The sequence below is a fragment of the Pseudomonas cremoricolorata DSM 17059 = NBRC 16634 genome (assembly GCF_000425745.1).
GTDB lineage: Bacteria > Pseudomonadota > Gammaproteobacteria > Pseudomonadales > Pseudomonadaceae > Aquipseudomonas > Aquipseudomonas cremoricolorata.
The window spans coordinates 57,414-170,694 of the sequence record NZ_AUEA01000007.1; the positions used below are offsets into that span (position 1 = coordinate 57,414).

Sequence of the window (113,281 nt, forward strand, 5' to 3'; positions counted from 1 at the left end):
CGGCATGATGCCGAAGTAGAACGAGTCGGGGTCGAACAGCAGGCTCAGGGGCATCGACAGGAACCCCACCACCGCCGGAATCGCCTGGCCGTGGCCCGCCGGAATCTGCCCGACCGCCACTTCAGCCATGGCCTTGAGCATGCCGGTGCCCTGCATGATGCCGGTGAACACCCCAGCGGCGAGCAGGATGCTGGCCATGGTCAGGGCGGTCTTGGCGTGGGCATCGATGCGTGCCCGCTGGGCGTCGACATTGGGGTAGTTCAGGCACAGCGCGACCACCGTGCCGAGCATGAACATCACCACCGGGTCGACCACGCCGGCGATCATCACCGCCATCACCACCAATGTCAGCGACAGGTTGAGCCAGAACAGCCGCGGCTTGCGCAGCTCGCGCTCGGCGTCGCTCAGCATCCGTTGATGAGGCTGCGCGTCGATGCTGTTCGGGCCCAGACCCAGACGTCGTTCTTCGCGTTTGCCCAGCCAGTAGGCGCAGGCGAAGACAAACGCCAGGCCGACGATCTGCACCGGAATCAGCGGCTGAAACAGCTCGGCCACCGGCACGTGCAGGGCGGCCGACGAGCGCAGCACCGGCCCGGTCCAGGGCAGGAAGTTGACCCCGGCGGCCATCGCCGTGACGCAGGCCAGAATGCGTTTGTCCATGCCCAGGCGGGTGTAGAGCGGCAGCATCGCCGGGATGGTCACCAGGAAGGTCACCGCCCCCGAGCCATCGAGGTGCACCAGCAGCGCCAGCAGCGCCGTGCCCATGACGATGCGCGTCGGACGCGTGCCGACCCGCTTGAGAATGCGGTCGATGATCGGGTCGAGCATGCCGGCGTCGGTCATGATGCCGAAGAACAGGATGGCGAAAACGAACATCCCCACCACCGGTGCCACGTTCTTGATGCCAGTGATGATGAAGGCGCTGGTCTGCAGACCGAAGCCGCCGAGCAGTGCGGCGATGATGGGCAGGGCGATCAGCGCGACCAGGGGCGAGATGCGTTTGCTCATGATGCTCACGAGCATGCAGACGATGGTGACGACACCGAGGGTGGCGAGCATGGAGTGATCCTCTCTGGCCTCTGCGGTCGCGGTGGCGACGAGAAGCCCTGTTGTTGTTTTGCAAGAGTAATAACAACGTGGCTATGCTCTGTGAATTGAAATATTCGGTAGGTCTCGTTCGGAAAAACAGAATGAAGAATGCGTTGCAGCATATTCGTGCCTTCCTTGCCGTGGCGCAGACCGGCAACTTCACCAAGGCCGCCGCCCAGCTCAACCTCTCGCCCTCGGCGCTCACCGTGCAGGTGCAGCAGTTGGAGGAATGGCTGGGCGTCGCCCTGCTCGAACGCAGTCCGCGTCACCTGTGCCTGACCGCTGCCGGGCAGAACGCGCTGTTGCCCATGGAGAAGCTGCTGCTGGACCTGGACAACATCGTTGCAGCGGCCCGTGACCTGGCCGCCGCGCGGCGCGGTGTGGTCAGCATCGCCGCCTTGCCGTCGCTGTGCGCCGGGCTGCTGCCTGACGTGCTGCAGCGGTTCCGCGCGCTGCATCCTGGGGTCGAGGTACGCCTGCGTGACGTGGTCGCTCAGCGCATCGACCATCTGGTGCTGGAGCGTGAGGTGGATTTCGGCCTGGGTGTACAGGCGCGACCGGTTCAGGGCCTGGCATTCAAGACCATCGTCGAGGATCGTCTATGCCTGTTCACCGCCTGCGATCATCCCCTGGCGCAGCGACCGTCGGTGCGCCTGAGTGAGCTTGCCGCAATGCCCATGATCCTGACCGGACGCGACAGCAGCGTGCGCGCGCTGGTCGAGCGGCTGTTCGCCGACGAGCGCCTGCCCCTGGCGGCCGGGCTCGAAGCCAACTACATGTCCACGGTGCTGGCGCTGGTCAGGCAAGGGCAGGGCATTGCGCTGTTGCCTGAATCTGCCGACGAGGGGCGGCCCGAGGTGTGTAAAGTGCCGGTCGATCACCCTGGTGTGCTGCGCCAGATTGGTGTGATCACCCGCACCGAGCAGAGCATCTCGCCGCCTGCGGCCGAGTTCCTGCGAATGCTCGAGCATCATGTGCACGGCGCGCCGCCCGTGGTTTGACCACGATGCGAACGCTTGACCCAAGGCCCTTTGCGAACAGCCCCCAAGCAGTCAGCGCATGACGCGCATTCGCCACGCTTCGCAGTGCTTTGGCAGCATTCTGCTGAAGGCGCTCACTGCCCTGCAGGCCTGGCGTTGAACGCCTCCACCCCCGCACCGAACAGCAGCCACAGCGACAGATGCGGCTGTTCACCGGCGCGCATGCTGTGCAACCGATCCCCGGCGTTATGCACCAGGCCGCCGATGCCAGGCGCCCACCACGGCTCGCCCTCACGGCACCACTCACCGTCGCACAGCACGAGGTACAGCTCCTGCGGCGGATGGCGATGCACCGGGTAGCTGACCCCCGGCGCCATCAGCGTCAGCCCGAGCACCAGCCCGTCCACCGCAGCCAGCCCGCCCGGGCCGAGCAGGATGGCATTGCGATGCCCCTCGGCGAACGCCGGGTCGCGGCCATCGTCTGCGCGTTGGTACCAGCGAAGCGCGCTGAGCAGTTCGGCCACGGTCGCCACCAGCCTGTGCAGGTTGGCGTCAGCGGCGCTGGCGTTGGCGGCTGCCTGGGGGAAGTGCTGCTGGACCAGCGCGGGGAGGGCGCTGGGGGCTGGGGGTTGTGATTCATCCGGAGATTGGCCGAGGCGCTGGACCAGCGTCTGGTGCTCGCTGTGGTGGCTTAAGTGGCGGGCGATGAGCTCGAGCAAGCGGTGTAGCGGTGGGGGCTGTGTGGGCATGGGGTTGTCCGATGGGCGACATGTTCGGGTGCTGGAAATGTAGAGGTCCGAACGCCGGACGGCCAGTTCTGGAACCTGAGCAACCAGGTTCTTCGCGCGTCCCCAGTTTCGCCTGGCGGCGACCTACTTTTGTGGGCAAAAGTAGGCAAAACCCCATGCTCCACTAGCCGGCCCTGCACTGCGCTTCGCTCCGTTCCGGGTCCCCTGCGTTCCGGCACTCTTCGGGCCTGCGCGGGCAAGGGTTGCTGCGCAACCCTAACACCTCGCGTCCTCGGCTGCGCCTCGGGTGCGCTGCGCGCACGGCCCTACGAGCACCTCCACTCCGGCCGGCTACAGTCGCGGTCGGTGTCGCCTGTACGGGCTATGTACAAAAGCTGTGCTGCTACAAACCCTGTGGATGTGACAGGTCTGGCAGTCCGCTTGAGTCCGAGTGGGTGCAACGCGAATCTACAGATCTCGCATGTGGTGCACCTAGTTAGCGAATGTCCCGCGCTACGCAATCATTAACCTAACCGTAACGATCAATCCATCGCCTTGATTGATCGCATGCCCTCGACCCTCCTTAAATGACCCCCACGCAAGCGCATCCGTGGAGCCCAGAATGACAACAACATCCTCACCCCCCGCGCAGTGGTCACGCAGGCGCACCGAGAAGCAGCGGCGCCTGGAGCAGGTACGCAGCCTGGCCGATGGCGCAGTGCTGCCCAGCGAGCGCATCGTCGAAGCGCTGCAGCGCCTGATCGCCCCCGGCGACCGGGTGGTGCTGGAGGGCAATAACCAGAAGCAGGCCGACTTCCTTTCCCGCTCGCTGGCCAAGGCCGACCCTAACGTGCTGCACGACCTGCACATGATCATGCCCAGCGTCAGCCGCGCCGAGCACCTCGATCTGTTCGAGCACGGCATCGCGCGCAAGCTCGATTTCTCCTTCGCCGGGCCGCAGAGCCTGCGCATCGGCCAGTTACTCGAAGACGGGCTGCTGGAGGTCGGTGCGATCCACACCTACATCGAGCTGTATTCGCGCCTGCTGGTCGACCTGATCCCCAACGTCGCCCTGGTGGCCGGGTTCATGGCCGACCGCGAGGGCAACATCTACACCGGGCCGAGCACCGAAGACACCCCGGCGCTGGTCGAGCCCACCGCCTTCAGCGACGGCATCGTCATCGTCCAGGTCAACCAGCTGGTGGACGATGTGCGTGACCTGCCGCGGGTCGATATCCCGGCGTCCTGGGTGGATTTCGTGGTGGTCGCCGACCAGCCGTTCTACATCGAACCGCTGTTCACCCGCGACCCGCGGCACATCAAACCGGTGCATGTGCTGATGGCGATGATGGCGATTCGCGGCATCTACGAAAAACACAACGTGCAGTCGCTCAACCATGGCATCGGTTTCAACACCGCCGCCATCGAACTGATCCTGCCGACCTATGGCGAATCGCTCGGGCTCAAGGGCAAGATCTGCCGCAACTGGACCCTCAACCCCCACCCGACGCTGATCCCGGCCATCGAAACCGGCTGGGTGCAGAGCGTGCATTGCTTTGGTACCGAGCTGGGTATGGAGCACTACATTGCCCAGCGCCCGGACGTGTTCTTCACTGGCCGCGACGGCTCGATGCGCTCGAACCGCATGATGTGCCAACTGGCCGGGCAGTACGCCGTCGACCTGTTCATCGGCGCCACCTTGCAGGTCGATGGCGACGGCCACTCCTCGACCGTCACCCGTGGCCGCCTGGCCGGCTTCGGCGGCGCGCCGAACATGGGCCACGACCCACGCGGGCGGCGCCACGCGACCCCGGCCTGGCTCGACATGACCGAGCCGGTGACCCTGCTCGAACGCGGGCGCAAGCTTGTGGTGCAGATGGTGGAAACCTTCCAGGAGGGCGGCAAGCCGACCTTCGTGGAAACCCTCGATGCGGTCGAGGTGGCGAAGAAGGCCGGCATGCCGCTGGCGCCGATCATGATCTACGGCGACGACGTCACCCACCTGCTCACCGAGGAAGGCATCGCCTACCTGTACAAGGCGCGCACCGTGGAAGAGCGTCAGGCGATGATCGCCGCTGTGGCCGGGGTGACGGCCATCGGCCTGCGCCACGACCCCAAGGACACCGCACGCATGCGCCGCGAGGGGCTGATCGCGTTGCCCGAAGACCTCGGCATCCAGCGCACCCAGGCCTCGCGCAGTTTGCTCGCCGCCAAGAGCATCGCCGAGCTGGTCGAATGGTCCGGCGGCCTGTACGCGCCGCCTGCACGTTTCAGGAGCTGGTGATGACTGCACAGACCGAACATTGCACAGCGCCTTCGCTGGCTTATCGCCTGGCCGACCTAGCCGTCGAGGCGCTGATCGACGAAGCCGATCTATCGCCCAAGCCGGCGCTGGTCGACCGTCGCGGCAGTGGCGCGCACAGCGACCTCGACCTGCGTCTGATGCACGCCTCGGCGCTGTCGCTGTGGCCGTGCTTCAAGGACATGGCCGATGCCGCCCAGGCTTTCGGGGGCGTCGGCCAGCCGCTGCGCGAAGCGCTGGGGCGCATCGGCCGCGAAGGTGAGGCGGGCATGCTGGCGACCACCGGCGGGGTGAATACCCATCGCGGCGCGATCTGGGCGCTCGGCCTGCTGGTCGCCTCCCATGCCTTGGCGCCTGATGACCTCGAGCCGGCCAGCATCGCTGCACGGGCTGGACGCATCGCCCTGATCGACGACCGCTTCGCCCCGGCGCAAGCGCCCAGCCATGGCCAGCAGGTGCAGCGCCGCTACGGCGCACGCGGCGCGCGTGAAGAAGCCCAGTTGGGTTTTCCCTGCGTGGTGCTGCATGGCCTGCCGCAGTTGCGCCGCAGCCGCGCCGCAGGCAGCAGCGAAGCGTCGGCGCGGCTCGATGCGCTGCTGGCGATCATGGCCCGGCTGGACGACACCTGCGTGCTCTGGCGCGCTGGCCGGCAGGGGCTACAGACCATGCACCAGGGCGCCCAGGCGGTGCTCGCCGCAGGTGGCAGCGCGACCCTTACCGGGCGTCGCGCCCTGCGGGAACTGGACACCCACCTGCGCGCCTGCAATGCCTCGCCGGGCGGTGCGGCCGACCTGCTCGCCGCCTGCCTGTTCCTCGACCCCCTCGGGAGCCACTGATCATGGAAAGTCTGTCATTCACATTCCCTGCCGGCGCCGCGGCCAAGCGGCGGGCGCTGGTCGGCTGTGTCGGCTCGGGTGATCTCGAAGCCTTGCTCGAACCCGGTGAAGCCGGCGTGCTCACGGTCAAGGTGCTGACCTCGGTCAACGGCAGCGGTCCGCGCTGGGAGCAGTTGTTCCAGCGCCTGTTCAGCGGCCAGACCTGGCCGGCGCTGAGTATCGATATCCATGATTTCGGCGCCACCCCGGGCGTGGTCCGGCTGCGCCTGGAGCAAGGCCTTGAGGAGGTCAACCATGACTGATGTCGCGCAGTTGCTGCACAGCCGCAGCTTCGTCGAGCTCAGCGCCCGCGAACGGGCCAAAGGCCTGCTCGACGCCGGCAGTTTTCGTGAATTGCTCGACCCGTTCGAGCGGCTGATGTCGCCTTGGTTGCAGGCCCAGGGCATCGTGCCCCAGGCCGATGACGGCGTGGTCATCGCCAAGGGTACGTTCGATGGCCAGCCGCTGCTGGTGGCCGCCATCGAAGGGGTGTTCCAGGGCGGCAGCATGGGTGAGGTCGGCGGCGCGAAGATCGCCGGGGCGCTTGAGCTGGCCGTCGAAGACAACCGCAATGGCATCCCCACCGCCGCCGTCTTGCTGCTGGAAACCGGTGGCGTGCGCTTGCAGGAGGCCAACCTTGGGCTGGCCGCCATCGCCGAGATTCAGGCAGCGATCGTCGAGCTGCGCCAGTTCCGCCCGGTGATCGGCCTGGTCGCCGGGGCTGTGGGCTGCTTTGGCGGTATGTCCATTGCCGCCGGGCTGTGCAGCCGGCTGATCGTCACCCGTGAGGCGCGCCTGGGCCTGAACGGCCCGCAGGTCATCGAGCAGGAGGCCGGCATCGAGGAATACGACTCGCGTGATCGTCCCTTCATCTGGGGCCTCACTGGCGGCGAGCAGCGCTACGCCTGTGGCCTGGCCGATGCCTTCGTCGCCGATGATCTGCAGCAGATGCGTGACGCCCTGCGCGCGGCCCTGGCCGCAGGCGAGCCGGTGCAGCCGCGCAGCCGGCGTCATCAACAGATGCTCGGCCTGCTCGGTGGGCTGGGCGAGAACTGCCCACAACTGGACGCGGCGCAGACCCGCGCGCTGTACAAGGGGGTGTTGCAATGAGCCGTGGCTTGCAGTGGATTCACGCGCTGGCGCAGGGGCCTGAAGTGGCAGGGTTTCCCGCCTCGGTCAAGGTCATCGATGGCGAGCTGGACAATCGCCCGGCGCGTTTCATCGCCGTGGTGCCCGACCCGCACAATCCCTTCCCGCGGGCGCGCCAGGGTGAGGTCGGTGTGCTCGAAGGCTGGGGCCTGGCCAAGGCGGTCGAGCAGGCCATCGAAGCCGACAAGGGCGGACAACCTCGGGTGCTGGTCGCCGTGGTCGATGTGCCCAGCCAGGCTTATGGCCGCCGCGAAGAAGCGTTGGGCATCCATCAGGCCCTGGCCGGCGCGGTGGACGCTTATGCCCGTGCGCGCCTGGCCGGCCATCCGCTGATCGGCCTGCTGGTGGGCAAGGCGATGTCCGGGGCGTTCCTCGCCCACGGCTATCAGGCGCAACGGCTGATCGCCCTGGATGACCCGGGGGTGATGGTGCATGCCATGGGCAAGACAGCGGCGGCGCGCATTACCTTGCGCAGCGTCGAGGAACTCGAAGCGCTGGCGGCCAAGGTACCGCCCATGGCCTACGACCTGGCCAACTACGCCTCGCTGGGTTTGCTCTGGGAACGGCTGCCGGTGGCGGCCATCGAGCAGCCTGGCGAAGCCGATACGGCCAGCGTGCGCGAGGTGCTGACCCGCGCGCTGCGCGACATCGGCGACAGCCGCGACCTGCGCAGCCGGCTGGGGGCCAGCAACCGCGCACTGTCGAGCCAGGTGCGCGAGCGCCTGCGTGCGCAGTGGTAAGCCCATGAACGCCCACGACCTGCTGTGGGGCATGCGCCCTGAGCATTTGCCGGCCGAGGCCCCCGAGTGGGCGCGCCAGGTACTGCTGGCCAGGCGGCCGGTGGTGGTGCGCCGGGCGCAGGTGGCCAGCGGGTCGGTGGCGGTGGGCGTACGTGGGGCAGGGCGCAGCGAGCGCCTGGCGGCGCAACTGCCGCTGACGGCGGTTACCCGCAGGTGCCGGCCCGAGCAACTGCGCGTGGCGATGCAGCTCGACCTGCCGGCGCTGCGTGCATTACAGGCGCTGACCCCGCTGCTCGACGGCCTGGGCCTGCCCTGGGGGCCCACCGGCGGGGTGGGTTATCAGCTGGCCAGTGCCGTCACGGTGCTGCATGCGGGCAGCGACCTCGACCTGGTGCTGCGCACCCCGACGCCCTGGAGCCGCGCGCAGGCGCAGGCGCTGCTGCAGGCGCTCGCCAGCCAGCCGTGCCGCATCGACCTGCAACTGGAAACGCCCAACGGCGCCGTGGCCCTGGCCGATTGGGCGGGCGTGGCGCCGCGGGTGCTGCTCAAGCGTGCCGAGGGTGCGTGTCTGGTGCAAAACCCTTGGGCGGTGGAGGGCGTGCAGCCATGAGCATTCTGTTCGCCTTCCCCGGCCAAGGTGCGCAATACCCCGGCATGCTGCAGGCGGTGGGCGCTGCGCCCGTGGTCAAAGAGTGCCTGGAGCAGGCTTGCGATGTGCTCGGCCAATCGCTGACCAGCCTCGACACTCCCGAAGCGCTGACCGATACCCGTGCGGTGCAACTGTGCCTGCTGATCGCCGGCACCGCTCAGGCGCGGCTGTTGCTGCAAGACAACCCGCCGCCCGATTACGTCAGCGGTCTGTCGATCGGTGCTTACCCCGCTGCGGTGATCGCAGGCGTGCTGGACTATAGCGATGCGCTGCGCCTGGTGGCCCTGCGCGGCACGCTGATGCAGCAGGCCTACCCGCACGGCTACGGCATGACCGCGATCCTCGGCCTCGAGCGCAGCGCCGTGGAACGGTTGATAGCGCAGGCGACGCTGCCGGTGTTCCTCGCCAACATCAACGCAGGCAACCAGCACGTGATCGCCGGCAGCGATGACGCCATGGCCGCCTTCGCCAGCGCTGCGCGGGCGGCAGGGGCGGGCGCGGCCAAGCGCCTGGCGGTCAGCGTACCGTCGCATTGCGCGCTGCTCGAGGCGCCGGCCCGGACGCTGGCCGAGGCCTTCGCTGAAGTGACGCTGCGCCGCCCACGCATCGGTTACCTGAGCAGCACCCGCGCGCGCCAGCTGCACGACCCTGAAGCGCTGCGCGATGATCTCGCCTTCAATATGTGTCGCCCGGTCGAGTGGTACGCCACCTTATGCAACGCCCACGAACGCGGCGTGCGTCTGCTGCTGGAGTTGCCGCCCGGCAGCGTGCTCAGCGGCCTGGCCCGGCGCGTGTTCGAGAACGGCACCGTGGTCGCCTGCCAAGGCACCCGCCCCGATACCCTGGCAGCCCTGATCCGGCGGGAGGTGAACGCCACCCATTGATCCCCCGCATTTCGAAGAACAACAACAAGCAACTTCGACTGAAAACGAGGACAACGACAATGATTATCTATGGTGTGGCTTTACTGGCCCTGTGCACCCTCGCTGGGGTCATCCTCGGGGATTTCCTGGGCGTGCTGCTGGGGGTGAAATCCAACGTCGGCGGGGTGGGCATCGCCATGATCCTGCTGATCGTCGCCCGCCTGTACATGCAGCGTAATGGCGGCATGAGCAAGGAATGCGAGCTGGGCGTGGGCTTCTGGGGCGCGCTGTACATCCCCATCGTGGTGGCCATGGCGGCGCAGCAGAACGTAGTCACCGCCCTGCATGGCGGGCCGGTGGCTCTGGTGGCGGCAGTCGGCTCGGTGCTGCTGTGCGGCCTGACCATCGCGTTGATCAGCCGCACCCACCGCGGCGAGCCGCTCGAGCCACTGGAGCCAGCCGTGCTCGACGGCGAAGTGGCGGCCAACACCGCAGGCAAGGCCGCAGTCACGGCCAGCCCGGCAGGAGGGCGCTGACATGGAACTGATCCTTAATGCACTGGAGCACAACAGCCTGATCACCGCGTTCGCCGTGGTCGGTGCGGTGATGTGGATTTCCGTGGTGCTGTCCAAGCGCCTGACCTTCGGCCGGGTACACGGTTCGGCGATCGCCATCGTCATCGGCCTGGTGCTGGCCTGGGTCGGCGGCACCGTTACCGGCGGGCAGAAAGGCCTGGCCGACCTCACGCTGTTCTCAGGCATCGGGCTGATGGGCGGGGCGATGCTGCGCGATTTCGCCATCGTCGCCACCGCCTTCGAAGTGCAGGCCACCGAAGCGCGCAAGGCCGGCATGATCGGCGCCGTGGCGCTGCTGCTGGGCACCATCCTGCCGTTCATCGTTGGCGCCCTGGTGGCCTGGAGCTTCGGCTACCGCGATGCGGTGAGCATCACCACCATCGGTGCGGGCGCGGTGACCTACATCGTCGGGCCGATCACCGGCGCGGCGCTGGGCGCAAGCTCCGATGTCATGGCCCTGTCGATCGCCACCGGCTTGATCAAGGCGATTCTGGTGATGGTCTTCACCCCGGTCTCGGCTCGCCTGCTGGCGCTGGACAACCCGCGCTCGGCGATGGTCTTCGGCGGCCTGGCCGGCACCGTCAGCGGCGTGACTGCAGGGTTGGCGGCGACCGATCGGCGCCTGGTGCCGTATGGCGCACTGACCGCCACCTTCCACACCGGGCTGGGCTGCCTGCTCGGGCCTTCGCTGCTGTATTTCTGCGTGCGCGGCCTGGTCGGCTGAGCCGCCCACAGCGCTCGGCCCGGGGTCAGTCTGCCGGGCCGGACGCTTCGCGTTGCAGGCTGTACATGCGGCATTCGGCGACCAGCGCCAGCAGGTTCGGGTCGCGTTCACGGGTTTTCAGGAACAGCACGCCGATGTGCTGCTGCGAGCGATAACGCGCCTGCAACGGAATCAGGCGGATGCGGTTTTCATACACTGCCGAAATCCGCCCCGGCAGCAGTGCGTAGCCGACGCCTGAGCTGACCAGGCTGAGCAGGGTGAAAATATCATTCACCTGCATCGCCACGTTCGGCTCGAATCCGGCCTGCTCGAACACCCGCTCGCCATCACTGTGGGTGGCGAAGCCCTGGCTCAAGGTAATGAACGTGGCGCTGGCCAGATCCGCCAGATCGACCTCGGCCTGCTCGGCAAAGGGCGATTCGTTCGGCACGGCCAGGAAGATGTCGTCGGAGAACAGCGGCAACTGCTCGCAGGCCGGGTCGCAGGTGCTGTCGTTGAGCGACACCAGAATGGCGTCCAGTTCGAGGTTCTTCAGCCGGTACATGAGGTCGACGTTCGAGCCCAGGGTCAGGTCGATGTTCAGCTCGCTGCGCCGCAGCTTCAGGCCCATGATCAACTGCGGCACGGTCTTGACCGTCAACGAATACAGCGTGCCGAGCTTGAAACGCTCGGCGGAAAAGCCCGCCGCCTCACGGGTGGCGCGGACCATTTCGCTGGTGTCCTGGATCAGCTTGCGGGCTTTTTCTTCCAGCACATAGGCGCTTTCCAGCGGTATCAGCGTACGCCCCTGATGCTTGAACAGCGGGCAGCGCAGGGCATTTTCCAGCGAATGAATGGCCCGGTGCACGCTGACGCTGCTGGTGTTCAACGCACTGGCCGCACGCGCCAGGTTGCCGCTGTGCATGAAGGCCAGGAAGGTTTCGAGCTTCTTCAGGGTGAGCTCTTCGTCGATCTGCATGGCGTACCTGTTCGCAGCCGTGACGCGGGATGGGAATCGCTTGCGTCGGGAGGGGCAGACTAAGGGGTTTGTGGGTGGGTGGGCAAATGCTGAACATGGCTCGTTGAGCCTGAGCGTCTCCTTCGGACACCTGCGCTGCGAAAGCGCCGGCGCCAGTGCAGTCACCGACGATCACCGGTTCCAACAGCGGCCAGAAGGTGTTCCAGAACGTCTGCTTCAACCACCCCTTCGGCGCTGTCTGCCCTGAATGCAGCGCACGTTGCCGCTTGATTGCCAGCGCGATAATGAAACACCGCGATGACACCGCCAGGTCCGACCCCGGTGTGTCCAGCAAGCCTGTGTCCACATTTGCTTTCGCCGATCATCAACCCCAGCCCGTAACCCGGAGTTGCCCACGGCCTTCCCGGTAGTGGGGCGCCGAGTACGAATGCATCCTGCATGTCCCCGAGCAACCAACGAGGGAGAAGCATTCCGCCCAGCAATCGGTCCAGCAATGCAGCGGCCTCAGAGAGCGGCCCCACCAGCAGACCATGATAAACCCAGCCAGGATCATAGAACGCCAGGCCTTGCGGATAGACCTCAGCCAGGTCCTCCGGCGTTTTTGCCAGTCGGGCCTGTGTCAAACCCAGTGGCGACAACACCCGTTGGATCAGTGCTTGCTCAATACCTAGTCCCGTGACCCGCTCGATCAGTCGGGCAACGAGCATGTAGCCAACGTTCGAGTACCGCCAGCCGGTCCCTGGCGGGTAGCGCAACCTGTAACCGTCAAGGCGGTGCATCATTTCATCGGCTGACCATGGCGTCTGGCACTGGGCAACGGCTGCGTGGTACTCCGGCAGCTCGGAGTAGTCCGCAATTCCGGCCTGGTGTTTGAGCAGTTGACGGAGGGTGAAGTGACCTTCCTTAACCGGATCATCAAGCTGGATCAGTCCATCACGAACAAGAGAAAGCGCCGCTGCAGCCAGCACCGGCTTGGTGAAGCTCCACCACGGGACGACGATTCGTGACGGTTGCTCAGACAACGGTTCACCGTTCAACAGCGTGGAATAAAACATTCTGCGACATCCCTGTACTACGTCGGTTTGAAAGCCGCGAGGGTTTGGCACTAAATAACAGTGAGTCTTTCACGATCCAGTTGCCGTGCACACCCGCGTAGGGATCGAGCGCGCATTGCTTGAGCTGGCTGAGAAAACGGCAGCGTCTTGGTGAGCGTTCGAAACTCGCCCAGGTGCGCGCGCCGCCATGCGCAAAGTGCTCAGCTCTGGATCTGTTCGAGTGGGGTCTTGGCGTTGGTTGGTGACGCTTATCTCAGGTCGATGGCCGACCCGCACAGCGCGATGATGTGCAGAAGCGTTTCGGTGGGTAGGTCATGTGCGGGGCTGATCCATCGCGAGCACAGACGCATCGATCCATGAGCGACTTTGAAAGGGGGCGGTGACGTCAGCGGTGTACAAGTGCCCATGCTCCACGATCGAGTCCCGATCAGGAGCACGGGGTTAACGGCAGCGCGTCAGGCACGCGCCGTAGTGCTGGCCTCAACGGCGCAGCAGACGGCCCAGCACCAGCAGGGTGATGGCACCGATTGCGGCGGCGGCCACCGGCTTTTCCTTGACGAAGCTCGACACGCTGTCCAACGCATCGCCATAGGCCTGGGTCAGTTGCCCGGAGGCCTGACGGCCTTCACCTTCGGCTTGCAGCTTGCAGTCGCCGAACAGTTTGCCCACTGCGCTCTGCGCTTTGCCGGCCACTTTCTCTACAGTGCCTTCGACCTGTTCAGTTTTCATGATGATTGAACCTCTGTGCATGGATGGACGGCTCAGGGCTGGCCTGAGCGGGGAATAAGTTGCACAGGGTTAGGGCGGGGGAGGCGGGCGATGGTTCAACTTGTTTGCGCTGGCGAAGGCCAGCTTTTCAAGCGTGCGAGGTCGAGGGTAGAAGCGCTTTACTGCTTGCGCTTGCCGGCACCCGACCCTGGGGCGAGCTCATGGCGCTGTCGATAGGCTTGAATGTCCTCATCACTGACATCCTCGCGGTAGCACAGCGTGTCATAGCCGCCTGCCCGGCTGTAGGCGCTGCGTCGGCCGCAGCTGCTGCCGTTGCGGGCGCGGTTGTAGGGGCAGGCGCAGGGGCCGGGGTAGGCAGCGATGGATTGGTCGATGATGCGCTGCGCCACCTGATCGTTACTGACCGGACCTTGCAGGGCGATGGCGGGAGTTGCCAGTGCGGCCAGGAGTACAGCCAACGACAGCAGCGATGGTTTCATGGTGAGGTGCCGATGCAGGGGTTTTCTGTCTATCGGCACCTCACGTGAGACGCTTTAGCCGTTCTGAGCGATATCCTTGGTACGCAACCGCTCAGGCAGCGCCCAGTACAGCAGTGCCGCGGCGAACAGGCCGACGCCGCCGATCACATACAGCGCAGGCGTGGTGCTGCCGGTCATGTCACGGATGTAGCCGACCATCACCGGGCTGACGATGCCGCCGAACTGGCCCATGGTGTTGATCAGTGCGATACCGCCTGCAGCCCCTGCGCCGGCACCGGCCAGCAGTTTCGGCGGCAGTGCCCAGAACGCCGGGATCGAGGCGATCACCCCACCGCCCAGCAGGGCCAGCGAGGTCATCAACAGCCACACGTGCTGGGCGAACACCCCGGCGCTGAAGAAGCCCAGCGCACCGGCCACCACCAGGGCGCAGACGAACTTGCGCCGCTCGCCGCTGGCATCGGACAGCCGGCCGACGACGATCATGGTCAGCGCGCCGAAGATGTACGGCACGGCGGTCATGAAGCCGATCTCCAGGGGGTCTTCCACACCCGAGCTGCGAATCAGCTGCGGTGCCCAGAAGTTCAGGCCGTAGGAGGCCACCTGGATCAGGAAGTAGATCAGCCCGAGCAGCAGGAAACCGGGCAGGCGGATGGCGGCCAGCAGCGAGCCGTGGCTGTTGGCTTCGTGCCGGGCGATACGGCTGGAGAGAAAGCGCTTGTCATCGCTGCTCAGCCACGGCGCGTCGTCGATGCGGTCGTGGAGCATCTTCAGCACCAGCACACCGAGCAGCAGGCAGGGAATGCCGCCGACCAGGAACAGCCAGTGCCAGCCGCGCAGATCGAGCAGGCCATCCATGTGCCCCAGCACGAAGCCAGACACCGGCGCGCCGAGCAGGCCAGCGAAGGCCGAGGCCAGGAACAGCGTCGAGGTGATGCGCCCACGGTAGCTCTGTGGGAACCACAGGGTCAGGTAGTACAGCACGCCAGGGGCGAAACCGGCCTCCATCGCACCGATCACGAAGCGCAGCACATAGAACTGCCATTCGTGGGTGACGAACATCATCAGCGCGGTGGCGATGCCCCACGACATCATGATCCGCGCGATCCAGCGGCGCGCCCCGACCTTGTACAGCATCATGTTGCTCGGCACTTCGAACAGCACGTAACCGACCACGAACAGCCCCGCGCCCAGGCCATAGGCGGTGTCGCTCAGCGACAGGTCGGCCTGCAACTGAAACTTGGCGAAGCTGATGTTGATGCGGTCGAAGAAGGCGAACAGGTAGCAGACCATGATCAACGGCATCAGGCGCCAGGCGACCCGGCGCACGAGGGCTTTTTCTCTTGTTGAATCGTCGGTCAAATCGGTGGAAGCAGTCGCAGTCAGACTCATGTGCAATCTCCAGATCAGCCCATGTTCGAGCTTGATTGTTGTTGTGTTCTGGATGGTGCCGTTGGGCCGCGGCGGGGCGGCCCATACGGTTCAGGCGTCGAAGTTCGGCGCCGGGTGCAGGTCGCAGTTGCGCCCTGCCTTGACCACCTGCCCGGGCAGGTCGTGGCCGAGCAACGCGGGCAAGGTGCGGGAAAGCTCGAGCAGCAGGGGCAGGTCGATGCCGGTGTCGATGCCGACCTCGTCGCAGAGGTTGACCAGGTCTTCGCTGCAGATGTTGCCCGACGCCCCGGGTGCGAACGGGCAGCCGCCCAGCCCGCCGAGCGAGGCATCGAAGCGCCGCGCACCGGCCTCATAGGCCGCCAGTACGTTGCACAGGCCCAGGCCCCGGGTGTTGTGAAAATGCAGGGTCAACTGCGCTGCCGGCAGCCGTTCGAGCACGCGCCTGACCAGCCGCCCGACCTGGCGCGGGTTGGCCATGCCGGTGGTGTCGGCCAGGGAAATGCCCGTCATGCCCAGCTCGAGGTAGTGATCCACCAACTCGCACACGCGGTCTTCGCTGATGGCGCCTTCGAATGGGCAACCGAAGGCCGTCGCCACCGAACCGTTGAGGCTCAGGCGAGTTTCGCCCGCCACCGCGACCACCTCGCTGAATGCCTGCAGCGACTGCTCGCAGCTCATGCGCATGTTGGCGCGGTTGTGGGTCTGGCTGGCCGACATCACCAGGTTCAGCTCATCGGCACCCGCGGCGATAGCCCGTTGGGCGCCTTTGAGGTTGGGCACCAGGGCCACGTAGATCACCCCCGGCTGACGGGTCAGGCCCTGGAACACCGCCTCGCCGTCACGCAGCGCCGGAATGGCCTTGGGCGAGACGAACGAGCCGGCTTCGATACGGGAAAAACCGGCCAGGGACAGGCGATCGATCAGGGCGATCTTGTCGGCGGTCTCGACCCAGCGCGGCTCGATCTGCAAACCGTCGCGGGGCGAGACTTCCTGGACGATCAGGCGCTCGCTGTAATCACCGATCATTGCACCACCCCCGCAGCCTTGAGGCGCTCGATGGTCTCGGCGTCCAGGCCCAGCTCGGCCAGTACCGCGTCGGTGTGCTGGCCCAGTTGCGGACCCTGCCAGTTGACCTTGCCGGGGGTGTCCGAGAGCTTGGGCACGATGCCGGGCATCTTCACCTCGGCGCCGCCGGGCAGGGTGGTGTCGAGAATCATCTCGCGGGCCTGGTAGTGCGGGTCGGCGACGATGTCGGCAACCGAATAGATACGCCCGGCAGGCACTTCAGCCTGCTCCAGCTCGGCCAGTACCTGCTCGATCGAGTGGCTGCGGGTCCAGGCGCTGATGGCCTCGTCGAGCATCTGGCTTTGCGGGGCGCGACCGTCGTTGTGGCGCAGGTCCTCGCGCTCGGCCAGATCCGGCCGGCCGATTGCCCGCATCAGGCGGGTGAAGATCGGGTCGCTGTTACCCGCGATCACCACGAAGGCGTCGTCCTGGGTGGGGTAGGTGTTCGACGGCGCGATGCCCGGCAGGGCGCCGCCGGTGCGTTCGCGCACATGGCCGAGCATGGCGTATTCCGGCACCAGGCTTTCCATCACGTTGAACACACTTTCCACCAGCGAGACATCGACGATCTGCCCGTCGCCCTGGCCGGTCTTGACCCGCAGCACCGACATCAGCGCGCCGATCACCGCATGCATCGAGGCCAGCGAATCGCCCAGGCTGACGCCCACGCGGGCTGGTGGGCTGTCCGGGCTGCCGGTGGTGTAGCGGATGCCGCCCATGGCCTCGCCGATGGCGCCAAAACCCGGCCGATCACGGTAGGGGCCAGTCTGGCCGTAGCCGGAGATGCGCACCAGGGTCAGCTTGGGGTTCAGCGCGTGCAGCACATCCCAGCCCAGGCCGAGCTTTTCCAGGGCGCCGGGGCGCAGGTTCTCGATCAGCACGTCGGCGCTCTCGACCAACTGCTTGATGATGTCGATGCCTTCGGCCGATTTGAGGTTCAGCGCCAGAGACTGCTTGTTGCGCGATTGCAGGTACCACCACAGCGAGGTGCCCTCGTGCAGCTTGCGCCATTTGCGCAGGGGGTCGCCGCTGCCCATGGACTCGATCTTGATCACCTCTGCGCCGAATTCGGCCAGCAGGCGGGCGGCGAATGGCGCGGCGATCAGGGTGCCGATCTCGATGACCCGGAGTCCGGTCAATGCAGTCATGGGGTATGGCCTCAGTTTCTTGGAATTTCGGCCAATCCTAGTGATGCACCTGCGCGTGGGCTAATCGCCAATTTTCGACAGGCCTTCGTCAAACGCGAAGGCTCAGGGTTGATCGTGCAACAAATGCTCGTACAGCAGGCGACTGACCGGCGACAGCCCCTCGCGATTGCGCACCACCAACGACAGCGTGCGGCGCGCCCAGTCGTCGTCGATGCCCGCGGCGTACAGGCCCAGCGGCTTGCCGATCAGCTCGAAGGCCTTGCGCGGCAGCACGCCGATGCCAAGGTCGGCCTGGACCATGCGACACACACCGTCGAAACCGGGCACCTGAATGCGCTGCTTGAGTATCTTCCCCTCACTGCGCGCCGCCGCCTGGGTGCGCAGGTTGATGAAGCTGTCGGTATGCAGCCCCACCTGATCGAACTCCAGCGTTTCGCGAAACGGCACGTGAGAATGCGCGGCCAGCGGGTGATCCTGGCGCATGACCACCACCAGCTCATCGTGACGGTAGGGCACCGCCACCAGTTCACCGAGGTCGGTGTCGGCCGAGCAGATGCCAAGGTCCGCTGCCCCCTCGCCAACCCCCTTGACCACCCCGGCGCTGGGCCGCTCTTCAAGGTGCACCTTGACCTGCCCATGACTGGACATGAAACGCTGCAAGTCCTCAGGTAGAAATTCGATGATCGCCGAGATATTGGCCATCATCCGCACATGCCCCCGAATGCCCTCCAGATATTCGCCGACATCGATGCTGATCTTCTCAACATCCATGAGGATTTTCCGCGCATAGAACAGCAAGGTTTCCCCGGCTGCGGTCGGCTTCATGCCCTTGAGGTTGCGCTCGAACAAGGCAATGCCCAGCACCTGCTCGACCTCCTGCAAGCGCTTGCTCGCCGCCGACAGCGCAAGCATCTCCCGCTCGGCCGCCTTGGTCAGCGAGCCTTCTTCGTGGATCGAGACCAGCAGCTGCAGGGAGGTGAGGTCGAGTTTTTTTATGAGGTGGCGGTAGAGCATGGGGGGTGCCCGTGTTCGCAGTTGGAGAGGGTGGAGCGATTGTGGCGCAGTGGCGGGGTGGCTGGAAGTCGCAGTGCAGCCTGTCGCCACGCGGTACGGCCCCTGTGTGAACGAGCAATGACCTTGGGCGTCGCTTCGTTCGATGATATGAACGCCCGCCTGTGCATTCTTAACTTTGCTCGATACCTCACCGTCCGCCGGCACGGGACACTGTGGCAAAACAACACAGTGGAATCACTCCCATGCGCCTGGCCTCTTCGGCACCTCTGGCGCGTAGCTACTGGCTGCGCAGCCTCAAGGACTCTCTGCAACCCAGCCGTTCCCTGAGCGGCGAACAGCGCGCCGACGTGGCGATCATCGGCGGTGGCTTCGTCGGATTGTGGACCGCCTTGACCCTCAAGGAGCGCGACCCAAAGCTGGACGTGGTGATCGTCGAGCAGGACATCTGCGGCGGCGGCGCATCAGGGCGCAATGGTGGCTTCGTCATGTCGTGGTGGCCGAAGATCGGTTCCCTGCTGGGCTTCTGTGACCAGGCGCAAGCACTGTTTCTCGCCCATGCCGCCGAGCAGGCTATCGCCGAGCTGGGGGCGTTCTGCCAAGAGCACCGGATCGATGCCGACTTCGTGCGCAACGGCTGGCTGTGGACAGCCACCACACCTGCGCACATCGACAGCTGGAACGGCACGCTGGCGCTTTGTGAGCGGCTGGGCGTTGCACCGTTCGCACGCTGGACAGCCGATCAGGTAGCGGCCGCGACTGGCTCCGCGGTGCACTTGGCCGGCGTCTTCGAGGCCAGCAACGCCACGGTACAGCCCGGCGCACTGGTGCGCGGTATGCGCAGAGTGGCCGAGCAGGCTGGGGTGCGTATCTTCGAGCAGAGCGCCGTAACGCAGATCGACCCCGGCCGTCCCGTGCGCCTGCATTGCGCCAAGGGCCACCTCGATGCCGGCGCCGTGGTACTGGCGAGCAACGCCTGGGCGGCGAGCATCCCCGAGCTGGGCAAGCTGATCGTGCCGGTCAACAGCTCGATCGTGGTCACCGAACCGATCCCTGACGACCTGCGCACGCTGGGCTGGACCGGCCAGCAGTCGATCACCGATTCGCAACTGATGGTCGATTACTACCGCACCACCCGCGACGGGCGCATCGCCTTCGGCAAAGGCACCGGGGCGCTGGCCTATGGCTCGCGCATCGATCACACCTTCAGTCGTCATCAGCCCAGTATCGATCTGACCGCAGCAGACCTGCGCCGGACCTACCCCAGCCTTGCGCACAAGCAGATCACCGACGCCTGGTCCGGGCCGATCGACCGCACCTACGACAGCCTGCCGGTGTTCGGCACCCTGGCCGGCAGCGACAACATCCACTACGGCATCGGCTGGAGTGGCAACGGCGTCGGCCCAAGCCGCCTGGGCGGGCGCATCCTCGCCAGCCTGGCCCTGAATACGCCCGACCCGTGGAGCCAATGCGCCCTGGTCGGCCGTACCTGCAAGACCTTCCCCCCCGAGCCGCTGCGTTATCTGGGCGGCTCGCTGGTACGCAACGCCGTGATCCGCAAGGAACGTGCGGAAATCAGTGGTGAACAACCGCGTGCCCTCGACCGCCTGCTGGCCGGGCTTGCCCCGGCTGGTCTCGAAGACAAAGCCTGAATCCAGAGGAGCCAAACGACATGACCCCGATCCGCAAACGCCTGACTGCCGACAGCCAATTTTCACCGGCTGTGGCGGTGGCCCAACCCCTCGGCGATCAAGTGGCCCAGACCCGTCTGGCCCTGGATGAAGTGGTGGACGATCCACGCTTCGCCCTTGGCGTGTGGGAGTGCACACCCGGTACCTGGCGCCGTCAGGTCGTGCAGGCCGAATACAGCTACTTCATCAGCGGCAAAGGCGTATTCACCCCTGACGAGGGTGAAGCGATCAGTTTCCAGGCGGGCGATGCCCTGTACTTCGCGCCCAACACCACCGGTGTCTGGCAGATCGAGGAAACCGTCACCAAGCACTATTTCATCATCGGCTGACCCCAGCCCGTTGCGCCTTCCACAATTTCAATAAGAAAGGTTTGTTGTCATGAGCGTGTTCGATGTCATCGAAAATTCGCCCGTCTCCCGGTTCCACCGCAAACTCCTGCTTGCCTGCTGCGGTGGCCCATTTCTGGACGGCTATATCCTCAGCCTGATCGGCATCGCGCTGGTCGGCTTCGCCCAGGATATTTCCGCCACCCCGGTGCAAACCGGCCTGATCGGCGCGGCTTCGTTGCTGGGCATCTTCTTCGGCGCCACGGTGTTCGGTGCGCTGACCGACCGCATCGGTCGGGAAACCATGTACGCGCTGGACCTGACGGTGCTGATCATCGCCTGCGGACTGAGCGCATTCGTCACCGATGCCTGGCAGCTGATTCTGCTGCGCTTCGTCATCGGCCTGGCCGTGGGCGCCGATTATCCAATCGCCACCTCGTTGCTGACCGAGTTCACCCCATCCAAGCGTCGCGGCTTCATGATCGGTCTGTCCGGGCTGGCCTGGTCGGTGGGGGCAATGACCGCCTTCGTGGTCGGCTACCTGGTGGTCAACTTCAGCGGTGACCACTCGCTCTGGCGCTGGATGCTGTTCAGCGGCGCGGTGGTGGGTCTGATCGTGGTGATTCTGCGTCGCGGTATTCCCGAATCGCCGCGGTGGCTGGCCAGCAAGGGCCGTGTGCAGGAGGCCGAGGCGGTGATTCTGCAGGTGTATGGCCAGGCCGTGAAGATCACCCAGCAGGACATCGACCAGCTCAACGATGGCGGTCGCCAACGTTCGATGCTGGCTGATCTGAAGATGATCGCCTCGGGCGGCTACCTCAAGCGCACCATCATGTGCGGCGTGCTGTACTTCGCCCAGATCACCCCGCAGTACGTGCTGTACACCTTCGGCGGCCTGATTCTGGTCTCGGCCGGCATCCATGGCGTGAACGCCTCGACCCTGGGCGAGCTGTTGATCGCCACGCTGTTCGCGGTCGGGGTGCTGCCTGCGCTGAAACTGGTGGAGTCCTGGGGTCGCCGGCCAATGGTGCTGGTGCCGTTCGCGCTGATGGCTTTGCCCCTGTTCGCCCTGGGTCTGTGGGCAGACGCTCCGGCCTGGTTCATCATCGCCGCGTTCGCCTTCTATGCCTTCGTTTCCGGCGGGCCGAGCATCCTCGAATGGATCTATCCCAACGAGCTGTTCCCCACCTCGGTGCGCGCCACCGCAGTCGGTGTGGCCGTAGGCTTCAGCCGCATCGGTGCGGCGACCGGCACCTACCTGATGCCGATCGGTATCGAGTCGATCGGTTTGCAGGCGACCTTGATGATCGGCGCCGGGGTCACCCTGCTGGCGTTCTTCGTCTGCCTGGCCTGGGCGCCGGAAACCAAAGGCAAGTCGCTGCAGGAATCGGCCTCACTGGGCGCGACGGGCTGAGCGGCGCCTGGCCCTCGGTCATGCTCGACGTTGCGTAGCGCTGACTGCTAGGGTTGCGGCGCAGCTCACGGCGTTGGTGGCAATCGGCTACCAGCGCCTTTACGCGTTTTCGCCTCTTCATTCTGGCAGTGCGTCCCATGTCATTGAGCATTCAGGACATCATCGACAACCTCTCGCTGCGTAGCCGCCTGTTGACCGGCGCAGCGGGCACACCACGCGCCTTGCGCTGGGCCCACGTCTGCGAGCTGCCCGACCCCAGCGAATGGCTGGGCGAGGGCGATCTGTTGATGACCACCGGCATCGGCATCCCGCGCGAGGCAGCGGCGCAGCGTGCGTATATAGGCCGCCTGGTCGAGGCCAAGGTCAGCGGCCTGATGATCGGTGAGAACATGCAGGCACCGGGCGATCTCTCCGCCTTGCAAGCGCAGGCCGAGCAGCTGGGCTTTCCTGTGCTGATCACCCATTACTCCGTGCCGTTCTCGGCGGTCACCAAAGCCATTCTCGACGCCCGCCAGCACACCGAGGATCAGCGCCGCCGCGCTGTCGTGCGGCTGTATGAAAGCGCCCGCATCGGCCTGCGTCATCTGGGCTTGCCGGGGCTGCTGCAGCGCTTGTCGGCAGATGTCGGCGGCGAGTTGTACTTGTTCGACACACGCAGCCTGGGCGTCTGGCACGAAGGCCTGGCGGCGTTGCCCGCGCGCTGGAGTGAGGTGCTCAAGGCCCGCGTGCGGGCGAACTATGACCTGGCGCGCTGTCACGACGGCGACCACGAAGCGTTCGTCATGGCGCTGCCGGCGATGCCGGAATGCGCGATTCTTGCCACCGGTGGGCAACTGCTCGACTACGGCATCCTGCATCACATCGCCTCGGTGCTCGCCATCGAGCTGGAGCGCCTGCAGAGCGAGCACGAGCGCATGCTGCGCCTGGGCTCCGAGCTGCTCGACGACCTGCTCAACATGCGCCTGAGCGAGCGCGCGGCCAGTGCTCGCCTGCAACAACTGAACTGTGCGCCGCACACCGCCCATCTGCTGGTGGCGCGACTCGACCACGCCGCACCGAAAGACTGGCAACTGCAACTGAGCCGGCAGAGCACCCGGGTGCTGGCCCGGCAAGTGGGCGATGAGCTGGTGATCCTGCTCGACGAACCTGAGTCGTACGCACCCTTGCAGGCCCTGCTTGACTGCCACCTGGGCATTAGCGCCGTGCTCGGCGCCGGGTTGCGCGTACCCGAAGCCCTGCGCGAAGCGCGGCTGGCGGTGGCCCACGCAACGCCAGAACGGCGGGTGGTGGACTACGCCAACGCTCTGGAAGAAACCTTCTGGCTGCCGGCCGACCTGGAGCAGGCCCAGCGCACCTACCGCCGCGTGCTCGGCAGCCTGGCCGACTACGACGCGCACAACGGCAGCCAGTTGATCCACACGCTGCGGGTGTTCCTGCAACACAACCGCTCATGGCAGAAATCGGCGTTGCTGCTCAATGTGCACAAGCAGACCTTGGTCTACCGGGTTCGCCGCATCGAAGAAATCACCGGCCGTTCGCTCGACGACACCGAAGGGGTGGTGGCGCTGTGGATTGCCCTGCGCTCGATGGACATCGCCATCGGTCTGCGGCCTGATTGAAGGCCGCGACTGGCCGCTTCAGGTCACACGCCCAGGGGTTCATCGTTTCGTATGAGCGCGCCCCGCCGATTTGTCGCAACGGCTGATTGCAGCGGCGCAGGCCGCCCTCTAAAAACCTCTGTAGGTGCCCGACGAAGCTGCTCGAGCAGTGCAGGTGCCGCATCGTCTTCGATAATCGATGTTCCGCAGAGGCCATAATAATGTCTAAATTCCTCAGTTCCTCGCTCACCTTGCTCATCACGTCCACTGCCGCGCTGACGGCCAATGCCGACCTCACCGTGGTCTCCCACGGGGGCGCCAACAAGGCCGCGCAGGTCAAGGCGTTCTACCAGCCCTACAGCGAAAAGACCGGAACCCGCATCATCGCTGACGAATTCAACGGCGAAATGGCCAAGGTCAAAGTACAGGTCGACACCCGCAACGTGGCCTGGGACGTGGTCGAGATGGAAATGCCCGAGTTGGCCAGGGCCTGCGATGAAGGGCTGCTCGAACCCATCGGCGAAGATCCGGCCTTCCAACAGTTGCAGTCACAGCTGCTGGACGGCGCGGTTCAATCTTGCGGGGTCGGCTTCTTCGTCTGGTCGACGGTGCTGGCGTACAACGCCGACAAACTCAAGGTCGCCCCCACTGGCTGGGCAGATTTCTGGAACATCGAAAAGATCCCCGGCAAGCGCGGGCTGCGCAAGGGCGCGAAGTACACCCTGGAATTCGCCTTGATGGCCGACGGCGTCGAACCCAAGGATGTCTACGCGCTGCTGGAAACCAAAGCCGGCCAGGACCGCGCCTTCGCCAAGCTCGACGCCCTCAAGCCCTATATCCAGTGGTGGGAAGCCGGCGCTCAGCCCCCGCAGTACCTGGCCTCTGGCGATGTGGTGATGAGCTCGGCGTACAACGGTCGAATCGCCGCCGTGCAGAACGAAAGCAACCTGCGCATCGTCTGGAACGGCGGTATCTACGACATGGACGCCTTCACCATTCCCAAAGGCGCGAAGAACAGCGAAGAAGGCAAACGCTTCATCCAGTCGGTGCTGCAACCGGCCGCGCAAACCGCCTACGCCCAGCAAATCGCCTATGGCCCGGTCAACCGCGAGGCCGTCTCGATGGTCGACGCCGAACGCCGCCACAACATGCCCACCGACCAGGCCAACCTGGCGCACCAAGTCGCCATCAGCGCATCGTTCTGGGCTGATCATGGCGATCAGTTGGAGCAGCGTTTCAATGCGTGGGCTGCCAGGCAGTAAGGGTTCGTGCCTGTGGCACAGCGCTCGACTCGCTTGATGCTGCCAGGTGTAAGCGGCGTCAGGCGGGGGGATGCAACGGTCGTGTGAATCTGAGGCGTCACGCATGGCGCTATGGAAGCGCGGCCAAGGCGGTGATAATGGCCCGACTGACAAGGGCCATTTCATGCTGATCATCTCCAACTCCGTGCACCTGCCCGATAGCGACATCGAACTGAGCTACATCCGCGCGCAAGGCGCGGGTGGGCAGAACGTCAACAAGGTTTCCAGCGCGGTGCACTTGCGTTTCGACATCAAGGCCTCGTCGCTGCCAGAGTTCTACAAGGAGCGCCTGCTGGCCCTGCGTGACTCGCGGATCACCGCCGACGGCGTGCTGATTCTCAAGGCCCAGCAGTACCGCACCCAGGAACAGAACCGCACCGACGCCTTGGAACGGCTGGCCGAGTTGATCCTCGCGGCCGGTAAAACCGAGAAGAAACGCCGCCCCACCAAACCTACGCTTGGCTCCAAGACGCGTCGTCTGGAAGGCAAGGCCCGGCGAGGTTCGGTCAAGGCGGGGCGGGGGAAGGTGGATTTCTAGGGTCGGCGCTTTCTGGGTTTCGCCGACGGCATCACGGCGTTAGTTGATCACCTTGCAACACGAAAGTCGTTAGCGCCTGGACCATCTGCACCTGATGGACCGTGTTGACCAGCATCGGCACCCCAGGCTCGCCGGCGTTGGCGCAGATGTATTCGTCCAGAGTGGTTTTGATGCCGGACATCAGTTCCAGGGTGTGGGTCAGGGCGTCGGCGGGGTCGAGATCGGGGTTGATCAGGTAGTAGTGGGAGGTGTTCCGGATGCAGGGTGGATCAGGAATCGGCTTTTTCATCGGATAAGTCCTTGCGAAGTCAGAGAAAAACCGCCACCCGACCTTCTCACGGGTTTGGGTGGCGGTCATACGCGGGGTGAGAAACCGAGCGAGCAAGGAGCCCCGGCCAGACCGAAGTCTGCCCGCGCATGACCACCATGAAAGGCAGCTGAACTTACTCGGTTCGGGTTCTCACACCCGGTCGTAGAAACGACGCGGTGGACGTTAGTCCTGAAGCATTTCCCCGACAACGGCGAAGGTTCGGCGTGGCGCGTAGGATAGTTCGCCTCAGTGCGAAGCCTGAAGGATTCGGCGGTGGATTCAGAAATTTCTTACAGGATTGATGTGCGGCAGCGAAGTTTAGCAAGGATGTGCACGCTGAGGAGGTCAGAGAAACAGGTGATGACTTAAAGCTACGCGGCATTATTGTGGCTATGAAGAAATGAGCGCCGAACGCGTCCGTTATAGGCGAAGTTAGCGAAGTTCCGGCTCGAAATTCGGATTTTAAGACCAGTTGTCGGTTTTATTCCGCAGACTTAACTCTTGAGGTGTTGAGGAAGCTGCATTGCGCTCACGTCTTAGGCGAGTCAAGAATGCAAGTTAATACCCTTTAATGTCGAGTTATTTCAATAACCATTCGATGCGCAATCTTTTTAAGTCAAGGCTGCTTCAGCAGTTGTTTATAACCAATTCGATCTACATTAACATCATTCCTGCTCGGATACTGCATGCGCTCAGTTCGGATACCGTCAGTATTGCACTTGGAGTCGGTATTAAATGATCAGTGGTGAATTTGAGCGGAGCTTGAATTTTTTATTCTCAGTTCTAAGTTTGACTGCATGTCGGCGTCTTCGGGTAATGTACAAATCAAAAAATACCTATTAGGCACTATGGTTGTCTGTTATTCAATTACATCGAAGCAGTCGTCGTAAAGACGAGCGCAGTGGGGATAAGAGTTTGCTGGCATACGCGCTTTATTTTTATACGCCAGGCGATTGTCTGGGCCCGCATGCGTGTAGATCGAGCTTCCCAGGTTTAGCTGGTCATCTGCTCGGCTTCATATAAAAATATATTATCAGTTTTGTACTTTTCAGCTTTCTGAAAACAACTATAAAAGAGTTTCTGTATTTTTTGAGCTTAGGTTGTGTTGTAGTCGCGGTGGCTAGTAAGCAAGTGGAAATAGCATCCAAAGGTGGGTGAATTGAATTCGCAGTATATAATTTGGAATTTTTAGGGTTTAATCCCACCACCCGCGTATTCCCCCTTGCCTGGTTTCAGGGCTATTAGGGGAGGCTGGCGTCTGAAAATGACGCAACAAGCCGGACTCCGTCTTATGGCGTTAGTGAGCTGCCGAAGTGGAGTCCAGCGTTGTATCATTGTGTGAGGTTAGCTTAGGGGGCACTGGTTTAAAGACAGCAGATTATTGTTCCACGAGCCATCAGCATGGGTTCGCAGATACGCGGCTTTGCCGTTTTCCCTAACTACACCGATGTAAGCTTTTTTCGCGCTAATCGGGTCTTGAACAAAAAAATTATTTGATTTTTCATCAATACTTCTAATTACCTGTTCTCTTGTCCATTTCCAACCAGCAGCGGGGTTGCCCAGATGCGTGATATGCTCATGAGTGCTATTTACATTGGGCTTTGTAATGCACGTCACTAAAATATCGGCCATTGCGAGTTCCTTTCATGGGATTGTTGGCGTGCGAATACGACCGCACTGCTGTTTGTAGTGGCTTTTAGCTATTGCTGTCAATATTTTTTGCGTGCAATAAATATGGCGTCAAATCGTTGGCTTTCAGCTGAGTCTAGATGTGAAGCCCCGATTAATTCATAGGGCGCGATTCAGAGCGTCATCATCAGCTGTAGAGGACTTTCCTAACTCTGAGCCCTATTGCAGGCCAACGCATCAGAATATATTTGAGATGCGCATACGAATAATGGCCACGCATGCGTGACGACCTAACGGAATGGTTGTACGGGTCTACTAACCCTGGACACCTTTTAGGCGAGAATCCTCGCCATACAGAGGTGGTCGATGATCAGACGACGACGTACCTTCACCCCGACTTTCAAGCGTGAGGCTGCCAGCCTGGTGCTCGACCAAGGCTACAGTTGTCCCGAGGCCGCAAGATCCCTCGATGTAGGTGAGAGCTTATTGCGCTGCTGGGTCAGCCAGTTGCAGCTCAAAGCAGGTGCAGGGAGGTGAGGTCGAGTTTCTTGATCAGGCGGCGGTAGAGCATGGGGGCCTGCGGCTGCAGGTGCGAGTAGTGGAAGGGATTGTGGCTGACTGGAGTATTGGGGGGAAGTTGGATGCAGGAGCTGCTACAGCATCAACTTCGACCAGCGTCCTGACTGATCGCGCATCCTGCACGTGCTGCTCGACTTCACACGGGCCAGGTGTGCCAGGGCTGACAGGGTTGAAGAAGGTTCGTACATGTCGGCGGGTTCAACCACACAATCAAAAAGGCCGCTACGTCTGCGTAACGGCCTTGGACACTGAGCTGCGTCAGAACAGTGTCACTTCTGTCAGCGGCTCAATGGATCAACCGGTCTGAACAGCGGGAAAACGCAGCCAACTCTCTTTCATTTAGCAAGATCTGCCTGAGGCCTCGCTGCGACTGCCTCTGCCTTCAGGCTTGCGTCAGCGTTCCTACGCTTGGCTTCCCATCTGGCAATGACCAGCGGGGCAAGCGCGTTGCCGAGTACGTTCAGTGTCGTGGTGCCCATGTCCATGATGCGATAGATGCCTGCGATGAATGCGATCCCTTCGAGTGGCAGGCCGGCGCTGGCCAGGGTTGCGGACAGGATCACGAACATGAAGCCAGGCACCCCGGCAGCGCCCTTCGAGGTCAGCACCATCGTCACGACCAGCAGTGCCTGTTGAGTCAGATCCAGCTCGATTCCGTAAAGCTGGGCAACGAACAGCGTACCGATTCCCAGGAACAGGGAGGCACCATCAAGGTTGAAGGAGTAACCGACGGGTACGACAAAACTGACCAGTTGCCGAGGCGCACCGAATGTTTCCAGCTTTTTCATCAGCTGTGGCATGACCGCTGCGGAGCTGGCCGTCGAGAACGCCAGCACCAGCTCATCCTTGATATGTCTGATCAACGCAATCAGGTTGATACCCGCGACTTTTGCAATGCTACCCAGAACAACCACTGCGAAGAGGATGTAGGCGAAGTAAGCGACGACGATGAGCTTGGCCAGAGGCAGCAGCGATGAAAAGCCGAAGTTGGCCACTGTCACGGCTATCATGCCGAAGACACCGATGGGCGAGTAGGCCATTACCATCGAGGTGACTCTGAACATAGCGTCGCTCACGCCCCGGAACACATCCAGCACCGGTTTCTTTCGCTCCTGAGGTAGGCTCGACAGCCCCAGGCCAAACATGACCGCAAAGAACAGAATGGGAAGCAAGTTGCCAGTTGCCATCGCATTCACGATGTTGTCTGGAACAATTCCCAATATCAGGCTTGCCACGCCATGGTTGCCTGATCCGTTGCTCGGCAGATTGACATCGACGGCTTTCAGACTGTGCAAGTCAGTGCCTGATCCGGGTTGCAGCACGTTGCCAATGACCAAGCCAAAGATGATCGCCGTCGTTGTGACGCAGAAGAAGTAGAGCAGTGTCTTGGCACCCATTCTTCCAAGTGCCTTGTTATCACCATGGCCAGCTACCCCGACCACCATGCAACAAAAGACAATTGGAACGACGATCATCTTCATCAGTTTGATGAACAGGTCGCCTGCGGGCTGCAATATATGCTCGACCAGCCATGGCCGAGAGTCGGGGTAATGATTGAGTATGGCGCCGATGACAATACCGAGGATCAGACCCATAAGGATTTGGGCGACGAGTGGAACTCTAGGTGTATGCATGTCCGTCTCACAGATTAAGCGGCAGGATCTTGTTGTGGGTGAGCCGAGCGCCTGTTTGCGCTCGTCATTGTAATTATGTGTGGGGCTTAAATGAGGGACTCACAGGCCTTACGCAGGCGCGCACAGCCGTCCTGGATGACTGCGTCGCCACTGGCGAATGACAATCGGACATAAGGGCTGATGCCGTACGCCTCGCCCACCACTGCGGCCACACCGGCCTCTTCCAGCCAGAAACCGACGACGTCTGCGTCGCTTGTGAGCAGCTTGCCTTTGGGTGTTTTCTTACCCACCAAGCCCTGTACGTTCACGAATATGTAAAAGGCGCCGTCCGGGATGGTGAAGGACAAGCCGGGGATCTTTTCGAGTAAACCCGCCATCAGGTTGCGGCGTGCCTGATAGAGGCTGGCCATGGCTTTGACTGGAGTCTGATCGCCTGCAAATGCCGCCACGGCGGCTGCCTGGCTGATGGAGCTGGGACAGGTGGTGCTTTGCGACAGCAATTTGCCGATAGCCGCGATCAACCATTTTGGCCCCGCGCCAAAGCCCAGCCGCCATCCGGTCATCGCGTAGCCTTTGGAAGCGCCGTTGATGATCAACAGGCGATCCTTCAAGTCTGGCGCGGCAGCCGCGAACGAAACATGGCGTTTATCGCCATAGACGAAATGCTCGTAGATCTCGTCCGACATCACCAACACATGCGGATGGTCGCGCAGAACGTGGGCCAGGTCTTCCAGCTCGCTCCTGGAGTAAACGGCGCCGCTTGGATTATTCGGGCTGTTGAGGATCAGCCACTTCGTCCTGGGTGTGATCGCACTTGCGAGATCCGCCGCCGTCAATTTGAAGCCGCTGGCTTCACGGCCTTCGATTACAACCGGAAGGCCACCGCTGAGTTTGGTGATGTCCGGATAGGACACCCAGTAAGGGGTATGCACGATGACTTCATCACCGGGGTCGAGCGTGGCGGCCAACGCCTCGAAGATGATTTGTTTGCCACCAGTACCTGCGACTACTTCGTCGACGGTGAATTCCAAACCGTTGTCGCGCCAAAGCTTGCTGACGATAGCGTCTCGTAAAGCAGGAGTGCCCAGTGTGCTGGTGTAGTGGGTCTCACCATCGGCCATTGCCTTGGTCGCGGCATCGAGGATGTGCGAGGGCGTGTCGAGATCGGGTTCACCCACGGTGAAGTTGACGATATCGCGACCTTCGGCCCGTAGCTTCGCTACCAGTGCATTGGCAGCGATGCTCGGAGACGGAGCGATGCTTGAGACGCGTTTGGACAGGAACCGAGTTGTCATGCTCTTCACCTCACAACAGGCCAGCTTTGGAAAGGGCGTTATTGATCCAGGATTGTTCAGGTGAGCCGTTGGCAATCTCGGCTTTGACACGCTCTTCCAGAGCCTCATGGTTTCGAGCCATACCCAGGACGTCTTCTGCGACGGCTTGAGGGAAGCAAACCAAGCCATCTTCGTCACCCACCACGATATCGCCAGGGTGAATCACCATCCCGCCGATACTCACAGGAACGTTGATCTCGCCTGGACCTGTCTTGTACGGACCGCAATGCACAACGGCGCGCGCATAGCATGGAGTCGCCTCGAAGCTTGCAACGTCACGGATGGCGCCATCGATGACGAAGCCCGCGCAGCCCCTCTGGAGGGCGTAGAGCTTGATCAACTCGCCGATGACTGCGTTGGTAGTGTCGCCCTGGGCATCGACCACCAACACATCGCCCGGGCGAAGCATGGTGAGGGCTTTGTAGATGTAAAGGTTGTCACCCGGGCGGGTTTTCACGGTGAAGGCGGTGCCAACCAGCTTTCCGCTCTTGTTGTAGCGAGTCAGTCCCCTTACACCCACGTGACGACCCATGTTGTCACTGATGTGTGGGGTGACGACGGTGCGAAATGCCGCGATCAGGTCGGTGGATGCTGAGGTTGCTGGCGGATTTATACGAGTGCCGGGGAAGGACATGGAGTCTCCGTGATGCTTGTTCTTTTGTTCGGAAACTGATCTTAGGACGAAGACTTTTAGAGTTTTAGCGATATTTATCTATGTATCAATATTCCCTTTTGGAATGATTCTTCTGTACCGTAGCCGAGGGTAGGGGGCACCTACCGTCAAGACTGACGATGCCGTCACGCGGCACATGGAGTAGGGCGCATGATCACCTTCAAGCAGCTAGAGGCACTGTACTGGATCGTCGAGATGCGCAGTTTCGAACTGGCAGCCACCAAGTTGAACATGACTCAGTCAGCCATCTCGAAACGTGTACAGGAGCTGGAAATGGCTCTGGATATCGAAATTTTCGACAGGGCCAAGCGTAATGCCAGGCTGACTGAAAAAGGCACGGAGCTCTATCAATACGCCGCTGACCTGCTGGGTCAGCGTGATGTGATGCTGGAGCGGGTAAGTGCCAAACGTGTTCTCGTTCGACGGTTCAGGTTAGGGGTCACCGAGCTCACGGCTTTGACTTGGCTACCCGGCCTCATTGAAAGTATGCGTGATGCTTATCCGCTGGTTACCATCGAGCCGTCTGTAGAGTTGAGTACAGAACTTTTTAAAAAGCTGGAAGCGGATCAGCTCGATCTGATCATCGTTCCCGATATTTTCGATGATGCCAGATTTCAATCGACGCCTTTACAAACGGTCGAAAATGTCTGGATGTGTTCGCCTGATTTATATTCCGGCAAGGATCCGATCGAGCTTCAGGCATTGGGGCAATTCACAGTGCTGACGCAAGGTGGTAGTTCGGGGACTGGTTTGATCTATGACAGATGGTTTAGCCAGCATGATGTAAGGTTCAACAGGGCTATTGTCAGTAATTATTTGGTGGCACAAGTTGGACTGACCTTATCGGGGCTCGGTATCAGCTATCTGCCCAAGGAATGCATGTCGTTCCTGATCGATCAGGGACAACTGTCGATCATCAATACGACTACCCGCCTGCCTCTGATCCGGTATTCGGCCGTGCACCGTGTCGATAGGGTGTTAGGGCTTACCGCAGAGGTATCCAAGCTTGCAGAGCGGTTGTGTAATTTCAAACAACTGCATCTTCTGAAGCATCTCTAGGTGCCGCCTGGTCGATCATGGATGGTCATTCCTGGCTGATTCAGCGGCTATCGGTTGATTCAGTTGCGCCATGTGCGCAGACACAATCACTATTCCTGGCCGCTAGTATCAGCCCTGCTGATACTGTAATTGCCCCTGCTGTTTCTCTAAATCTTCAGTCGTAGACTCGTGGCATCCGGTCATCCAGGCCGGGCACAACTACAAGAAGCAAGCGGAGAAACGCATGAGCGGGCAAATTTCGTTCGAAGACCTCCCCCTGAGCCGTTTTCATATTCGGACGGTGTTCAGCGGTACTGGCGGTCAATTCAGTGACGGGTTCGTGCTAGGCATCATCGGCATTGCCGTCAGCATGGCGGCAGGCCCTCTGCAATTGAATGCGCTGTGGATGGGTCTGCTTGGCGCGGCGTCATTGGCCGGGCTGTTCCTCGGCAGCCTGTTTGCCGGGCCGCTGGCCGACAAGTTCGGTCGTCGCACGATCTTCGCTTGGGACATGCTGTTGTTCGCGGCGATCTCCGCTTCGCAGTTCTTCGTCACGTCCCCGGAACAACTGCTGGGCTTGCGCTTGTTGCTGGGTCTGGTGCTGGGCTTCGACTACGTGGTCAGCAAGTCGCTGGTCACCGAATTCGCTCCGCGCCGCTACCGCGGGCGACTGCTCAGTGTGCTGGCAGCGGCATGGGCAGCCGGCTATGTGGCGGCGTATCTGGTGGGTTTTGCCCTGCGCGATTCAGGGCCCGACGCCTGGCGTCTGATGTTGGCGCTCAGTGGCGTGCCTGCGCTGCTGATCCTGCCACTGCGCCTGGGCGTTCCCGAGTCACCGATCTGGCTGATGGCCAAGGGTCGCAGCGAGGAGGCACTGGCCATCGTTCGCGCCAAGTTTGGCGCCAACGTGACGCTGCCCGCGGCGCCTGCCGCAAGGCCCGCCCGTGGCAGCTTCAGCGAGTTGATGAGCAAACGCTGGCGTAAAAACACGCTGGTTGGTTGTGTGTTCTATACCTGCCAGGTCATTCCATTCTTTGCCCTCGGGACCTTCTCACCGCGCGTGCTCGAAGCCCTGAATGTCGAGGACAAGTTCGTCGGCGGCCTGGTCTACAACGTCTTGCTGATGACCGGCGCACTGCTCGGGCTGATGATCATCGACCGCATTTCACGTCGGGCATTTCTGATCGGTACGTTCTACCTCAGTGCCATCGGCCTGGCGGTGCTGGCCTGGGGCAGCTTCGGGCCGTTGGGTACGATTCTCGCCTTTGGCTTCTTCGCCTGTGTGCTGGCTGCCGCGGTGAACCTCGAATTCGTCTACCCACCCGAGTTGTTCCCAACGCACCTTCGAGCCTCCGGGATTGGCCTTGCAGTGGCTTCCAGCCGATTCGGTTCGGCCTTCGCGACCTTCATGTTGCCAATCGCCGTGCAGAACCTTGGGGTCCATTCAGCCTTGGGAATCTGTGTGGGGGTGTTGGTGTTCGGTGGGATCTTCTGCCACCTGTTCGGCCCTGAAACCAGTCAGGAACAGCTGGCAGCCGTGCATCCTGAAGCGCAGGCTGGCGCTGCGGTCGACGAGCGACCCGCCAACGTCCACTGAGCGGCCAGGAGATACCCATGACCAGCAATCGACTCATCGACATGCACGCCGTGCAGGTATTCATTGCCGTGTCCGAGGAGGGCAGCATGTCGGGCGCGGCAAATCGCATGGGTATTTCTCAGTCCGGTGTGTCGCAGATGGTTCGCCAACTGGAGGACGAACTGGGTGTGGTGCTGGTCGACCGGACCACTCGCCCGCTGACGCTCACGGCGTTCGGCATCGCCCTGCGCAATCGCGGCGCGTTGCTCAGCGATGAACTGATGAATCTCAAGGCGCAGGTGCTCGATGCGGGGCGCGGTGTGAAGCCGGACCTGCGCCTGGGGCTGGTGGATTCCTTCGCCGCGACCTGTGGCTCGATGCTGACCCGCCGGCTGCTGGGGCAAGTCGCGCAATTGTCGGTACGAACCGGACTCAGCCCACAGCAAGGCGAATCCTTGTTGCGTCGCGATCTGGACTTGATCGTCACCAGCGACCCGTTAATGGATATCAGCGACGTCATTCGCTATCGGCTGTTCACCGAACGTTATTTCGTCATCACGCCAACGTCGCAACAGCAAAAACTGGACAGCATCGAGGACATTCGCGCGCTGGCGAATGTGCTGCCCGTGGTGCGCTTCAACCGCAGTTCCCAAGTGGGGCGGCAGATCGAGCGTCATCTACGCAGCCTGAATGTCCGCGTGCCCAATCGCCTGGAACTGGACAACGCCGACGCCCTGACCGCCATGGTCGCCGAGGGCATCGGTTGGGCTGTCACCAGTCCCATGTGTTTCCTCCAGGCCATGCCGTGGGTGGACGACGTCACTGCCCACCTCACCCCGCAACTGAGCGCTGAGCGCTCGCTGTATCTGGTGGCCAGGCGCAACGAATACAGCGCTTTCTTCGCAGATGCCTGCGAGTCAGCGCGTGCCGTCATTCTCGACTCCTTCCTGCCGCGACTGAAGTCGTTGGGCAAGGGCGTCGAGGATCTAGTGAAACTGGATGAGGGAGATACCCGTGAATACTTTTGATCGTGTCGATGTGCGTGTCGAACAGGATTACGTCGGCCAAGTGCAGATTCCACTGGCCAAACTGTATGGCGTCAACAGCGTGCGAGGCTTTGACAACCTGACCGTTTCCCCGCTGTCAGTCGCTCATTATCCGGCGTTCCGCGACGCCTTCGCGCAATGCAAATGGGCTGCTGCACTCGCCAACCTCGACTGCGGGGTAATTCCCAGCGCCCAGGCCCAGGCCATCGTGCAGGCGTGTCGTTCTGTGATTGCCGGCGAGTGCGACGAGTCGCTGATCGTCGACTTGCTGGAAGGCTCGGGTGGCACCTCGACCAACATGAACTTCAACGAGGTGATCGCCAACCGTGCCCAGCAGTTGCTGGGTCATCAAGCCGGCAGCTATGAGGTGATGCATCCGAACGACCACGTCAATATCTCGCAGTCCACCAATGACGTGTACCCAGCGGCGCTGAAGATCGGCACGCATTCGATGCTTGCAGGCTTGATCGAGCAGGTTCGCTTGCTGGCGGATGTATTCGAGGCCAAGTCCGAACAGTTCGCTGATGTTTTGCACTTAGGTCGCACTTGCCTGCAAGACGCCCAGCCAATGCGTCTTGGCCAATTGTTCTCAGGTTATGCCTCACTGACTCGGCGGCTTGCCGAGGAGTTGGTCGCCGTGCGCGACAAACTGCGCACCCTGCCATTGGGCGGCACCGCAATCGGCACCGGCTTTGGCGCCCCGGCGGGTTATCGTGCAGCGGTATATGAGCACCTGGGACGAATTACCGACGTTCATTACCTGGCGCCTGCCAACCCGTTCGATGCCATGCAGAACATGGACGTATTTGCCCGTGTTTCCGGTGAACTTCGGACCTGTTCCGCATCGCTGGCAAAGATCGCGTCCGACCTCATCAAACTGTCCTCAGGCCCGGTGGGTGGGGTGGGTGAAGTCAAGCTGCCAGAAGCCCAGGCGGGTTCATCGATCATGCCAGGCAAGATCAACCCGGTACTGCCGATGGCGATGATTCAACTGAGTTTCGCCGTGATCGGCAATGACGTCGCGGTGGCCCAGGCCGTGCAATACGGTGAACTTGAAATCAACCACTTCGAGCCAGTGGTAGCGTCGCGGGTGTTCGATAGCATCACGCTGCTGACCCAAGGGATTCAGCGTTTTCGCGAGAAGTGCGTGGCCGGTATCCAGGCGGACGAAGCGCGCAACCTTGCGCACCTGAAAGACTCCATGGCCGTTGCCACTGCGCTGGTGCCCAGCCTGGGTTATGCCAAAGTCAGCAAGTTGGCCCGCCAATCGGTCGAGCAGCAGCGATCGCTGTTGGCGATCATGGCAGACCTGGGCGTGATGACCGAAGCCCAGGCCATGGCGGCCATCGACGAGGCCTCGTATCCGGTGTTCGAGGAGCGGTGATCGACGTGCGGATTTGCCTAGGCTTGCATGCGTAGAGGGTTCTTACACAACCTGTAGCGGCTGTCGCGTTGACACTCGGCGGGCAAGCAATCGCCTGCCGAGTGGAAAAATGTCGCGTTGTCCTAGGTGAGTACGACGTACAGGTCGATAATGGCCCCCACTCACAAGGGCCATTTCATGCTGATCATTTCCAATGCAGTGCACCTGCCTGATACCGACATCGAACTGTCCTACATCCGCGCGCAAGGCGCGGGCGGGCAGAACGTCAACAAGGTTTCCAGCGCGGTGCACTTGCGTTTCGACATCAAGGCCTCGTCGCTGCCCGAGTTCTACAAAGAGCGCCTGCTGGCCCTGAGCGACTCGCGCATCACCGCCGACGGCGTGCTGATTCTCAAGGCCCAGCAGTACCGCACCCAGGAACAGAACCGCACCGACGCCCTGGCGCGACTGGCCGAGTTGATTCTGGCGGCCGGCAAAACCGAGAAGAAACGCCGCCCCACCAAACCCACCCTCGGCTCCAAGACGCGACGTCTGGTCGGTAAAGCCAGGCGAGGTTCGGTGAAGGCGGGGCGGGGTAAGGTGGATTTCTAAGCGTGTTGTGTTGCTGGCTTCGCGGACGGCATCACGGCGCCTGCTGATCACGCTGCAAGACGAAGCTGGTCAGCGCCTGGATCATCTGCACCTGATGGACCGTGTTGACCAGCATCGGCACCCCAGGCTCGCCGGCGTTGGCGCAGATGTATTCGTCCAGGGTGGTTTTGATGCCGGACATCAGTTCCAGGGTGTGGGTCAAGGCGTCGGCGGGGTCGAGATCGGGGTTGATCAGGTAGTAGTTACTGGAATGCTGAGAGCTGGCAGGTGCGGGGATAGGCGTTTTCATAAGGCAGTCTCTGGCTTGCAAATGACCAGCCGCCACCCAACCTTCTCACGGGTGTGGGTGGCAGCCATGCGCGGGGTGAGAAACCGAGGCAAGCAGAGAAACCCGGCCAGACCGAAGTCTGCCCACGCATGGCCGCCATAGACGGCGACCGAACTCTGCTGCGTTCGGGTTCTCACACCCGGTCGTTGAAACGACGCGGTGGACGTTAGTCCTGAAGCATTTCCCCGACAACGGCGAAGGTTCGGCGTGGCGCGTAGGATAGTTCGCCACTGTGTAGATCTTGAAGGATTCGGTGTTGGATTCAGAAAGGTCCTACAGGACATGAGCGGCTGCGACCAAGGACTGGCCGCTATGTGCAGGTTGGCGAAGCCCTATGGCGGGCCTCATCCTGACTAGCGCTCGTCATAGCGCTTGCGCGCCTGATTGAACCCCTCCGACTGATCGATCACCCACTGCCACAGCGGAATCATCTGCACCAGTAACCCCATGCCCAGGTCGGTCAGCGCATATTCGACCCGCGGGGCCTTTTCGGCAAAATCGTGACGAGAGATCAGACCATCGCGCTCCAGTTGTCGCAGGGTATGGGTGAGCATGCGCTGGGTGACGCCATGCAATCGGCGACGCAGCTCTGCATGGCGCAACGGGCTGCTCACCCCCAATGCATGCACCACTCCCAGGGACCATCGGTTGCCGCAGTGGCTGAGGATATCGCGCTTGAGGCCGTCATCATCCTCGCTGAGCGCGCGGCAGGCGTTTTCTGAAAGGCGGATGATCTCCTGCGCTTGCAGACCCGTTGGTATCACTGATGTGCCTACTTTTTGCGCAGCGTTGGCCATGACAGGATCCCTGCATCCACGTTAGGTACGTCAAAAGAGGCCCACCATGCAATCAGCGGATACAAAGGTCAAACAACGCATTCTGGTCCTGGGCGCAGGTGAGCTGGGGCTTGCCGTGTTGCAAGGGCTGGCCAGCCGGGCGACCGAGTCGATCAGCATCAGCGTGCTGTTGCGTCAGACCAACGTGCACGACGCTTCTGTGGAAAAACAACAGGCTCTGCGCGCCATCGGCGCCCTCGGGGTGACCATCGAGACGGCCGACGTCACCGAGGCATCGGTGCAAGAGCTTGCGGCGGTGCTGCAACGCTTTGATACGGTCATCAGTTGCGTTGGCTTTTCAGCAGGCCGTGGCACTCAGCGCAAGCTGACCGAAGCGGCACTGATGGCGGGTGTGAAGCGCTACGTGCCCTGGCAGTTCGGCGTCGACTACGACCTTATCGGCCGTGGCAGCCCGCAGGATCTGTTCGACGAGCAACTGGATGTTCGCGACCTACTGCGTGCCCAGAGCCGAACCGAGTGGGTGATCATTTCCACCGGCATGTTCACCAGTTTCCTGTTCGAACCGGCATTCGGGGTCGTTGACCTGGTCGCTGGACGGGTCAGTGCGCTGGGCAGCTTCGACACAGAGGTGACAGTCACGACACCGCAAGACATCGGCGCACTCACCGCCGCAATCGTCCTGCACAGTCCGCGCTTTGTCGATCAGGTGGTCTATATCGCGGGTGACACCCTCACGTACGGCGCGCTGGGAGATGTGGTCGAGCGAGTCATCGGGCGAAAGGTCGAGCGTCGAGTGCTTGGTGTGCAGCAGTTGCTGACAGACCTTGCGCAACATTCTGACGACAACTTGCTGAAGTACCGCGCCGTGTTCGCCATGGGCCGTGGTGTGGCGTGGGATATGGAGCAGACCTTCAACGCGCAACACAGATTACCGGTGACCCGTGCCGAATCGTGGGCGCAAGCGAATTTGCCCTGCGGTTGAGAGGGCCTCAGACAATCGTTGCCTGAGCGAAGCAGTGTTCAGGTCGAAGGCCCGCGTCATTCGGCGTGTTGCCGTCATCGAAGCCGGGCGCTGCGTCTGTTTCTTCCACGCACGCCCGGCATCGTGTTACCGCCTCACGCCTCGCTCATCTCCTCCAACCGCCGCTGCGCCGGCCCTGTTTCAAGCTCCTGCTCAGGCGCAACACGCCCCGCCAACCCCACCCGCATATCGTTGCCACTCGGCTGCTGGTAGAGGCTCAAGCCAAACTCCGGCAACACCGCCAGCAGGTAATCGAAGATATCCCCCTGAATCCGCTCGTAGTCGGCCCAGGCGGTGGTGCGGGTGAAGCAGTAGAGTTCCAGCGGCACGCCTTCGGCGGTGGTCTGCATCTGGCGGACCATGCAGGTCATGCTGGGGTGGATGTCCGGGTGGTTGTTCAGGTAGGCCAGGGCGTAGGCGCGGAAGGTGCCGATGTTGGTGAGTTTGCGGCGGTTGGCGGCAAGTTCTTCGCCCAGGCCCTGGGCCTCGTTCCACTCGTGCAGTTCCTTGCGTTTGGTAGCCAGGTACTCGCCGACCAGGCGTACGGCGCCGAGGCGCTGTTCTTCTTCGGTGGTGAGGAAGCGCACGGTGGATACGTCGATGAACAGGCTGCGCTTGATGCGCCGCCCGCCTGATTGCTGCATGCCGCGGTAGTTGCGGAACGATTCGCTCATCAGGCGCCAGGTGGGGATCGAGACGATGGTCTTGTCGAAGTTCTGCACTTTCACCGTGTTCAGGCTGATGTCGACCACATCACCATCAGCGCCGACCTGGGGCATTTCGATCCAGTCGCCGACGTGGAGCATGTCGTTGCTGGTGAGCTGTACGCTGGCGACGAACGACAACAGGGTGTCTTTGTAGACCAACAGCAGCACCGCCGACATAGCGCCCAGACCCGACAGCAGCAGCAACGGCGAGCGGTCGATCAGGGTGGCGACGATGATGATGACGGCGAACACCCACAGCACCATCTTCGCCAACTGCACGTAGCCTTTGATCGAGCGGGTGCGGGCGTGTTCGCTGCGCGCATAGATGGCCAGCAGGGCGTCGAGCAGGCACGACAGCGCAAGGCTCAGGAACAGCAGCGTGGTGGCCAGGGCGACGTTGTCGAGAAAGTGCAGGGCGGTGGGGCTGAGCTGCGGTACCAGCTTCAGGCCGAACTGGATGACCAGCGATGGCACCGTTTGCGCCAGGCGGTGCAGCACCTTGTTGTGGCGCAGGTCGTCGACCCAGCGCAGCGCCGGCTGGCGCGCCAGCAGGCGAGCGCCGTGCAGCACCAGAAAGCGCGCCAGGCGCCCGAGCAGAAAGGACACCAGCAGCAGCACGGCAAGGCCGAGGGCGGCGTGCAGCATCGGGTGTTGGTCGAGGGTGCCCCAGACATCCAGGGCGTCGGTCCACATTTGTTGGAAATTCATGAGCGTTGGCAAAACCTGTGCAGCGAAATTGAGTGCGGCGAGGGCACGCGGGTGAGGGGAGCAAAAGAAACTCGGCTCCGACCGGGGAAAACGTTACCCTATGCAGCCGAATTCCCGCTACTTGTCTGAGGTTACGCCGTGTTTTCCCAACTCACCCTGCACGAACGCCTGCTCAAAGCCGTGGCCGAGCTGAAATTTGTCGAGCCGACTCCGGTGCAGGCGGCGGCCATTCCCCTGGCCCTCGCAGGACGTGACCTGCGGGTAACCGCGCAAACCGGCAGTGGCAAGACCGCCGCCTTCGTGCTGCCGATGCTCAACCGTCTGGTCGACCTGCAAGGCCCACGGGTGGAAATCCGTGCGCTGATCCTGCTGCCGACCCGCGAGCTGGCCCAGCAGACCCTCAAGCAAGTACAGCTGTTCGCCCAGTTCACCTATATCAAGGCGGGCCTGGTCACCGGCGGTGAAGACTTCAAGGAACAGGCCGCCATGCTGCGCAAGGTGCCGGACGTGCTGATCGGCACCCCGGGCCGTCTGCTCGAGCAGCTCAATGCCGGCAACCTTGACCTGTCCCACGTGCAGGTGCTGGTGCTGGATGAGGCCGACCGCATGCTCGACATGGGCTTTGCCGAAGACATGGAGCGCCTGTGCAAAGAGTGCGCGAACCGTCAGCAGACCCTGCTGTTCTCGGCCACCACCGGTGGCGCGGCGCTGCGCGACATGATCGGCAAGGTGCTGAACGACCCCGAGCACCTGATGCTCAACCGCGTTTCGCAACTGGCCGAAGGCACTCGCCAGCAGATCATCACCGCCGACCACGATCAGCACAAAGAGCAGATCATCCAGTGGTTGCTGAGCAACGAAACCTTCAAGAAGGCGATCATCTTCACCAACACCCGGACCATGGCCGACCGCATCTACGGTCACCTGGTGGCCAAAGAGGTGAAGGCCTTCGTGTTGCACGGCGACAAGGACCAGAAAGATCGCAAGCAGGCCATCGAGCGCTTCAAGGAAGGTGGCTCGAAAGTGCTGGTGGCCACCGACGTGGCGGCCCGCGGCCTGGACATCGACGGCCTGGACCTGGTGATCAACTTCGACATGCCGCGCAGCGGTGATGAGTACGTGCACCGCATCGGCCGTACTGGCCGGGCCGGCGGCGAGGGTCTGGCGATTTCGCTGATCACCCACAACGACTGGAACCTGATGTCGAGCATCGAACGCTACCTCAAGCAGCAGTTCGAGCGTCGCGTCATCAAGGAGGTCAAAGGCACCTACAGCGGGCCGAAGAAGGTCAAGGCGTCGGGCAAGGCTGCCGGGGTGAAGAAGAAGAAAAGCACCGACAAGAAGGCCGGTGACAAGAAGGTCGCGGCCAAGCGCAAGCCAGCGGCCAAGGCGCCGCGCAACGCGCCATTGGCCAGTGCCGACGGCATGGCGCCGCTGAAAAAGCGTGCGCCTGCGGCTGAGTAATATCTCGCGGCAAGGCTGACGGCCCAGTTTGCACCTGCGCCGTCAGCGCCTGGCCTAGCCGGCCTTTTTCTCTGCGGTTTTCAATTCCTGCATACGTTTATCGATGAGCTGGCACTGGCTGGAGAAATCGCTGCTGGCGCTGTCGAGCTGCATGCCCTGTAGCTCTTCGTTGATTTCCTTGGCCTTTTGCGGGTCCTGCTCGGTGAGCTGGGTGACCAGCCCGGCGAGTTGCTCGCGTTTGGCGGTGGCTTCTTCCAGGCTGCAGGCCCAGCTTGGCAGAGCACACAGCAGGCTGGCAGCGCAGATCACTTGCATCAATGGCTTCATGGCACGTCCTCAGGTTGTGGCGATGTAAGCGGTGGAACAGAGCCTTGGCGCGAAGTTCAGCCGAGCTGGCCGGGCTGGCGCCGAGCGATCTTTCTGAACACCTTGCGCCACGCTCGGGTCCCAAGTCGTGTACTCATCCTGCAGCCTGCGAGGCCAATGCCATGCCCACTTATGACTGGAACTTGATCGAACGCCTGCTCCACGAAGTGCAAAACGGTGCCGACCAGAACTTCACCCCGCGCCCCTACGCCGAGCAGCATGCCGCAGAGCTTGCCGCCAACGGCGAGCCAGTGGGCGACGTCGACAGCCTGAAAACCCGAGCGTGCGAGTACGAAAAACTGCTGCTCGATCGCGGCTTCATCGAAAGCCGACCCGAGAGTGAGGGCGGCAATGGCGAGAACTTCGTGCTCACGCCCCGCGGCTCGCGGCTGCTCAGCGTGATCGACAGCAGCATCCCGGGCTTCGAGCACCCGCGCCAGGTTCTCGACGAGCAGCCCGACGCGCTGGATGCAGCGACCTTCGAAGAAGTGGCCAGCAAGGCGCAGATCGCCTGACCTGGCCCCGCGCTGGCGCATCGATGTTCAGCACTTGATAACCGCGGGCTTACCGCAACCGATAGGGGTTTGCCCGTGAATCACTCCGTTGAGCAGCGTCGGCCATGAGCGCGACCCGCCAGCAACCCGATGCCTTCGCCTTTCAGCTGATGATGCTGCTGTGCCTGATCTGGGGCAGCCAGCAGGTGTTGATCAAATGGGCGGCCGTGGACATCGCGCCGGTGATGCAAGCGGCGCTGCGCTCTGGTATCGCCGCGCTGCTGGTGGCGGCGCTGGTGTGCTGGCGCCGGGAGTGGACGCAACTGAACTGCACGTGGCGGCCGGGTCTGCTGGCGGGTGCGTTGTTTGGCCTTGAATTTTTGTTCATCGCCGAAGGCCTGAAGCTGACCAGCGCTGCGCATATGTCGGTGTTTCTCTACACCGCGCCGATCTTCACTGCCCTCGGCCTGCACCTGACGTTGCCCAGCGAACGGCTGCGGCGCTTGCAGTGGCTGGGCATCCTGCTGGCCTTCGGCGGCATTGCCACGGCATTCGCCGGCGGCGTGTCGTGGGCTGAAATGGACACCCGTGTGCTGCTCGGTGATGGCTTGGGCCTGCTCGCAGGCCTTGCCTGGGGCGCCACGACGGTGGTGGTGCGTGGCTCGCGGCTGTCCGAGGCGCCGGCGTCGCTGACGCTGCTGTATCAGCTGCTGGTGGGCTTTTTCGGGCTGTTGCTGATCGCCGCCCTGAGCGGGCAGCTGCTGGACGTTCGCTTCACGCCAACGGCGCTTGCCAGCGTGATGTTCCAAGGCGTGGTGGTGTCGTTCGTCAGCTACCTGACGTGGTTCTGGCTGTTGCGCAAGTACCTGGCCTCGAACCTTGCGGTGTTTTCTTTCATCACCCCATTGTTCGGGGTGAGTTTCGGCGTGCTGCTGTTGGGTGAGCGGTTGACCGCCAACTTCGTGCTGGGGGCGTTGCTGGTGTTGGCAGGGGTGGTGTTCGTCAGCGCCGAGCCGTGGGTGCGGCGGCAATTGCGTCGCGTGCTGGGCTAGTCGACGGCTGGGCAAGTTGCAACAAGGCGAAACAGTTCGCCGACGGTCGGAACTGGCCCGCTAGGCTTGAACCAAGGCAAACTTACCTCCATCTGTAAGATAAGTCGCATGCACGGTACGGATGTAACAACTATGATCTGTACGAAGCATCGCAGGATAGATTTGCCGTGAGGCTTACCCGTAAAAGGGGGCACTATGAACGACCGTATGTACAACTGGTTCCATGATCTGGCCGTCGCGCTCGGTTTGATCCCGCCGCCGCTGCAGCCGGTGCCGATTCCCAGCGACGAAGATTCGCGCAGACGCCAACCTCGGCGTCGTTGACCGATCAGGGCCGATGCTCCACAGGAGTGTCGGCCTTTTGGTTTTGTGGAGGGGTCTGATTTATGAGGGTTGCCTGCACGCTTGGGTTTAGCCTTTAGGGCTTGTTCGCGGGTAAACCGCAGCGGCGGATCGTCTGCCCCTACACGGTAAAGGCTTTTCCTTGCGCCTGTGGCACACTGCGCCGGCCCAGGAGAAGCCCATGTCCAGACCCCACTGCGGGCGCTGTCAGCGCCCGCTCAGCCATTGCCTTTGCGCACTCATTCCCCACTTGCCCAGCCGTACGCGGGTGCTGTTGTTGCAGCATGCCAGCGAGGCCGGCCATGCGCTGAATACCGCGCGGCTGGCGGCACTCGGGCTTGCCAATGCGCAGCTGGAGGTGGGTGAGGTGTTCGATGATCTGCCGCTCTGGCTAGGCGACCATGCTTATCGCCCGGTGCTGCTGTTTCCTGGCGAGCAGGCCTGCGCGTTGGATTCGTCGATGGCATCGGGCGACAAACCGCTGTTGCTGGTGGTCCCCGACGGCACCTGGCGCAAGGCACGCAAGCTGTTGCACCTGAACCCGGCACTGGCCGAACTGCCGCGGGTGACGCTGGCTGAGGTGAGGGAATCGCGCTACCGCGTGCGCAAGGCACCGCAGCCGGGAGCGTTGTCGACGGTGGAGGCGGTGGTGCAGGCGCTGAACGCGCTGGAGGGAGAGGGCAGCTTCGATGAACTGCTCAGGCCATTCGAGGCGTTGATCGAGGGGCAGATCGAGGCGATGGGCGCGCAGACGTTCGCGCGTAATCATCAGACTTGAGGAGGGGGGGCGGCTAACGCCAAGCGTTAGCCGCGTTGCATCAGTTGCCCTTGACCGGCTTGCCATCCACCGAACCGTCCTGCAGGACGATCACGTATTCCTTGCCGTCGGTCTCGACCTGACGCAGTTGCACCAGCAGGTAGTCCCAGCTCTTGGCGAACCACAGCTCGGTGATGCGCTTGCTCTGGCTCGGGTCGCGCACGCGCTCGACCTTGATCGCGTCGACGCTACCGGTCTTGGTCGCGACTTTTTCAGTGCCCAGCACGCGGAAGTCGTAGGTGTCGATCTCGTCACCATCGACCACCTGGTAGGTCATGCTTTTCTTGCCAGCGGCAACGTCGTGTTGCAATGCCAGCTGATAAGAGGACTTGTCGAGCACACCGCGGTTAAGCGGCAGGTTGACGGCATCGCCACGGTCGCTACCGGTGACTTTCTTGGCGTTCCAGTCGAAGTTCAGGTCGACTTTCTTGGCCTTGCCCAGCCCGCCGCGTTCGAAGTGATAGGTCTGCGGCTGCAGCGTATCGTTCTCCATGCGCAGGGTGCTTTGCTCGGTCAGGCTGGCGATCATCATCGACGCCTTGAAGTTCAGGTCCCAGGTGCCGTTGGCATTCTTCGCCAGGCTGCGCTCGGCGGTGCCGCTCATCGGCAGTTGCTTCCAGTCGGCGGTGTAGCTGGCCGAGAACGGCTTCAGATCAGCGGCCTGCAAGGGCAGGGCGAGCACGGCAAGAGCCAGGAACAGGGCACGACGCATACGTTCTCCTAAGGTCGAATCAAATGACCGCTGGCCGGAAGTGGCTGGCCATCGAGTAACGCACCCTCTTCGCCGAGACGCAAGCGCCCTTCAGCGAACCAGCGTACGGCCAGCGGGTAGATCTGGTGTTCCTGGCGGTGCACGCGTTGAGCCAGGCTCTGCGCAGTGTCGTCAGGTTCAACCGCAATCACTGCCTGTACGACCAAAGGTCCGCCATCGAGTTCCTCGGTGACGAAGTGCACGCTGCAGCCGTGCTCGGCGTCACCCGCCTCGAGGGCACGCTGATGCGTGTGCAGGCCTTTGTACAGGGGCAGCAGGGAAGGGTGGATATTGAGCAGGCGCCCCTGATAGTTGCGAACGAAGCCGCCACTTAGGATGCGCATGAAGCCGGCAAGCACCACCAGCTGCGGCGCGAAGCCGTCGATCAGCGCCATCAGCGCTGCGTCGAAGGCGTCACGGCCGTCGAAGCCCTTGTGGTCGAGCACCGCCGTGGCGATACCGGCCGCTTCGGCCCGTTGCAGGCCGTAGGCATCGGCGCGGTTGGCGATCACCGCCCGAACCCGCACCTTGCTGCCTGGGGCGGCGCTGCTGTCGATCAGCGCCTGCAGGTTGCTGCCAGAACCGGACAGCAGTACCACGACATCACAGGTATCGCCCGGCATCAGTGTGCCTTGACGTTGTTCAGCACGACCTGTGCAGCACCCTCTGCGGCCTGTTCGATGCGGCCGATGACCCACGGCTGCTCGCCGGCTTCACGCAGCACGGCCAGCGAGCGCTCGACCTGATTCTGCGCCACGCAGATGACCATACCCACGCCGCAGTTCAGCACGCGGTGCATTTCGTGTTCATCGACGTTGCCTTTTTCCTGGAGGAAATCGAACACCGCCGGACGCTGCCAGCTGGCCACATCGACCACCGCCTGGGCGTTCTTCGGCAGTACCCGCGGGATGTTGTCGAGCAGGCCACCGCCGGTGATGTGCGCCATCGCCTTGACCGCGCCGGTGTCCTTGATCAGCTTGAGCAGCGGCTTGACGTAGATGCGCGTCGGGGCCATCAGCAGGTCGGCCAGCGGCTTGCCGTCGAGTTGGGTGCTGTCGATGTCGGTGGCCGAGACTTCGAGGATCTTGCGGATCAGCGAGTAGCCGTTGGAGTGCGGGCCGGAGGACGGCAGGGCGATCAGCGCATCGCCGGTGGCGACCTTGGAGCCGTCGATGATCTCGGCCTTTTCCACCACGCCGACGCAGAAGCCGGCCAGGTCGTAGTCTTCGCCTTCGTACATGCCGGGCATTTCAGCGGTTTCGCCGCCGACCAGCGAGCAGCCGGCCAGTTCGCAGCCGGCGCCGATGCCGGTGACCACGGTAGCGGCGACATCGACGTTGAGCTTGCCGGTGGCGTAGTAGTCGAGGAAGAACAGCGGCTCGGCGCCGCACACCACCAGGTCATTGACGCACATGGCGACCAGGTCCTGGCCGATGCTGTCGTGCTTGTTCAGGTTCAGCGCCAGACGCAGCTTGGTGCCGACGCCGTCGGTGCCGGACACCAGCACCGGCTGTTTGTAACCGGCCGGGATCTCGCAGAGGGCGCCGAAGCCGCCCAGGCCACCCATGACTTCAGGGCGTGCGGTGCGCTTGGCGACGCCCTTGATGCGTTCGACCAGTGCTTCGCCGGCGTCGATGTCTACACCGGCGTCTTTGTAGCTCAGGGAGGGTTGCTTGCTCATTGATCCAGGCCTTTAGGAGGGAGGGATTCGGGAAAACGACCTCGACGACCAGGGCCGGCTGCGAAGGTGTCGGCTGCCTGACCGGTCAGCGGTCTGCGAAGGCGCGCGATTTTATCAGGGTTGCCCGGCAGCGGCCATCCTCAGGCCGACGGGCAGGGCGGGAAAAGCAGAAAAACCCCGTCTGCCGGGTGCACCGGGCGGGCAGCCTCTATAAGGTAGTCGGCGGCGTGCGTCGGCTGTGGGCAAGGCCCCTGCGAGTGCGCCGGTACCGAATATCTGTACAGGAATCGTTCATGCGCCTGATCCCTACCCTGAGCGTGGCCTGCCTGGCCATGCTGTCGAGCCTCGCCCACGGCGAGAGCGTCTCCGGGCTGTACCACGTGCGTGAAGTGGTCGACGGCCAAGGCAGCGAGGCGCGCAGCCAGGCCACGCGGCAAGCCTTCGACACCCTGGTGCTACGCCTGACCGGTGACGCCAAGGCGGCGCAGAGCGCGGCGCTGGCCAGCCTGCGCGAAGACCCGCAACCGATCATCAGCCAGTTCGCTTTCGAGGGCGGATCGCCGCCGACCGTGCAGGTGGAGTTCGACCCCGGCAGCACCGAGCGGGCGCTGGGCAAGGCCGGGCTTGCGCTGTGGGGCAGCAACCGGCCGTCGATTCTCGGCTGGTGGCTGTTCGACGATGCTGAAGGCAGCACGCTGGTCGGTGATGGGCAAAGCGCCGCCGAACCGCTGCGCCGCGCCGCTCAGCACCGCGGCCTGCCCCTGCGCCTGCCCTTGGCGGACTTGCAGGAACAGCTGCTGGCCGATGCCAAGGCGCTCGAGGGCAAGGACCCAAAAGCCCTGCGCGAAGCGGGTGAACGCTATGGCGCCAACGCGTTGCTGGCGGTGCACGCGCAGCAGGCCGATGGCCATTGGCAGGGCACGTGGCAGTTATGGCTGGGCAAGCAGCATGAGCAAGGCAGCGCGCAGGGCGACGATCCGGCGGCGCTGGCCGATGCAGTGATGCTGGCGGTGAGCAACCGCCTGGCGCCGCGCTATGTCAGTCGTCCCGGGGTTGCCAGTGGTGTGCAATTGCGCGTCGAAGGCATGACTCTGGCCCGCTATGCCGAACTCGATCGCGTGCTCGAAGGCTTCGCCGCGCGCCTGCAACTGGCCCAGAGCGATACCTTCACCTATAACGTCAGCGGCAGTCGTGAACAGCTGCGCGCGCAGTTGGGTCTTGCGCAACTGCACGAGGTGCAGGTCGAGCCCGCGCCGAGCGGCACGCCGCCGGCACCTGGGGCGCAGGCACCGTTCGAGGGGTTGTTGATGCGCTGGTGAATGGCTAGGCAAGGGTCTATGCCCTTCATTAATAGAAGGGCGAACATCCAGTGCTCACCCTGCGCGCTACGCAAGCCGTTGATTTTCCTTGAGCTGCCGGGCGCTGTGATTGTGCGGCCTGTCTGGCGGGTATAGACTTTGCCGACTTTTCACCTAAGGCCCCTCTGGTCCTTGTGACCGCCCGCCAGCATGAAACCGATCCAGTTGCCCTTGGGTGTGCGCTTGCGCGACGACGCCACCTTCATCAACTACTACCCAGGCGCCAATGCGGCGGCGCTTGGCTATGTCGAGCGGCTGTGCGAAGCCGACGCGGGCTGGACCGAAAGCCTCATCTATCTATGGGGCAAGCAAGGGGTAGGGCGTTCGCACCTGCTGCAGGCCGCAACCCATCGTTTCCAGCAATTGGGCGAACCGGCGGTGTACCTGCCGTTGGCGCAACTGCTTGATCGCGGCGTCGAGTTGCTCGACCACCTCGAGCAATTCGAGCTGGTGTGCATCGATGACCTGCACGTCATCGCCGGCAAAGCGGACTGGGAAGAGGCGATGTTCCACCTGTTCAACCGCTTGCGCGACAGTGGTCGGCGTCTGTTGCTGGCGGCCAGCAGCTCACCACGGGAATTGCCTATCCGCCTGCCCGACCTGAAATCGCGCCTGACCCTGGCGCTGATCTTCCAGATGCGCGGCCTTTCCGACGAAGACAAACTGCGTGCCCTGCAACTGCGCGCCTCGCGTCGCGGTTTGCAGATGACCGACGAGGTCGGGCATTTCATCCTTACCCGTGGCACTCGCAGCATGAGCGCGCTGTTCGACCTGCTCGAACGCCTCGATCAGGCCTCGCTGCAGGCTCAACGCAAGCTGACCATTCCCTTTTTGAAGGAAACGTTGGGCTGGTAATACTTGGGGTGTTAACGATCGAAGCATGCCTTTGAACCTGGCAAAACGGAAAAGTCACATTTTTTTCCATAAAATTTGCAAATGGGTCTGATAGGCGGCATAGTTTCCACCTTCCAAAACCCATGCCACGGTCGTGCTCATGCTAAATCGCTTCGCACCCCTCGTGCCCCTAGCACTTGTGACCCTGCTGTTCGGCTGTGCTTCGCAAAGCACTGTCACCCAGCCGCAGGTTCAACCGCAGGTCACCGCTCAATCGTCTGCCAAGGCCAAACCATCGGCCTCTTCCGTATTCACCGAGGAAGACCTGGCAATTCTCGAAGACGAAGAGCAACCCACTTTCTCCAGCGCCAGCAAGCCTTACCAGATGCCTGGCCTGGCTGACAGCATCCTCGAACGCGGCATGGCGCTGATCGGCACCCGCTACCGCTTCGGTGGCACTTCGGAAAAATCCGGTTTCGATTGCAGCGGCTTCATCGGCTATCTGTTCCGCGAAGAAGCGGGCATGTCGCTGCCACGCTCGACCCGCGAAATGATCAACGTCGACGCCCCCAAGGTTGCGCGCAACAAGCTCAAGCCCGGTGACTTGCTGTTCTTCAGCACCAACGGTCGCGGCCGCGTCAGCCATGCCGGCATCTACCTGGGTGACAACCAGTTCATCCACTCCAGCAGCAGCCGCAGCGGCGGCGTGCGCATCGACAGCCTCGGTGACCGTTACTGGAGCAAAACCTTCATGCAGGCCAAACGTGCATTGGCCATGGCACCGACGACCAACATCGCACGCAACTGATTGCACATCGCTGTTGTCAGTACACACGGCGGTTAGCTGAAAAGCTAACCGCCGTGCGCGTTTACAGAAACAAGCTAATCTAATTTCTCAACTCTTTTCGGCTGCGGCCGACCCGTTCCTGACAGGACGTTCCGACCATGAAGACAATGGTGCGCCTTGCTTTCCTGATGTCTGTGGCCTTGCTGACGGCGTGCTCCAGCCGTGCGCCTGCCCCTGCTCCCGCCCCGGCGCCCAAGCCGCAGGTGGTCTTCAACACCCAGCCAAGCTTCTCGCCAGTGGCCTCCGATGTGCTGTTTCGTGCCATTGGTCTGGTCGGCACGCCTTATCGCTGGGGCGGCAATACCCCGGATTCGGGCTTCGATTGCAGTGGTCTGATCAAGTACGTGTATAACGACGCCGCCGGCATCAGCCTGCCGCGCTCGACACGGGAAATGATCGTCATGCAGGCGCCGAGCGTGAACATCAACGCCCTGCAATCAGGCGACATCGTGTTCTTCGCCACCAACGGCGGTTCGCAAGTGAGCCATGCCGGCATCTACGTCGGTGAAGGGCGCTTCGTTCACGCGCCGCGCACCGGTGGCACCGTGCGGCTGGACTACCTGTCCAACAGCTACTGGTCCAAAGCCTACCTGCAGGCCAAGCGCATCATTCCGGCCGGACACCTGGCGCAGAACCCCTGATTGGGCAGCGACCGAAGCGCTGCAATGGCGCTTCGGTCAGTCTCAATAGCAGCCGTCAGCCCAACCCCGCGTGAAACATCACGGTTTTGCCGCCGTCACCCGCCAGATCACATTGCCCACATCATCGGCCACCAGAACCCCGCCGTGCTTGTCATTGACTACGCCCACCGGCCGGCCCATGGCCTTGCCGTCGTCATTGACGAAGCCGCTGAGCAGGTCACGTGGCTCGCCCTGGGGTTTACCGTCGTTGCCGAACGGCACGAACAACACCTTGTAGCCGCTTAGTGGCTTGCGGTTCCACGAGCCATGCTGGCCGATGAACACGCCCCGATCGAACGGCGCCGGCAGCATGCCTGGCTGAGCGAAGGCCAGGCCCAGGGATGCGGTGTGCGGGCCAACGGCGTAGTCGGGAGCAATGGCGCTGGCGACCTTGGCCGGGTCCTGCGGGTCGACCCGCGCATCGACGTGCTGGCCGTAATAGCTGTAGGGCCAGCCGTAGAACGCGCCGTCCTTGACTGAGGTGATGTAGTCGGGCACCAGGTCGCTGCCGATTTCGTCGCGTTCGTTGACCGCGGTCCACAGCGCGCCGGTGTGCGGTTCCCAGTCCATGCCATTGGGGTTGCGCAGGCCAGTGGCGAACAGGCGCTGCTGTTTGCTGGCGAGGTCGACTTCCCAGATCGCTGCGCGGCCTCGCTCTTGCTCCAGGCCGTTTTCGCCGACGTTGCTGTTGGAGCCGACGGTGACGTAGAGCTTCTTGCCGTCACGGCTGGCGAGGATGTTCTTGGTCCAGTGGTGGTTGAGCGGCCCGCCCGGCAGATCGACCACCTTCTCACCCGGATCGCGCAATTGCATGGCGTTGTCGGCGTAGCGGAAATGCAGCAGCTTGTCGGTGTCGGCGACATAGAAGTCATTGCCCACCAGGGCCATGCCGAACGGTGAGTTCAAGCCCTCGACAAAGGTCGTGCGAATTTCCGCGACGCCGTCGTGGTCGGCATCGCGCAGCAAGGTGATGCGGTTGGCGCTTGCCACGCCGGCGCCGGCGCGCTTCATGACCTTTTCCATCACCCAGCCACGAATGCCGCTGCTGTCGTCCGGCTTGGGCGGTGCGTTGGTTTCGGCCACCAGCACATCGCCGTTGGGCAGCACATACAGCCAGCGCGGGTGGTCGAGGTCGTCGGCGAAGGCCTGCACCTGGGTGCCTGGGGCGGCAATCGGCTTGGCACCGTCCGACCAGCCAATCGCCGGGGCGATGTTCAGGGTCGGGATCAGGGTCTTGTTCGGCGGCGGCAGGTTGGGGTTGGGGCCGGTGCCATCGGCCACGCTCAGCCGGGCAGTTTCGCCGCAGGCAACCAGGCTGGCGCTGACGGCCAGCAGTACACCGATACGCAGTGGGGACATGCCGCGATCCTCCGGGAATAGGACACCACTAGCAATTAAGAGGCGCCGATCACCAAGGTGGTTCACTCGGGCGCATCCTGCGGTCCATTACATTGACGCTCCGGGTGCAACCCTCTAACCTTCGCGGCGTGTTTCAGGTGCCCCGTGGAACGATTTCTAGCCGGGGTGAAACTGGGAAGCCGGTGGCCGCCTTGCGGGCGCGAGTCCGGCGCTGCCCCCGCAACGGTAGGTGAGTCAAACCTCGCGCAGAGCCACTGGGTCGACCCCGGGAAGGCGCGCGGCGGACAGGGCCATGGCGCCCACTCACAAGCCCGGAGACCGGCCTGTCACTGCCAAACGGCATCACGGAGGGTGATGCGCGGTGCTCCGTGGCTCAGGCCATGGCTGCTGCGCGCCCCCGTGCCTGCCTGCCTATTTGATCTGTCGGCGCGGCTGCCTTGCCGCCCACAGCCCGCGGAGACCCCCATGAGCGAATCCCCAGAGCGCGACGAACGTCACCTGGCGCGGATGCTGCGCAAGAAAGCCGTCATCGACGAGCGCATCGCCAACTCCCCCAACGAATGCGGCTTGCTGCTGGTGCTCAGCGGCAACGGCAAGGGCAAGAGCAGCTCGGCCTTCGGCATGCTCGCCCGGGCCATGGGCCACGGCATGCGCTGCGGCGTGGTGCAGTTCATCAAAGGCCGCAACAGCACCGGCGAAGAGTTGTTCTTCCGGCGCTTCCCCGAGCAGGTCAGCTACCACGTGATGGGCGAGGGCTTCACCTGGGAAACCCAGGACCGCCAGCGCGACATCGCCGCCGCGGAGGCCGCCTGGGCGGTGTCGCGGCAGTTGCTGCAAGACCCGGCCGTGCAATTCGTGGTGCTCGATGAGCTGAACATCGCCCTCAAGCATGGCTACCTCGATCTTGAGCAGGTGCTCAACGACCTGCAGGCGCGCCCGCCGATGCAACACGTGATCGTCACCGGCCGCGGCGCCAAGCCCGAGCTGATCGAGCTGGCCGACACCGTCACCGAAATGGGCATGCTCAAGCACGCCTTTCAGGCCGGTATCCGCGCGCAGAAGGGCGTGGAACTGTGAGCGACAGCCGTGCCTGCCCGGCGGTGCTGATCGCCGCCCCGGCCTCGGGCCAGGGCAAGACCACCGTCACCGCCGCCCTGGCGCGGCTGCACCGCAATCTCGGCCGCCGCGTACGGGTGTTCAAGTGTGGCCCGGACTTTCTCGACCCGATGATCCTCGAACGCGCCAGCGGCGCGCCGGTGTATCAGCTCGACATGTGGATGATCGGCGAGGCCGAGAGCCGGCGCTTGCTGTGGCAAGCGGCAGGTGAAGCCGACCTGATTCTCATCGAGGGGGTCATGGGCCTGTTCGACGGTACGCCTTCCAGCGCCGATCTGGCCCGTCACTTCGGTGTGCCGGTGCTGGCGGTGATCGACGGCACCGCCATGGCGCAGACCTTCGGCGCCCTGGCCCTGGGTCTTGCCCGTTACCAGCCCGACCTGCCGTTCGCCGGCGTGCTGGCCAACCGTGTCGGCAGCCTGCGCCACGCGCAGTTGCTCGAAGGCAGCCTGAGCGAGGGCCTGCGCTGGTACGGCGGCTTGTCCCGCGAGCGCGGTATCGAGCTGCCCAGCCGCCATCTGGGACTGGTCCAGGCCAGTGAGCTGAACGACCTCGATGCGCGCCTGGATGCGGCCGCGCAGGCCTTGGGCGACAGCTGCGATGCGGCCTTGCCGCCGGCCGTGACGTTCAGTTCTCCGCAACCGCTTGCCGTGACGCAGAGCCTTGCCGGCGTGCGCATCGGCGTGGCCCGTGATGAAGCCTTCGCCTTCCTTTATGGCGCCAACCTCGACCTGCTGCGTGCCCAAGGCGCGGAACTGGTGTTCTTCTCGCCGCTGCACGACGCCGAGCTGCCCGCGGTCGACAGCCTATACCTGCCCGGTGGCTACCCCGAACTGCATCACCAGGCGCTGGCGGCGAACGCCTCGATGCTGGCCGCGATTCGCCAGCACCACGCTCAAGGCAAACCACTGTTGGCCGAATGCGGCGGCATGCTCTACCTGCTCGACGGCCTGACCGATGTCGATGGCCAGCGCGCCGAGCTGCTCGGCCTGCTGCCCGGCGAGGCGAGCATGCAGAAACGCCTGGCGGCCCTGGCCTTGCAGGCGGTCGAGTTGCCCGAAGGCACCTTGCGCGGGCACACCTATCACCACTCGCTGACCACCACCGAGCACGCGCCGATCGCCCGCGGCCTGAGCCCCAATGGCGGGCGCGGCAACGAGGCGGTGTATCGGCTCGGGCGCTTGACCGCCTCGTACGTGCACTTTTATTTCCCTTCCAGTCCCGAGGCGGCGGCGGCGCTGTTGCGACCATGAACGAACATGCCTTTTCCTCGGCCGAACGCGCCGCGGTGTACCGCGCCATCGGCGAGCGCCGCGACATGCGCCACTTCGCCGGCGGTGAAGTCGCCCCTGAGCTGCTGCGCCGTCTGCTCGGCGCTGCGCACCAGGCGCCCAGCGTCGGCCTGATGCAGCCGTGGCGCTTCATTCGCATCACCCGCCCCGAGCTGCGCGACGACATCCAGGCGCTGGTCGAGCAGGAGCGCATACGCACCGCCCAGGCCCTGGGCGAGCGCTCCGATGACTTCATGCAGCTCAAGGTCGAAGGCATCCACGACTGCGCCGAGCTGCTGGTGGCAGCGCTGATGGATCAGCGCGAAGCGCACATCTTCGGCCGCCGCACCTTGCCGGAAATGGACCTCGCCTCACTGGCCTGCGCCATCCAGAACCTGTGGCTGGCGGCCCGCGCCGAAGGCCTGGGGATGGGCTGGGTGTCGCTGTTCGATCCACAGGCACTTGGCCAGCTGCTGGGCATGCCGAGTGGTGCCAAGGCGGTGGCGGTGCTGTGCCTGGGGCCGGTGCAGGCCTTCTACGAGGCGCCGATGCTGGTGCAGGAGCAGTGGGCCGAAGAGCGCCCGCTGGATGACCTGCTGTTCGAAAACGCCTGGGAGCAACGCCCATGAGCATGGCCTTGCTGTGCGTGGCTGGGGTCGCCCTGGATGCGTTGTTCGGCGAGCCGCAGCGGCGTCATCCGCTGGTGGCCTTCGGCAATTTCGCCAGTGCCGTCGAGCGTCGCCTGAACGCCGGCGGCCGCGGCTGGCGCAGCCATGGCGTCAGCGCCTGGTTGATCAGCGTAGTGCCGCTGACCCTGCTGGCGCTGCTGCTGTCGTGGTTGCCGCTGATCGGCTGGCTGGTCGATGCCCTGGCGCTGTATTGCGCCCTGGGCATGCGCAGCCTCGGTGAGCATGTGCTGCCCGTCGCCCAGGCGCTGCGCCAGGGGAATCTGGCCGAGGCGCGGCGCCGGGTGGGCTATCTGGTCAGCCGTGAAACCGCCGAGCTGGATGAACCGGCAGTGGCCCGCGCCGCCACCGAGTCGGTGCTGGAGAACGGCAGCGACGCGGTGTTCGCCACCTTGTTCTGGTTCATCGTCGCCGGGGCACCGGGAGTGGTGCTGTATCGCCTGAGCAATACCCTCGATGCCATGTGGGGCTATCGCAACGCCCGCTTCGAGCGCTTCGGCTGGGCCGCGGCGCGCATCGACGATGGCCTCAACTATGTACCGGCGCGGCTGGTGGCGCTGACCTACGCGGTGCTCGGCAAGACCCGCCTGGCGCTGCGCTGCTGGCGGCGACAGGCGCCGCTGTGGGACAGCCCCAGCGCGGGCCCGGTGATGGCCGCCGGGGCCGGTGCGCTGGGCGTCGAGCTGGGCGGCCCGGCGGTGTACCACGGCGAGCTGCATGAGCGTGCGCGTCTGGGCGAAGGGCCGGTGGCCGATGCCCAGGCCATCGAGCGCGGCTGGAACCTGGTGCAGCGGGGCGTGTGGCTGTGGCTGCTGGTGATCTGCGTGGGGGCGTACCTGAATGCTTGAACACGGTGGACGGCTGCTGCGCGCCAGCCAGTATTACGGCATCGCCCGCAGCGAGTGGCTGGATCTGTCCAGCGGCATCGCCCCCTGGGCCTTTGCCATTCCCAGCATTGCCCACGATGCCTGGGCACGCTTGCCGGAAAACGAAGACGGCCTCGAGCAGGCCGCGCGCAGCTATTACGACGCTGCTCAGCTGCTGCCGGTGGCCGGCTCGCAGGCGGCGATCCAGGCCTTGCCGCTGCTGCGCGGACGCAGCCGGGTCGGGGTGCTCAGCCCGTGCTACGCCGAGCATCCGCATGCCTGGCGGCGCGCCGGGCACAGCCTGCTGGAGCTGGACGACAGCCAGGTCGACGCGGCGCTCGATAGCCTCGATGTGCTGGTGCTGGTCAACCCCAACAACCCCACCGGGCGCTTGCTGACCCGTCAGCGTCTGCTCGAGTGGCATGCGCGGCTGGCGGCGCGAGGTGGCTGGCTGGTGGTCGATGAAGCGTTCATCGACAACCAGCCCATGCAGAGCCTGGCCGACTGCACCGGGCGTGCGGGGCTGATCGTGTTGCGCTCGTTCGGCAAGTTCTTCGGCCTGGCTGGCGTGCGTTTGGGCTTCGTCCTTGCCGAGGCTGCGCTGCTGCAGCGCCTGGCCGACTACTTAGGGCCCTGGACCGTCGCAGGTCCAACACGGGTGCTCGGCCAGGTCTGCCTGAGTGACCGCGCCGCCCAGGCCGCGCAGACCACCCGCTGCGCCGCGGCCAGCGCGCGCCTGGCCGCGCTGTTGGCTGACGCCGGGCTGGCGCCGAGCGGTGGCTGCGACCTGTTCCAGTACCTGCGCATGCCCGAGGCTGCGCGCCTGCATGACTTTCTCGCCCGCCGCGGCATTCTCGTGCGCCTGTTCCAGCAGCCCGCTGCGCTGCGCTTCGGCCTGCCGCCGAACGCTGCCGATGAACAGCGCCTGGCCGAGGCCCTGGCGGCTTACCACAAGGACTTTGCATGACCACGTTGATGGTGCAGGGCACCACCTCCGATGCCGGCAAGAGCACGCTGGTCACCGCGCTGTGCCGCTGGCTGCTGCGCCAGGGCGTGGCGGTGGTGCCGTTCAAGCCGCAGAACATGGCGCTCAACAGCGCGGTCACCGCCGACGGTGGCGAAATCGGCCGCGCCCAGGCGGTGCAGGCGCAAGCCTGTCGCCTGGCGCCGCACACCGACATGAACCCGGTGCTGCTCAAGCCCAACAGCGACACCGGCGCGCAGGTGATCATCCATGGCCGCGCGGTCACCAGCATGAACGCGGTGGCCTACCACGACTACAAGGCCATCGCCATGCAGGCGGTACTGGCATCGCACCAGCGCCTGAGCGCGGCCTACCCGGTGGTGATGGTCGAAGGTGCAGGCTCGCCTGCCGAGATCAACCTGCGCGCCGGCGACATCGCCAACATGGGCTTTGCCGAGGCGGTCGATTGCCCGGTGATTCTGGTGGCCGATATCAACCGTGGCGGGGTGTTCGCCCATCTGGTCGGCACCTTGGAGCTGCTTTCGCCGAGCGAGCAGGCGCGGGTCAAGGGTTTTGTCATCAACCGTTTTCGCGGTGACATCGCCTTGCTCCAGCCGGGGCTCGACTGGCTCGAGCAGCGCACCGGCAAACCGGTGCTGGGCGTGCTGCCGTTCGTCAGCGATCTGCACCTGGAGGCCGAAGACGGCCTCGACCGCCGCCAGGGCGCCAAGCATGAGCAGGTGCTGAAAGTCATCGTGCCGGTGCTGCCGCGCATCAGTAACCACACCGATTTCGACCCGCTGCGTCTGCACCCGCAAGTGGACTTGCAGTTCATCGGCCCTGGCCAGGCGATTCCAGCCGCTGACCTGATTATCCTGCCTGGCTCGAAAAGCGTGCGCGCCGACCTTGCGCAGTTGCGCGAGCGCGGCTGGGCCGAGGCCATCGACCGTCACTTGCGTTATGGCGGCAAGCTGATCGGCATTTGCGGCGGTTTGCAGATGCTCGGCACCCAAGTGCACGACCCGCTGGGCCTGGAAGGCTCGGCCGGCAGCAGCGCCGGGCTGGGCTTGCTCGACTACAGCACGGTGCTGCAGGCCGACAAGCAACTGCGCAATGTCCACGGCACCTTGAGCCTGGAGCAGGCTGCGGTGAGCGGCTATGAAATCCACGCCGGGGTCACCGAGGGCGCGGCGTTGCGTCAGCCGGCAGTGCGTCTGGCCGATGGTCGCGACGACGGCGCGATCAGCGCCGATGGCCAGGTGCTCGCCACCTACCTGCATGGCTTGTTCGAGGGCAGCGACTCGTGCGCCGCGCTGCTGCGCTGGGCGGGCCTGGCCGAGGTGCAGCGCATCGATTACGAAGCGTTGCGCGAACGTGACATCGAGCGGCTCGCCGACCTTGTCGAAACCCATTTGAACACCGCGCACTTGCGCGAGCTTTGCGGAGTCGCCTGAGCATGCATAGCCTGATCCTTGGCGGCGCCCGCTCGGGCAAGAGCCGCCTGGCCGAGCAACTGGCCGTCGCCAGCGGCCTGGCCGTGACCTACATCGCCACCAGTCAGCCGCTGGACGGCGAAATGAACCAGCGCGTGCAACTGCACCGTGAGCGGCGCCCCAGCCACTGGGCCTTGATCGAAGAGCCGCTGGCCCTGGCCCGCGTGCTGCGCGCCGAGGCCGGCGCCGAGCGCTGCCTGCTGGTCGACTGCCTGACCTTGTGGCTGACCAACCTACTGATGCTCGAAGACGACACCCGCCTTGTCGCCGAGCGCGATGCGCTGCTCGACTGCCTGGCCGAGCTGCCGGGCACAGTGATTCTGGTGAGCAACGAAACCGGCCTTGGCGTGGTGCCCATGGGCGAGCTGACCCGCCGCTATGTCGACCTTGCCGGCTGGCTGCACCAGGCCGTCGCCGAACGCTGCACACGCGTGGTGCTCAGCGTCGCCGGCCTGCCCCTGACCCTGAAAGGACCTGCCCTATGAATCGCCATTGGTGGCTCGATGCCTGCCAAGCCCCTGACCCGGCTGCCACCGAGCAGGCCCTGGCCCGTCAGCAGCAACTGACCAAACCCACCGGCTCGCTGGGCCAGCTGGAACAGCTGGCGGTGCGCCTGGCCGGTCTGCAAGGCTGCGAGCGGCCGAGCCTGGAGCGCGTGGCTATCGCCGTGTTCGCCGGCGACCACGGCGTGGTGGAGGAGGGCATCTCGGCCTATCCACAGGCGGTCACCGGGCAAATGCTGCACAACTTCGTCAATGGCGGGGCGGCCATCAGCGTGCTTGCCCGGCAGTTGCAGGCCACCCTCGAGGTGGTCGACCTGGGCACCGTCGATGCGAGCCTGGAGCTGCCCGGGGTACACCACCTTCGGCTCGGCGCTGGCACCGCCAACTTCCTTCGCGGCCCGGCGCTCAGCGAGGCGCAGTTGCACGCCGCGCTCGAGGCTGGGCAACAGAGCGTGCGCCGCGCTCAGGCGGACGGCGCGCAGTTGTTCATCGGCGGCGAGATGGGCATTGGCAATACCACTGCCGCCGCGGCGCTGGCCTGCGCCCTGCTGGATTGCCCCGCGGCGCAACTGAGCGGCCCGGGCACTGGCCTTGACGATGCTGGTGTGGCGCACAAAGCGCGGGTGATCGAGCAGGCGCTGGCGCTGCATGGGTTGAGTGCCGAGCAGCCGCTGCGCGCCCTGGCCTGTGTCGGCGGCTTCGAGATCGCTGCGCTCACCGGCGCCTACCTGGCCTGTGCCCAGGCGGGTATCGCGGTGCTGGTCGATGGCTTTATCTGCAGCGTTGCCGCGTTGCTCGCCGTGCGCCTCAATCGGCAGTGTCAGGCGTGGCTGCTGTTTGCCCACCAGGGCGCCGAGCCGGGTCATCAGCGGGTGCTGGCCGCGCTGCAGGCCGAGCCACTGCTGGCGCTGGGCCTGCGTCTGGGTGAGGGCAGCGGCGCGGCGCTGGCGGTGCCGCTGCTGCGTCTGGCCTGTGCCCTGCACGGGCAGATGGCGACCTTCGCCGAAGCCGCCGTGGCGGACCGTCCGGCATGATCCTCGAGCTCTTGCGCCATGGCGAAACCGAGCTGGGCGGCGGCCTGCGCGGCAGCCTCGACGATGCCCTGACCGAGCGCGGCTGGCAGCAGATGCACGATGCGGTGGCCGCTGCCGGGCCGTGGGACGTGCTGCTCAGCTCGCCGCTGCAACGTTGCGCGCGTTTTGCCGAGGCCCTGGCTGAGCGTCTGCAACTGCCGGTGCAACTGGCGCCAGCCTGGCGCGAACTGCACTTCGGGGATTGGGAAGGGCGCAGCGCTGCGCAATTGATGCAGACCGATGCCGAAGCGCTGGGGCGTTTCTGGGCTGACCCTTACAGTTGCACGCCGCCGGGTGGCGAGCCAGTGGCGGCATTCGCCACGCGGGTGCACCAGGGGTTGGCTGCGCTGCGCCAGGAACACGCCGGGCAGCGCGTGTTGGTGGTGACCCACGGTGGGGTGATGCGCCTGCTGCTGGCCCAGGCCCGCGGTCTGCCGCGTGAGCAATTGTTGCAGGTGGAGGTCGGCCATGGCGCCTTGTTGCCTCTAGACCTGGCTGCCTTCGACCAGCATGCCTTCGACCTGCCTGCCTTCAATCAACAGAGAGCGCCGAGCTGATGCAGCCCTGGTGGATCGCCTTGCAATTTCTCAGCAGCCTGCCGGTGCGCCTGCCCGGCATGCCCACACCCCAGCGGATGGGCCGTTCGGTGCTGTGCTATCCGCTGGTCGGCGGCTTGTTCGGGCTGCTGCTGTGGGGCGCCAGCGCGCTGCTGCACGGCGCCCCGGCGCCATTGCAGGCCGCGCTGCTGCTGAGCCTGTGGGTGGCGCTCAGCGGCGCCTTGCATCTGGATGGCCTGGCCGACAGCGCCGACGCCTGGCTGGGCGGTTTCGGCGACCGCGAACGCACCTTGCAGATCATGAAAGACCCGCGCAGCGGGCCGATCGCCGTGGTCACCCTGGTGTTGGTGTTGTTGCTCAAGTTCTGCGCGTTGTGGGTGCTGCTCGAGCGCGGTGCCGGGGCCTGGTTGCTGCTGGCGCCGGTGCTGGGCCGCGCGGCGCTGCTCGCGCTGTTGCTGAGCACCCCTTATGTGCGCCAGGGCGGGCTAGGGGCGGTGCTGGCCGAGCATCTGCCGCGCCAGCAGGCGCGCTGGATACTGCTCGGATGCGCCGCGCTGGTGCTGCTGCTCGGTGGGGCCACCGCGCTATGGGCGCTGGTGTGGGTGGCGATAGCGTTTGCGCTGCTGCGCAGGGCCATGTGCCAGCGACTGGGCGGCACCACCGGCGATACGGCCGGGGCGCTGTTAGAGCTGCTGGAGCTGGTCTGTGTGCTGGTCCTGGCACTGTGCCTGTAGTTGTCTGGAAAAATCCGATGCCATTTACGGATTAATCTGACGATTAGTGTAGGTCTGCGGAGGAAGGATTCCCTGCTGGTCGCCGCTATGCTCCAGCGCCCACCCTTCAGCCAGGCGCTTGCCATGCTCCGATTCCTTCTCGCCAGCGTTCTGCTGCTGGCTGCCAGTACCGCTTCTGCGGCCGACCTCATGCACTTCTGGAGCAGCCCGCAAAAGGGCGGCAACAGTTTCAATACCGCACCGCCACAGCAGGCTTACTTCGATGCCCTGGCGCGCTACGGCGCGACCTGGGTGCGCCTCTCATACGACAAATGGCAGCCCGAGCGACGGGATTTTCTGCTCGGCGATGCCGATCACTACCAGGGCTTGCAGGCGCGCGACGTGGCCCAGCTCAAGACCATTCTCGACCGCGCCCACGCCGCGGGATTGAAGGTGGTGATTGCGCCGTTATCCTTGCCGGGCATGCGCTGGTCGCAGAACAACGGCGGTACGTTCGACGATCGTCTGTGGCAAAGCCGCGAGTACTGGCAGCAGGCGGCGGCGTTCTGGCGCGATCTGGCCGATGTGCTGAAAGACCATCCTGCCGTTGCCGCCTACAACCTGATCAACGAACCGGCCCCGGAAAAGCACGGCGGCTTGGCCGAGCACGCCTCGCCGGCCGACATGGCGGCCTGGTACGCGCGCGAGGCCGGCGGCACGCGAGATTTGCCGGCCTTCTATGAGCAGGTGCTCAAGGCCATTCGCGAAGTCGACACGTTGACTCCGGTGATGCTCGACGCCGGCTGGTACGCCGCCGCCGATGCCTTCAGCTATTGGCCACGAGCGCTGAGCGATGCACGCGCGCTGTACAGCGTGCACATGTACGAGCCCTACACCGCCACCAGCGCGCCTAACCTCAAGCGTGAAAAACCCTACCCCTATCCTGGCAGTGTGCCCTTCGGCGGCGCCATGCAGTCGTGGGATGCCGTACGGGTGGCCGAGTACTTGCGCCAGCCCATGCAATGGGCCAAGGGTGTGGGTCTGCCGCTCAACCGCCTGGTGGTCGGGGAATTCGGTTGCATGCGCCAGTTGCCAGGCTGCCGGCAGTACCTGAACGACGTGCTCCAGGTGCTGGATGACACGCCCGTGCACTGGGCGTTCTACAGCTTTCGTGAAGACACTTGGGACGGTATGGATTACGAACTGGGCGACGCCAAGCTGCCGTGGCGTTACTGGCAGGCGCTGGAGCAGGGTAAACCCGACCCTCTGCCCCGCGGCCCGACGCCGCTGTTCGAGCCGATTTTGCGGCGTCTGGCGCCATAAGCCTGGCTGGCGCTCTGTCAGCCGCGCCCAAGCTATGCCACAGTGCAGCCTTTCCCCGGTGAAGAGATAACAACAATGACTTCCCTCTGGCGCAGCAGCGGCTGGGTGTTGCTGGGTGCGGCGTTGATTCTGGCGCTGTCGTTGGGCGTGCGGCACGGCTTTGGGCTGTTTCTGGCGCCGATGAGCGCCGATTTCGGCTGGGGCCGCGGTACGTTCGCCCTGGCCATTGCCTTGCAGAACCTGATCTGGGGGCTGGCGCAGCCGTTCGCTGGAGCCCTGGCCGACCGCCTTGGCGCGGCGCGGGTGGTACTGATTGGTGGAGTGCTGTACAGCGCCGGCCTGCTGCTGATGGCCATGGCTGACTCGCCGCTGTCACTGTCGCTCAGTGCCGGGCTGCTGATTGGCCTGGGGCTGTCGGGCACCTCGTTTTCGGTGATCCTCGGTGTGGTGGGCCGTGCGGTGCCGGCCGAGCAGCGCAGCATGGCCATGGGCATCGCCAGCGCGGCCGGCTCGTTTGGCCAGTTCGCCATGCTGCCGGGCACCCTGAGCCTGATTCAGGGCCTGGGTTGGTCGGCGGCGTTGCTGGTGCTGGGCCTGCTGGTGGCGCTGATCGTGCCGTTGGTGGGCATGCTGCGCGACCGTCCGCTACCCAGCGTCGGCGTCGAACAGAGCCTCGGCCAAGCGCTGCGTGAGGCCTGCTCGCACTCGGGGTTCTGGTTGCTGGCGCTGGGCTTTTTCGTCTGTGGCTTCCAGGTGGTGTTCATCGGCGTGCACCTGCCGGCCTACCTGGTCGACCAGCACTTGCCGGCGGCCACCGGCACCACGGTGCTGGCGCTGGTCGGGTTGTTCAACATCGTTGGCACCTACAGCGCCGGCTGGCTAGGTGGGCGCATGTCCAAGCCGCGCCTGCTCACGGCCCTGTACCTGTTGCGCGCGGTGGTGATCGTCGCGTTCCTGTGGCTGCCGGTGACGACCACCAGCGCCTACCTGTTCGGCATCGCCATGGGCCTGCTGTGGCTGTCGACCGTGCCACTGACCAACGGCACGGTGGCGACCCTGTTCGGTGTGCGCAATCTGTCGATGCTCGGCGGTATCGTCTTCCTCTTCCATCAGTTGGGCGCCTTCCTTGGCGGCTGGCTGGGCGGCATGGTGTATGACCGCACCGGCAGTTACGAGCTGGTCTGGCAGTTGTCGATCCTGCTCAGCCTGATGGCGGCGGCGCTGAACTGGCCGGTGCGCGAACGTCCGGTGGCGCGCTTGCAGGCGGCCTCGTGAGCGGCCGGGCAGTGGCGTGGTTGCTGGCGGCAGGCGCATTGCTGGTGCTGATGCTGGCGTGGTGGGGGTGGCAGCGCGGTGGCATGGCGCTGCTGCAGTTGGGCATGGGGCAGTGCTAGGCTGCTGGCTGATGACTATCGAGGAATACACCTGTGAAACCTTTGCGCTGGATCGCCATACCGATTTTGACCCTGAGCGCCTTCGGTTCTGCCATGGCCGGCAACTGCCCGGCGGTGTTGCAGGGCAGCCTGCCGGAGCTGCGTGGCAAGGGTCAGATCGACCTCTGCGAGCGCTTTGCCGGTCAGCCGCTGGTGGTCATCAACACCGCCAGCTACTGCGGCTTCGCTCCGCAGTTCCAGGGCCTGGAGGCCACCTATCAGCAGTATCACGGGCAGGGCTTGCAGATGCTCGGCGTGCCCTCCAACGATTTCAAGCAGGAGGACGCCGACAGCGGCGAGACCGCCAAGGTCTGCTACGCCAACTACGGCGTCACTTTCACCATGAGCAAAGCGCAGCCGGTACGCGGCGCTGACGCCATTCCACTGTTCACCGAACTGGCCCGGCAGAGCGCCGCGCCGAAGTGGAACTTCTACAAGTACGTGATCGATCGCCAGGGCAAGGTGGTGGGCCAGTTCTCCAGCCTGACCAAGCCCGACGACGCCAAGTTCAGGGCCGCCATCGAGCAGGCCATCGCGTCCAAGCCTTGATTGAGTCTTTGCCGGTCGCTCAGTGCGGGTGCACGGTCAGCGCTACCAAGCGTACCACCAGCGGCCGCACGCCCAGCACACAGAAGAACGCCACCGGCATCGCCAGCTGATAGGCCTTGAGCACATTGCTCAGGTAGGCCTGATCGACCCCGGAGTTGGCGGCGGTGATGACGAAGCACATCAGCAGCGCCATGATCGATGACATGTAGAAGGCGAAGACATACGGCGTGGCCTTGGGGCGCAGCTTGCGACCGCGGGCCTGTGGAATCTCGTTCATGAAACCTCCCATTTGCAGTGGAGTCGGCAGCTTAGCCAGCGCGCTGGAGCCTCGGTAGACGCGCAGCGCGCAGTTCTCTATAAAGCAAAACTTACGAATGCTGCCGGGGTTACCGTGGATCTGCTCAACGCCATCCGTAGTTTTGTCAAAGTCGTCGAGGCGGGTAGTATCGCCGGCGGTGCGCGTAGCCTGGGCGTGAGTCCAGCGGCGGTCAGCCAGACCGTGGCGCGCCTGGAGCGGCACCTCGGCACCCGCTTGCTGGCTCGCACCACCCGCAGCCTGGCGCCTACGGCAGCCGGCTGGCAGTACTACCAGCGGGTGCGGCAGGTCGAGCGTGAGCTGACGCTGGCCGAACAGGCCCTGACCACGGCTGACAGCGAACCTCAGGGTCGTTTGTGCATCGCCTCTACCTCAGCGTTCGGTCGTCATGTGCTGGCGCCGCTGATTCCGGCGTTCGCGGCGCGCTATCCAGGGATTTCCATAGAGCTGCTAACGAATGATCGCAAGGTCGATCACGCGCGCGAATCGGTTGATGTCAGCCTGCGCATCGACGCGCAACTGGACGATCACCTGCTGGCGCGACCGGTGGCACACATACCGTTCGTGTGCTGCGCTTCGCCAGGCTATTTGGCCGAGGCGGGCTTTCCAGCGTCTCCCGAGGCCCTGCGTGACCACCGTTGCCTGGCCTTTCGCTACCCGGTCGATGGCAGGTTCTTGCGCTGGGGGTTCGTGCGCGACGGCAAGCGCTTCGAGGCCGAGTTCGGCAGTGTGCTGATCAGCGATGACATCGACGCGCTGACGCAGATGGCCGTCAACGATGGCGGCGTTGCTCGGCTGGCCGAATTTCTCGCCCGACCGCACCTGAAGGCGGGACGCCTGCTGCCGTTGTTCGCCCTGCAGGCGCCGGGGCAGGCCTACGCGCAGCCTGAACCCATGCAGGTGTACCTGTGCGTGGCAGATCGTTTCGCCATGAACGTCAAGGTCAAGGCGCTGCGGGATTTTCTCCAGGCCAATCTCGACCCGGCCTGGGTGCTACAGGCATGAAAAAGCCGCCCTGTGGGCGGCTTGATCATCAGCGGCGGTGACTCAGAAGCGGTAGGTCAGCGATGCACCTACGCCATGGGCGCTGTTTTCGTACTTGGCCTGGTAGCTGCCTTTGGTGGCGCTGACCTGGTTGACCTTGGTGTCTTCTTCCCACAGGTAGGAGTAGGCGACGTCGACGGTCATGTCTTCGGTCGGGCTCCAGCCGGCGCCGACGCTGAAGATCTTGCGATCACCGGTAGGAATGCGCGGCGAGCGGTCGTGGTTGTTGGTCGGCGACTGGTCGACGGTGAAGCCGGTACGCAGTACCCACTCCTTGTTGACCTTGTACGACGCGCCAATGGCATGGGCCCAGGTGTCGTGCCAGTTCTGATCTTCCTTGATGGTCTCGAACGCGGAGCCAACCAACGGCCCTGGGACATCGTTCTGCACGGTGATGTCTTTCAGGCGGCTCCAGCGGGTCCAGGTGCTGCCCGCGTAGAGGGTCCACTGATCATCCAGTTCGTGGGTGACCGAAAGGTCGACCGATTCCGGGGTCTTGATCTTCAACGACGCGTCGAACTTGTTGCCGTTGAACGGGCCGATCAGCGGCGTGCTGACACGGGTCTTGCCTTCGAGCTTGTAGTCGACCATCGAGTGGTAGGTCAGGCCGACGCGGGTGCGATCGGTGGCCTGGACCAACAGGCCGACGTTGTAGCCCACGGCGGTGTCGTCGCCCTTGATCTTCACTTCGCCGTCGGTGGTGCCCGGCACGGGCGGAGAGAGCAGGCTGGAACCCAGTTCGCCGCGGATACGGTTGATGGTCGGGCCGAAGCCGATCGACACGCGGTCGTTGAAGGCATAGCTGACGGTAGGCTGGAAGGTGACCACTTCGACGTGGCTTTTCTTGCCCCAGTAGCGGGCAGCGTCATCGCTACCGTAGTCGGTGACCAGGCCGAAAGGCACGTACACGCCGAAACCGACGCTCCAGTGATCGTCGATGGGTTTGACGTAGTAGCCCATCGGTACACCGACTACCGGCACCATGTCGCCGTCGGTTTCACCACCGAAGTTGCTGCCTGGGCCGGAGATGTCTGTCTTGGCGATGACCGCGGCGCCGCCGACGGTGACCTGCTGGCGCTTGAGGCGCGACATGCCGGCCGGGTTGCCGTAGACGGTGCTGGCATCTTCGGCAGAAGAAGAACGACCCGCAAACCCCGTGCCCATGCCGCTGACGCTTTGTTCGTTAAGGGCAAAGCCGGCGGCGAACAGCTGGGTAGAGGCCAATGCCACTGCCATGCCGAGGGAGGTTTTGAGCATTACTCTTTTCATTATTAGTTAACTCCTAGGGATCTCCGGGGCGAAAAGCTACCAACAAAACTCAGGCCGCGCTAGCGCTCATATCGCGGAAGTTAGGCTATTTTTGTAGGACAATCCGACCAGAAGACACCCCGTTCCTGTTGGGTTGTAGGACGCTTCCTAAAGTACGGGTGATGCTTTCTTCTTTACACAACTGTCCCACGCCTCGGCGAAGTCTCGCAGGCGGCCGTGGGGGTTGAATGTCTGTCGCCAGATGCGTGCCAGGCCGGCGATGTCGTCGGCAGCCGGCAGGGGCGTGGCCTGCTCCTCGATGAGCATCCACGCGATGGCAGTGGCGTAACGCAGGTTGACGGTGAGTTCCAGGTGCGGACCGCGCAGAAAGGCGTGCTGACTGGCCAGGCCGCGAACCAGGCTGGCGCGCTCGGGATCCTCGGCGAGGTAGTGGTCCCACAAGGTGGTGTGGCGGCTCTCGTCGATTCGGTACAGGCCGTGGCCGCGACGACCATGCAGGGCTGCACCGAGTGCCGATTGGCTTGCAGCGACGCCCAGCAGCAGGGCTTCGGCGCTGGCGCAATGACGGTCGAGGTACACTAGGGTCGGTCGGATGACGTACTGGCTCAGCTCTTTGGCGGCGATACCCATGATGCCCTCGCACTGGATAATGACCGACGGGCGCTGGGGCTTGGCAGCAGGAGAAGAGTCAGGCCCGTCGGAAGCGGCGAGCACCGCTCGAGTTGAAGTGTAGTGTGAGAATCATGAGGTAAAGGGCTGTTTTTAAATCGATTGCTGCCCGATGCTGCGGGGTATATGCCCGCTGGCGATTAACCCGCGATGCATCAGGCAGTTAGCGAAGGCTGGTATTCAGGGGGTGAATGACCAGATATAGGCGGATCATGCGGTCAGCGACTGGCGCGTACGCTCGATCACGGCCTGCAGCGGCGCAGCCTGACTGTATTGCTCGGCGTACAGGCGCTCGCTATGGCAAGCAATGCCGTTCTCGTCGACCAAGGTGAAGCTGAAGCTGTCCTTGCGCGGTGCAACGATCAGGCACTTGAGGGGTGCGAATGCCTGGGAAAGGGTCCCAAAGGCGGATTGGATATGGTGATGGTTTGTCATTTTTTTGAGGTTCCTGCTCAAGACACGGGATTCGATCCGTGCACTATAGAAACGTTCCAGTGACGCCATTATTAAACGGCGAAAAACCTGGCTGGAACAAAGAGCAGTCAGCTGGGCGCTGAAATAGGTGTGCGCTGGACTGACTGGTAGGTACTTCGGAAGGCGGGCAACACATCAGGGCTCAGGTAAAGGCCGCTGGAGAAGATCCCGATCAATTGTTCATTCGATTCGCGCTGGCGAGGCCGTTGGCTGCGTTGGCGAATCATCGTGGGCCTGTCCTGGTTTCAGCGAGGCTGTCTAAGGTGACAGGTGGTCGCAAGGACATCGTCGTGTGGACGATATGGCGGGAATTGACGTTCTGCTTAGGTACTAACGAGGCGCACCTTACAACAGGAAGCGTTGCCCTGCAAGGATTATTTTCCCGTTCAGGCAAGCCGGCAAGTATGCCGGCAAAACCCGCTGTTGGGAAGTCACGCCCCGTGTCGCCTGGTTGCAGCAAGCGCCCGTGCAATGCACTTTGTGCTGCCTTCAGTCAATACTTGTACACATTGGCTGTGCAGGCTGTAAAAGCCCTGCAACAGCGCCTGGCGCCATCGCCAATGACTTGACTGCCTGCTTAAGTCAATGAATAAAAACACTATTTTTGGCTGGTGAAAAAATCGTCAGTTTGACTGCAAGCCCCAGCCCATAAGGGTTTGCGGGGTCTTCAGGGGGGTTGTCCACTGAGTTATCCACAGCTTCTGTGGATTGTCGCGTGCGCTTGCTCTAGGACGGGCACCTTGACCGTTCCATGACAGGGCAGGGGTTGAGCTTCACCTTGACAGCGATGCGAGGCAATCGCGGAAACGTCAAGAAAAGATCATCAGACCTTTCGCAAAATTTCATCGAATCCAGTCGGGCCCTCGTGGAAAAAAAAGAGTAGAGTGGCGCGCTTTTCGAAATGACCAACGCTGTGCGCTGATGATCTCCCGCGATAAACACCCGTCCCCCGCAGCCTCGGCTGCACCTGTGCGCAAACGCTTTTCCCTCAAGGTTGCCCTGTGGCTGCTCGATAGCCCGCACCTGGGGCACAAACCCAAGGTCAAGCACCTGGCCGGCCGCCTGCTCAAGCAGCCCGCGCGCCAGGGTGTGGTGGTGGCGCAGAGCCGTCTGGGGCAACTGTTGTGCCGTGATTGCGGCAGCCCGCGCGATCGGCGCATTGGCCACCAGTTGCTGCGCCAGGCCGCCCGTGCGGGCGATGCCCAGGCGCAGCGGGTCTACGCCGAGCTGCGCGAGGACTGATCACCCCGGCCAGGGCAGCAACGCACCTGATAAGCTGGCGGCTTTTGCCAACCTGCATTCGGAGTCGTCATGGCAGTGGATATGGCCAGCATCCTGCTGGGCTTGATCGTCGCCGCACTACCTTGCCTGGGCTGGGCCTGGCAGAGCCAACGCCGCCTGAGCAGCGCCCAGGCCGCGCAGACCCTCGCCCAAGAGCGTCTGGCTGCGGCGCAACTGGCCCAGGAGGGCTTGCAGGCGCAGCTCGAGGCCAGCCGCGACGAAATCAGCGACCTCAGTGAAGCCAATGCGCTGAAGCAGGCCAACTTGGCCGCCCAGCAGCGCGAGGTCGAGTTGCTGCAGATCGAGCGTGACAACGCCCGCGACGCCGCCCACGCCTGGAGCCTGGAGCGCAACAACCGCGAGGCTGAGCTACGTCGTCTGGATGCCCAGGCCGCGCGCCTGGAAGCCGAGCTGCGTGAGCAACAGGACAACCATCAGCAACGCCTGGAGGACGTGCAGCAGGCCCGCGATACCTTGCGTGCGCAGTTCGCCGAGCTGGCCACGAAGATTTTCGACGAGCGCGAGCAGCGTTTCGCTCAGACCAGCCAGCAGCACCTCGGGCAACTGCTCGACCCCCTCAAGGAGCGCATTCAGGCATTCGAAAAGCGTGTCGAGGACAGCTACCAGCAAGAGGCCCGCGAGCGCTTCTCGCTGGGCAAGGAACTTGAGCGTCTGCAACAGCTCAACCAGCGTCTGTCGGATGAAGCCACCAACCTCACCCAGGCGCTCAAAGGGCAGAAGACCCAGGGCAACTGGGGTGAGCTGATTCTCGAACGGGTGCTCGAGCACGCCGGGCTGGAAAAGGGGCGCGAGTACCAGACTCAAGTCAGCCTCAAGAGCGCCGATGGCGAGCGTTTCCAGCCCGATGTGCTGATCATGCTGCCGGGCGACAAACAAGTGATCGTCGACTCCAAGGTCAGCCTCACCGCCTACCAGCAATACGTCAGCGACCCCGACCAGAAGAGCGCCCAGGCTGCGCTCAAGCAGCACGTGCAGTCGCTGCGCAATCACGTCAAAGGGCTGTCCGGCAAGGATTACAACCGTCTCGAAGGCCTGCACAGCCTCGATTTCGTGCTGCTCTTCATCCCCATCGAAGCGGCGTTCTCCGCCGCCCTGCAAGCCGAACCGAACCTGTTCCAAGAGGCCTTCGACCGGCAGATCGTCATCGTCAGCCCGACCACCTTGCTGGCCACTCTGAGGGTCATCGACAGCCTGTGGAAGCAGGAGCGACAAAGCCAGAACGCCCGCGAGATCGCCGAGCGCGCCGGCTGGCTGTACGACAAGTTCGTGCTGTTCATCCAGGACCTCGACGAACTGGGCAATCGTCTGCAACAGGTCGACAAAGCCTACGCGGCAGCGCGCAACAAGCTTTGCGAGGGGCGTGGCAACCTGGTCAGCCGCAGCGAGCAGCTCAAGCTGCTCGGCGCACGCGCCAGCAAGAGCCTGCCGGCTGACCTGCTCGAGCGCGCGCTGTCCAGCGAAGGGGTCAGTGCACCAAGCTCAGATGGCGATTGAGCAACGCCCGCAGCGCTGCCGGCTTGACCGGCTTGGGCAGGTAGTCAAGGCCCGCCGCATGCACCTGGGCGATGGTCTCGCTGCGTCCGTCGGCGCTGATCACCACCCCCGGCACCGGCTCGCCCAGACGGGTGCGTAGCCAGGCCATCAGTTCGGTGCCGGTATCGCCGTCGTCCAGGTGATAGTCCACCAGCGCCAGGTGTGGGCGCAGGCCATCGGCCAGCAGGGTCTGGCATTGCGCGCGGTTGGCGGCGGTCGACACCGTGCAGCCCCAGCGGCTGAGCAGGCTGGTCATGCCCACCAGGATGCTCTCTTCGTTGTCCACGCATAGCACCTGCAAACCGGCCAGCGGCTGGCCGGCCTGCTCGCCGGGGGTGCTGGCCAGCGCCGCCGGGGCGTGGGAAATCGGCACGCCGACGCGGAACACACTGCCTTTGCCCGGCCACGAACGCACCTCGATCGGATGGCCCAGCACCCGGCACAGGCCATCGGCAATCGCCAGGCCCAGGCCCAGACCCTTTTCCGCGCGGGTCTGGTGGCTGTCCAGGCGTTTGAACTCCTGGAAAATCACCTGCAGTTTATCGTCGGCGATGCCCGGGCCGCGGTCCCACACCTCCAGCCACAGCCGCTCGCCGTCCCGCCGCGCACCGAGCAGAATCGGGCTCTTGCCGTAGCGCAGGGCGTTGGTCAGGAAGTTCTGCAGCACCCGGCGCAGCAGCTTGATGTCGCTGTGCACCCGCAGGCGACTGCCGCGCAGGCGGAACTCCAGCTGCTTCTGCGCCGCCAGCGCCTTGAACTCGGCGCCCAGGGTGTCGAACAGCTCGCTCAGGGCGAAAGGTTTGGCGTCCGGGGTGATCTTGCGGTTTTCCAGACGCGAGATATCCAGCAGGTCGCTGATCAGCTCTTCAGCCGAGCGCAGCGAGCTGTCCAGGTGCTGCACCAGTTGCCGGGCATCGTCGCTCAAGGCCTCTTCCTGCTGCGACAACGCCGCCGAGAACAACCGCGCGGCGTTGAGCGGCTGCATCAGGTCGTGGCTGACGGCGGCGAGAAAGCGCGTCTTCGACTGGCTGACCGCTTCGGCCTGGCTCTTGGCCTCCGACAGCGCCTGGTTCAGCTGCGACAGCTCGTGGGTGCGTTCGGCGACCCGCTGTTCGAGGCTTTCATTGGCGTCCTTGAGCGCCTGCTCGGCGTCGCGGAACGGGGTGATGTCGGTGAAGCTCATGACGAAGCCGCCACCGGGCATGGGGTTACCGATCAGTTCGATCACCCGGCCATTGGGGAACAGCCGTTCGGAGGTGTGGGCGCGGCCCTGACGCATCCAGTGCAGCCGACGCGCGACGTGCACGTGCGCTTCGCCAGGGCCGCACAGGCCGCGCTCGGCGTTGAAGCGAATGATGTCGGCAATCGGCCGACCGACGCTGATCAGCCCGTCGGGGTAGTTGAACAGCTCGAGGTAGCGGCGGTTCCAGGCCACCAGGTGCAGGTTCTGGTCGACCACACTGATGCCCTGGTTGATGTTTTCGATAGCGCCTTGCAGCAGCGCGCGGTTGAACTGCAGCACCTCTGAGGCTTCATCGGCGATGCGCACGACGTCTTCGAGCTGCATGTCGCGGCCTTCGATGGCGGCCTTGACCACGGCGCGGGTCGAGGAGGTGCCGAGCACCCCTGCCAGCAGCCGTTCGGTGTGCTCGATCCAGTCGCCGTCGGCGTTCTGGTTGGGGTTGAAGGATTTACCTTGCAGGTCGGCGAAGCGCTCGAAGCTGTGCCGCGCGCGCTCTTCACCGACGAAACGTGCCGCCAGGTTGAGCAAGTCGTCGATCTGCACCGCCAGCAGCGAGCGGCTGCCCGGACGCGGGCTACTCTGCTGGCCGATGAAGCGCCCGGCCTGCCAGTGTTCGGAAACCCGCGTGCGCGACAGCACCGAGACCCAGGCGAACAGGGTGAAGTTGCCCGCCAGCGACAGCACCACGCCTTGGGTCAGCGGGCTGATCGGCAGGTTCAGCGGGTTGCCGTGCAGCCAGTCCAGGCCGGGGAACAGCGCCAGCGACCAGCCGGCACTGTGCGCGGTGATCGGCAGCACCAGGGTGTAGAACCACAGGAAGATGCCCGCCGCCAGCCCCGCGAACACGCCGCGGCGGTTGGCCTGCTTCCAATACAGCGCACCGAGCATCGCCGGCGCCAGCTGCGTGACCGCAGCGAAGGCGATCTGGCCGATGGTGGCCAGGCTTGCGGTGGAACCGAGCAGGCGATAACTGACGTAAGCCAGCAGCAGAATGACCACGATGGTCACCCGGCGCACCGAGAGCATCCAGTGGCGGAACACCTCGAAGGGGCGCTCGGCGTTGTTGCGGCGCAGCAGCCAGGGCAACAGCATGTCGTTGGAAACCATGGTCGACAGCGCCACCGCCTCGACGATGACCATGCCGGTGGCCGCCGAGGCGCCGCCGATGAACGCCAGCAGGGCAAGGCTTGGGTGCGCTTCGGCCAGCGGCAGGCTGATGACGAACGAGTCGGACATCACCGTGCCGGGCAGCAGCATCTGCCCGGCCAGGGCGATCGGCACCACGAACAGCGCCGCCAGCGCCAGATACAGCGGGAATACCCAGCGCGCCATGCGCACATCCTGCGGGTCGATGTTCTCGACCACGGTGACGTGGAATTGCCGCGGCAGGCAGATGATCGCCATCATCGCCACGCAGGTCTGCACCACCATCGACGGCCAGTTGATGGTCTCTTGCCAGTAATTGTCGAGCTGCACCGACTGGCGCGCCTGGGTGAACAGGTCGTCGAAGCCGTCGTACAGGTTGAACACCACGAAGATGCCCACGGCGAGAAACGCCAGCAGCTTGACCAGTGATTCGAAGGCAATCGCCAGGACCATGCCGCGGTGGTGCTCGGTCACATCCAGGCTACGCGTGCCGAAGACGATGGCGAACACTGCCAGCACCAGCGACACCACCAGCGCGGTGTCCTGCACACGGGTGCCGGTGGCATCGGCGTTGGCGCCGATCAGCAGGTTCACGCCGAGCACGATGCCCTTGAGCTGCAAGGCGATGTACGGCAGCACCCCGACCAGGCAGATCAGCGCCACCACCACCGCCAGCGACTGCGACTTGCCGTAGCGCGCGGCGATGAAGTCGGCGATCGAGGTGATGTTTTCCTGCTTGCTGATCAGCACCATCTTCTGCACCACCCAGGGCGCGAAGATCAGCAGCAGGATCGGCCCCAGGTAAATCGGCAGGAACGCCCACAGCTGTTCAGCGGCCTGGCCCACCGCGCCGAAGAATGTCCAGCTGGTGCAGTACACCGCCAGCGACAGGCTGTACACCCACGCGCGCAGGCGCGGCGGCAGCGGCGTGCTACGCCGATCACCGTAGAAGGCGATGGCGAACATGATGGCCATATAGGCCAGGGCGACGACGGCGATCAGCCCGCTGGACAACGACATGACGACTCCGGGGGCAGAAGTGGGCGTTTGAAGCGATCAGCGAAGTCTGGCAGGTCGCACGATCGACGTCAGTTCCGACCATGGTCGCAGTGGCGAGACGTCGCAGTCCAGAGCCGCCACAGGGTGCATGCCGTGGGCATTTGGCGCTGCGCTTTGTTACTCAGCGTGCAAGACACTGTTTCATCTAAGACTAAGGTCGTCTGGTTGGTTGGCGCGGCGGGCCTAAAGTTGAATCGGGTTTTCCCTACTTTGTGCTGCTAGGACAAAAACAATGAACGACAGCATTTACCTATCGATACAGAACAGCCCGAGGTTCAAGGAGCTGGTGCGCAAGCGCGAGCGTTTTGCCTGGATTCTCTCGGCCATCATGCTCGGCCTTTACTGCGGTTTCATCCTGCTCATCGCCTATGGCCCGCATTTGCTGGGTGCCAAGATCAGCCCTGATTCGTCCGTCACCTGGGGCATCCCGCTCGGGGTCGGCCTGATCGTCTCGGCGTTCGTGCTCACCGCCATCTACGTGCGTCGCGCCAACGGCGAATTCGACGACCTGAACAACGCCATCCTCAAGGAGGCCCAGCAATGATGCGCTACGGCAAATCACTCGCGCTGCTGGGCACCGGGCTGTTCGCGCCGGCACTGTTGGCCGCCGATGCCCTGACCGGCGAAGTGCACAAGCAGCCGCTGAACGTCTCAGCCATCGCCATGTTCCTGGCCTTCGTGCTGTTCACCTTAGGGATCACCTACTGGGCCTCGAAACGCAACAAGTCGGCGGCCGACTACTACGCCGCCGGCGGGCGCATCACCGGCTTCCAGAACGGCCTGGCGATTGCCGGCGACTACATGTCGGCAGCCTCGTTCCTGGGTATTTCCGCGCTGGTGTTCACCTCCGGCTACGACGGCCTGATCTACTCCATCGGCTTTCTGGTCGGCTGGCCGATCATTCTGTTCCTGATCGCCGAGCGCCTTCGCAACCTGGGCAAGTACACCTTCGCCGACGTGGCCTCCTATCGCCTCGGGCAGAAGCAGATCCGTACCCTGTCGGCCTCCGGCTCGCTGGTGGTGGTGGCCTTCTACCTGATCGCGCAGATGGTCGGTGCCGGCAAGCTGATCCAGCTGCTGTTCGGCCTCGACTACCATGTGGCAGTGATTCTGGTCGGCATCCTCATGTGCATGTACGTGCTGTTCGGCGGCATGCTCGCTACCACCTGGGTGCAGATCATCAAGGCGGTGCTGCTGCTTTCCGGCGCAAGCTTCATGGCGCTGATGGTGATGAAGCACGTGGGCTTCGACTTCAACACGCTGTTCTCCGAGGCGATCAAGGTGCACGCCAAGGGTGAAGCGATCATGAGCCCGGGTGGCCTGGTCAAGGATCCGATCTCGGCGTTCTCGCTGGGTCTGGCGCTGATGTTCGGCACCGCTGGCCTGCCGCACATCCTGATGCGCTTCTTCACCGTTTCCGACGCCAAGGAAGCGCGCAAGAGCGTGCTGTATGCCACAGGCTTCATCGGCTACTTCTACATCCTCACCTTCATCATCGGCTTCGGCGCGATTCTGCTGGTCAGCACCAACCCCGACTTCAAGGACGCCGCAGGCGCCTTGCTCGGTGGCAACAACATGGCGGCGGTGCACCTGGCCGATGCCGTGGGCGGCAGTATCTTCCTCGGCTTCATCTCGGCGGTGGCCTTCGCCACCATCCTTGCGGTGGTCGCAGGCCTGACCCTGGCCGGTGCTTCGGCGGTGTCCCACGACCTGTACGCCAGCGTCTGGCGCAAGGGCAAGGCCAACGACAAGGATGAAATCCGCGTCTCGAAGATCACCACCGTAGCGCTGGGCGTGCTGGCCATCGGCCTGGGCATTCTGTTCGAGAATCAGAACATCGCCTTCATGGTCGGCCTGGCGTTCTCGATTGCCGCCAGCTGCAACTTCCCAGTACTGCTGCTCTCGATGTACTGGAAGAAGCTGACCACCCGCGGCGCCATGATCGGCGGCTGGCTGGGGCTGATCAGCGCAGTGGGCCTGATGGTGCTCGGCCCGACCATCTGGGTGCAGATCCTCGGTCATGAAAAGGCCATCTACCCGTACGAGTACCCGGCGCTGTTCTCGATGCTGATCGCCTTCGTCGGCATCTGGTTCTTCTCGGTCACCGACAAGTCGGCGGCTGCAGAAAACGAACGTGCGCTGTTCTACCCGCAGTTCGTCCGCTCGCAGACCGGCCTTGGGGCCAGTGGGGCGGTATCGCACTGATCCGCTGACATCCTAGGACGACAACGCCCCGCTTGCCGGGGCGTTGTCGTGTCTGGGTATATTCGGCGGCCTACGCTGGGAAATTTCCGAAGCCCTGTCGGAGCGGTCTGACTCATCCCCTCGACCCAAGCCTGAATACTCTCCTTGCTCGCCGGAGCCTTCCGGTTTTACCCAAGGAGATACATTCGTGAAACGTTCGTTGCTTGCCCTTCCATTGGCGCTGATGGTCACTGGATCTGCCTTCGCTGTTGACCCGATCGACAAACAGGTCATGGTCACGGCCGTCGTACCCACTGCCGCCTTCTACGTCGAGCCGGTCAGCGACTGGATGAACGATCCTCAGGAACTGCCATGGAACCCGACCCGCTCCACCTTCGGTGAAATTCGGCATCAGTTGCAGGCCAAGAGCTCTGTCGGACCGATTACCGGCTACCTGCTCAATGCGCCGGTACTGACCAGTGGTCTGGATGCCATCGACCTGAATGTCAGGGTAGGCACCACTGACCTGGAAACCACCTCGAAAGAAATTCTCACCGCTGCTCAGGCCCTCCCTGGCACGACGATGGATTTCGTCATCACTGCCAAGACGCCGGCCAATGGGACGTTCACCCCAGGTAACTACCAGGGTCTGGTGAGCATGATGTTCGAAACCGACACGCCTTGACCTGCTACCGCACGACGCTTTTTCAATCCCCCGTGTCCAACCTCACCTGCGGCCATCGTCCACAGGTGGGGGAGGGCATTGCTTGCAGGCAAGGTCATGAGCCGATTCCTCTCCTTCGTCACGACTGGCTGGTTGCTGCTGGCCGTCGCCCTGGGGCTGTATGCAGGATCAGCTTCAGGCAACGATGCGCCCAAGACGCTGGGCACGCTGGCGCAAGCTCAAGGGCTGCCGCGCGAATTCGAAGCCCACTTTTTCGAGGTTCCACTGGCAGTCCGGGTCGAACTCGACGGCCGCTACCTGGGCGATGCCATGGTGGTGCTCAGCCGTGACGAGCGGGTGCAACTGCTGGAGTTCACCGATATTCAGGAAAGCCGTGAACCTGCCGCGCAGCGTCGCCGTTGGCAGGCTCGTTTGGCCGAGGGCCTGCCGTTGGGCGAGTGCCACGTCGAGTGTCCCGATGGCCTGACCGCCATTCACTACAGCCTGGTCAACTCACAGTTGTCGCTGCTCACCCGCGCGGTCGAGCAGGAAGGGGCAGCAGCGCTCTACCATCCTTTGCCGGAACGCGGCAGCTACGGCCTGCTGCTGCGCAACCAGCTCAATCTTGTCGGTAACGGCGGCGATACCAGCGGCCGTTATGCGCTGCAGGGCCAAGGCAGCGTCGGCAACTGGACGGCTCTGGCCGATGCGCAGTTCGACCGTGGCAGCGATCAGCGCGAGTCGACCCGTTACCGACTCGATCAGCTGTACGCCGAGCGCCTGGTGGACGAGCGCTTCTACCGCCTGGGCTACTTCACCCCCAGCGCCCAGGGCCTGACCCGCCAGCCGCGGCTGTTGGGCAACAGCCCGGACACGACCTTGGGGCTGATGCTGGGCAGCAGCGACAGTCTGCTGGTCGACAATGGTCAGCCCAGCAGTACGCCTGTGTATGTCACCCCCAACCGCCAGGGCATTGCCGAGATCTATCGAAACGGGGTGCTGATCAACAGTCAGCCGGTACAGCCGGGCCTGCAGACTCTGGACACTCGCGTGCTCCCGGCCGGTATCTACCAGGTCGAAGTGCGGCTGATCGAGGATGGCCAGGAAACCTCGCGCAGCGAGGCCTTCATCTATAAGCCGTCGAACTGGGGCAACAGCCAGAACCGCTGGCGCTACAACCTGTTCGTCGGCCAACAGACCAGTGCCCTGAGCAACTGGGACGATACCGAGCACGACAGCCTCAGCGGCGGGGCGATCTTCAATTACCTGCTGCATCCGCGCGCAGTGGTCGGCTGGTCGGCCCAGCACCTGGACGACCACATGCAGTACGCCACCTCGCTGGACTGGGACGTGCGCGACCGACTGAAGGTGTATGCCAACCTCAACAAGACCGATGACCTGGGCAATGGCTACGACTTGCAAGGCATCTTCAACCACGACGCCGGCTCGGTGGTGCTTAGCCACAGTCGCAGTTGGACCAGCCCCAGCCGCACCCAGCGAGGGCCATTGGCCCGTCAGGAGCAAGTCAGTCAATCGTCGCTGTCGCTGAGCCAGCGCCTGAGCGCACGCAGCACCGCGACCCTGCGTCTGTCGCACAGCAGCGGCACTGCCGACGGCCTGGGCGTGGACCTTGGCTGGACGCAGTTCGGCACCCTGGGTGGCTCGGACGCCAACTGGCGCTTTTCGGTGTTCGACCGTCCCGGCAGCGCCAGCACCGGGGACGCGCGCAATCGCGGCGTCAACCTGAGCCTGAGCATGAGCCTGGGCAGCTCCGGGCGGCGACTGGCGGCCACCATGGGCAGCCGTACGTCGCGCAGTGGCGGGCGTGACCAGAATCTGTCGTTGGCCTATCAGCAGGACGTCGACTACGGCGCCGTGCGCACCTTGGGCGCCACCGCCAGCGTCGACCGCTATGGCGCCGGCTTCGGCGGCAATGCGCAATTCGAGAGCCAGCAACTCAATGGCGATGCCTACGTGCAGCAGTCGTCCTACAACGGTGAGTTGAGTGCCGGCCTGAACCTGCAGAGCGTGGTCGCCGTGGGCGCCGGCAAGCTGGCTGCCAGTGGCCAGCAACTGGGCCACGAGGCCGGGCTGATCGTCGATGTCGAGACCGATATCGACGACCTGCAACTGCGCGCCGATGACTTCCAGGGCATGAGCGCCTACCTGCACCCCGGGCGCAACGTGCTGCCGGTGGCGGCGTATCGCCCAGGCCTGGTGCAGGTCGATTTCATGGACAGTCAGGCGCCTTCGGCGGTGATCCAGCCCAATGGCTTCGACTATCACCTCAACCGTGGCGGCGTCGAGTACCGCCAACTGAGGGTGATGCGCACCGTGACCGTGCTGGGCCGCCTGGTCGATGAACAGGGCGCCGGGCTTGCCGGTGCGCAGTTGATCAACCACGCCAGCCGTAGCGTCACCGAGCCGGGCGGCTACTTCGCCGTGGAAATGAGCGAGTCGACCCCGGTGCTGGAGGTGCGCCTTGCCGGTAATGCGTTGTGCCTGCTGAGCCTTTCGCCCGAGCGCCTGACCCGCGAGAACGACGTGCTGATGGCCGGTGACCAGCGCTGCGTCAGCGATGGCCTGGCCGGTGCGCAGGTGAGCCGCATTCGTGAGGGGTCGTGAGTGGCACGGGTGTGCACGTGGCGACAGGGCACAACTGGGGGGCGTCCGTCAGACGTTTCTGTTCGCGGCGTAGGAAGGTTCTTGTTCGCAGTTTGGAAGTATTTATCCATCCGTAACCGTTGATACTAATTAGCCACTATCAAAGCCATTGAGGTCATGATGCTCAGAACTGTCCGTTGCCTGCTGCTGGCCGCCTGCTTGCCGATGTCGGCGTATGCCGGCCCAGAGCTGAATATCGGCGGCTTGTACAACTATATCGAGCACGACAAGAGCACCCTGCTCAAGCGTGTGCGCAATGGTGGCGACACCACCGCCTTCGTCAAGATCAGCGCCGCCGAACTGGTCTACGACGAAACCGGCAAGGCCCGCGAGGTCAACCTCGATACGCTGGCCCTGGAGCAACGCGGGCTGGTGGTAAGTCCCGCGCGGTTGATCGTGCCGGCGCGCGGCTTGCAGTCGGTGCGTTTCCTCTACCGTGGCGAGCGCACGGCAGAGCGCTACTTTCGCGTACGTTTCATTCCGGTACTGCCCGAGGTCGACGACGGCTTCTCGGTCGATCAGGCCCAGGCCCAGGCCTACCGTGACAGCCTCAAAGCCGGGGTCAACGTGCTGGCCGGATACGGCTCGCTGTTGTTCGTGCGTCCGGCCAACCCGCGCTATGCCACACGCAGCACGGGTGCCGCAGGCAGGCTGACGGTGTTCAACGGTGGCAACAGCACTGTCGTGCTCGATCACCTGCGCGCCTGTGAAACGGCGAACGAGGCATGCGGCCCGGCCACCAAGCATCACGTGCTGCCCGGGCGTAGTCGGGTCATCGAAGGCAAGCCAGGGGGCGTGTTTCAGTTCGAGCTGCAGGAAGGCGAGCAGCGTCAGCAAGTCACGGTGCAGGCATGAAACGCTTGGTGATACGCGGGCTGACGCTGCTCATCGTGCTGCTGTCGCTGGTACCGCTTTCCCTGGCCCAGGCGGTGGAGGCCACGGTCAGTCTGGAGTACAGGGGGGGCGAGGCCGCTCAGTTCGCGCATACCACCGTGCCGGCCGCTGCCTGCACGCTCATGCCGGCCTTCTGTCGAAATGTGACGACGTTCAGCGCGCCCATGAATTACACCAAGCTGACCATCGTTTCCCGGAACGTGCCGCGCGATGAGTTCTATGGCACGTTGCCAGGCCCGCGCCAGGCTTATCTGGTGCATGAGCAGAGCGGTGAGCAGCAGCCTGTACAGCTGACCTTCACACGGATTGGGCAGCGAGTCAGCAGTCCTGACCGGGACAAGAATCCTGCTGTGGCTGCCACTCGAGTCGCGGGCACCTGCAACATACAGCCGGGGGTATGGTCAACGAGCAACGAATACATTACCCGTTGGTACTACACCCAACCTCCTGGGACGTGCGCTACGCGGCCGCGCTACAGCACCTATGGCCAGGAGGAAATCGTCGATGTGTCAGAGCTGAACCTGGGCTACACCGTCAGCCTGCCGCCTCCCTACCGCTTCAAATCCGGACGCTACACCGGCACCGTGCGTTACTCCTTTGGCGTGGGAGGCGATTTCGACTTCGGTGATCGGGTCAGCAGCCTCAGCGACAACGAGCTGGTGGTCAACCTCGTGGTCGACGTACAGCACGGGTTTCGCGTGGAGTTCGGCGCCAACTTCGAGCACGCCGTGCTCGAGCCACCAGGCGGCTGGAGCTCCTGGCTCGACGGTGGCCGAGTGCCCCCCAGGATTGCCAGCGATCAGTCGTTGCGGTTGTGGTCGTCCGGTCCGTTCCGGGTTTACAAGCTCTGTGAATTCGACGCTGGTGACCGCTGCGCGATTCGTAATCGTCGCGGTGAGGACGTGCCGGTAGAGGTGCGGGTAACCATGCCCTGGGGCATACGCCAGGGAGGATGGCAGGGCATCAATCGCGTGCCTGTGCCGACCGGGAGCAGCGCCGCGCTGGAGCTGGAACCGATCGTCTATACCAGCAATGGACCGGGCCAGGTGCATTTCGAAGTGGTCGAGGCCGACCTTCGGCCGATGCTCGAGCGGGCCGGGGAACGCTATAGCGGCAAGGTCACGCTGATGTTCGATGCCGAACTCTGAGACCACTGCTGCAGCGAGGAGGCTTCATGTACAAGGCTGTAGTGGTCGATGACCATCCCTTCATTCGCGCCACGGTGTGCATGCTGTTGCGCCAGGACCGTATCGAGGTGGTCGGTCAGGCGGACAATGGCATCGACGCGCTGCGTCTGGCCCGTGAACAGGCTGCGGACGTGATCATCCTGGACATCGCCATGCCAGGGCTCGATGGCCTGGAGGTCATCGCTCGGCTCAAGGCCATGGAGAACCCGGCCAAGGCCGTGGTGCTGACCTCACTGTTGCCCGAGGCCTACTCACTGCGCTGTCTGCAAGCCGGTGCTGCGGGGTATGTGGCGAAAACCGATGATCTGGGCGAGCTGCTCAAGGCGGTTCGTGCTGTGCTGTCGGGCTACAGCTATTTCCCCGAAGTGACCCTCAGTTCGGTGAACAGCCATGACCTGCGCAGCAGCGAAGCGCAGTGCATCGCGGCGCTTACCGACCGTGAACTGATGGTGCTGCAACATCTGGCCCGGGGGCTGAGCAACAAGGAAATCGGCAGCACCATGCTGCTCAGCAACAAGACCATCAGCACCTACAAGAGCCGGCTCATGGAAAAGCTACGGGTCAGTTCGCTGATCGACCTGGCGGACTTTGCCCGTCGCCATCAACTGGTCTGACGCAGACCCGTGAAACGCTTCTGTGTCTGCCTGCTGCTGGCTCTGCTGTGCATGGCGTGCAGCGTGCAGGCCGGCAGTTCACCCTGGCTGCATGCGCGGGCCAGCTTCGCAGGCCCCCACAGCGAGCCGCAGCAGCAGCTGCTGCGCTGGCTGTGGGCCCATGGTCCGCTGCGTCTGGGTGTGGTGGCGCAGGACAACCCACCGCTGGATATTCTCGGCCCTGGTCAGGCATACGAGGGCATCAGCGCCGATTACGCCGGATTGGTGGCCGAGCACCTGCGCATGGAAATGCGCGTCGAAGTGTTCGACAGCTTCGACGCTGCCGTAGAGGCGCTGCATGGCGGCAGGCTCGACCTGCTGGCGTCGGTGTCAGCCTTCCAGGCTCGTCAGGCCGGCTTGCGCCTGTCGCGTGGCTACGCCCGTGACCAACCGTTGTTGATCACCCGCGGCTCTGCGGCGCAGGCGTCGATCGCTGCTGCTCGGCCGTTCAGTCTGGTGACGGTGGACGGCTATCGACCGCTGTCGCAACTGAGCGCCTATTACCCCAACGCCCAGGTGCGCAGCCATCCGTCCGCCTTCAGCGCCCTGGCCGCACTGGCCCTGGGGCGGGCCGACGCCTATCTGGGCAGTGGCCTGAACGCGCGCTTTCTGCTGGCGCGCAGTCCACTCGACGGCGTGCAGGAGGCTGGCGCTGCGCGGCTGCCGGAAGAAGAAATCGGCTTTGCCATGCTCGATGAGGATTCGCCGCTGCCGGCGCTGGTCGACCAGGCCCTGAACAGCATCGATGACCAGCAGCAGGCGCAGATTCGCGACCGCTGGAGTCCGGCGGCGGGCCAGACAGCGTTGCCGCCGCCGGTGCAGTTGAGCGTTGCCGAACAGCGCTGGTTGCAGGCCAACCCTCGGGTCAAGGTGCTGGTCGACGAACACATGGTGCCGCTGAGCTTTCGTGATGGCGACGGCCAACTGCGTGGCCTGAGCCTGGATGTGCTGGAGCTGATCACCCAGCGCAGCGGTTTGCAGTTCGAGGTCCAGACCGGCACCGGGTTGCGGCAGATGAGCGAGGCACTGGCCCGAGGCGAGGCGCAGTTGATCGCCGGCGTGCCGCGCAGCCCGGCGCTGGAATCGCGCCTGGCCTTCAGCCGTGCCTACCTGAGTGCTTCGCGAGTGCTGGTCACTCGCGACGAAGCTCAGGCTCCGGACAGCCTGGAGCGACTGCGCGGGGGCAACCTGGCAGTGGTCTGGGGCAGCGCCGTGCAGTCGTTGCTCGAAGAGCAGGGCGGTACGCTCGCCCTGCACACCTTTGGCGGACCGCTGGCCGCCTTGCACGCCGTGGCCCGCGAGCAGGTCGACGCCGCGGTGCTGACCTACGATGATGCCCGCTCGTTGATCGCCCGCTGGTATCCGGGGCGACTGCGCATCAGCGCCAGCCTGCCCATGGCCCCGGCGCATTTCGCCCTGGCCAGCGGGCGTGGCGCGGTCGAGTTGCAAGGCATCCTCAACAAGGCGCTGCTGAGCTTGTCGCCGCGCGACAGCGAACTGCTGGTGCGCCGCTGGCGCAATCCGCTGATCGTCAGCGACGGCCTGTGGCCGCGCTACCGTGGGCGGATCGTGCTGGGCTTTGCCACGGTGCTGGCGTTGTTGTCGCTGGCGATTGCCTGGATTCGTTACCTGGGGCGCCTGCAAGTGGAGCTGCGCAAGGCCAAGCAGACCGCCGACCGGGCCAATCAGGCCAAGACGCGCTTTCTCACCACCATGAGCCATGAAATACGCACGCCTTTGCATGCCATGCTCGGCATGCTTGAACTGGCCCAGCTAAAGGCTGAGCAAGGCGCGCTCGACCACCTGGCGCTGGAGGTCGCGGCCGAGGCCGCACGCAGCCTGCTGGAGCTGATCGGCGACATTCTCGATGTCTCGCGCATCGAGGCGGGACAGCTGCAACTGGCGCCGCAGCGTGTGAACCTGCGCGAGCAGGTGACGCGGGTGCTGCAGCTGTTCGAGCAGCAGGCGCGCAGCAAGGGCCTGCAACTGCGACTGCATTGCCAGGGTGTGGTCGACAGCGACGTACTGCTCGACCCGGTGCGCTTCAAGCAGGTGCTGGCCAACCTGCTCAGCAACGCCATCAAGTTCACCGAACGCGGCTGGGTCGAGGTGCGCTTGCGGGCGCTGCCCGAGCACCAGCGCCTGGCCGTGCAGTTGCAGGTGTGCGACAGCGGCGTGGGCATCGCCGCCGATGAACTGGCGCAGCTTGGCCAGCCGTTTCGCCAGGCCAGCAACCAGCAGCAGTCGCCGCGTTGCAGCAGCGGTCTGGGCCTGGGCATCAGCCGCAGCCTGTGCCAGATGATGGGCGGTGACCTGCAATTGCGCAGTGAGTTGGGGCAGGGCACTGAAGTGAGCATCTGCCTGGATCTGCCCTGGCTGGCCGAGCAGTCATCGAGCGAAGCCGGCGACGTGCAGCCGCAGCCGGCCGCTGCGGCGCCGCTCAAGGTGCTGGTGATCGACGACTACCCGGCCAATCGCCTGTTGCTGGCCCAGCAGCTCGATTACCTCGGGCACCAGGCGCGGGTGGCTGAGGACGGTGCGCAAGGTTTGCGGGTGTGGCTCAAGGAGCCGTTCGATGTGGTCATCAGCGACTGCAACATGCCGCGGCTGAACGGTTACGCGCTGGCGCGGGCGATGCGTGAACACGAACGCCGACGCGCGCTGCCGGCCTGTCGCTTGCTCGGTATCACGGCCAATGCGTTGCCTGAAGAGCGGCTGCGCTGCCGCGCGGCGGGGATGGATGATTGCCTGTTCAAGCCCTTGGCACTGGGCAGTCTGGTGCGGGCGCTGGGCGCAGGACAGGTCGCTGGGGCGAGTCAGGCGCCGGTAACCGCCACGCCAGTGTCGTTCGACATGGCGCATCTGCACCAGTTGGTGGGGCCTGATCGCTCGGCCTTGCAGGCGCTGACCCGCGACTTGCGACAAAGCAATCGCGATGACTTGCAGCGATTGCAACGGCTGGGCGAACACGACCGCTCGGCACTGGCCGATCTGGTCCATCGTATAAAGGGCGGGGCGAGAATTGCCGGGGCGCAGCATCTGGCCATGCTCTGCGAGCTGGTCGAGCGCAGTTGCGCAGAAGGGGCAGGGTGGGAGTGTCTACACGGTGCGGTGCAGGCGCTGGCCGAGGCTATGGAAGACCTTGAACGCAGCCTGGCAGAGCAGGCTGCGCAAGGGGCGACGCCGTGACTGGCCCCCGACCAGGCGGTCGGGGGCGACGGTCATATGCGGCCGAGCAGCAGCAGGATCAGCAGAACAACCAGAATCACGCCGATGATGCCGGACGGACCGTAGCCCCACGAACGCGAGTGTGGGAAGACCGGCAGGCCGCCCACCAGCAGCAGAATCAGAACGATGATGAGGATCGTAGTCATGGGAAGAATCCTTGCGTGAGCGAATAGGTAATGAGCGTGGAACGTCCGGCGGTCGCAGGTGGGTACGAAAGGTCGGCGAACAGTGTTCACACTGCACGGCGACCTTTCGTATCCACCCCACTGCTGGCCGCTTGTAAATTCCGACTGGCGGGGCATGAACAAAGTTTTATTTGCTTTGCACTATGTTGGCTTTCATGTCCGCGCATTCACCGTTCTGATCGATCGCAGGCGCATCGTCGATGTTGGCTAGACTGCCGCGCACCCTTCGAGCAGCCAGAGGCCTTTCATGCACAAACGAATCATGATCACCGGCGCAGGCTCGGGACTTGGCCGCGAAATGGCCCTGCGCTGGGCCCGCGAGGGCTGGCGTGTGGCGCTGGCCGACATCGATCAGGCCCGCGCCGAGCAGACCTTGCAGCAGGTGCGCGAGCTCGGCGCAGACGGCTTCTGCCAGCGCTGCGACGTACGCGACTACAGCCAGCTCATGGCCCTGGCGCAGCGCTGTGAAACGCTGTTCGGCGGCATCGACTGCGTGGTGAACAACGCGGGTGTGTCCTCTGGCGGCTTTTTCACCGAACTCAGCCTGGACGACTGGGACTGGCAGCTGTCGGTCAACCTGATGGGCGTGGTCAAGGGCTGCAAGGCCTTCGTGCCGCTGCTCGAGCGCAGCCACGGCACGCTCATCAACATCGCCTCGATGGCTGCGCTGATGCAGGGGCCAGGCATGAGCAATTACAACGTCGCCAAGGCCGGGGTTGTGGCGTTGTCGGAAAGCCTCAAGGTCGAGCTTGAGTCCTTGTCGGTGAACGTGCACGTGGTGTGCCCATCGTTCTTCCAGACCAACCTGCTCGACTCCTTCCGCGGCCCCGATCCATCACTCAAGGCCCAGGTGGGCAAACTGCTGGACAGCTCACCGATCAGCGCCGCGCAGGTGGCCGATTACATCCATGCGGCCGTCCAGGCCGGCGAATTCCTCATCCTGCCCCACGAAGCCGGCCGCGCCGCCTGGCAACTCAAACGCCAGGCGCCCGAGCGGTTGTATGCGGACATGGCTGACATGGCGGTGAAGATGCGTGGCAAGGGGCGTGGAGGCGAGGGGCTGTAGGCTTCGGACGTAAGGCAAATTACCAGCCGTTGTAGGAAGATTCCTGAATCGACCAATGCCATTGGCAGGGCAACGTCTCCCCGGCAGTCTGCGGTCTTTTTCACCGCTGCGGGAGTGCGCCATGCTGGTATTCGTGAGGGAAGTGGGCGAGTCCATCGTCATTGGTGACGACATCACCATCAAGCTGGTCGACCTGCGCCGGGGCGTGGTGCGCATGGGGGTCGAGGCGCCGCGGCATGTCGAGGTGCACCGCTGCGAGGTGTTCAAGCGCATCCGCGCGCAGCGCCAGCGCGAGCAGTCAGACGGTTCGGGGCCTGAGCGCTCGCGGCGCTGAGCGCTCAGTCCAGCAGTTCTGGTGGCACGTCATGCTTGGCCAGCAGTTGGCACTGCTGGCTTTCGACGTCGAAAAGGATGAACGCCTGGCCTTTGGCCAGAGCCTGGCGCACGCGCAGTACGCGGGTTTCCAGCGGCGTGTCGTCACCATTGTCGGTGCCGTCGCGGGTGACGAAGTCCTCGATCAGCGCGGTGAGGGTTTCGGCTTGCAGGTGCTCGTAGGGAATCAGCATAGGTCAGCAGCGGTGAGTGAAGATTCGGGCCATCGTACGCGAAAGCCCGAATCACCGCGTAGGAATCACGCCTTGTTGCCGACCAGACTGTCCACGGCCGGCACGCGGGTATCGCTCTCCATCTGCGCGTCGTGCTCGAGCTGATGACTGAAGCGCTCCAGCGACGAACTGGCCGGCTGCGAATCGCTGGCGAACACCGGCGGGCTGAGCAGGTAGCCGGTCAGCAGGCGGCTCAAGGCTGCCAGGCTGTCGATGTGGGTACGCTCGTAGCCATGGGTGGCATCGCAGCCGAACGCCACCAGTGCGGTGCGAATGTCATGCCCGGCCGTCACCGCTGAGTGGGCGTCGCTGAAGTAGTAGCGGAACAGGTCGCGGCGCACCGGCAGTTCCTGTTCGGCTGCCAGGTTCAGCAGGTGACGCGACAGGTGATAGTCGTACGGCCCTGAGGAATCCTGCATTGCCACGCTCACCGCGTGCTCGCTGGAGGCCTGGCCCGGGGCCACCGGGGCGATGTCGATACCGACGAATTCGCTGACATCCCACGGCAATGCACCCGCCGCGCCAGAACCGGTCTCTTCGGTGATGGTGAACAGCGGGTGGCAGTCGATCAGCGGCTGCTGACCACTTTCCACCACCGCCTTGAGCGCTGCCAGCAAGGCGGCGACGCCGGCCTTGTCGTCCAGGTGGCGGGCGCTGATATGGCCGCTGTCGGTGAATTCCGGCAGCGGGTCGAAAGCGACGAAGTCACCGATATTGATGCCCAGCGCTTCGGCATCGGCGCGGGTGGTGCTGTAGGCATCCAGGCGCACTTCGATGTGATCCCAGCTCACCGGCATCTGGTCGATGGCGGTGTTGAAGGCGTGCCCGCTGGCCATCAGCGGCAGCACACTGCCGCGCAGCACACCGGTGTCGGTGAAGACGCTGACGCGGCTGCCTTCGGCGAAACGGCTCGACCAGCAGCCCACCGCGGCCAGCGCCAGGCGGCCGTTGTCCTGCACCTGGCGCACGCTGGCACCGATGGTGTCCAGGTGCGCGGAAACGGCACGGTCCGGGGAGCTCTGCCGCCCACGCAGGGTGGCGCGAATGGTGCCGCGCCGGGTCAGTTCGAAGGGGATGCCGAGTTCTTCCAGGCGTTCGGCCACGTAACGCACGATGGTGTCGGTGAAGCCGGTGGGGCTGGGGATGGCGAGCATCTCCAGCAGCACGCGTTTCATGTAGTCGAGATCGGGCTCGGGATGTCGTTCGGACATGTCCAGGTCTCCTTGTACAGCGTTCAAGTCAGGGCGCGGCTGTGCGGAAACAGCAGGTCGACGAAGCGTTCGGCAGTGGGTTGCGGTTCGTGATTGGCCAGGCCCACGCGTTCGTTGGCTTCGATGATTACGTAATTCGGCTGGCTGGCGTCGGCGACCATCAAATCCAGCCCGACCACCGGAATATCCAAGGCGCGGGCGGCGCGGATGGCCGCATCGGCGAGGGTCGGGTGCAGGCGTTCGGTGACGTCCTCCAGCGTGCCGCCGGTGTGCAGGTTGGCGGCGCGGCGCACGGCCAAGGTCTGTCCGGCCGGCAGCACGCTGTCGTAGTCAAAGCCTGCGGCGTGCAGGGTGCGTTCGGTTTCTTCGTCCAGCGGAATGCGGCTCTCGCCACCGGTAGCGGCCTGGCGACGACGGCTCTGCGCTTCGATCAACGCCTTGATGCAGTGGGTACCGTCACCGATGATCTGCGCCGGATGGCGGATGGCCGCGGCGACCACCTCGTAGGCGATGACCACGATGCGCAAGTCCAGCCCTGGGTGATAGCTTTCCAGCAGCACGCGGCTGTCGAAGCGCCGCGCCTGTTCCACTGCCTGGGTCAGCTCGTCGAAGGTGCTCAGGTTGACCGCCACCCCCTGGCCCTGCTCGCCGTCCACCGGCTTGACCACCAGCGCGCCGTGATCTTCGAGAAACGCCAGGTTGTCGTCGGCGCTGCCGGCCAACTGCTGCACCGGCACGTGCAGGCCGGCCTGCTCGAGGGCGTGCTGGGTCAGGCGTTTGTCCTGGCACAGGGTCATGCTCACGGCGCTGGTGAGGTCGCTCAGCGATTCGCGGCAGCGCACCCGGCGCCCGCCCATGCTCAGGCTGAACAGCCCGGCCGAGGCGTCGTCGACCTGCACTTCGATGCCGCGGCGGTGGGCCTCGTCAACGATGATCCGCGCATAGGGATTGAGCTCGGCCTGTGGCCCGGGGCCGAGGAACAGCGGCTGGTTGATGCCGTTCTTGCGCTTGACGGCGAAGGTCGGCAGGTTGCGAAAACCAAGCTTTTCGTACAGGCGCTTGGCCTGGCGGTTGTCGTGCAGCACCGACAGGTCGAGATACGCCAGGCCGCGGCTCATGAAGTGCTCGACCAGGTGGCGCACCAGCACCTCGCCGACGCCAGGCCGGCTGCACTGCGGATCGACCGCCAGGCACCACAGGCTGCTGCCATGCTCGGGGTCGGCGTAAGCCTTGTGATGGTTCAGGCCCATCACACTGCCGATCACCGCGCCGCTGTCGTCATCTTCGGCCAGCCAGTACACCGGCCCGCCCAGGTGCCTCGGGGTCAGGCGCTCGGGATCGATCGGCAGCATGCCGCGGGCTTGGTACAAGGCGTTGATGGCCTGCCAGTCGGCCTCGTTCTGTGCCCGGCGGATACGAAAGCCGCGGAACACTCGCTGCGCCTGGCGGTAGTCGCTGAACCACAGGCGCAAAGTGTCGGAGGGGTCGAGAAACAACTGATGCGGCGCCTGCGCCAGCACCTGCTGCGGCGCGGCCACGTACAGGGCGATGTCGCGCTCGCCGGGGCATTCCTGCTGCAAGGCTTCGGCCAGGCTCTGTGGGTCGGGGTAGGTGTGACCGATCAGCAGTCGCCCCCAGCCACAATGCAAGGCCCGCGGCTGGTCATGGGGCTCGCTGCCGTCACCGGCCAGACGCGCCTGCAGGCGTTCGTAGGAGGGCGCCTGGCCGCGCAGCAGGCGCTGGCCATAGGCGATTTCATGGGCTTTCATCGAATCAGATTCCTTGTTCGCTGAGCCACAGGTTCAGCGCTGCCAGCTGCCACAGCTTGGAGCCGCGCAGGGGGGTGAGCTGGCCGTGTGGATTGCTCAGCAGGCGGTCGATTTCAGCCGGGTTGAACAGGCCACGATCCTGGCTCGAGTCGGTCAGCAACTGCCGCACCCAGTCCAGCGTGGCGCCTTCCAGGTGCTTGAGGCCAGGCACTGGGAAATAGCCTTTCTTGCGGTCGATCACCTCGCTTGGGATCACCCGTCGCGCCGCTTCCTTGAGCACCTGTTTGCCGCCGTCTGGCAGCTTGAAGCGGGCCGGAATACGTGCCGAGAGTTCGGCCAGGCGATAGTCGAGGAACGGCGTGCGCGCTTCCAGGCCCCAGGCCATGGTCATGTTGTCGACGCGTTTGACCGGGTCATCGACCAGCATCACCGTGCTGTCCAGGCGCAAGGCCTTGTCGACTGCGGCGCTGGCACCGGGGCGGGCGAAGTGCTCACGCACGAAGTCACCGGCGGCATCGCCATCGAGCAGCCAGGGTGCCTGCACGGTGTCGCGGTACTCTTCGAAGCTGCGGTCGAAGAACGCTGCACGGTAGGCCGCGTAGGGGTCGGCGGCGCCGTCCACCTGCGGATACCAGTGGTAGCCGGCGAACAGTTCGTCGGCGCCCTGACCGCTTTGCACGCCCTTGCAGTGCTTGGCCACTTCCCGCGAGAGCAGGTAGAAGGCGATGCAGTCGTGGCTGACCATCGGTTCGCTCATGGCGCGGAAGGCGGCCGGCAACTGGTCGATGATCTCGTGTTCGGCAATGCGCAACTGATGGTGGCGGGTGCCGTAGTGGCGGGCGATGAGGTCTGAATACTGGAACTCGTCACCACGTTCGCCGCCAGCGTCTTCGAAGCCGATCGAGAAAGTCGACAGGTCTTCGACGCCGGTCTCGCGCAGCAGGCCGACCAGCAGGCTCGAGTCGACGCCACCGGAGAGCAGCACACCGACATCCACCGCAGCCCGTTGGCGAATCGCCACGGCGTCGCGGGTGGCGTCCAGCACGCGGCTGGTCCAGTCGTCCAGGGTGAGGTTCTGTTCATCGGCATTGGGGCCGTATTGCAGGGTCCACCAGGTGTGGCGTTCGATCTCGCCGTGGCGGTCGACGCGCATCCAGGTGCCCGGCTCGAGCTTTTGCACGTTGGCCAGCAAGGTACGCGGCGCGGGCACCACGGCATGGAAGTTGAGGTAGTGGTTGAGGCCGACCGGGTCGATCACCGGGTCGATGTCGCCGCCCTTGAGCAGCGCCGGCAGGGTCGAGGCGAAGCGCAGCCGCTCGCCGGTGCGCGACAGGTACAGCGGTTTGACGCCGAGGCGGTCACGGGCGAGGAACAGCCGCTGGCTGTCGCGCTCCCAAATGGCCAGGGCGAACATACCGTTGAGCTTGGGCAGCAGCGCCTCGCCCCAGGCGTGATAGCCCTTGAGCAGCACTTCGGTGTCGCCATCGGACCAGAAGCTGTAGCCCAGCGCCTGCAACTCTTCACGCAGTTCGGGGAAATTGTAGATGGCGCCGTTGAAGGCCAGCGCCAGGCCCAAAGTGTTGTCCTGCATCGGCTGCGCCGAGCCATCGGACAAATCCATGATCTTCAGCCGCCGGTGGCCGAGGGCAATCGGCCCCTGGCTATGGAAGCCCCAGGCGTCGGGGCCACGTGGGGCCAAGTGATGGGTGATGCGCTCGACGGCCGCGAGGTCCGCGGGACGTGGCGCCTGGCCAAAGGGGGTGAAACGTAACTCGCCTGCTAATCCGCACATAAGTCCTTACCGGTGTTGCCGTTGGGGAGGTGTGCCAATTCTGGGCACCTAGGTAGTGACCGGAGGGATTTGTGTGAGTTTTAGAACGATCTGTTATAAGGCATCGAGGTCGTCCGGCTCGGCAGGTGGGTGACAGGGTGGGCCTGCCACAGGATCAGCGTGAGAAACGGTGAATTTCTCGACTTGATGCGATCTAACCGCAAGGCGCCAGCATGCTTGCTTTGATATGACTGCAGGTCGTCGCCTTGCGCCTTTCATCCAATGCCGAGCGCTCCCGGAGCAACGACCCGTGCCTTCAGGCAGAACTTTCTGGCATAAGCATCGCCCGTTCATCGCCGACACCACGGCGTTGCTGATCTTCTTCACCCTCACTGGAGCGCTCAACGAGCGTTTCGTCGCCGGTATGCAATGGGATCAGGTCATCAACGCGCGCCTGATCGGTGCCGCGTTGATGATTCCGGTGGCCCGGCCCTATGGGCTCTGGCGAGACTGGCTGCTGACATTCTCCGGTACAGGGCGCCTGTCCAAGCTGTTGTGGGACAGCCTGGCGCTGGTGAGCTTTCAGGTGCCGATCTACGCCGCGATCATCGCTTTCAGTGGCGCCTCTGCCGAGGGCCTGGTCAAGGGCGTGGTCGGTGCAGCGTTGATCATGCTGCTGCTGGGGCGTCCGTATGGCGCCTTCCTCAACGGGGTACGCAGACTATTCGGATTGCCGCCTGGCGGGACCAGACCCATGTCCTTGAACGAGTGATCGTCTGGCTGTGTCGGGGCAGCCACCTTTTGCCGCATGTAGCAGGCGGGCGTAGCGTTTCAAAATTCGACGGGTCTCACTACGTCGTGGGACTTGATTGGGTGTTGGCAGGGGAGCATTGCTTTTGTAGGAAAACCCTTACATCATCGATAACAATTCCCATTAACACATGACAGCCTGCACGTGACCCCTCCGACGTCCTCCCATGCCTTGCAGCGTAACGACGTGCTTCGCAGGCTGTTCGGCGAACACCATTCCTGGTTGCTCGACCGCCTGCGCTTGCGCCTGAGGTGCCGTGACGATGCCGCGGACATCGCGGCGGAAACCTTCGCGCAGGTGGTGGCGATGCCTGACCCGGCCGCCATCCGTGAGCCACGCGCGCTGTTGAGCACCATCGGCAAGCGTCTGCTGTACGCCCGCTGGCGGCGTGCCGATATCGAGCGGGCCTACCTGCAGGCCATCGCTGAACAGGGTGAAGCCACCGCGCCTTCACCGCAGGAGCACTGGCTGGTGATGGAAGCGCTGATGGAGGTCGATCGCCTGCTCGATGGTTTGTCGTCCAAGGCCCGTGCGGCGTTTCTCTACAGTCAGCTCGACGGCCTGACCTACGCGACCATCGCCGCTGAGCTTGGGGTGTCGGTGACGCGTGTTCATCAATATGTCGTGCAGGGTCTGAAGGCCTGCTATCAGGTCGACCCGTGAGCGATCTTCCACCCGCGGTGACCGAGGCGATCGAGTGGTATGCGCAGCGTACCTCCGGCCACTTCGATGAATCCGCACAGCGGGCGCTCGAGGCGTGGCTGGCGGCTGATGTCAGTCATCGGCAGGCCTGGGTGGCGTTGCAGCAACGTCTTGCCCGCACGCTCGGACCGCTGGCAGAGCGTCAGGGCACGACTCAGGCGCTGCGCGCCAGTCATGGTCGCCGTCATCTGCTGCGCGGCGCCCTGGGCCTGGGCGCGCTGGCCGTCGGCACTCAGCTGTTGACCGTGCCGGGTGCGCCGCTGCATGCGCGCTGGGGTGCTGATCTGCGCACGGCCAGTGCACAGCGCAAGACTTTCCGGCTCGAGGATGGCTCAAGTCTGCTGCTCAACGCCGAGAGTTCAGCCGATATCGACGTGCACGCCACTGCGCGCCGCGTGTCGCTGTTGCGGGGGGCGCTCATGGCGACGGTGCAGCAGGACTTGGCGCGGCCCTTCGTGCTCGCCTGTCCATGGGGTGAAAGCCGCCTGTACGGCGGCGCGTGTGTGCTTTCGATGCAGGCTCGGCAACCGCAGCTGTGGGCGCTGGATGGCCCATTGGAGCTACAGGCGCCGCTGCAGCGAACGACGCTGCAGGCGGGGCAGGGCGTAGCCTTCGACGGTCAGCTGTGGCAGCCCATCGCACCTCGACATATCGACCAGCGCAGTTGGGTGCGCGGGCTGCTAGAGGTGCATGATCAGTCGCTGGCAAGCGTGATAGAGCACCTGCGCCCGTATCACCGGGGGATTTTGCAGGTCGCCCCCGAGGTTGCCGAATTGAGGATTTCCGGGGTCTTCAGCCTGGATGACAGCCGCGCTGCGCTGCACGCTTTGCGCGACATGCTGCCGTTACGCATTACCCACTACCTGGGGTATTGGACGCGCATCGAACACGCCTGAAGTTTTTTTGCCATGACCCTGAAAATTTCCGCGGGTCGCGCCACATACCCAGCAGACCCGCGCCATTCGCGCATTCTTCCAGCACACTGTCGAGCCATTTCCATGCGCCTCATTCCTTTGCTGCCGCTGGCGATCAGCGCCTGCGCGGCCAGCGTCGTTTCGTATGCCGCTGATGTTCCCTACACCTTCGATCTGCCCTCCGGCCCGCTGGCCCGCACCTTGATTGCCATCGGCCACACCAGCGGTCGGCAGGTACTGTTCGTACCCGCTGACGTCGAGGGCCGACAGGCGCCGGCGATACGCGGCGACTTGCAAGCGTTGCAAGCGGTACAGCGCAGTCTGCGCGGCAGCGGCCTGACGGTGCTGGTCACCGCCAGCGGCGCGCTTGGCATTCAAAAGGCCGACGCCGAAGGCGTGACCCTCGCGGCCACCAGCATCGACGCCAATGCGGGCGTGGCGCAGGGGCAAGCTGAGGGTTATCTGGCCACCAGTAGCCGGGCCGGCAGCAAGACCGATACCGAGCTGCTGAGAACGCCTCAGTCGGTCTCGGTGGTGACCCGTGCCGAGATGGATGAGCGCAAGAGTGACAACCTCTCCGATGCGCTCAAGTACACACCCGGCTTCAGCAGCCAGCCGAGCAGTTTCAGCCGCACCGCAGACGACTACACCCTGCGCGGCTTCAACGTCGGCGCAGGCACCGGCGGTATTCTGCGCGACGGCATGAAGCTGCAGTCCAATCCCTACGATGGCAGTGTCGAAGGCTATGGCCTGGAACGCGTCGAGGTGCTCAAGGGCGCGGCATCGGTGTTGTACGGCCAGATCTCGCCCGGTGGCCTGATCAACACCGTCAGCAAGCGCCCGACCTCGCAGCCGCTGCATGAGCTGGGCGTCGAGATCGGTAACCATGATCGGCGCCAGTACACCTTCGACCTCGGCGGGCCTCTCGATGATCAGGGCCAGTTCACTTATCGCCTGACCGGCCTATGGCGCGACAGCGCGACGCAGGTCGATCACGTCGATGATGACCGGCGCTACATCGCCCCGGCATTCACCTGGCGCCCCGACGAGGACACCTCGCTGACCGTGCTGGCGAGCCATCAGGAAACCTACACCGGTTTCTCCCCGCCAATGAGCTACGGGCTGAGCAGCTACAGCGATACGCCCGGCTACAAGATCGGGCGCGACCAGTTCGTTGGCGAGCCGGGCTACGACCATTTCAACAACCGCATGGATACCCTGGGCTATCTGTTCGAGCATCGCCTGAACGAGCATCTGGCGGTCAATCACAGCCTGCGCTACTTCCAGGCCAACACCGACTGGGACTACCTGATCCCTCAGGCCGTGGTCGGCAGCCAACTGCTGCGTCGCTACAGTGAGCGCGACGAACGCTCGACCGGCTGGACCACCGACAACAACCTTGATTTCACCTTCGAGCAAGGGCGCTGGCAGCATGAGCTGCTGCTGGGCGTCGACTACTACCACAAGACCTACGACTCGCACCGCTATATCAGCGCCACGCTGGCCCAACTGGCGCCGCCGCTGGACCTGGCCAACCCGGTGCACACCGGTGTCGGTGCCAATACCGCGGCGGACAGCGGCTCTGACCTGCACAGCCGGCAGGTGGGGGTCTACCTGCAGGATCAGATCACTTTCGATGACCGCTGGGTTCTGCTGCTGGCGGGCCGCCAGGACTGGGCCGACAGCGTTACCACCAGCTTCGCCAGCGACGCCCGTGCGACGCGCAGTGACCGCAAGGCCACCGGTCGTGCCGGACTCGTCTACCTGGCCGACAACGGTCTGGCCCCGTATATCAGCTACAGCCAGTCGTTCCAGCCGGCCAACGTCAGCAACCCGGCGTTCGGCAATGCCTTCGCGCCGCTCGAAGGTGAGCAGTACGAGGTCGGAGTGCGCTACCAGCCGGCCGGTCGCGACCTGCTGCTCAGTGCCGCAGCCTACGTACTGGACCAGAAGAACTCGCTGAGCCTCGATACCCTGAGCAATACCTACGTGCAATATGGCAAGACCCGCTCCAAAGGTGTCGAGCTGGAGGCCAAAGGCAACCTGACCGACGATCTGGCGCTGACCGCCGGCTACGCCTACACCGACAGCCACGTGCTTCAGGACCAGACCGCCGCGAATGTCGGCAAACGCATCGAAGGGGTGCCGTATCACAGCGCCAGCCTATGGGCGAGCTATCGCCTGGCCGGCTTTGGCCTGGAACGCCTGCGCCTGGGTGCCGGGGCGCGCTACACCGGCACTACGCGTACCACGCCCAGTGCCTACAGCGGAAAGATTCCGGCCTACACGCTGGTCGATGCGTTGGTCAGCTATGACGTCGACGAGCATTGGCAGGTCCAGGCCAAGGCGCAGAATCTGTTCAATACCCGCTACATCTTCTGCAACACCACGTGTCGCTATGGCGATGAGCGCAGCCTGATTGGCGCCGTGACCTATCGCTGGTAGACGCAGCGCTTGGCCAGTCCGCTAGTCGTCGCGCTCACTTGCCGCGAACCAGCCGCCGCAACAGGAAGCGGTTGGGGTGGCACGCCTCTGCCACTGCCCGGGGCAGCGGCAGCGCTTCGCCGCTGGCCCAGGCAGCGATCAGTTCACCGCTCAGCGGGGCAGTGATCAGCCCGCGCGAGCCATGGCCGCTGTTGACGTACAGGCCGTCGACCCAGGGGCAGGGGATGGCCGGGACTTGCCGGGCATCCTTGCGCAGGCTGGCATAGGCCACGTCGAACGCAGCCGGGTCGGCCAGCGGGCCGACCAGCGGCAGGTAGTCGGGGGTGGTGCAGCGAAACGCCGCGCGGCCTTGCAGGTGAGCGGGGTCGAGTGCGCCAACGTTCAGCCGTTCGGCCATGTCGGGCGAGATCGCCTGCAACAGCTCGAGATTGCTTCGATGTTCGGCTTCAGTGGGGGCGAGGTCCTGGCTGTGGAAGTCGAAACTCGCGCCGAGGGTGTGCTCGCCTTCACGTGGCGGGGCCAGGTAGCCGTCGGCGCACACCACCGTGCCCAGCGTCTGGCTGGCCGCCGTCGCCGACAGGCGGGTGATCTGCCCGCGAATGCGCTTGAGCGGCAGCACCGCCTCGGGCAGCAGGCGCTGCGCCTCGGCGGCGTTGCACAGCACCACCACAGGCGCACTGGCCAGCAGCCGCTCGCCGGCCCAGGCCTGCCACAGGCCATCGGCGCGGCGCAGTTGCAGCACTTCGCTGTGGGTTAGCAGATCGATGCCCGAATGCTGCAACATCGCCCGACACAGCGCTGGCGGATGCACCCAGCCGCCCTCGGGGTAGAACAGCCCGCCGCAGGGCAGGGCAATGCCGGCCTGGTGCTGCGCCTGCTGCTGATCCAGCGTTTGCAACAGACTGGCGTCGAAGGCTGCGGCCAGCTTGTCTTGGCGCTCGGCTTCCTTGGCATCGAAGGCCAGTTGCAGCACACCGCAGGCGTCCCAGTCGTGGCCGCGTTGAAGCTGCTGCAACCAGCGCCGCGTATAGCCGAACCCGGCAAGGATCATCTGCGACAGCGCCGTGCCGTGGGCCGAGAGTTTGAGGTACAGCACCCCTTGCGGATTGCCCGAGGCTTCCTGTGCAACTGCGGCGTGACGCTCCAGCACCGTGACCTGCCAACCCCGCCGGGCCAGGCTGTTGGCGCTGGCGCTGCCGGCAAGCCCGGCGCCGATCACCAGCGCCTGACGCGCTTGACCAACGTTTGTCGGGCGCGCGTACCAAGGTGCGCCAGGGGCGGCAGGCTCGCCTTGGTAATGGCCTCTGGCGACCTCCCACTTCTTGCCCAGCCCCGGCACCTTGTGCAGCTTGAAACCGACCTCGGCCAGACCGCGGCGCACCCAACCGGTGGTGGTGAAGGTGCCCAGGGTGGTGCCTGGGGCCGACAAGCGCGCCAGTTGCGCGAACAGCTCGGGGTTCCACATGTCCGGGTTCTTCGCCGGGGCGAAGCCGTCGAGGAACCAGGCATCGACCGGCGCATCGAGCTGCGCCAACTGCTCGATGGCGTCACCGATCAGCAAGGTCAGGGTGACGCGCCCATCGGCGAAGCTGAACTGCTGGAAGCCCTGGTGTACCGCCACGTACTGCGCCAGCAGCGGCTGCCAGAATTCGGCCAGCTCCGGCCACAGCTGCACCGCGCGGCTGAGGTCGGCGTGGCTCAGCGGGTGTTTTTCCACGCTGACGAAGTGGAGTCGCGCCGTGCTCGGGGCATGGGCGGCGAAGGCTTGCCAGGCGCAGTAGAAGTTCATCCCAGTGCCGAAGCCGGTTTCGCCGATCAGCAGGCTTTCATGGCCCTTGAGCGCAGCGAAACGTTGCTCAAGGCGATTACCTTCGATGAACACATAGTGGGTTTCCAAGGTCCCTTCGGTACGGGAGAAATACACATCGTCGTAGCGCCGTGAATACGGGCGGCCTTGGTCGTCCCAGTCGAGCTGGGCGTAGGGGAGGGTGTCGGACATGATCGGCTCAGCGGTGGCAGAACGCCCATGTTATGCCATCTGCACGGTTGATTTCCCTGACCTTGATCTGGCCGCGCTAATGCTGCGCGCCGATCCGCTAGTCTTCACCGTCTACTCAAGGAGTTCTCAATGTTCGAATCCGCTGAAATCGGCCACTGCATCGACAAGGAAACCTATGACGCCGAAGAGCCTGCACTGCGCGAGGCGCTGCTCGATGCCCAGTACGAACTCAAGCAACAGGCGCGCTTTCCGGTCATCGTGCTGATCAACGGCATCGAAGGTGCGGGCAAGGGCGAAACGGTCAAGCTGCTCAACGAATGGATGGACCCGCGCCTGATCGAGGTGCGTACCTTCGACCAGCAGACCGACGAGGAGCTGGCCCGGCCACCGGCCTGGCGCTACTGGCGGGCCTTGCCGCCCAAAGGGCGCATGGGCGTGTTCTTCGGCAACTGGTACAGCCAGATGCTGCAGGGCCGGGTACATGGCCAGTTCAAGGACGCCGTGCTCGACCAGGCCATCACCGGTGCCGAGCGCCTCGAGCAGATGCTCTGCGATGAAGGCGCGCTGATCATCAAGTTCTGGTTTCACCTCTCGAAAAAGCAGATGAAGACCCGCCTCAAGGCGCTGCGTGACGACCCGCTGCACAGCTGGCGCATCAGCCCGCTTGACTGGCAGCAGTCCAAGACCTACGACCGTTTCGTGCGCTTCGGCGAGCGCGTGCTGCGGCGTACCAGCCGTGACTACGCGCCCTGGCATGTGATCGAAGGCGTCGACCCGCACTACCGCAGCCTGGCGGTCGGGCGAATTCTGCTGGAAAGCCTGCAGGCGGCGCTTGCCAACGAGCCGAAAGGCAAACGCCAGACCAACGTCGCGCCGCTTGGGCGCAGCATCGACCAGATGAGCCTGCTCGGCGCTCTCGACCTCAGTCAGCGTCTGGACAAGGCCGATTACCAGGAACAGCTGGTGACCGAGCAGGCCCGCCTGGCTGGCCTGCTGCGGCACAAGGCAATGCGCCGGCATGCGCTGCTGGCGGTGTTCGAGGGCAATGACGCAGCCGGCAAGGGCGGGGCGATCCGCCGCGTGGCGGCAGCGCTCGATCCGCGCCAGTACCGCATCGTGCCGATCGCCGCGCCAACCGAGGAAGAACGCGCACAACCCTACCTGTGGCGCTTCTGGCGGCACGTGCCGGCGCGCGGCAAGTTCACCATCTTCGACCGCTCCTGGTATGGCCGGGTGCTGGTCGAGCGCATCGAAGGCTTCTGCACCCCGGCCGACTGGATGCGTGCCTACGGCGAGATCAACGACTTCGAAGAGCAACTGAGCAACGCCGGGGTGGTGGTGGTCAAGTTCTGGCTGGCGATCGACCAGCAAACCCAGCTGGAACGCTTCGAAGAACGCGAGCAGATTCCCTTCAAACGCTACAAGATCACCGAAGACGACTGGCGCAACCGCGCCAAATGGGATGTCTACCGCGACGCCGTCGGCGACATGGTCGACCGCACCAGCACCGAAATCGCCCCCTGGACCCTGGTCGAGGCCAACGACAAACGCTGGGCCCGAGTCAAGGTGCTACGCACCATCAACGAGGCGCTGGAGGCGGCGTTCGCCAAGCAAAAGAATTGACCAGCCGCAGGCTGCTGGCTCTCAGCTTCTAGCTTCTAGCTTCTAGCTTCTAGCTTCTAGCTTCTAGCTTCTAGCTTCTAGCTTCTAGCTTCTAGCTCTTAGCTCTTGGCTCGCTTCTCGTACATCGATGTCTCAGGCGCCACCGACCGCGACTGTAGCCGGCCGGAGCGCAGGTGTTCGAAGGGGCGTGCGCGCAGCGCACCCGAGGCGGAGCCGAGGACGCGAGGTGTTAGGGTTGCGCAGCAACCCTTGCCCGCGCAGCCCCGTAGAGCACCGGAGCGCAGGGGACCCGCAACGGAGCGAAGCGCAGTGCAGGGCCGGCTAGTGGAGCACAGGGTTTTGCCTACTTTTTCCCAAAAAAGTAGGTCGCCGCCAGGCGAAACCGGCCCGAGAAACAACCAACCCCTTACAGGTTTTCGCCAGTCGAGCCATACGGCCTCATTAAATCCAAGCGTTCCGGCACTCGACCACTCGGCTCGAAGCCACCACACCTCCGTAAGCGTCCGGCGAAATCACCTTCCGCACTCCAGCATTAAGGGCGATGGTGTCCGCGTATTTTTAAGCGGACGTGATCGCCCTTATCGCTAGGATTTCCATGCGCCAACGAAGCTCTTATCCGAAACCGTTCAAAGCCCAGGTCGTTCAGGAATGCCTGCAACCTGGCGCATCCATTTCCAGTGTTGCCATCAGCCACGGCATCAATGCCAACGTCATCCGCAAATGGATGCCGCTCTATCGAGATCAGCCCTCAGCGGCTTCACTACCGGCATTCGTCCCACTAAAAGCCGCCCCTAAACGGCCGGCCGAGGCGTCAGTGATCATCGAGTTGCCCATGGCCGGCCAAGTGATCACAGTGAAATGGCCAATCTCAGATCCCGAGGGCTGTGCGCAATTTATCCGTGCTGTCGCTCAATGATCCGCATCGACGCGATCTGGCTGGCCACCGAGCCGATGGACATGCGCGCTGGTACCGAAACCGCATTAGCCCGGGTGATCGCGGTGTTCGGTGCGGCGAAGCCGCACTGCGCTTACCTGTTCGCCAATCGCCGGGCCAACCGGATGAAGGTGCTGGGGCACGACGGCGTGGGCGTCTGGCTTGCAGCGCGACGACTGAATCAAGGCAAGTTTCACTGGCCCGGCATTCGCCATGGCAGTGAGGTTGAACTCGACAGCGAACAACTCCAGGCCTTGGTGCTGGGCCTGCCGTGGCAGCGCGTTGGTGCAGGCGGTGTGATCAGCATGCTGTAACCGCCGTGCATTTGGCCGGTCTACGTGTCGTCGTCCCGTGCCTGCTCTGGAACAATCGGCGGCATGACTTCCTCGCCCAACCTCGACCAGATGACTCCGGAACAGCTTCGTGCCTTGGCGGCACAGGCGTTGCAGTTGCAGTCCCAGGTCGAGGCGATGAGCAAGAAGATCCAGAACGATCAAACCGTCATTGAGCAGCTCACTTACGAAATTGCTCTGCTCAAACGGCAAAAGTTTGCCAAGCGCAGCGAGCAAATCAGCCCGGCGCAAAGCAGCTTGCTGGATGACCTGCTCGACACAGATGTTGAGGCTATGAGGCCGAGCTAAAGCAGCTCCTTCCAGCTGCGCCACAGTCTGAACCACGGCAATCTCCGAAACGTGCGCCATTGCCGCCGCAGTTTCCACGCGCGGTGATTCGTCACGAACCCGACAACACCCTGTGCGCCTGTGGCTGCCAACTTCAACGCATCGGCGAAGACGTCAGTGAGAAGCTGGATTACACACCGGGTGTATTTACCGTCGAGCAACACGTGCGTGGCAAGTGGGCCTGCCGTCAGTGCGAAACACTAATCCAGGCGCCGCTGCCGGCGCAGGTGATCGACAAAGGTATCCCGACCGCAGGCCTGCTGGCCCACGTGATGGTGGCCAAGTTTGCCGATCACTTGCCGCTGTACCGGCAGGAGAAAATCTTTGGTCGCGCCGGGCTGGCCATCGCTCGCTCGACCTTGGCCCAGTGGGTTGGGCAAACTGGCGTGCGACTCCAGCCACTGGTCGATGCACTGCGTGAAGCGGTGCTGAGCAAGGGCGTAATCCACGCCGATGAAACACCGGTGCAAATGCTTGCGCCGGGCAAGAAGAAAACCCACCGGGCCTATGTCTGGGCCTACAGCACGACACCGTTTTCGGCGCTTGATGCGGTGGTTTACGACCTCAGCCCAAGCCGTGCCGGCGAACATGCACGTAACTTCCTGGGCGACTGGAACGGCAAGCTGGTTTGCGATGACTTCGCTGGCTACAAAGCCGGTTTTGAGCAAGGCATCACTGATATCGGCTGCATGGCTCATGCTCGCCGCAAGTTCTTCGACCTGCATGTCGCGAACAAAAGTCAGTTGGCCGAACAGACGCTGCACTCGATTGGCGGTTTGTACGAGGTTGAACGCCAGGCTCGGAATATGAGCAACGAAGACCGTTGGCGAATACGTCAGGAGTTGGCGGTACCGATCAGCAAAACACTGCATGAGTGGATGCTTGCCCAGCGCGATCTGGTGCCCAACGGATCAGCCACGGCCAAAGCCCTCGATTACAGCCTGAAACGCTGGGTAGCGCTGACGCCCTATCTGGACGATGGGGCTGTGCCCATCGATAACAACCAGGTCGAGAACCAGATACGGCCATGGGCACTCGGGTGGTCGAACTGGCTGTTTGCCGGGTCGCTGCGCAGTGGCAAGCGGGCGGCTGCAATCATGAGCCTGATCCAGTCAGCGCGCATGAATGGGCACGATCCGTACGTCTATCTCAAAGACGTTCTGATGCGGCTGCCGACGCAGCGGGCCAGTGAAATCGGGCACTTGCTACCGCATCAGTGGATGCCGGCCTCACTATCCAGGAAAAGCTGTAAGCGCACTTAGGCTTCAGTGAGCCTTTTCCGAAGAAAGCTCAAAGCATCCTTGAAAAGCGGATGCCAATTTTCAGAAGGCTCGCTCATGAGAGGATGCCAAAAGAATCTGAATTCATGGCCTCCATCATCTTCTGCAAAATGCACCCAACTATCTGGAAGGTCTTGGGCAACATGACATTCATGAAATGCCCATGTGTGCCCAGTTACGATGGAGCGCCGCGCTCCCAAATGTCTCCCAGCTATCGACTGAATCCCTGCTTCTTCTTTCAGCTCTCGAACCGCAGCCAGGTCGGTTGACTCACCTGGCTCGACACTGCCTTTGACCAGCTGAAAGCCTGCTAATGGATGCTCGAACGCTAAGATTTCCAAAGTTTCTCGGCCTCGCAAAACTACAGGACAAGATTTATCTGCTTCCATGCCGTCAAACCTACTCCGATCCTTACACATGAGTCGAGAAGCATAGCCGAAGCAAGGTGCCATCGAAGCCGGAGGGGACGACAGATTCGCAAGGTGTGTTTACCGTCCGCCTACACACCTCCTACATGCTCCAGCGGAATAACCAAGCGAATTAATTTCCGGCCACTTCCCCCCCAGCCAACCAGCCCAGGGCGTAGACTGCTCGTTCTCTTCGCTCATATCGCTCATCGAGGCCACCATGCACATCACCTCGGGCCGTTGGCTGCACGGCCTGTTCCTGGCGCTATTGACCGTGCTGCTGTGGGGCATCCTGCCAATCAAGCTCAAGCAAGTGCTGACCGTCATGGACCCGATCACCGTCACCTGGTACCGCTTGCTGGTCTCCGGCAGCCTGTTGCTGCTGTGGCTGACGGCCCAGCGTCGGCTGCCGAGTTTCCACGGCCTGGGGCGTCGGCGGCTGGGCCTGGTGGGCCTGGCGATCTTCGGTCTGCTGGGCAACTACGTGCTGTACCTGGTGGGCCTCAACCTGCTCAGCCCCGGCACCGCGCAACTGGTGGTGCAGATCGGCCCAGTGCTGTTGCTGGTGGCCAGCGTGTTCGTGTTCAAGGAACGCTTCAGTGTCGGTCAAGTGCTGGGCCTGGTGATTCTGCTGGGCGGGTTCGGGCTGTTCTTCAACCAGCGCCTGGACGAGCTGCTGACCTCGCTCGGGGTCTACACCCGTGGGGTGCTGACCATCCTTCTGGCCACCAGCATCTGGGTGTTTTACGCCCTGAGCCAAAAGCAGCTGCTGACCGTGTGGAATTCCCAGCAGGTGATGCTGGTGATCTACCTGGGCTGCGCGGCGCTGCTCACGCCCTGGGCGCATCCGCTCGAGATGCTGCAGCTCGATACCCTGCAAAAATGGCTGCTGCTGGCCTGTTGCCTGAACACCTTGGTGGCCTATGGCGCTTTCGCCGAGGCCCTGGCCCATTGGCAGGCGTCGCGGGTCAGCGCGACCCTGGCGCTGACGCCACTGGTGACATTGCTGGCGGTGGCCGCTGCGGCGCAGCTGTGGCCGGCTTATGTGCACAGCGAACAGCTCAACGCGCTGGGCTATCTGGGCGCGATGACGGTGGTCGCAGGCTCTGCGCTGGTGGCCCTGGGGCCTTCGCTGGTCGCGGGTTGGCGAGCGCGCCGGGTGCGTATGGCGCGGTCGTGAAGGTAGAGGAGGGCGGCCAGATGGCCGCCCGGCCCACTCAGCCCTTGGCGCCAGGGGCGAGCATGTTCTGCGGCTTGACCCATTCATCGAACTGCGCATCGCTCAGGTAGCCCAGCGCCAGCGCCGCCTCACGCAGGGTCAGCCCTTCGGCATAGGCCTTCTTGGCGATTTCCGCCGACTTGTCGTAGCCGATGTGCGGGTTCAGCGCAGTCACCAGCATCAGCCCACGCTCCAGGTGCGCGGCCATCTGCTCGGCGTCGGGCTCCATGCCTGCGATGCAGTGCTGCTGGAAGTTGCGCGCGCCATCGGCCAGCAGTTCGATCGATTGCAACAGGTTGTGAATGATCACCGGCTTGAACACGTTCAGTTGCAAGTGCCCCTGGCTTGCGGCGAAGCCGATGGTGGCATCGTTGCCCAGCACCTGGCAGGCGAGCATCGACAGCGCCTCGCACTGGGTCGGGTTGACCTTGCCGGGCATGATCGAACTGCCCGGCTCGTTGGCCGGCAGGCGCACTTCGGCCAGGCCGCCACGGGGACCGGAACCGAGCAGGCGCAGGTCGTTGGCGATTTTCATCAGGGCCACGGCCAGGGTTTTCAGACCGCCGCCCAGACTGGTCAATGGTTCATGCCCGGCCAGCGCAGCGAACTTGTTCGGCGCACTGACGAACGGCAACCCGGACAATGCCGCCAGCTCGGCGGCGATGGCTTCGGCGAAGCCTTGCGGGGCGTTCAGCCCGGTGCCCACGGCCGTGCCGCCCTGGGCCAGCTCGCAGACCGGCGGCAGGCTGGCGCGGATCGCCGCCTGGGCATAGTCGAGCTGGGCGACGAAAGCCGACAGCTCCTGGCCGAAGGTGATCGGTGTGGCATCCATCATGTGCGTGCGACCGGTCTTGACCAGGTCGTGATGGCGCGCCGACTGTTCGGCCAGACCCGCCGACAGTTCGGCGATCGCCGGCAGCAGCCGGCCATACACCGCCTGGGCCGTGGCGATGTGCATGGCGGTGGGGAAGCAGTCGTTGGAGCTCTGCGAACGGTTGACGTGATCGTTGGGGTGCACCGGGCTCTTGCCGCCACGCGGGTTGCCGGCCAGTTCGTTGGCGCGTCCGGCGATCACCTCGTTGACGTTCATGTTGCTCTGCGTGCCGCTGCCGGTCTGCCACACCACCAGGGGGAACTGATCATCGTGTTTGCCGGCCAGCACTTCGTCGGCGGCCTGTTCGATGAGCCGGGCGATGTCGGCCGGCAGGTCGCCGTTGCGGTCATTGACCCGCGCGGCGGCCTTCTTGATCAGCGCCAGGGCGTGGATCACCTCACGCGGCATGCGTTGCTGACCAATGGCGAAATTGATCAGTGAGCGTTGGGTCTGCGCGCCCCAGTAGGCCTGTTCAGGAACTTCGACCTGGCCAAGGCTGTCTGTCTCGATACGGCTCATGCTGCGTTCACTCCTTTGTCGTGCGAAACCGCAGTTTAGGCCCTCTGTCGAATGAGCGGTTCAATCGCTCTTCGTCCCACTTGAGCAGCGTGCCGTTTGCGGCGCAGAATGCTCTGCTTTTTACCCCCGTCCAATTGAAGGAAATGCGATGACCCGTCTCCGCGCCCTCTGTGCCGCCGTCGCCCTGGTTTGTGTCAGTGGCCAGGTACTCGCCGCCACGCCCAGCCACAACGCGGCTGCCGAGAAATTCCTGACCCTGGCCAACGCTGACAAGCTCGGCACTCCGGTGTACATGCAGGTTCAGCAGATGTTCGCGCAACGCTTCGAGCAGACCAAGGCACCTGCCTCCAAGAAGTCGGTGCTCGACAGCTACCAGGCCAAGGCCAACGCAGCGCTGGACAACGCCATCGGCTGGAACAAGCTCAAGCCGAAGATGGTCAACCTGTACACCGCCACCTTCACCGAGGCCGAACTCAAAGACCTGGTCAAGTTCTACGAATCGCCCCTGGGCCGCAAAGTGCTGCGTGAAATGCCCAAAGTCACTCAGCAGTCGGCGCAGCTGACCCAGCAGAGCCTGGAGCCTGCGGTGCCTACCGTGAACAAGCTGCTCGAAGACATGACCAAGGAACTCGACCCCAACGCCGGCAAGGCCGCAGCCCCGGCGAAGAAGTGAGTAACGCGCGATGAGCATGCAGCAACGCATCGAGCAGCAACTGGCCGCGCTGGCCCCGCAGTACCTTGATGTGCTGGACGAAAGCCACATGCACAGCCGTGGCCAGCAAACCCACTACAAGGCGGTGATCGTCAGCGAGCAGTTCGCTGGCCTGAACAGCGTCAAGCGCCACCAGCAGGTGTACGCCACCATGGGCGAGCTGATGGGCCAGATCCACGCCCTGGCGATCCATACCTACACCCCCGAGGAATGGGCCAAGGTCGGTGCAGCGCCGGCCTCGCCGGTGTGCGCCGGCGGCGGGCACTGATTCACGCGGGCTGTTCTGCTAGAATTCGCGCCTTCGTTATCGACGCCACCAGCGGGTAGCTCCCGCTGGTGGCGTTTTCACGTGTCCCGTTCATCAATCCGGTCCGCCCCTTACGAGGGTGACCACCTGGAGAAGCAAGAGCATGTCCCAAGCTATCGTCGTGGCGGCGCTGTACAAGTTCGTCACCCTGGAAGATTACGTCGAGTTGCGTGAGCCGCTGCTGGCCTGCATGAATCAGCATGGCGTCAAGGGCACGCTGCTGCTGGCCCTGGAAGGCATCAATGGCACGGTGTCGGGCAGCCGCGAAGGCATCGATGGCCTGCTCGCCTGGCTGCGCAACGACCCGCGCCTGGTCGACATCGACCACAAGGAAAGCTACTGCGACGAGCAGCCGTTCTACCGCACCAAGGTCAAGCTCAAGAAAGAGATCGTCACCCTCGGCGTGCCGGGCGTGGACCCCAACCATACGGTCGGCACCTACGTCGAGCCCAAGGACTGGAACGCGCTGATCAGCGACCCTGAAGTGCTGCTGATCGACACCCGCAACGATTACGAAGTGGCCATCGGCACCTTCCAGGGCGCGGTCGACCCCAAGACCGAATCGTTCCGCGAGTTTCCCGACTACATCAAGGCCCACTTCGACCCCAGCAAGCACAAGAAGGTGGCGATGTTCTGCACCGGCGGCATTCGTTGCGAGAAGGCCTCCAGCTACATGCTCGGCGAAGGCTTCGAAGAGGTCTATCATCTCAAGGGCGGCATCCTTAAATACTTCGAGGAAGTGCCCCAGGAAGACAGCCTGTGGCAAGGCGACTGCTTCGTGTTCGACAACCGCGTGACGGTGCGTCACGACCTCAGCGAAGGCGAATACGACCAGTGCCATGCCTGCCGCCATCCAGTCGACGCCGCCGACCGTGAGTCCCCGCATTACTCACCTGGCGTCAGTTGCCCGCATTGCTGGGACACCCTGAGCGAGAAAACCCGACGCAGCGCCATCGACCGGCAAAAGCAGATCGAGCTGGCCAAGGCCCGCAACCTGCCGCACCCGATTGGTTTCAACTACAAAGCCGAGGCCTGAGCCATGACTGCACGCCTGCTCTACGTGATGGACCCGATGTGCTCCTGGTGCTGGGGTTTCGCCCCGGTGGCCGAGGCGCTGATCGCCCAGGCCGCGGCCGCAGGCGTGTCGACGCACATCGTGCCCGGAGGGCTGCGCCGCGGCGCCGGCGCGCTGGATGCCGCCACCCGCGGCTATATCCTCGAACACTGGCAGGCGGTGAGTGACGCCACCGGACAGACCTTCCGCTTCGAAGGCGCCATGCCCGACGGCTTCGTGTACGACACCGAGCCTGCCTGCCGCGCGCTGGTCGCTGCCCGAGCGATCGAGCCGGGCTGGGTCTGGCCGTTGCTGGCAGCCATGCAGCAGGCGTTCTACCAGCAGGGCCAGGACATCACCCGCGCCCCGCAACTGGTGGAGCTGGCCGAGCAGGTGGGGCTCGAGCGCAGCGGCTTTGCCGAGGCGTTCAACAGCGACGCCATCCGCGCCGCGACCGAAGCCGACTTCACCTGGGTACAGAGCCTGGGCATCGCCGGCTTTCCCACCTTGCTGGCCGAGCGCAATGGCCAACTGGCCTTGCTGACCAACGGCTATCAGCCCCTCGAACACTTGGCCCCGCTGCTGGCCCGTTGGCTGCAACAGGCTGCCTGTGCTTGACCTGCCCGGCTCGCCCGAGCCCGTCGCGCCCGCGCCGCCCGCCGCTGACCGGCTGAGCTGGAAGGAAATCCGCCGTCTAGCCCTGCTGCGGCGCAAGCGTCTGTGGACCGCCAACCTGGTGGCGGTGCTGGCAGCCTGCTGCAGCGTGCCGATCCCGTTACTGCTGCCGCTGCTGGTCGATGAAGTGCTGCTGCACAACGGCGACACCGCGCTGCAGTGGATGAACCGACTGCTGCCCGACAGTTGGCAGGTGGCGGCCGGCTATATCGGCCTGATGCTACTGCTGACCGCGCTGTTGCGCCTGGGAGCGCTGGCCTGCAACGTGCTGCAGGCCAAGCTGTTCGCCGGGCTGGCCAAGGACATCGTGTACCGCTTGCGTATACGCCTGATCGAACGGCTCAAGCGGATCTCCCTCAAGGAATACGAAAGCCTGGGCAGCGGCACGGTCACCACGCACCTGGTGACCGACCTCGACACCCTGGACAAATTCGTCGGCGAGACCCTCAGCCGCTTTCTGGTCGCCACGGTCACTCTGGTCGGTATCGCCGCCATTCTGGTGTGGATGCAATGGCAGCTGGCGCTGCTGATCCTGTTGTTCAACCCCCTGGTGATCTACCTCACCGTGCAGTTGGGCAAACGCGTCAAGCACCTCAAGCGCCTGGAGAACGACAGCACCGGGCGCTTCACCCAGGCGCTGGCCGAAACCCTGGAAGGTATTCAGGAAATCCGTGCCGGCAACCGACAGGGCTACTTCCTCGGTCGCCTCGGCGTGCGCGCCCGGGAAGTGCGCGATTTTGCCAGTGCTTCGCAGTGGAAGAGCGATGCCAGCGGACGCGCCAGCGGCTTGTTGTTCCAGTTCGGCATCGACATCTTCCGCGCCGCGGCCATGCTCACCGTGGTCTTCTCCGACCTGTCCATCGGCCAGATGCTGGCGGTGTTCAGCTACCTGTGGTTCATGATCGGTCCGGTCGAGCAACTGCTCAATCTGCAATACGCCTACTACGCCGCCGATGGCGCACTGGGCCGGGTCAACGAACTGTTGGCGCGTGCCGACGAACCGCAGTACGCCGCCGCCAGCGACCCGTTCGCCAACCGCGACACGGTCGGTATCGAGGTGCGTGACCTGCGCTTCGCCTACGCCGGCGAGCCGGTGCTCGACCACCTCGACCTGTCCATCGCGGCGGGCGAGAAAGTGGCCATCGTCGGCGCCAGCGGCGGCGGCAAGAGCACCCTGGTGCAGCTGCTGCTGGGCTTGTACAGCGCCCAGGCCGGTAGCATTCGCTTCGGCGGCGCCAGCTTGCAGGAGATCGGCCTCGATAACCTGCGCGAAAACGTCGCCGTGGTGTTGCAGCACCCCTCGCTGTTCAATGACACCGTGCGCGCCAACCTGACCATGGGCCGCGACTGCACCGACCAGGCCTGCTGGCAGGCGCTGCAGATCGCTCAGCTCGACAGCACCATCGCCGCCTTGCCCGATGGCCTGGACAGCGTGGTCGGCCGTTCTGGCGTGCGCTTGTCTGGCGGCCAGCGCCAGCGCCTGGCGATTGCCCGGATGATTCTTGCCCAGCCGAAAGTGGTGATTCTCGACGAAGCCACCTCGGCATTGGATGCGGCCACCGAGTACAACCTGCACCTGGCTATGGCGCAGTTCCTCAGTGGCCGCACCACGCTGATCATCGCCCACCGCCTGTCGGCGGTGAAACAGGCTGATCGGGTGCTGGTGTTCGATGGCGGGCGGGTGGCCGAGGATGGCGACCATCAGCAGCTGATCGCCGAAGGCGGGCTGTATGCCAAGCTGTATGGGCATTTGCAGCAGAGCTGAAGGCTGATTGCGCCGTGCAGGGGGCGGTAGCGGCAGGTTCCGCGCGGCCCATGCGAAATTGCTCGCGGCGATTGCAAATGTCCTACGCTGTGCCCTGTCAGGCCAATTCCGCGCCCTGGCGGCCGCAGTGGGAAGCGATATGCAAGGAAATCGCACGCAGGGGGCAAGCAAGCTGCTGGGCATCATCTGGCCGTTCATCGCCGTGGTGGTGTTTCAGGTGCTGCTGGGCAGCGCCAGCCTTTATGCCATGTCGGCGATGCGTGCCTATGTGGCCGGGGAAAGCCTGTGGTCCAAGGCGCAGAAAGATGCCATCTATTACCTCAGCCTGTATGTCGAAACCCGCGACCCGCGTCATCTGCAACGCTACCGCCAGGCAACCGTGGTGCCGCGCGGCGACCGCGCCATGCGCGCGGCGCTGGATCTGTCGCCGCCCGACCTGAGGGCGGCTCGCGAGGGCATCCTGCAAGGCGGCAACCACCCCGACGATGTCACCCGCATCATCTGGTTCTATCAGTACTTCAGCGGCATCAGCTACATGCAGCGCGCCGTGGACTACTGGGACACCGGCGACCGTTACCTGAGCCAGCTCGACACCCTCGCCCAGGACATGCGCAGCGCCTTCGCCGATGGCCCGCCCAGCGCCGAGCAGGAGGCCTACTGGCGCAACCGCATCGTCGCCCTCAACGAAGGCGTCACCCCGGCGGCGAAAGCCTTCAGCGATGCGCTGGGCGAGGGCTCGCGCATGCTCTTGCGCGGCCTGCTGATCACCAACCTGGTGACCGCGCTGTTCCTCATCACCATGGCCTGGCGGCGTTCCAGCAAGCTGCTGCGCCAGCGGCAGATGATCGCGGCGGCCCTGGAGCTTGAGAAGGAGCGGGCGCAGATCACCTTGGCCTCGATCG

107 protein-coding genes, 3 pseudogenes and 1 riboswitch (2 of these 111 only partly in view) are annotated in these 113,281 nt (G+C 63.9%); of the genes and pseudogenes, 74 read left to right on the forward strand and 36 right to left on the reverse strand.

Annotated features, from left to right (window positions below):
* Positions 1-1,059, reverse strand: partial view of a CitMHS family transporter gene (locus H618_RS0108900; RefSeq protein ID WP_028694747.1) — the 5' portion only. The gene continues 234 nt to the left of window position 1, outside the view; only the first 1,059 of its 1,293 coding nucleotides appear in the window; its start codon is at positions 1,057-1,059; its stop codon lies off the left edge, out of view.
* Positions 1,060-1,190: 131 nt separating this feature from the next.
* On the opposite strand from H618_RS0108900, the gene H618_RS0108905 reads away from it, so the two are divergent.
* Positions 1,191-2,090, forward strand: coding sequence for a LysR family transcriptional regulator (locus H618_RS0108905; RefSeq protein WP_028694748.1), 900 nt, complete (start codon positions 1,191-1,193; stop codon positions 2,088-2,090).
* Positions 2,091-2,203: 113 nt separating this feature from the next.
* On the opposite strand, the gene H618_RS22085 is transcribed toward H618_RS0108905, so the two are convergent.
* A complete protein-coding gene (locus H618_RS22085; protein WP_081673740.1) occupies positions 2,204-2,818 on the reverse strand; it encodes a dimethylsulfonioproprionate lyase family protein in 615 nt (204 codons plus the stop codon).
* Positions 2,819-3,419: 601 nt separating this feature from the next.
* Between H618_RS22085 and mdcA the strand changes: the two genes are divergently transcribed.
* Genes mdcA through madM form a run of 9 tightly spaced genes read left to right on the forward strand, consistent with a single transcriptional unit; the run spans position 3,420 to position 10,674 of the window.
* Positions 3,420-5,081: a malonate decarboxylase subunit alpha gene (gene mdcA, locus H618_RS0108920; RefSeq protein WP_028694749.1), complete on the forward strand. Its 1,662-nt coding sequence runs from the start codon at positions 3,420-3,422 to the stop codon at positions 5,079-5,081.
* Positions 5,081-5,935: a triphosphoribosyl-dephospho-CoA synthase gene (locus H618_RS0108925; protein ID WP_028694750.1), complete on the forward strand. Its 855-nt coding sequence runs from the start codon at positions 5,081-5,083 to the stop codon at positions 5,933-5,935. The genes mdcA and H618_RS0108925 overlap by 1 nt, the downstream gene beginning before the upstream one ends.
* Positions 5,936-5,937: 2 nt before the next feature.
* Complete coding sequence (locus tag H618_RS0108930) at positions 5,938-6,237, forward strand: malonate decarboxylase subunit delta (protein ID WP_028694751.1); 300 nt, start codon at positions 5,938-5,940, stop codon at positions 6,235-6,237.
* Positions 6,230-7,084 carry a biotin-independent malonate decarboxylase subunit beta gene (locus tag H618_RS0108935; protein ID WP_028694752.1) on the forward strand — a complete coding sequence of 285 codons (855 nt, stop codon included), beginning with the start codon at positions 6,230-6,232 and terminating at the stop codon, positions 7,082-7,084. Before H618_RS0108930 ends, H618_RS0108935 begins: the two co-directional genes overlap by 8 nt.
* Positions 7,081-7,863, forward strand: a complete 783-nt coding sequence (gene mdcE, locus H618_RS0108940) for a biotin-independent malonate decarboxylase subunit gamma (protein ID WP_028694753.1) — start codon at positions 7,081-7,083, stop codon at positions 7,861-7,863. Before H618_RS0108935 ends, mdcE begins: the two co-directional genes overlap by 4 nt.
* A 4-nt stretch (positions 7,864-7,867) precedes the next feature.
* Positions 7,868-8,473, forward strand: coding sequence for a malonate decarboxylase holo-ACP synthase (locus H618_RS0108945; protein ID WP_028694754.1), 606 nt, complete (start codon positions 7,868-7,870; stop codon positions 8,471-8,473).
* Positions 8,470-9,396, forward strand: a complete 927-nt coding sequence (gene mdcH, locus H618_RS0108950; RefSeq protein WP_028694755.1) for a malonate decarboxylase subunit epsilon — start codon at positions 8,470-8,472, stop codon at positions 9,394-9,396. Before H618_RS0108945 ends, mdcH begins: the two co-directional genes overlap by 4 nt.
* Before the next feature lie 59 nt (positions 9,397-9,455).
* The gene (gene madL / locus H618_RS0108955; RefSeq protein WP_028694756.1) at positions 9,456-9,911 is read left to right on the forward strand and encodes a malonate transporter subunit MadL; all 456 of its coding nucleotides are present in this window, start codon (positions 9,456-9,458) and stop codon (positions 9,909-9,911) included.
* A gap of 1 nt (position 9,912) precedes the next feature.
* A complete protein-coding gene (madM, locus tag H618_RS0108960) occupies positions 9,913-10,674 on the forward strand; it encodes a malonate transporter subunit MadM (protein ID WP_028694757.1) in 762 nt (253 codons plus the stop codon).
* 25 nt (positions 10,675-10,699) lie between these two features.
* Here the strand turns inward: madM and H618_RS0108965 are convergent, their stop codons facing one another.
* The 8 genes from H618_RS0108965 to H618_RS0109000 form a co-directional block, all read right to left on the reverse strand.
* Entirely contained in the window at positions 10,700-11,632 is a 933-nt protein-coding gene (locus H618_RS0108965; protein ID WP_028694758.1) for a LysR family transcriptional regulator, read from the reverse strand.
* Positions 11,633-11,793: 161 nt separating this feature from the next.
* Positions 11,794-12,687: a serine hydrolase domain-containing protein gene (locus tag H618_RS0108970; protein ID WP_028694759.1), complete on the reverse strand. Its 894-nt coding sequence runs from the start codon at positions 12,685-12,687 to the stop codon at positions 11,794-11,796.
* A 480-nt stretch (positions 12,688-13,167) separates the two neighbouring features.
* Complete coding sequence (locus tag H618_RS0108975) at positions 13,168-13,416, reverse strand: CsbD family protein (RefSeq protein WP_028694760.1); 249 nt, start codon at positions 13,414-13,416, stop codon at positions 13,168-13,170.
* Between the two features lie 158 nt (positions 13,417-13,574).
* Positions 13,575-13,895, reverse strand: coding sequence for a hypothetical protein (locus tag H618_RS0108980; RefSeq protein WP_028694761.1), 321 nt, complete (start codon positions 13,893-13,895; stop codon positions 13,575-13,577).
* A 54-nt stretch (positions 13,896-13,949) separates the two neighbouring features.
* A complete protein-coding gene (locus H618_RS0108985) occupies positions 13,950-15,284 on the reverse strand; it encodes an MFS transporter (protein WP_028694762.1) in 1,335 nt (444 codons plus the stop codon).
* A gap of 90 nt (positions 15,285-15,374) precedes the next feature.
* The gene (locus tag H618_RS0108990) at positions 15,375-16,310 is read right to left on the reverse strand and encodes a hydroxymethylglutaryl-CoA lyase (RefSeq protein WP_028694763.1); all 936 of its coding nucleotides are present in this window, start codon (positions 16,308-16,310) and stop codon (positions 15,375-15,377) included.
* A complete protein-coding gene (locus tag H618_RS0108995; protein WP_028694764.1) occupies positions 16,307-17,497 on the reverse strand; it encodes a CaiB/BaiF CoA transferase family protein in 1,191 nt (396 codons plus the stop codon). The genes H618_RS0108990 and H618_RS0108995 overlap by 4 nt, the downstream gene beginning before the upstream one ends.
* 102 nt (positions 17,498-17,599) lie before the next feature.
* Positions 17,600-18,511 (reverse strand): LysR family transcriptional regulator, encoded by a 912-nt coding sequence (locus H618_RS0109000; protein WP_028694765.1) that lies wholly within the window; start codon positions 18,509-18,511, stop codon positions 17,600-17,602.
* Positions 18,512-18,753: 242 nt separating this feature from the next.
* Here H618_RS0109000 and H618_RS0109005 point away from each other — a divergent pair, with 242 nt between their 5' ends.
* The 6 genes from H618_RS0109005 (at position 18,754) to arfB (H618_RS0109030) (ending at position 25,376) form a co-directional block, all read left to right on the forward strand.
* Complete coding sequence (locus H618_RS0109005) at positions 18,754-20,160, forward strand: NAD(P)/FAD-dependent oxidoreductase (protein WP_028694766.1); 1,407 nt, start codon at positions 18,754-18,756, stop codon at positions 20,158-20,160.
* A gap of 20 nt (positions 20,161-20,180) precedes the next feature.
* Positions 20,181-20,528: a cupin domain-containing protein gene (locus H618_RS0109010; RefSeq protein ID WP_028694767.1), complete on the forward strand. Its 348-nt coding sequence runs from the start codon at positions 20,181-20,183 to the stop codon at positions 20,526-20,528.
* A 49-nt stretch (positions 20,529-20,577) separates the two neighbouring features.
* On the forward strand, positions 20,578-21,939 hold the full coding sequence (locus H618_RS0109015; RefSeq protein ID WP_028694768.1) for an MFS transporter: 1,362 nt from the start codon (positions 20,578-20,580) through the stop codon (positions 21,937-21,939).
* Between the two features lie 137 nt (positions 21,940-22,076).
* Positions 22,077-23,558 (forward strand): PucR family transcriptional regulator, encoded by a 1,482-nt coding sequence (locus tag H618_RS0109020; protein ID WP_028694769.1) that lies wholly within the window; start codon positions 22,077-22,079, stop codon positions 23,556-23,558.
* A gap of 200 nt (positions 23,559-23,758) precedes the next feature.
* The gene (locus H618_RS0109025) at positions 23,759-24,799 is read left to right on the forward strand and encodes an ABC transporter substrate-binding protein (RefSeq protein ID WP_028694770.1); all 1,041 of its coding nucleotides are present in this window, start codon (positions 23,759-23,761) and stop codon (positions 24,797-24,799) included.
* A 163-nt stretch (positions 24,800-24,962) separates the two neighbouring features.
* The gene (arfB, locus tag H618_RS0109030; RefSeq protein ID WP_028694771.1) at positions 24,963-25,376 is read left to right on the forward strand and encodes an alternative ribosome rescue aminoacyl-tRNA hydrolase ArfB; all 414 of its coding nucleotides are present in this window, start codon (positions 24,963-24,965) and stop codon (positions 25,374-25,376) included.
* Between the two features lie 31 nt (positions 25,377-25,407).
* On the opposite strand, the gene H618_RS22930 is transcribed toward arfB (H618_RS0109030), so the two are convergent.
* Positions 25,408-25,665, reverse strand: a complete 258-nt coding sequence (locus H618_RS22930; protein WP_028694772.1) for a hypothetical protein — start codon at positions 25,663-25,665, stop codon at positions 25,408-25,410.
* Between the two features lie 1,365 nt (positions 25,666-27,030).
* Positions 27,031-27,318 carry a DUF3892 domain-containing protein gene (locus H618_RS22385; protein WP_081673741.1) on the reverse strand — a complete coding sequence of 96 codons (288 nt, stop codon included), beginning with the start codon at positions 27,316-27,318 and terminating at the stop codon, positions 27,031-27,033.
* Positions 27,319-27,681: 363 nt separating this feature from the next.
* On the opposite strand from H618_RS22385, the pseudogene H618_RS22390 reads away from it, so the two are divergent.
* Positions 27,682-27,828, forward strand: a pseudogene (locus H618_RS22390) (transposase); the annotation flags it as partial.
* Positions 27,829-28,229: 401 nt separating this feature from the next.
* Here the strand turns inward: H618_RS22390 and H618_RS21470 are convergent.
* From H618_RS21470 to H618_RS0109050, 3 genes are all read right to left on the reverse strand, one after another.
* Positions 28,230-29,528, reverse strand: coding sequence for a cation:dicarboxylate symporter family transporter (locus H618_RS21470; RefSeq protein ID WP_050577262.1), 1,299 nt, complete (start codon positions 29,526-29,528; stop codon positions 28,230-28,232).
* Positions 29,529-29,614: 86 nt separating this feature from the next.
* A complete protein-coding gene (locus H618_RS0109045; RefSeq protein WP_028694773.1) occupies positions 29,615-30,823 on the reverse strand; it encodes a pyridoxal phosphate-dependent aminotransferase in 1,209 nt (402 codons plus the stop codon).
* A gap of 10 nt (positions 30,824-30,833) precedes the next feature.
* The gene (locus H618_RS0109050) at positions 30,834-31,496 is read right to left on the reverse strand and encodes an RraA family protein (RefSeq protein WP_028694774.1); all 663 of its coding nucleotides are present in this window, start codon (positions 31,494-31,496) and stop codon (positions 30,834-30,836) included.
* A 189-nt stretch (positions 31,497-31,685) separates the two neighbouring features.
* Here H618_RS0109050 and H618_RS0109055 point away from each other — a divergent pair, with 189 nt between their 5' ends.
* The 5 genes from H618_RS0109055 (at position 31,686) to arfB (H618_RS0109075) (ending at position 37,170) form a co-directional block, all read left to right on the forward strand.
* Positions 31,686-32,594: a LysR family transcriptional regulator gene (locus H618_RS0109055; protein ID WP_028694775.1), complete on the forward strand. Its 909-nt coding sequence runs from the start codon at positions 31,686-31,688 to the stop codon at positions 32,592-32,594.
* A 223-nt stretch (positions 32,595-32,817) separates the two neighbouring features.
* Positions 32,818-34,170: an MFS transporter gene (locus H618_RS21475; RefSeq protein WP_081673742.1), complete on the forward strand. Its 1,353-nt coding sequence runs from the start codon at positions 32,818-32,820 to the stop codon at positions 34,168-34,170.
* Positions 34,171-34,187: 17 nt separating this feature from the next.
* A complete protein-coding gene (locus H618_RS0109065) occupies positions 34,188-35,177 on the forward strand; it encodes a LysR family transcriptional regulator (RefSeq protein WP_028694776.1) in 990 nt (329 codons plus the stop codon).
* On the forward strand, positions 35,164-36,579 hold the full coding sequence (locus H618_RS0109070; protein ID WP_028694777.1) for an aspartate ammonia-lyase: 1,416 nt from the start codon (positions 35,164-35,166) through the stop codon (positions 36,577-36,579). Before H618_RS0109065 ends, H618_RS0109070 begins: the two co-directional genes overlap by 14 nt.
* A gap of 177 nt (positions 36,580-36,756) precedes the next feature.
* Positions 36,757-37,170 (forward strand): alternative ribosome rescue aminoacyl-tRNA hydrolase ArfB, encoded by a 414-nt coding sequence (arfB, locus tag H618_RS0109075; protein WP_028694778.1) that lies wholly within the window; start codon positions 36,757-36,759, stop codon positions 37,168-37,170.
* 31 nt (positions 37,171-37,201) lie between these two features.
* Here the strand turns inward: arfB (H618_RS0109075) and H618_RS22935 are convergent, their stop codons facing one another.
* Positions 37,202-37,459, reverse strand: a complete 258-nt coding sequence (locus H618_RS22935) for a hypothetical protein (RefSeq protein ID WP_028694779.1) — start codon at positions 37,457-37,459, stop codon at positions 37,202-37,204.
* A 392-nt stretch (positions 37,460-37,851) separates the two neighbouring features.
* Entirely contained in the window at positions 37,852-38,295 is a 444-nt protein-coding gene (locus H618_RS0109085; protein ID WP_028694780.1) for a winged helix-turn-helix transcriptional regulator, read from the reverse strand.
* Between the two features lie 46 nt (positions 38,296-38,341).
* On the opposite strand from H618_RS0109085, the gene H618_RS0109090 reads away from it, so the two are divergent.
* Positions 38,342-39,277: an aromatic alcohol reductase gene (locus H618_RS0109090; RefSeq protein WP_028694781.1), complete on the forward strand. Its 936-nt coding sequence runs from the start codon at positions 38,342-38,344 to the stop codon at positions 39,275-39,277.
* Between the two features lie 134 nt (positions 39,278-39,411).
* Here H618_RS0109090 and H618_RS0109095 read toward each other — a convergent pair whose 3' ends face one another.
* Entirely contained in the window at positions 39,412-40,731 is a 1,320-nt protein-coding gene (locus H618_RS0109095) for a mechanosensitive ion channel family protein (RefSeq protein WP_028694782.1), read from the reverse strand.
* A 138-nt stretch (positions 40,732-40,869) separates the two neighbouring features.
* Here H618_RS0109095 and H618_RS0109100 point away from each other — a divergent pair, with 138 nt between their 5' ends.
* On the forward strand, positions 40,870-42,195 hold the full coding sequence (locus tag H618_RS0109100) for a DEAD/DEAH box helicase (RefSeq protein WP_028694783.1): 1,326 nt from the start codon (positions 40,870-40,872) through the stop codon (positions 42,193-42,195).
* Positions 42,196-42,249: 54 nt separating this feature from the next.
* On the opposite strand, the gene H618_RS0109105 is transcribed toward H618_RS0109100, so the two are convergent.
* On the reverse strand, positions 42,250-42,522 hold the full coding sequence (locus H618_RS0109105; protein WP_028694784.1) for a hypothetical protein: 273 nt from the start codon (positions 42,520-42,522) through the stop codon (positions 42,250-42,252).
* A gap of 161 nt (positions 42,523-42,683) precedes the next feature.
* On the opposite strand from H618_RS0109105, the gene H618_RS0109110 reads away from it, so the two are divergent.
* The 4 genes from H618_RS0109110 (at position 42,684) to H618_RS0109125 (ending at position 45,227) form a co-directional block, all read left to right on the forward strand.
* On the forward strand, positions 42,684-43,076 hold the full coding sequence (locus tag H618_RS0109110; protein WP_028694785.1) for a hypothetical protein: 393 nt from the start codon (positions 42,684-42,686) through the stop codon (positions 43,074-43,076).
* A gap of 104 nt (positions 43,077-43,180) precedes the next feature.
* On the forward strand, positions 43,181-44,107 hold the full coding sequence (locus H618_RS0109115; RefSeq protein WP_028694786.1) for a DMT family transporter: 927 nt from the start codon (positions 43,181-43,183) through the stop codon (positions 44,105-44,107).
* A 195-nt stretch (positions 44,108-44,302) separates the two neighbouring features.
* On the forward strand, positions 44,303-44,431 hold the full coding sequence (locus tag H618_RS23280) for a PA1414 family protein (RefSeq protein ID WP_281169472.1): 129 nt from the start codon (positions 44,303-44,305) through the stop codon (positions 44,429-44,431).
* Between the two features lie 199 nt (positions 44,432-44,630).
* Entirely contained in the window at positions 44,631-45,227 is a 597-nt protein-coding gene (locus H618_RS0109125) for a tRNA-uridine aminocarboxypropyltransferase (RefSeq protein ID WP_028694787.1), read from the forward strand.
* A gap of 40 nt (positions 45,228-45,267) precedes the next feature.
* Here the strand turns inward: H618_RS0109125 and H618_RS0109130 are convergent, their stop codons facing one another.
* The 3 genes from H618_RS0109130 to purM are packed head-to-tail and all read right to left on the reverse strand — an operon-like array spanning position 45,268 to position 47,698.
* Positions 45,268-45,978, reverse strand: coding sequence for a DUF3108 domain-containing protein (locus H618_RS0109130; RefSeq protein ID WP_028694788.1), 711 nt, complete (start codon positions 45,976-45,978; stop codon positions 45,268-45,270).
* Between the two features lie 8 nt (positions 45,979-45,986).
* On the reverse strand, positions 45,987-46,640 hold the full coding sequence (purN, locus tag H618_RS0109135) for a phosphoribosylglycinamide formyltransferase (protein ID WP_028694789.1): 654 nt from the start codon (positions 46,638-46,640) through the stop codon (positions 45,987-45,989).
* The gene (gene purM, locus H618_RS0109140) at positions 46,640-47,698 is read right to left on the reverse strand and encodes a phosphoribosylformylglycinamidine cyclo-ligase (protein WP_028694790.1); all 1,059 of its coding nucleotides are present in this window, start codon (positions 47,696-47,698) and stop codon (positions 46,640-46,642) included. Before purM ends, purN begins: the two co-directional genes overlap by 1 nt.
* A gap of 293 nt (positions 47,699-47,991) precedes the next feature.
* On the opposite strand from purM, the gene H618_RS0109145 reads away from it, so the two are divergent.
* The 4 genes from H618_RS0109145 to H618_RS0109160 all read left to right on the forward strand — a co-directional run bounded on the left by H618_RS0109145 (position 47,992) and on the right by H618_RS0109160 (position 51,378).
* Positions 47,992-49,017, forward strand: coding sequence for a DUF2066 domain-containing protein (locus H618_RS0109145; RefSeq protein WP_028694791.1), 1,026 nt, complete (start codon positions 47,992-47,994; stop codon positions 49,015-49,017).
* Between the two features lie 189 nt (positions 49,018-49,206).
* Entirely contained in the window at positions 49,207-49,911 is a 705-nt protein-coding gene (gene hda / locus H618_RS0109150) for a DnaA regulatory inactivator Hda (protein WP_028694792.1), read from the forward strand.
* A gap of 139 nt (positions 49,912-50,050) precedes the next feature.
* Complete coding sequence (locus tag H618_RS0109155; RefSeq protein WP_028694793.1) at positions 50,051-50,698, forward strand: C40 family peptidase; 648 nt, start codon at positions 50,051-50,053, stop codon at positions 50,696-50,698.
* A gap of 137 nt (positions 50,699-50,835) precedes the next feature.
* The gene (locus tag H618_RS0109160) at positions 50,836-51,378 is read left to right on the forward strand and encodes a C40 family peptidase (protein ID WP_028694794.1); all 543 of its coding nucleotides are present in this window, start codon (positions 50,836-50,838) and stop codon (positions 51,376-51,378) included.
* Between the two features lie 78 nt (positions 51,379-51,456).
* On the opposite strand, the gene H618_RS0109165 is transcribed toward H618_RS0109160, so the two are convergent.
* Positions 51,457-52,776, reverse strand: a complete 1,320-nt coding sequence (locus tag H618_RS0109165; RefSeq protein ID WP_028694795.1) for a PQQ-dependent sugar dehydrogenase — start codon at positions 52,774-52,776, stop codon at positions 51,457-51,459.
* Positions 52,777-52,894: 118 nt separating this feature from the next.
* Positions 52,895-53,117, forward strand: a riboswitch (cobalamin riboswitch).
* A gap of 124 nt (positions 53,118-53,241) precedes the next feature.
* On the opposite strand from H618_RS0109165, the gene cobO reads away from it, so the two are divergent.
* The 14 genes from cobO to H618_RS0109235 all read left to right on the forward strand — a co-directional run bounded on the left by cobO (position 53,242) and on the right by H618_RS0109235 (position 65,323).
* Positions 53,242-53,853: a cob(I)yrinic acid a,c-diamide adenosyltransferase gene (cobO, locus tag H618_RS0109170; protein WP_028694796.1), complete on the forward strand. Its 612-nt coding sequence runs from the start codon at positions 53,242-53,244 to the stop codon at positions 53,851-53,853.
* On the forward strand, positions 53,850-55,145 hold the full coding sequence (locus H618_RS0109175) for a cobyrinic acid a,c-diamide synthase CobB (protein ID WP_028694797.1): 1,296 nt from the start codon (positions 53,850-53,852) through the stop codon (positions 55,143-55,145). Before cobO ends, H618_RS0109175 begins: the two co-directional genes overlap by 4 nt.
* Positions 55,142-55,792: a 5,6-dimethylbenzimidazole synthase gene (gene bluB, locus H618_RS0109180; protein ID WP_028694798.1), complete on the forward strand. Its 651-nt coding sequence runs from the start codon at positions 55,142-55,144 to the stop codon at positions 55,790-55,792. The genes H618_RS0109175 and bluB overlap by 4 nt, the downstream gene beginning before the upstream one ends.
* Entirely contained in the window at positions 55,789-56,697 is a 909-nt protein-coding gene (gene cbiB, locus H618_RS0109185; protein ID WP_028694799.1) for an adenosylcobinamide-phosphate synthase CbiB, read from the forward strand. Before bluB ends, cbiB begins: the two co-directional genes overlap by 4 nt.
* Positions 56,690-57,682, forward strand: a complete 993-nt coding sequence (gene cobD / locus H618_RS0109190; protein ID WP_028694800.1) for a threonine-phosphate decarboxylase CobD — start codon at positions 56,690-56,692, stop codon at positions 57,680-57,682. The genes cbiB and cobD overlap by 8 nt, the downstream gene beginning before the upstream one ends.
* Entirely contained in the window at positions 57,679-59,133 is a 1,455-nt protein-coding gene (locus H618_RS0109195) for a cobyric acid synthase (protein ID WP_028694801.1), read from the forward strand. The genes cobD and H618_RS0109195 overlap by 4 nt, the downstream gene beginning before the upstream one ends.
* Before the next feature lie 2 nt (positions 59,134-59,135).
* Positions 59,136-59,657 (forward strand): bifunctional adenosylcobinamide kinase/adenosylcobinamide-phosphate guanylyltransferase, encoded by a 522-nt coding sequence (gene cobU / locus H618_RS0109200; RefSeq protein ID WP_028694802.1) that lies wholly within the window; start codon positions 59,136-59,138, stop codon positions 59,655-59,657.
* The gene (gene cobT, locus H618_RS0109205) at positions 59,654-60,709 is read left to right on the forward strand and encodes a nicotinate-nucleotide--dimethylbenzimidazole phosphoribosyltransferase (protein WP_028694803.1); all 1,056 of its coding nucleotides are present in this window, start codon (positions 59,654-59,656) and stop codon (positions 60,707-60,709) included. Before cobU ends, cobT begins: the two co-directional genes overlap by 4 nt.
* Positions 60,706-61,305 carry an alpha-ribazole phosphatase family protein gene (cobC, locus tag H618_RS21480; RefSeq protein ID WP_050577264.1) on the forward strand — a complete coding sequence of 200 codons (600 nt, stop codon included), beginning with the start codon at positions 60,706-60,708 and terminating at the stop codon, positions 61,303-61,305. Before cobT ends, cobC begins: the two co-directional genes overlap by 4 nt.
* Positions 61,305-62,039, forward strand: coding sequence for an adenosylcobinamide-GDP ribazoletransferase (locus H618_RS0109215; RefSeq protein ID WP_028694804.1), 735 nt, complete (start codon positions 61,305-61,307; stop codon positions 62,037-62,039). The genes cobC and H618_RS0109215 overlap by 1 nt, the downstream gene beginning before the upstream one ends.
* A 189-nt stretch (positions 62,040-62,228) precedes the next feature.
* Positions 62,229-63,341 (forward strand): glycoside hydrolase family 5 protein, encoded by a 1,113-nt coding sequence (locus H618_RS0109220; protein ID WP_033727609.1) that lies wholly within the window; start codon positions 62,229-62,231, stop codon positions 63,339-63,341.
* Positions 63,342-63,416: 75 nt separating this feature from the next.
* Positions 63,417-64,616, forward strand: coding sequence for an MFS transporter (locus H618_RS0109225; RefSeq protein WP_028694806.1), 1,200 nt, complete (start codon positions 63,417-63,419; stop codon positions 64,614-64,616).
* Positions 64,613-64,735, forward strand: coding sequence for a hypothetical protein (locus tag H618_RS23285; protein ID WP_281169473.1), 123 nt, complete (start codon positions 64,613-64,615; stop codon positions 64,733-64,735). Before H618_RS0109225 ends, H618_RS23285 begins: the two co-directional genes overlap by 4 nt.
* Positions 64,736-64,828: 93 nt before the next feature.
* Complete coding sequence (locus H618_RS0109235; protein ID WP_050577282.1) at positions 64,829-65,323, forward strand: glutathione peroxidase; 495 nt, start codon at positions 64,829-64,831, stop codon at positions 65,321-65,323.
* A 19-nt stretch (positions 65,324-65,342) separates the two neighbouring features.
* On the opposite strand, the gene H618_RS0109240 is transcribed toward H618_RS0109235, so the two are convergent.
* On the reverse strand, positions 65,343-65,600 hold the full coding sequence (locus H618_RS0109240; RefSeq protein WP_028694808.1) for a DUF2798 domain-containing protein: 258 nt from the start codon (positions 65,598-65,600) through the stop codon (positions 65,343-65,345).
* A 114-nt stretch (positions 65,601-65,714) separates the two neighbouring features.
* Here H618_RS0109240 and H618_RS0109245 point away from each other — a divergent pair, with 114 nt between their 5' ends.
* On the forward strand, positions 65,715-66,644 hold the full coding sequence (locus tag H618_RS0109245) for a LysR family transcriptional regulator (protein ID WP_028694809.1): 930 nt from the start codon (positions 65,715-65,717) through the stop codon (positions 66,642-66,644).
* Positions 66,645-66,686: 42 nt separating this feature from the next.
* Here H618_RS0109245 and H618_RS0109250 read toward each other — a convergent pair whose 3' ends face one another.
* The 3 genes from H618_RS0109250 to H618_RS0109260 form a co-directional block, all read right to left on the reverse strand.
* Positions 66,687-67,952 (reverse strand): OmpP1/FadL family transporter, encoded by a 1,266-nt coding sequence (locus H618_RS0109250; RefSeq protein ID WP_028694810.1) that lies wholly within the window; start codon positions 67,950-67,952, stop codon positions 66,687-66,689.
* A gap of 147 nt (positions 67,953-68,099) precedes the next feature.
* Positions 68,100-68,582 (reverse strand): hypothetical protein, encoded by a 483-nt coding sequence (locus tag H618_RS0109255; RefSeq protein ID WP_028694811.1) that lies wholly within the window; start codon positions 68,580-68,582, stop codon positions 68,100-68,102.
* A gap of 249 nt (positions 68,583-68,831) precedes the next feature.
* Positions 68,832-69,056: a hypothetical protein gene (locus tag H618_RS0109260; protein ID WP_028694812.1), complete on the reverse strand. Its 225-nt coding sequence runs from the start codon at positions 69,054-69,056 to the stop codon at positions 68,832-68,834.
* 960 nt (positions 69,057-70,016) lie between these two features.
* On the opposite strand from H618_RS0109260, the pseudogene H618_RS0109265 reads away from it, so the two are divergent.
* Both H618_RS0109265 and H618_RS0109270 read left to right on the forward strand, forming a co-directional pair.
* Positions 70,017-70,325 (forward strand): annotated as a pseudogene (locus H618_RS0109265) (sel1 repeat family protein); the annotation flags it as partial.
* Positions 70,326-70,406: 81 nt separating this feature from the next.
* Positions 70,407-71,891: a DNA recombination protein RmuC gene (locus H618_RS0109270; protein WP_028694814.1), complete on the forward strand. Its 1,485-nt coding sequence runs from the start codon at positions 70,407-70,409 to the stop codon at positions 71,889-71,891.
* Here H618_RS0109270 and H618_RS0109275 read toward each other — a convergent pair.
* The gene (locus H618_RS0109275) at positions 71,863-75,339 is read right to left on the reverse strand and encodes a hybrid sensor histidine kinase/response regulator (protein ID WP_028694815.1); all 3,477 of its coding nucleotides are present in this window, start codon (positions 75,337-75,339) and stop codon (positions 71,863-71,865) included. The genes H618_RS0109270 and H618_RS0109275 overlap by 29 nt on opposite strands.
* Positions 75,340-75,610: 271 nt before the next feature.
* Here H618_RS0109275 and H618_RS0109280 point away from each other — a divergent pair, with 271 nt between their 5' ends.
* The 8 genes from H618_RS0109280 (at position 75,611) to H618_RS21490 (ending at position 86,813) form a co-directional block, all read left to right on the forward strand.
* The gene (locus tag H618_RS0109280) at positions 75,611-75,922 is read left to right on the forward strand and encodes a DUF485 domain-containing protein (RefSeq protein ID WP_028694816.1); all 312 of its coding nucleotides are present in this window, start codon (positions 75,611-75,613) and stop codon (positions 75,920-75,922) included.
* On the forward strand, positions 75,919-77,583 hold the full coding sequence (locus H618_RS0109285) for a cation acetate symporter (RefSeq protein ID WP_028694817.1): 1,665 nt from the start codon (positions 75,919-75,921) through the stop codon (positions 77,581-77,583). Before H618_RS0109280 ends, H618_RS0109285 begins: the two co-directional genes overlap by 4 nt.
* A gap of 187 nt (positions 77,584-77,770) precedes the next feature.
* Positions 77,771-78,247 carry a CS1 type fimbrial major subunit gene (locus H618_RS0109290; RefSeq protein ID WP_028694818.1) on the forward strand — a complete coding sequence of 159 codons (477 nt, stop codon included), beginning with the start codon at positions 77,771-77,773 and terminating at the stop codon, positions 78,245-78,247.
* Between the two features lie 96 nt (positions 78,248-78,343).
* On the forward strand, positions 78,344-80,851 hold the full coding sequence (locus tag H618_RS21485) for a TcfC E-set like domain-containing protein (protein WP_050577265.1): 2,508 nt from the start codon (positions 78,344-78,346) through the stop codon (positions 80,849-80,851).
* Positions 80,852-81,010: 159 nt separating this feature from the next.
* Positions 81,011-81,745: a molecular chaperone gene (locus tag H618_RS0109300; RefSeq protein ID WP_154660640.1), complete on the forward strand. Its 735-nt coding sequence runs from the start codon at positions 81,011-81,013 to the stop codon at positions 81,743-81,745.
* A complete protein-coding gene (locus H618_RS22090) occupies positions 81,742-82,932 on the forward strand; it encodes a hypothetical protein (protein WP_050577266.1) in 1,191 nt (396 codons plus the stop codon). Before H618_RS0109300 ends, H618_RS22090 begins: the two co-directional genes overlap by 4 nt.
* Positions 82,933-82,958: 26 nt before the next feature.
* Positions 82,959-83,585, forward strand: coding sequence for a response regulator transcription factor (locus H618_RS0109310; RefSeq protein WP_028694821.1), 627 nt, complete (start codon positions 82,959-82,961; stop codon positions 83,583-83,585).
* A gap of 9 nt (positions 83,586-83,594) precedes the next feature.
* Entirely contained in the window at positions 83,595-86,813 is a 3,219-nt protein-coding gene (locus tag H618_RS21490; protein ID WP_033727583.1) for a transporter substrate-binding domain-containing protein, read from the forward strand.
* 32 nt (positions 86,814-86,845) lie between these two features.
* Here H618_RS21490 and H618_RS22395 read toward each other — a convergent pair whose 3' ends face one another.
* Positions 86,846-86,998, reverse strand: coding sequence for a DUF3309 family protein (locus H618_RS22395; RefSeq protein WP_033727585.1), 153 nt, complete (start codon positions 86,996-86,998; stop codon positions 86,846-86,848).
* Between the two features lie 286 nt (positions 86,999-87,284).
* Here H618_RS22395 and H618_RS0109330 point away from each other — a divergent pair, with 286 nt between their 5' ends.
* Positions 87,285-88,103, forward strand: a complete 819-nt coding sequence (locus tag H618_RS0109330) for an SDR family oxidoreductase (RefSeq protein WP_028694822.1) — start codon at positions 87,285-87,287, stop codon at positions 88,101-88,103.
* 121 nt (positions 88,104-88,224) lie between these two features.
* A complete protein-coding gene (gene csrA, locus H618_RS0109335) occupies positions 88,225-88,437 on the forward strand; it encodes a carbon storage regulator CsrA (protein ID WP_028694823.1) in 213 nt (70 codons plus the stop codon).
* Between the two features lie 4 nt (positions 88,438-88,441).
* Here the strand turns inward: csrA and H618_RS0109340 are convergent, their stop codons facing one another.
* The 4 genes from H618_RS0109340 to H618_RS0109355 all read right to left on the reverse strand — a co-directional run bounded on the left by H618_RS0109340 (position 88,442) and on the right by H618_RS0109355 (position 93,480).
* Entirely contained in the window at positions 88,442-88,669 is a 228-nt protein-coding gene (locus H618_RS0109340; RefSeq protein WP_028694824.1) for a YheU family protein, read from the reverse strand.
* 65 nt (positions 88,670-88,734) lie between these two features.
* Positions 88,735-89,919: an osmoprotectant NAGGN system M42 family peptidase gene (locus tag H618_RS0109345; RefSeq protein WP_028694825.1), complete on the reverse strand. Its 1,185-nt coding sequence runs from the start codon at positions 89,917-89,919 to the stop codon at positions 88,735-88,737.
* A 23-nt stretch (positions 89,920-89,942) separates the two neighbouring features.
* Positions 89,943-91,688: an N-acetylglutaminylglutamine synthetase gene (ngg, locus tag H618_RS0109350; protein ID WP_028694826.1), complete on the reverse strand. Its 1,746-nt coding sequence runs from the start codon at positions 91,686-91,688 to the stop codon at positions 89,943-89,945.
* Between the two features lie 4 nt (positions 91,689-91,692).
* Positions 91,693-93,480 (reverse strand): N-acetylglutaminylglutamine amidotransferase, encoded by a 1,788-nt coding sequence (locus H618_RS0109355; RefSeq protein WP_028694827.1) that lies wholly within the window; start codon positions 93,478-93,480, stop codon positions 91,693-91,695.
* Between the two features lie 289 nt (positions 93,481-93,769).
* Between H618_RS0109355 and alaE the strand changes: the two genes are divergently transcribed.
* The 4 genes from alaE (at position 93,770) to H618_RS0109375 (ending at position 98,331) form a co-directional block, all read left to right on the forward strand.
* Positions 93,770-94,231 (forward strand): L-alanine exporter AlaE, encoded by a 462-nt coding sequence (alaE, locus tag H618_RS0109360; protein ID WP_028694828.1) that lies wholly within the window; start codon positions 93,770-93,772, stop codon positions 94,229-94,231.
* A gap of 183 nt (positions 94,232-94,414) precedes the next feature.
* Entirely contained in the window at positions 94,415-94,933 is a 519-nt protein-coding gene (locus H618_RS0109365; protein ID WP_050577267.1) for a sigma-70 family RNA polymerase sigma factor, read from the forward strand.
* Positions 94,930-95,868, forward strand: a complete 939-nt coding sequence (locus tag H618_RS0109370; protein ID WP_033727586.1) for a FecR domain-containing protein — start codon at positions 94,930-94,932, stop codon at positions 95,866-95,868. Before H618_RS0109365 ends, H618_RS0109370 begins: the two co-directional genes overlap by 4 nt.
* Positions 95,869-95,970: 102 nt before the next feature.
* Entirely contained in the window at positions 95,971-98,331 is a 2,361-nt protein-coding gene (locus H618_RS0109375; protein WP_028694831.1) for a TonB-dependent siderophore receptor, read from the forward strand.
* A 34-nt stretch (positions 98,332-98,365) separates the two neighbouring features.
* Here H618_RS0109375 and mnmC read toward each other — a convergent pair whose 3' ends face one another.
* On the reverse strand, positions 98,366-100,330 hold the full coding sequence (gene mnmC, locus H618_RS0109380) for a bifunctional tRNA (5-methylaminomethyl-2-thiouridine)(34)-methyltransferase MnmC2/FAD-dependent 5-carboxymethylaminomethyl-2-thiouridine(34) oxidoreductase MnmC1 (protein WP_028694832.1): 1,965 nt from the start codon (positions 100,328-100,330) through the stop codon (positions 98,366-98,368).
* A gap of 129 nt (positions 100,331-100,459) precedes the next feature.
* Here mnmC and pap point away from each other — a divergent pair, with 129 nt between their 5' ends.
* From pap to tnpC, 4 genes and pseudogenes are all read left to right on the forward strand, one after another.
* Positions 100,460-101,953 (forward strand): polyphosphate:AMP phosphotransferase, encoded by a 1,494-nt coding sequence (pap, locus tag H618_RS0109385; RefSeq protein ID WP_028694833.1) that lies wholly within the window; start codon positions 100,460-100,462, stop codon positions 101,951-101,953.
* Between the two features lie 595 nt (positions 101,954-102,548).
* On the forward strand, positions 102,549-102,869 hold the full coding sequence (gene tnpA, locus H618_RS22400) for an IS66-like element accessory protein TnpA (RefSeq protein WP_081673744.1): 321 nt from the start codon (positions 102,549-102,551) through the stop codon (positions 102,867-102,869).
* Positions 102,866-103,201, forward strand: coding sequence for an IS66 family insertion sequence element accessory protein TnpB (gene tnpB / locus H618_RS23180; protein WP_028694834.1), 336 nt, complete (start codon positions 102,866-102,868; stop codon positions 103,199-103,201). Before tnpA ends, tnpB begins: the two co-directional genes overlap by 4 nt.
* 63 nt (positions 103,202-103,264) lie before the next feature.
* Positions 103,265-104,829 (forward strand): annotated as a pseudogene (tnpC, locus tag H618_RS21500) (IS66 family transposase).
* Here tnpC and H618_RS22405 read toward each other — a convergent pair.
* The gene (locus H618_RS22405) at positions 104,826-105,236 is read right to left on the reverse strand and encodes an NUDIX hydrolase (protein ID WP_081673745.1); all 411 of its coding nucleotides are present in this window, start codon (positions 105,234-105,236) and stop codon (positions 104,826-104,828) included. The pseudogene tnpC and the gene H618_RS22405 overlap by 4 nt on opposite strands.
* A 238-nt stretch (positions 105,237-105,474) precedes the next feature.
* Between H618_RS22405 and H618_RS0109405 the strand changes: the two genes are divergently transcribed.
* Positions 105,475-106,434, forward strand: a complete 960-nt coding sequence (locus tag H618_RS0109405) for a DMT family transporter (protein ID WP_028694835.1) — start codon at positions 105,475-105,477, stop codon at positions 106,432-106,434.
* 37 nt (positions 106,435-106,471) lie between these two features.
* Here H618_RS0109405 and H618_RS0109410 read toward each other — a convergent pair whose 3' ends face one another.
* A complete protein-coding gene (locus H618_RS0109410) occupies positions 106,472-107,866 on the reverse strand; it encodes a class II fumarate hydratase (RefSeq protein ID WP_028694836.1) in 1,395 nt (464 codons plus the stop codon).
* Between the two features lie 148 nt (positions 107,867-108,014).
* Between H618_RS0109410 and H618_RS0109415 the strand changes: the two genes are divergently transcribed.
* The 6 genes from H618_RS0109415 to H618_RS0109440 form a co-directional block, all read left to right on the forward strand.
* A complete protein-coding gene (locus tag H618_RS0109415) occupies positions 108,015-108,539 on the forward strand; it encodes a DUF2059 domain-containing protein (protein ID WP_028694837.1) in 525 nt (174 codons plus the stop codon).
* Between the two features lie 10 nt (positions 108,540-108,549).
* On the forward strand, positions 108,550-108,846 hold the full coding sequence (locus tag H618_RS0109420; RefSeq protein WP_028694838.1) for a BolA family protein: 297 nt from the start codon (positions 108,550-108,552) through the stop codon (positions 108,844-108,846).
* Between the two features lie 142 nt (positions 108,847-108,988).
* A complete protein-coding gene (gene trhO, locus H618_RS0109425; RefSeq protein ID WP_028694839.1) occupies positions 108,989-109,921 on the forward strand; it encodes an oxygen-dependent tRNA uridine(34) hydroxylase TrhO in 933 nt (310 codons plus the stop codon).
* Positions 109,922-109,924: 3 nt separating this feature from the next.
* Complete coding sequence (locus H618_RS0109430; protein ID WP_028694840.1) at positions 109,925-110,557, forward strand: DsbA family protein; 633 nt, start codon at positions 109,925-109,927, stop codon at positions 110,555-110,557.
* Positions 110,550-112,379 (forward strand): ABC transporter ATP-binding protein, encoded by a 1,830-nt coding sequence (locus H618_RS0109435; RefSeq protein ID WP_028694841.1) that lies wholly within the window; start codon positions 110,550-110,552, stop codon positions 112,377-112,379. Before H618_RS0109430 ends, H618_RS0109435 begins: the two co-directional genes overlap by 8 nt.
* 139 nt (positions 112,380-112,518) lie before the next feature.
* Positions 112,519-113,281: the beginning of an EAL domain-containing protein gene (locus H618_RS0109440; RefSeq protein WP_028694842.1), read on the forward strand. 1,694 nt of this gene lie beyond the right edge of the window; 763 of the gene's 2,457 nt are visible here — the first part of the coding sequence; its start codon is at positions 112,519-112,521; the stop codon falls past the right edge of the window.

Coding starts and splice junctions, on each gene's coding strand:
- H618_RS21485 (WP_050577265.1), top strand. CDS start 78,344: ATGAGCCGATTCCTCTCCTTCGTCACGACTGGCTGGTTGCTGCTGGCC.
- H618_RS0109155 (WP_028694793.1), top strand. CDS start 50,051: ATGCTAAATCGCTTCGCACCCCTCGTGCCCCTAGCACTTGTGACCCTG.
- H618_RS0109225 (WP_028694806.1), top strand. CDS start 63,417: ATGACTTCCCTCTGGCGCAGCAGCGGCTGGGTGTTGCTGGGTGCGGCG.
- H618_RS0108945 (WP_028694754.1), top strand. CDS start 7,868: ATGAACGCCCACGACCTGCTGTGGGGCATGCGCCCTGAGCATTTGCCG.
- H618_RS23280 (WP_281169472.1), top strand. CDS start 44,303: ATGAACGACCGTATGTACAACTGGTTCCATGATCTGGCCGTCGCGCTC.
- H618_RS0109010 (WP_028694767.1), top strand. CDS start 20,181: ATGACCCCGATCCGCAAACGCCTGACTGCCGACAGCCAATTTTCACCG.
- H618_RS0109220 (WP_033727609.1), top strand. CDS start 62,229: ATGCACTTCTGGAGCAGCCCGCAAAAGGGCGGCAACAGTTTCAATACC.
- H618_RS0109085 (WP_028694780.1), bottom strand. CDS start 38,295: ATGGCCAACGCTGCGCAAAAAGTAGGCACATCAGTGATACCAACGGGT.
- mdcH (WP_028694755.1), top strand. CDS start 8,470: ATGAGCATTCTGTTCGCCTTCCCCGGCCAAGGTGCGCAATACCCCGGC.
- H618_RS22090 (WP_050577266.1), top strand. CDS start 81,742: ATGAAACGCTTGGTGATACGCGGGCTGACGCTGCTCATCGTGCTGCTG.
- H618_RS0109420 (WP_028694838.1), top strand. CDS start 108,550: ATGAGCATGCAGCAACGCATCGAGCAGCAACTGGCCGCGCTGGCCCCG.
- cobT (WP_028694803.1), top strand. CDS start 59,654: ATGAATCGCCATTGGTGGCTCGATGCCTGCCAAGCCCCTGACCCGGCT.
- H618_RS0109275 (WP_028694815.1), bottom strand. CDS start 75,339: ATGTCGTTGTCCAGCGGGCTGATCGCCGTCGTCGCCCTGGCCTATATG.
- ngg (WP_028694826.1), bottom strand. CDS start 91,688: ATGAAAGCCCATGAAATCGCCTATGGCCAGCGCCTGCTGCGCGGCCAG.
- H618_RS0109020 (WP_028694769.1), top strand. CDS start 22,077: ATGTCATTGAGCATTCAGGACATCATCGACAACCTCTCGCTGCGTAGC.
- H618_RS0109115 (WP_028694786.1), top strand. CDS start 43,181: ATGAGCGCGACCCGCCAGCAACCCGATGCCTTCGCCTTTCAGCTGATG.
- H618_RS0109355 (WP_028694827.1), bottom strand. CDS start 93,480: ATGTGCGGATTAGCAGGCGAGTTACGTTTCACCCCCTTTGGCCAGGCG.
- cobD (WP_028694800.1), top strand. CDS start 56,690: ATGCTTGAACACGGTGGACGGCTGCTGCGCGCCAGCCAGTATTACGGC.
- cbiB (WP_028694799.1), top strand. CDS start 55,789: ATGAGCATGGCCTTGCTGTGCGTGGCTGGGGTCGCCCTGGATGCGTTG.
- H618_RS0109345 (WP_028694825.1), bottom strand. CDS start 89,919: ATGTCCGAACGACATCCCGAGCCCGATCTCGACTACATGAAACGCGTG.
- H618_RS0109110 (WP_028694785.1), top strand. CDS start 42,684: ATGCCCACTTATGACTGGAACTTGATCGAACGCCTGCTCCACGAAGTG.
- H618_RS0109125 (WP_028694787.1), top strand. CDS start 44,631: ATGTCCAGACCCCACTGCGGGCGCTGTCAGCGCCCGCTCAGCCATTGC.
- H618_RS0109025 (WP_028694770.1), top strand. CDS start 23,759: ATGTCTAAATTCCTCAGTTCCTCGCTCACCTTGCTCATCACGTCCACT.
- trhO (WP_028694839.1), top strand. CDS start 108,989: ATGTCCCAAGCTATCGTCGTGGCGGCGCTGTACAAGTTCGTCACCCTG.
- H618_RS22930 (WP_028694772.1), bottom strand. CDS start 25,665: ATGAAAAAGCCGATTCCTGATCCACCCTGCATCCGGAACACCTCCCAC.
- H618_RS22405 (WP_081673745.1), bottom strand. CDS start 105,236: ATGGAAGCAGATAAATCTTGTCCTGTAGTTTTGCGAGGCCGAGAAACT.
- H618_RS0108985 (WP_028694762.1), bottom strand. CDS start 15,284: ATGAGTCTGACTGCGACTGCTTCCACCGATTTGACCGACGATTCAACA.
- arfB (WP_028694778.1), top strand. CDS start 36,757: ATGCTGATCATTTCCAATGCAGTGCACCTGCCTGATACCGACATCGAA.
- H618_RS0109330 (WP_028694822.1), top strand. CDS start 87,285: ATGCACAAACGAATCATGATCACCGGCGCAGGCTCGGGACTTGGCCGC.
- H618_RS0109260 (WP_028694812.1), bottom strand. CDS start 69,056: ATGACAAACCATCACCATATCCAATCCGCCTTTGGGACCCTTTCCCAG.
- H618_RS0109280 (WP_028694816.1), top strand. CDS start 75,611: ATGAACGACAGCATTTACCTATCGATACAGAACAGCCCGAGGTTCAAG.
- H618_RS0109235 (WP_050577282.1), top strand. CDS start 64,829: ATGGCCGGCAACTGCCCGGCGGTGTTGCAGGGCAGCCTGCCGGAGCTG.
- H618_RS22935 (WP_028694779.1), bottom strand. CDS start 37,459: ATGAAAACGCCTATCCCCGCACCTGCCAGCTCTCAGCATTCCAGTAAC.
- cobC (WP_050577264.1), top strand. CDS start 60,706: ATGATCCTCGAGCTCTTGCGCCATGGCGAAACCGAGCTGGGCGGCGGC.
- bluB (WP_028694798.1), top strand. CDS start 55,142: ATGAACGAACATGCCTTTTCCTCGGCCGAACGCGCCGCGGTGTACCGC.
- H618_RS0109065 (WP_028694776.1), top strand. CDS start 34,188: ATGACCAGCAATCGACTCATCGACATGCACGCCGTGCAGGTATTCATT.
- purM (WP_028694790.1), bottom strand. CDS start 47,698: ATGAGCAAGCAACCCTCCCTGAGCTACAAAGACGCCGGTGTAGACATC.
- H618_RS0109375 (WP_028694831.1), top strand. CDS start 95,971: ATGCGCCTCATTCCTTTGCTGCCGCTGGCGATCAGCGCCTGCGCGGCC.
- H618_RS0108970 (WP_028694759.1), bottom strand. CDS start 12,687: ATGTTTTATTCCACGCTGTTGAACGGTGAACCGTTGTCTGAGCAACCG.
- mdcA (WP_028694749.1), top strand. CDS start 3,420: ATGACAACAACATCCTCACCCCCCGCGCAGTGGTCACGCAGGCGCACC.
- H618_RS0109055 (WP_028694775.1), top strand. CDS start 31,686: ATGATCACCTTCAAGCAGCTAGAGGCACTGTACTGGATCGTCGAGATG.
- H618_RS0108905 (WP_028694748.1), top strand. CDS start 1,191: ATGAAGAATGCGTTGCAGCATATTCGTGCCTTCCTTGCCGTGGCGCAG.
- H618_RS0109270 (WP_028694814.1), top strand. CDS start 70,407: ATGGCAGTGGATATGGCCAGCATCCTGCTGGGCTTGATCGTCGCCGCA.
- H618_RS0109430 (WP_028694840.1), top strand. CDS start 109,925: ATGACTGCACGCCTGCTCTACGTGATGGACCCGATGTGCTCCTGGTGC.
- madL (WP_028694756.1), top strand. CDS start 9,456: ATGATTATCTATGGTGTGGCTTTACTGGCCCTGTGCACCCTCGCTGGG.
- H618_RS0109250 (WP_028694810.1), bottom strand. CDS start 67,952: ATGAAAAGAGTAATGCTCAAAACCTCCCTCGGCATGGCAGTGGCATTG.
- H618_RS0109005 (WP_028694766.1), top strand. CDS start 18,754: ATGCGCCTGGCCTCTTCGGCACCTCTGGCGCGTAGCTACTGGCTGCGC.
- H618_RS0109240 (WP_028694808.1), bottom strand. CDS start 65,600: ATGAACGAGATTCCACAGGCCCGCGGTCGCAAGCTGCGCCCCAAGGCC.
- csrA (WP_028694823.1), top strand. CDS start 88,225: ATGCTGGTATTCGTGAGGGAAGTGGGCGAGTCCATCGTCATTGGTGAC.
- H618_RS22395 (WP_033727585.1), bottom strand. CDS start 86,998: ATGACTACGATCCTCATCATCGTTCTGATTCTGCTGCTGGTGGGCGGC.
- H618_RS0108925 (WP_028694750.1), top strand. CDS start 5,081: ATGACTGCACAGACCGAACATTGCACAGCGCCTTCGCTGGCTTATCGC.
- hda (WP_028694792.1), top strand. CDS start 49,207: ATGAAACCGATCCAGTTGCCCTTGGGTGTGCGCTTGCGCGACGACGCC.
- mnmC (WP_028694832.1), bottom strand. CDS start 100,330: ATGTCCGACACCCTCCCCTACGCCCAGCTCGACTGGGACGACCAAGGC.
- H618_RS21470 (WP_050577262.1), bottom strand. CDS start 29,528: ATGCATACACCTAGAGTTCCACTCGTCGCCCAAATCCTTATGGGTCTG.
- H618_RS0108990 (WP_028694763.1), bottom strand. CDS start 16,310: ATGATCGGTGATTACAGCGAGCGCCTGATCGTCCAGGAAGTCTCGCCC.
- H618_RS0108935 (WP_028694752.1), top strand. CDS start 6,230: ATGACTGATGTCGCGCAGTTGCTGCACAGCCGCAGCTTCGTCGAGCTC.
- H618_RS0109090 (WP_028694781.1), top strand. CDS start 38,342: ATGCAATCAGCGGATACAAAGGTCAAACAACGCATTCTGGTCCTGGGC.
- H618_RS0109160 (WP_028694794.1), top strand. CDS start 50,836: ATGAAGACAATGGTGCGCCTTGCTTTCCTGATGTCTGTGGCCTTGCTG.
- H618_RS0109300 (WP_154660640.1), top strand. CDS start 81,011: ATGCTCAGAACTGTCCGTTGCCTGCTGCTGGCCGCCTGCTTGCCGATG.
- H618_RS0109130 (WP_028694788.1), bottom strand. CDS start 45,978: ATGCGTCGTGCCCTGTTCCTGGCTCTTGCCGTGCTCGCCCTGCCCTTG.
- H618_RS0109415 (WP_028694837.1), top strand. CDS start 108,015: ATGACCCGTCTCCGCGCCCTCTGTGCCGCCGTCGCCCTGGTTTGTGTC.
- H618_RS0108930 (WP_028694751.1), top strand. CDS start 5,938: ATGGAAAGTCTGTCATTCACATTCCCTGCCGGCGCCGCGGCCAAGCGG.
- H618_RS0109195 (WP_028694801.1), top strand. CDS start 57,679: ATGACCACGTTGATGGTGCAGGGCACCACCTCCGATGCCGGCAAGAGC.
- cobO (WP_028694796.1), top strand. CDS start 53,242: ATGAGCGAATCCCCAGAGCGCGACGAACGTCACCTGGCGCGGATGCTG.
- madM (WP_028694757.1), top strand. CDS start 9,913: ATGGAACTGATCCTTAATGCACTGGAGCACAACAGCCTGATCACCGCG.
- pap (WP_028694833.1), top strand. CDS start 100,460: ATGTTCGAATCCGCTGAAATCGGCCACTGCATCGACAAGGAAACCTAT.
- cobU (WP_028694802.1), top strand. CDS start 59,136: ATGCATAGCCTGATCCTTGGCGGCGCCCGCTCGGGCAAGAGCCGCCTG.
- H618_RS0109165 (WP_028694795.1), bottom strand. CDS start 52,776: ATGTCCCCACTGCGTATCGGTGTACTGCTGGCCGTCAGCGCCAGCCTG.
- H618_RS0109105 (WP_028694784.1), bottom strand. CDS start 42,522: ATGAAGCCATTGATGCAAGTGATCTGCGCTGCCAGCCTGCTGTGTGCT.
- tnpB (WP_028694834.1), top strand. CDS start 102,866: ATGATCCGCATCGACGCGATCTGGCTGGCCACCGAGCCGATGGACATG.
- H618_RS0108995 (WP_028694764.1), bottom strand. CDS start 17,497: ATGACTGCATTGACCGGACTCCGGGTCATCGAGATCGGCACCCTGATC.
- H618_RS0109095 (WP_028694782.1), bottom strand. CDS start 40,731: ATGAATTTCCAACAAATGTGGACCGACGCCCTGGATGTCTGGGGCACC.
- H618_RS0108975 (WP_028694760.1), bottom strand. CDS start 13,416: ATGAAAACTGAACAGGTCGAAGGCACTGTAGAGAAAGTGGCCGGCAAA.
- H618_RS0109255 (WP_028694811.1), bottom strand. CDS start 68,582: ATGGGTATCGCCGCCAAAGAGCTGAGCCAGTACGTCATCCGACCGACC.
- H618_RS0109410 (WP_028694836.1), bottom strand. CDS start 107,866: ATGAGCCGTATCGAGACAGACAGCCTTGGCCAGGTCGAAGTTCCTGAA.
- H618_RS0109285 (WP_028694817.1), top strand. CDS start 75,919: ATGATGCGCTACGGCAAATCACTCGCGCTGCTGGGCACCGGGCTGTTC.
- H618_RS21475 (WP_081673742.1), top strand. CDS start 32,818: ATGAGCGGGCAAATTTCGTTCGAAGACCTCCCCCTGAGCCGTTTTCAT.
- H618_RS0108980 (WP_028694761.1), bottom strand. CDS start 13,895: ATGAAACCATCGCTGCTGTCGTTGGCTGTACTCCTGGCCGCACTGGCA.
- tnpA (WP_081673744.1), top strand. CDS start 102,549: ATGCGCCAACGAAGCTCTTATCCGAAACCGTTCAAAGCCCAGGTCGTT.
- H618_RS0108965 (WP_028694758.1), bottom strand. CDS start 11,632: ATGCAGATCGACGAAGAGCTCACCCTGAAGAAGCTCGAAACCTTCCTG.
- H618_RS0109310 (WP_028694821.1), top strand. CDS start 82,959: ATGTACAAGGCTGTAGTGGTCGATGACCATCCCTTCATTCGCGCCACG.
- purN (WP_028694789.1), bottom strand. CDS start 46,640: ATGCCGGGCGATACCTGTGATGTCGTGGTACTGCTGTCCGGTTCTGGC.
- arfB (WP_028694771.1), top strand. CDS start 24,963: ATGCTGATCATCTCCAACTCCGTGCACCTGCCCGATAGCGACATCGAA.
- H618_RS0109340 (WP_028694824.1), bottom strand. CDS start 88,669: ATGCTGATTCCCTACGAGCACCTGCAAGCCGAAACCCTCACCGCGCTG.
- mdcE (WP_028694753.1), top strand. CDS start 7,081: ATGAGCCGTGGCTTGCAGTGGATTCACGCGCTGGCGCAGGGGCCTGAA.
- H618_RS0109015 (WP_028694768.1), top strand. CDS start 20,578: ATGAGCGTGTTCGATGTCATCGAAAATTCGCCCGTCTCCCGGTTCCAC.
- H618_RS0109000 (WP_028694765.1), bottom strand. CDS start 18,511: ATGCTCTACCGCCACCTCATAAAAAAACTCGACCTCACCTCCCTGCAG.
- H618_RS0109405 (WP_028694835.1), top strand. CDS start 105,475: ATGCACATCACCTCGGGCCGTTGGCTGCACGGCCTGTTCCTGGCGCTA.
- H618_RS0109145 (WP_028694791.1), top strand. CDS start 47,992: ATGCGCCTGATCCCTACCCTGAGCGTGGCCTGCCTGGCCATGCTGTCG.
- H618_RS22385 (WP_081673741.1), bottom strand. CDS start 27,318: ATGGCCGATATTTTAGTGACGTGCATTACAAAGCCCAATGTAAATAGC.
- H618_RS22085 (WP_081673740.1), bottom strand. CDS start 2,818: ATGCCCACACAGCCCCCACCGCTACACCGCTTGCTCGAGCTCATCGCC.
- H618_RS0109045 (WP_028694773.1), bottom strand. CDS start 30,823: ATGACAACTCGGTTCCTGTCCAAACGCGTCTCAAGCATCGCTCCGTCT.
- H618_RS0109050 (WP_028694774.1), bottom strand. CDS start 31,496: ATGTCCTTCCCCGGCACTCGTATAAATCCGCCAGCAACCTCAGCATCC.
- H618_RS0109215 (WP_028694804.1), top strand. CDS start 61,305: ATGCAGCCCTGGTGGATCGCCTTGCAATTTCTCAGCAGCCTGCCGGTG.